The organism is Ruegeria sp. TM1040 (assembly GCF_000014065.1).
Taxonomy (GTDB): Bacteria; Pseudomonadota; Alphaproteobacteria; order Rhodobacterales; family Rhodobacteraceae; genus Epibacterium.
In genome coordinates, this window is sequence record NC_008044.1 from 2,015,503 (window position 1) to 2,127,284 (window position 111,782).

At 61.8% G+C, this 111,782-nt stretch carries 106 protein-coding genes, 1 other RNA gene and 1 riboswitch (2 of these 108 only partly in view); of the genes, 52 read left to right on the top strand and 55 right to left on the bottom strand.

Annotated features, from left to right (window positions below; all coding sequences use genetic code 11):
• Together TM1040_RS13980 and TM1040_RS13985 are read left to right on the top strand one after the other, a co-directional pair.
• Window positions 1-303, top strand: partial view of a Bax inhibitor-1/YccA family protein gene (locus TM1040_RS13980; RefSeq protein ID WP_011539241.1) — the final stretch only. The gene continues 477 nt to the left of window position 1, outside the view; 303 of the gene's 780 nt are visible here — the last part of the coding sequence; its start codon lies off the left edge, out of view; it ends in the stop codon at window positions 301-303.
• Between the two features lie 103 nt (window positions 304-406).
• Window positions 407-946 (top strand): GNAT family N-acetyltransferase, encoded by a 540-nt coding sequence (locus TM1040_RS13985; protein ID WP_011539242.1) that lies wholly within the window; start codon window positions 407-409, stop codon window positions 944-946.
• Between the two features lie 101 nt (window positions 947-1,047).
• Here the strand turns inward: TM1040_RS13985 and TM1040_RS20580 are convergent, their stop codons facing one another.
• From TM1040_RS20580 to gatC, 7 genes are all read right to left on the bottom strand, one after another.
• Complete coding sequence (locus TM1040_RS20580) at window positions 1,048-1,173, bottom strand: hypothetical protein (protein WP_256378200.1); 126 nt, start codon at window positions 1,171-1,173, stop codon at window positions 1,048-1,050.
• A gap of 308 nt (window positions 1,174-1,481) precedes the next feature.
• Complete coding sequence (gene rpmG, locus TM1040_RS13990; RefSeq protein WP_010441901.1) at window positions 1,482-1,649, bottom strand: 50S ribosomal protein L33; 168 nt, start codon at window positions 1,647-1,649, stop codon at window positions 1,482-1,484.
• Between the two features lie 179 nt (window positions 1,650-1,828).
• Window positions 1,829-2,255, bottom strand: an RNA gene (gene rnpB / locus TM1040_RS19800) — RNase P RNA component class A.
• A 115-nt stretch (window positions 2,256-2,370) separates the two neighbouring features.
• Window positions 2,371-3,030: an N-acetylmuramoyl-L-alanine amidase gene (locus tag TM1040_RS13995; protein ID WP_011539243.1), complete on the bottom strand. Its 660-nt coding sequence runs from the start codon at window positions 3,028-3,030 to the stop codon at window positions 2,371-2,373.
• Between the two features lie 9 nt (window positions 3,031-3,039).
• Window positions 3,040-3,804: a hypothetical protein gene (locus tag TM1040_RS14000; RefSeq protein ID WP_011539244.1), complete on the bottom strand. Its 765-nt coding sequence runs from the start codon at window positions 3,802-3,804 to the stop codon at window positions 3,040-3,042.
• Window positions 3,805-3,844: 40 nt separating this feature from the next.
• Window positions 3,845-5,332 (bottom strand): Asp-tRNA(Asn)/Glu-tRNA(Gln) amidotransferase subunit GatA, encoded by a 1,488-nt coding sequence (gatA, locus tag TM1040_RS14005; protein WP_011539245.1) that lies wholly within the window; start codon window positions 5,330-5,332, stop codon window positions 3,845-3,847.
• 3 nt (window positions 5,333-5,335) lie between these two features.
• Entirely contained in the window at window positions 5,336-5,623 is a 288-nt protein-coding gene (gatC, locus tag TM1040_RS14010) for an Asp-tRNA(Asn)/Glu-tRNA(Gln) amidotransferase subunit GatC (RefSeq protein ID WP_005679979.1), read from the bottom strand.
• Between the two features lie 411 nt (window positions 5,624-6,034).
• Here gatC and TM1040_RS14015 point away from each other — a divergent pair, with 411 nt between their 5' ends.
• Window positions 6,035-6,727: a metal-dependent hydrolase gene (locus TM1040_RS14015; protein ID WP_011539246.1), complete on the top strand. Its 693-nt coding sequence runs from the start codon at window positions 6,035-6,037 to the stop codon at window positions 6,725-6,727.
• Window positions 6,727-7,896: a M24 family metallopeptidase gene (locus TM1040_RS14020; RefSeq protein WP_011539247.1), complete on the top strand. Its 1,170-nt coding sequence runs from the start codon at window positions 6,727-6,729 to the stop codon at window positions 7,894-7,896. Before TM1040_RS14015 ends, TM1040_RS14020 begins: the two co-directional genes overlap by 1 nt.
• A gap of 220 nt (window positions 7,897-8,116) precedes the next feature.
• Here the strand turns inward: TM1040_RS14020 and TM1040_RS14025 are convergent, their stop codons facing one another.
• The 4 genes from TM1040_RS14025 to TM1040_RS14045 form a co-directional block, all read right to left on the bottom strand.
• Window positions 8,117-8,719, bottom strand: a complete 603-nt coding sequence (locus TM1040_RS14025) for a DNA-3-methyladenine glycosylase I (protein ID WP_011539248.1) — start codon at window positions 8,717-8,719, stop codon at window positions 8,117-8,119.
• Window positions 8,716-9,009 carry a YciI family protein gene (locus TM1040_RS14030; protein ID WP_011539249.1) on the bottom strand — a complete coding sequence of 98 codons (294 nt, stop codon included), beginning with the start codon at window positions 9,007-9,009 and terminating at the stop codon, window positions 8,716-8,718. The genes TM1040_RS14025 and TM1040_RS14030 overlap by 4 nt, the downstream gene beginning before the upstream one ends.
• A gap of 31 nt (window positions 9,010-9,040) precedes the next feature.
• Entirely contained in the window at window positions 9,041-9,610 is a 570-nt protein-coding gene (locus TM1040_RS14035; RefSeq protein WP_011539250.1) for a TetR/AcrR family transcriptional regulator, read from the bottom strand.
• A 436-nt stretch (window positions 9,611-10,046) separates the two neighbouring features.
• The gene (locus TM1040_RS14045; protein WP_044026823.1) at window positions 10,047-10,499 is read right to left on the bottom strand and encodes a nucleoside deaminase; all 453 of its coding nucleotides are present in this window, start codon (window positions 10,497-10,499) and stop codon (window positions 10,047-10,049) included.
• Between the two features lie 95 nt (window positions 10,500-10,594).
• Between TM1040_RS14045 and TM1040_RS14050 the strand changes: the two genes are divergently transcribed.
• The 4 genes from TM1040_RS14050 to TM1040_RS14065 all read left to right on the top strand — a co-directional run bounded on the left by TM1040_RS14050 (window position 10,595) and on the right by TM1040_RS14065 (window position 15,115).
• Entirely contained in the window at window positions 10,595-11,863 is a 1,269-nt protein-coding gene (locus TM1040_RS14050) for a pseudouridine synthase (RefSeq protein WP_011539253.1), read from the top strand.
• A gap of 166 nt (window positions 11,864-12,029) precedes the next feature.
• Entirely contained in the window at window positions 12,030-12,938 is a 909-nt protein-coding gene (locus TM1040_RS14055) for a 5-bromo-4-chloroindolyl phosphate hydrolysis family protein (RefSeq protein WP_011539254.1), read from the top strand.
• 22 nt (window positions 12,939-12,960) lie between these two features.
• On the top strand, window positions 12,961-14,151 hold the full coding sequence (locus TM1040_RS14060) for a toxic anion resistance protein (protein WP_011539255.1): 1,191 nt from the start codon (window positions 12,961-12,963) through the stop codon (window positions 14,149-14,151).
• 67 nt (window positions 14,152-14,218) lie between these two features.
• Complete coding sequence (locus TM1040_RS14065) at window positions 14,219-15,115, top strand: DUF2927 domain-containing protein (RefSeq protein ID WP_084789049.1); 897 nt, start codon at window positions 14,219-14,221, stop codon at window positions 15,113-15,115.
• 22 nt (window positions 15,116-15,137) lie between these two features.
• Here TM1040_RS14065 and TM1040_RS14070 read toward each other — a convergent pair whose 3' ends face one another.
• From TM1040_RS14070 to metZ, 8 genes are all read right to left on the bottom strand, one after another.
• The gene (locus tag TM1040_RS14070) at window positions 15,138-15,761 is read right to left on the bottom strand and encodes a glutathione S-transferase family protein (RefSeq protein ID WP_044026827.1); all 624 of its coding nucleotides are present in this window, start codon (window positions 15,759-15,761) and stop codon (window positions 15,138-15,140) included.
• 109 nt (window positions 15,762-15,870) lie between these two features.
• A complete protein-coding gene (locus TM1040_RS14075) occupies window positions 15,871-17,583 on the bottom strand; it encodes a thiamine pyrophosphate-binding protein (protein WP_011539258.1) in 1,713 nt (570 codons plus the stop codon).
• Between the two features lie 571 nt (window positions 17,584-18,154).
• Window positions 18,155-20,395 carry a phosphoenolpyruvate--protein phosphotransferase gene (gene ptsP / locus TM1040_RS14080; RefSeq protein WP_011539259.1) on the bottom strand — a complete coding sequence of 747 codons (2,241 nt, stop codon included), beginning with the start codon at window positions 20,393-20,395 and terminating at the stop codon, window positions 18,155-18,157.
• A 345-nt stretch (window positions 20,396-20,740) separates the two neighbouring features.
• Entirely contained in the window at window positions 20,741-21,979 is a 1,239-nt protein-coding gene (locus tag TM1040_RS14085) for an aspartate kinase (protein WP_011539260.1), read from the bottom strand.
• 134 nt (window positions 21,980-22,113) lie between these two features.
• Window positions 22,114-23,562 carry a TrkH family potassium uptake protein gene (locus tag TM1040_RS14090; protein WP_011539261.1) on the bottom strand — a complete coding sequence of 483 codons (1,449 nt, stop codon included), beginning with the start codon at window positions 23,560-23,562 and terminating at the stop codon, window positions 22,114-22,116.
• A 47-nt stretch (window positions 23,563-23,609) separates the two neighbouring features.
• Window positions 23,610-24,377 carry a hypothetical protein gene (locus tag TM1040_RS14095; RefSeq protein ID WP_011539262.1) on the bottom strand — a complete coding sequence of 256 codons (768 nt, stop codon included), beginning with the start codon at window positions 24,375-24,377 and terminating at the stop codon, window positions 23,610-23,612.
• A 225-nt stretch (window positions 24,378-24,602) separates the two neighbouring features.
• Window positions 24,603-25,706, bottom strand: a complete 1,104-nt coding sequence (gene folE2, locus TM1040_RS14100; protein ID WP_011539263.1) for a GTP cyclohydrolase FolE2 — start codon at window positions 25,704-25,706, stop codon at window positions 24,603-24,605.
• Window positions 25,707-25,907: 201 nt separating this feature from the next.
• Window positions 25,908-27,095: an O-succinylhomoserine sulfhydrylase gene (gene metZ, locus TM1040_RS14105; protein WP_011539264.1), complete on the bottom strand. Its 1,188-nt coding sequence runs from the start codon at window positions 27,093-27,095 to the stop codon at window positions 25,908-25,910.
• Window positions 27,096-27,172: 77 nt separating this feature from the next.
• Window positions 27,173-27,251: riboswitch (SAM riboswitch) on the bottom strand.
• A gap of 309 nt (window positions 27,252-27,560) precedes the next feature.
• Here metZ and TM1040_RS14110 point away from each other — a divergent pair.
• The gene (locus TM1040_RS14110; protein ID WP_011539265.1) at window positions 27,561-28,502 is read left to right on the top strand and encodes a DUF726 domain-containing protein; all 942 of its coding nucleotides are present in this window, start codon (window positions 27,561-27,563) and stop codon (window positions 28,500-28,502) included.
• Window positions 28,503-28,698: 196 nt separating this feature from the next.
• Here TM1040_RS14110 and TM1040_RS14115 read toward each other — a convergent pair whose 3' ends face one another.
• The 4 genes from TM1040_RS14115 to TM1040_RS14130 form a co-directional block, all read right to left on the bottom strand.
• The gene (locus tag TM1040_RS14115) at window positions 28,699-29,334 is read right to left on the bottom strand and encodes an inner membrane-spanning protein YciB (protein ID WP_011539266.1); all 636 of its coding nucleotides are present in this window, start codon (window positions 29,332-29,334) and stop codon (window positions 28,699-28,701) included.
• A 44-nt stretch (window positions 29,335-29,378) separates the two neighbouring features.
• Window positions 29,379-30,284 (bottom strand): DMT family transporter, encoded by a 906-nt coding sequence (locus tag TM1040_RS14120; RefSeq protein ID WP_044027212.1) that lies wholly within the window; start codon window positions 30,282-30,284, stop codon window positions 29,379-29,381.
• A gap of 61 nt (window positions 30,285-30,345) precedes the next feature.
• On the bottom strand, window positions 30,346-31,506 hold the full coding sequence (ftsY, locus tag TM1040_RS14125; RefSeq protein ID WP_011539268.1) for a signal recognition particle-docking protein FtsY: 1,161 nt from the start codon (window positions 31,504-31,506) through the stop codon (window positions 30,346-30,348).
• A gap of 73 nt (window positions 31,507-31,579) precedes the next feature.
• Complete coding sequence (locus tag TM1040_RS14130; protein WP_011539269.1) at window positions 31,580-32,233, bottom strand: lysoplasmalogenase; 654 nt, start codon at window positions 32,231-32,233, stop codon at window positions 31,580-31,582.
• A 137-nt stretch (window positions 32,234-32,370) separates the two neighbouring features.
• Here TM1040_RS14130 and TM1040_RS14135 point away from each other — a divergent pair, with 137 nt between their 5' ends.
• A complete protein-coding gene (locus TM1040_RS14135; RefSeq protein ID WP_011539270.1) occupies window positions 32,371-32,781 on the top strand; it encodes a hypothetical protein in 411 nt (136 codons plus the stop codon).
• Between the two features lie 68 nt (window positions 32,782-32,849).
• Here TM1040_RS14135 and xseA read toward each other — a convergent pair whose 3' ends face one another.
• On the bottom strand, window positions 32,850-34,358 hold the full coding sequence (xseA, locus tag TM1040_RS14140) for an exodeoxyribonuclease VII large subunit (RefSeq protein ID WP_011539271.1): 1,509 nt from the start codon (window positions 34,356-34,358) through the stop codon (window positions 32,850-32,852).
• A 152-nt stretch (window positions 34,359-34,510) separates the two neighbouring features.
• On the opposite strand from xseA, the gene purD reads away from it, so the two are divergent.
• Complete coding sequence (purD, locus tag TM1040_RS14145; RefSeq protein WP_011539272.1) at window positions 34,511-35,773, top strand: phosphoribosylamine--glycine ligase; 1,263 nt, start codon at window positions 34,511-34,513, stop codon at window positions 35,771-35,773.
• Window positions 35,774-35,780: 7 nt separating this feature from the next.
• Entirely contained in the window at window positions 35,781-36,344 is a 564-nt protein-coding gene (locus TM1040_RS14150) for a GNAT family N-acetyltransferase (protein ID WP_044026828.1), read from the top strand.
• On the opposite strand, the gene TM1040_RS14155 is transcribed toward TM1040_RS14150, so the two are convergent.
• Both TM1040_RS14155 and TM1040_RS14160 read right to left on the bottom strand, forming a co-directional pair.
• Complete coding sequence (locus TM1040_RS14155; protein WP_011539273.1) at window positions 36,244-37,041, bottom strand: FG-GAP repeat domain-containing protein; 798 nt, start codon at window positions 37,039-37,041, stop codon at window positions 36,244-36,246. The two genes, TM1040_RS14150 and TM1040_RS14155, sit on opposite strands and share 101 nt — an antisense overlap.
• Window positions 37,041-37,364, bottom strand: coding sequence for a 2Fe-2S iron-sulfur cluster-binding protein (locus TM1040_RS14160; protein ID WP_005680878.1), 324 nt, complete (start codon window positions 37,362-37,364; stop codon window positions 37,041-37,043). The genes TM1040_RS14155 and TM1040_RS14160 overlap by 1 nt, the downstream gene beginning before the upstream one ends.
• Window positions 37,365-37,770: 406 nt before the next feature.
• Between TM1040_RS14160 and TM1040_RS14165 the strand changes: the two genes are divergently transcribed.
• The 3 genes from TM1040_RS14165 to TM1040_RS14175 all read left to right on the top strand — a co-directional run bounded on the left by TM1040_RS14165 (window position 37,771) and on the right by TM1040_RS14175 (window position 40,716).
• On the top strand, window positions 37,771-38,217 hold the full coding sequence (locus TM1040_RS14165) for a peptidoglycan-binding domain-containing protein (RefSeq protein WP_011539275.1): 447 nt from the start codon (window positions 37,771-37,773) through the stop codon (window positions 38,215-38,217).
• Between the two features lie 128 nt (window positions 38,218-38,345).
• The gene (locus TM1040_RS14170) at window positions 38,346-39,014 is read left to right on the top strand and encodes a Crp/Fnr family transcriptional regulator (RefSeq protein ID WP_011539276.1); all 669 of its coding nucleotides are present in this window, start codon (window positions 38,346-38,348) and stop codon (window positions 39,012-39,014) included.
• Between the two features lie 574 nt (window positions 39,015-39,588).
• Window positions 39,589-40,716 (top strand): tetratricopeptide repeat protein, encoded by a 1,128-nt coding sequence (locus TM1040_RS14175; RefSeq protein ID WP_011539277.1) that lies wholly within the window; start codon window positions 39,589-39,591, stop codon window positions 40,714-40,716.
• Window positions 40,717-41,113: 397 nt separating this feature from the next.
• Here TM1040_RS14175 and TM1040_RS14185 read toward each other — a convergent pair whose 3' ends face one another.
• Complete coding sequence (locus tag TM1040_RS14185) at window positions 41,114-42,619, bottom strand: Do family serine endopeptidase (protein WP_044026832.1); 1,506 nt, start codon at window positions 42,617-42,619, stop codon at window positions 41,114-41,116.
• A 436-nt stretch (window positions 42,620-43,055) separates the two neighbouring features.
• Between TM1040_RS14185 and TM1040_RS14190 the strand changes: the two genes are divergently transcribed.
• Window positions 43,056-43,577 (top strand): YcxB family protein, encoded by a 522-nt coding sequence (locus TM1040_RS14190; RefSeq protein WP_011539279.1) that lies wholly within the window; start codon window positions 43,056-43,058, stop codon window positions 43,575-43,577.
• Window positions 43,578-43,686: 109 nt separating this feature from the next.
• Here the strand turns inward: TM1040_RS14190 and hflC are convergent, their stop codons facing one another.
• From hflC to TM1040_RS14210, 4 genes are all read right to left on the bottom strand, one after another.
• Window positions 43,687-44,571: a protease modulator HflC gene (gene hflC / locus TM1040_RS14195; RefSeq protein ID WP_011539280.1), complete on the bottom strand. Its 885-nt coding sequence runs from the start codon at window positions 44,569-44,571 to the stop codon at window positions 43,687-43,689.
• Entirely contained in the window at window positions 44,571-45,734 is a 1,164-nt protein-coding gene (gene hflK / locus TM1040_RS14200; protein ID WP_011539281.1) for an FtsH protease activity modulator HflK, read from the bottom strand. Before hflK ends, hflC begins: the two co-directional genes overlap by 1 nt.
• Before the next feature lie 108 nt (window positions 45,735-45,842).
• Window positions 45,843-47,198, bottom strand: coding sequence for a glutathione-disulfide reductase (gene gor / locus TM1040_RS14205; RefSeq protein ID WP_011539282.1), 1,356 nt, complete (start codon window positions 47,196-47,198; stop codon window positions 45,843-45,845).
• A gap of 148 nt (window positions 47,199-47,346) precedes the next feature.
• Window positions 47,347-47,862, bottom strand: a complete 516-nt coding sequence (locus tag TM1040_RS14210; protein ID WP_254658829.1) for a hypothetical protein — start codon at window positions 47,860-47,862, stop codon at window positions 47,347-47,349.
• 288 nt (window positions 47,863-48,150) lie between these two features.
• Between TM1040_RS14210 and TM1040_RS14215 the strand changes: the two genes are divergently transcribed.
• A complete protein-coding gene (locus TM1040_RS14215; RefSeq protein ID WP_011539284.1) occupies window positions 48,151-48,591 on the top strand; it encodes a PACE efflux transporter in 441 nt (146 codons plus the stop codon).
• 64 nt (window positions 48,592-48,655) lie between these two features.
• On the opposite strand, the gene rpiA is transcribed toward TM1040_RS14215, so the two are convergent.
• The gene (gene rpiA, locus TM1040_RS14220) at window positions 48,656-49,444 is read right to left on the bottom strand and encodes a ribose-5-phosphate isomerase RpiA (protein WP_011539285.1); all 789 of its coding nucleotides are present in this window, start codon (window positions 49,442-49,444) and stop codon (window positions 48,656-48,658) included.
• Window positions 49,445-49,776: 332 nt separating this feature from the next.
• Between rpiA and TM1040_RS14225 the strand changes: the two genes are divergently transcribed.
• The gene (locus TM1040_RS14225) at window positions 49,777-50,484 is read left to right on the top strand and encodes a glutathione S-transferase family protein (protein WP_011539286.1); all 708 of its coding nucleotides are present in this window, start codon (window positions 49,777-49,779) and stop codon (window positions 50,482-50,484) included.
• On the top strand, window positions 50,485-51,858 hold the full coding sequence (locus TM1040_RS14230; RefSeq protein WP_011539287.1) for an L-serine ammonia-lyase: 1,374 nt from the start codon (window positions 50,485-50,487) through the stop codon (window positions 51,856-51,858). It abuts the gene before it with no gap.
• Between the two features lie 53 nt (window positions 51,859-51,911).
• On the opposite strand, the gene TM1040_RS14235 is transcribed toward TM1040_RS14230, so the two are convergent.
• Window positions 51,912-52,484, bottom strand: a complete 573-nt coding sequence (locus tag TM1040_RS14235) for a TetR/AcrR family transcriptional regulator (protein ID WP_011539288.1) — start codon at window positions 52,482-52,484, stop codon at window positions 51,912-51,914.
• Window positions 52,485-52,565: 81 nt separating this feature from the next.
• Here TM1040_RS14235 and TM1040_RS14240 point away from each other — a divergent pair, with 81 nt between their 5' ends.
• Both TM1040_RS14240 and TM1040_RS14245 read left to right on the top strand, forming a co-directional pair.
• Complete coding sequence (locus TM1040_RS14240) at window positions 52,566-53,441, top strand: alpha/beta hydrolase family protein (RefSeq protein ID WP_011539289.1); 876 nt, start codon at window positions 52,566-52,568, stop codon at window positions 53,439-53,441.
• A gap of 81 nt (window positions 53,442-53,522) precedes the next feature.
• A complete protein-coding gene (locus tag TM1040_RS14245) occupies window positions 53,523-54,497 on the top strand; it encodes a DMT family transporter (protein ID WP_011539290.1) in 975 nt (324 codons plus the stop codon).
• Here TM1040_RS14245 and TM1040_RS14250 read toward each other — a convergent pair.
• Window positions 54,463-55,134 (bottom strand): thiamine diphosphokinase, encoded by a 672-nt coding sequence (locus tag TM1040_RS14250; protein ID WP_011539291.1) that lies wholly within the window; start codon window positions 55,132-55,134, stop codon window positions 54,463-54,465. The two genes, TM1040_RS14245 and TM1040_RS14250, sit on opposite strands and share 35 nt — an antisense overlap.
• A 137-nt stretch (window positions 55,135-55,271) precedes the next feature.
• Between TM1040_RS14250 and TM1040_RS14255 the strand changes: the two genes are divergently transcribed.
• Window positions 55,272-57,470: a hypothetical protein gene (locus TM1040_RS14255; protein ID WP_011539292.1), complete on the top strand. Its 2,199-nt coding sequence runs from the start codon at window positions 55,272-55,274 to the stop codon at window positions 57,468-57,470.
• Window positions 57,471-57,822: 352 nt separating this feature from the next.
• Here TM1040_RS14255 and TM1040_RS14260 read toward each other — a convergent pair whose 3' ends face one another.
• The 5 genes from TM1040_RS14260 to nthA all read right to left on the bottom strand — a co-directional run bounded on the left by TM1040_RS14260 (window position 57,823) and on the right by nthA (window position 61,337).
• Entirely contained in the window at window positions 57,823-58,068 is a 246-nt protein-coding gene (locus TM1040_RS14260) for a DUF2842 domain-containing protein (RefSeq protein ID WP_011539293.1), read from the bottom strand.
• On the bottom strand, window positions 58,068-59,381 hold the full coding sequence (locus TM1040_RS14265) for an adenylosuccinate synthase (protein ID WP_011539294.1): 1,314 nt from the start codon (window positions 59,379-59,381) through the stop codon (window positions 58,068-58,070). The genes TM1040_RS14260 and TM1040_RS14265 overlap by 1 nt, the downstream gene beginning before the upstream one ends.
• 269 nt (window positions 59,382-59,650) lie before the next feature.
• On the bottom strand, window positions 59,651-60,013 hold the full coding sequence (locus tag TM1040_RS14270; RefSeq protein ID WP_011539295.1) for a nitrile hydratase accessory protein: 363 nt from the start codon (window positions 60,011-60,013) through the stop codon (window positions 59,651-59,653).
• Window positions 60,010-60,714 carry a nitrile hydratase subunit beta gene (gene nthB, locus TM1040_RS14275; RefSeq protein WP_011539296.1) on the bottom strand — a complete coding sequence of 235 codons (705 nt, stop codon included), beginning with the start codon at window positions 60,712-60,714 and terminating at the stop codon, window positions 60,010-60,012. The genes TM1040_RS14270 and nthB overlap by 4 nt, the downstream gene beginning before the upstream one ends.
• A complete protein-coding gene (gene nthA / locus TM1040_RS14280) occupies window positions 60,711-61,337 on the bottom strand; it encodes a nitrile hydratase subunit alpha (protein WP_011539297.1) in 627 nt (208 codons plus the stop codon). Before nthA ends, nthB begins: the two co-directional genes overlap by 4 nt.
• A 181-nt stretch (window positions 61,338-61,518) precedes the next feature.
• Here nthA and secG point away from each other — a divergent pair, with 181 nt between their 5' ends.
• The 5 genes from secG to TM1040_RS14305 all read left to right on the top strand — a co-directional run bounded on the left by secG (window position 61,519) and on the right by TM1040_RS14305 (window position 65,746).
• Window positions 61,519-61,884, top strand: coding sequence for a preprotein translocase subunit SecG (gene secG, locus TM1040_RS14285; protein ID WP_044026833.1), 366 nt, complete (start codon window positions 61,519-61,521; stop codon window positions 61,882-61,884).
• A gap of 224 nt (window positions 61,885-62,108) precedes the next feature.
• Window positions 62,109-63,752, top strand: a complete 1,644-nt coding sequence (locus tag TM1040_RS14290) for a CTP synthase (protein WP_011539298.1) — start codon at window positions 62,109-62,111, stop codon at window positions 63,750-63,752.
• Window positions 63,753-63,851: 99 nt separating this feature from the next.
• Window positions 63,852-64,325 carry a hypothetical protein gene (locus TM1040_RS14295; protein ID WP_254658830.1) on the top strand — a complete coding sequence of 158 codons (474 nt, stop codon included), beginning with the start codon at window positions 63,852-63,854 and terminating at the stop codon, window positions 64,323-64,325.
• Between the two features lie 73 nt (window positions 64,326-64,398).
• Window positions 64,399-64,731 carry a DUF1992 domain-containing protein gene (locus TM1040_RS14300; protein ID WP_011539300.1) on the top strand — a complete coding sequence of 111 codons (333 nt, stop codon included), beginning with the start codon at window positions 64,399-64,401 and terminating at the stop codon, window positions 64,729-64,731.
• A 112-nt stretch (window positions 64,732-64,843) separates the two neighbouring features.
• Window positions 64,844-65,746, top strand: a complete 903-nt coding sequence (locus TM1040_RS14305) for a fructose bisphosphate aldolase (RefSeq protein WP_011539301.1) — start codon at window positions 64,844-64,846, stop codon at window positions 65,744-65,746.
• 72 nt (window positions 65,747-65,818) lie between these two features.
• Here the strand turns inward: TM1040_RS14305 and TM1040_RS14310 are convergent, their stop codons facing one another.
• The 3 genes from TM1040_RS14310 to TM1040_RS14320 form a co-directional block, all read right to left on the bottom strand.
• Complete coding sequence (locus tag TM1040_RS14310; RefSeq protein ID WP_011539302.1) at window positions 65,819-67,276, bottom strand: globin-coupled sensor protein; 1,458 nt, start codon at window positions 67,274-67,276, stop codon at window positions 65,819-65,821.
• A gap of 418 nt (window positions 67,277-67,694) precedes the next feature.
• Window positions 67,695-68,417, bottom strand: a complete 723-nt coding sequence (locus TM1040_RS14315; RefSeq protein ID WP_011539304.1) for a sterol desaturase family protein — start codon at window positions 68,415-68,417, stop codon at window positions 67,695-67,697.
• 51 nt (window positions 68,418-68,468) lie between these two features.
• Window positions 68,469-69,266 (bottom strand): crotonase/enoyl-CoA hydratase family protein, encoded by a 798-nt coding sequence (locus tag TM1040_RS14320; RefSeq protein WP_011539305.1) that lies wholly within the window; start codon window positions 69,264-69,266, stop codon window positions 68,469-68,471.
• Between the two features lie 172 nt (window positions 69,267-69,438).
• On the opposite strand from TM1040_RS14320, the gene TM1040_RS14325 reads away from it, so the two are divergent.
• Complete coding sequence (locus TM1040_RS14325; RefSeq protein WP_011539306.1) at window positions 69,439-70,551, top strand: pyridoxal phosphate-dependent aminotransferase; 1,113 nt, start codon at window positions 69,439-69,441, stop codon at window positions 70,549-70,551.
• Window positions 70,552-70,656: 105 nt separating this feature from the next.
• Window positions 70,657-70,893, top strand: coding sequence for a hypothetical protein (locus TM1040_RS14330; protein ID WP_011539307.1), 237 nt, complete (start codon window positions 70,657-70,659; stop codon window positions 70,891-70,893).
• Between the two features lie 233 nt (window positions 70,894-71,126).
• Here TM1040_RS14330 and TM1040_RS14335 read toward each other — a convergent pair whose 3' ends face one another.
• A complete protein-coding gene (locus TM1040_RS14335; RefSeq protein ID WP_011539308.1) occupies window positions 71,127-72,341 on the bottom strand; it encodes a pyridoxal-phosphate-dependent aminotransferase family protein in 1,215 nt (404 codons plus the stop codon).
• A gap of 232 nt (window positions 72,342-72,573) precedes the next feature.
• Between TM1040_RS14335 and TM1040_RS14340 the strand changes: the two genes are divergently transcribed.
• From TM1040_RS14340 to TM1040_RS14350, 3 genes are all read left to right on the top strand, one after another.
• Entirely contained in the window at window positions 72,574-74,433 is a 1,860-nt protein-coding gene (locus TM1040_RS14340) for an ABC transporter ATP-binding protein (protein ID WP_011539309.1), read from the top strand.
• A 107-nt stretch (window positions 74,434-74,540) separates the two neighbouring features.
• A complete protein-coding gene (locus TM1040_RS14345) occupies window positions 74,541-75,287 on the top strand; it encodes a YgfZ/GcvT domain-containing protein (protein ID WP_011539310.1) in 747 nt (248 codons plus the stop codon).
• A gap of 112 nt (window positions 75,288-75,399) precedes the next feature.
• The gene (locus TM1040_RS14350) at window positions 75,400-75,981 is read left to right on the top strand and encodes a hypothetical protein (protein WP_011539311.1); all 582 of its coding nucleotides are present in this window, start codon (window positions 75,400-75,402) and stop codon (window positions 75,979-75,981) included.
• A 173-nt stretch (window positions 75,982-76,154) separates the two neighbouring features.
• On the opposite strand, the gene efp is transcribed toward TM1040_RS14350, so the two are convergent.
• Complete coding sequence (efp, locus tag TM1040_RS14355; protein WP_011539312.1) at window positions 76,155-76,718, bottom strand: elongation factor P; 564 nt, start codon at window positions 76,716-76,718, stop codon at window positions 76,155-76,157.
• Between the two features lie 226 nt (window positions 76,719-76,944).
• Here efp and TM1040_RS14360 point away from each other — a divergent pair, with 226 nt between their 5' ends.
• Complete coding sequence (locus tag TM1040_RS14360; protein ID WP_011539313.1) at window positions 76,945-77,262, top strand: DUF6280 family protein; 318 nt, start codon at window positions 76,945-76,947, stop codon at window positions 77,260-77,262.
• A gap of 201 nt (window positions 77,263-77,463) precedes the next feature.
• Complete coding sequence (locus TM1040_RS14365) at window positions 77,464-78,930, top strand: cobyric acid synthase (RefSeq protein ID WP_044026836.1); 1,467 nt, start codon at window positions 77,464-77,466, stop codon at window positions 78,928-78,930.
• A gap of 337 nt (window positions 78,931-79,267) precedes the next feature.
• On the opposite strand, the gene TM1040_RS14370 is transcribed toward TM1040_RS14365, so the two are convergent.
• The 4 genes from TM1040_RS14370 to TM1040_RS14385 form a co-directional block, all read right to left on the bottom strand.
• Entirely contained in the window at window positions 79,268-80,575 is a 1,308-nt protein-coding gene (locus TM1040_RS14370; RefSeq protein ID WP_011539315.1) for a hypothetical protein, read from the bottom strand.
• Between the two features lie 76 nt (window positions 80,576-80,651).
• Window positions 80,652-82,073, bottom strand: coding sequence for a TolC family outer membrane protein (locus tag TM1040_RS14375; protein WP_011539316.1), 1,422 nt, complete (start codon window positions 82,071-82,073; stop codon window positions 80,652-80,654).
• A 144-nt stretch (window positions 82,074-82,217) separates the two neighbouring features.
• A complete protein-coding gene (locus tag TM1040_RS14380; protein ID WP_011539317.1) occupies window positions 82,218-82,871 on the bottom strand; it encodes a protein-L-isoaspartate O-methyltransferase family protein in 654 nt (217 codons plus the stop codon).
• A 525-nt stretch (window positions 82,872-83,396) separates the two neighbouring features.
• Window positions 83,397-83,705: a TraR/DksA family transcriptional regulator gene (locus TM1040_RS14385; RefSeq protein WP_011539318.1), complete on the bottom strand. Its 309-nt coding sequence runs from the start codon at window positions 83,703-83,705 to the stop codon at window positions 83,397-83,399.
• A gap of 351 nt (window positions 83,706-84,056) precedes the next feature.
• On the opposite strand from TM1040_RS14385, the gene TM1040_RS20075 reads away from it, so the two are divergent.
• On the top strand, window positions 84,057-84,194 hold the full coding sequence (locus TM1040_RS20075) for an entericidin A/B family lipoprotein (RefSeq protein ID WP_084789026.1): 138 nt from the start codon (window positions 84,057-84,059) through the stop codon (window positions 84,192-84,194).
• Window positions 84,195-84,261: 67 nt separating this feature from the next.
• Here TM1040_RS20075 and TM1040_RS14390 read toward each other — a convergent pair whose 3' ends face one another.
• Window positions 84,262-85,179 (bottom strand): PAS domain S-box protein, encoded by a 918-nt coding sequence (locus tag TM1040_RS14390; protein ID WP_011539320.1) that lies wholly within the window; start codon window positions 85,177-85,179, stop codon window positions 84,262-84,264.
• A 506-nt stretch (window positions 85,180-85,685) separates the two neighbouring features.
• Here TM1040_RS14390 and TM1040_RS14395 point away from each other — a divergent pair.
• On the top strand, window positions 85,686-87,464 hold the full coding sequence (locus TM1040_RS14395) for a CHASE domain-containing sensor histidine kinase (protein ID WP_011539322.1): 1,779 nt from the start codon (window positions 85,686-85,688) through the stop codon (window positions 87,462-87,464).
• Between the two features lies 1 nt (window position 87,465).
• Entirely contained in the window at window positions 87,466-87,888 is a 423-nt protein-coding gene (locus TM1040_RS14400) for a response regulator (protein WP_011539323.1), read from the top strand.
• Between the two features lie 455 nt (window positions 87,889-88,343).
• Here the strand turns inward: TM1040_RS14400 and TM1040_RS14405 are convergent, their stop codons facing one another.
• Window positions 88,344-90,260: an amidohydrolase gene (locus TM1040_RS14405; RefSeq protein ID WP_011539325.1), complete on the bottom strand. Its 1,917-nt coding sequence runs from the start codon at window positions 90,258-90,260 to the stop codon at window positions 88,344-88,346.
• Between the two features lie 378 nt (window positions 90,261-90,638).
• On the opposite strand from TM1040_RS14405, the gene TM1040_RS14410 reads away from it, so the two are divergent.
• From TM1040_RS14410 to TM1040_RS14425, 4 genes are all read left to right on the top strand, one after another.
• Entirely contained in the window at window positions 90,639-90,938 is a 300-nt protein-coding gene (locus tag TM1040_RS14410) for a hypothetical protein (RefSeq protein ID WP_011539326.1), read from the top strand.
• Entirely contained in the window at window positions 90,926-92,518 is a 1,593-nt protein-coding gene (locus TM1040_RS14415) for a methyl-accepting chemotaxis protein (RefSeq protein ID WP_011539327.1), read from the top strand. The genes TM1040_RS14410 and TM1040_RS14415 overlap by 13 nt, the downstream gene beginning before the upstream one ends.
• 323 nt (window positions 92,519-92,841) lie before the next feature.
• On the top strand, window positions 92,842-93,819 hold the full coding sequence (locus tag TM1040_RS14420; protein WP_011539328.1) for an NAD(P)-dependent oxidoreductase: 978 nt from the start codon (window positions 92,842-92,844) through the stop codon (window positions 93,817-93,819).
• 223 nt (window positions 93,820-94,042) lie between these two features.
• Entirely contained in the window at window positions 94,043-94,924 is an 882-nt protein-coding gene (locus TM1040_RS14425; RefSeq protein ID WP_011539329.1) for a LysR substrate-binding domain-containing protein, read from the top strand.
• On the opposite strand, the gene TM1040_RS14430 is transcribed toward TM1040_RS14425, so the two are convergent.
• Window positions 94,921-95,811, bottom strand: coding sequence for a LysR family transcriptional regulator (locus TM1040_RS14430; RefSeq protein WP_011539330.1), 891 nt, complete (start codon window positions 95,809-95,811; stop codon window positions 94,921-94,923). The genes TM1040_RS14425 and TM1040_RS14430 overlap by 4 nt on opposite strands.
• A 111-nt stretch (window positions 95,812-95,922) precedes the next feature.
• Between TM1040_RS14430 and TM1040_RS14435 the strand changes: the two genes are divergently transcribed.
• Together TM1040_RS14435 and TM1040_RS14440 are read left to right on the top strand one after the other, a co-directional pair.
• On the top strand, window positions 95,923-97,071 hold the full coding sequence (locus TM1040_RS14435; RefSeq protein WP_011539331.1) for a TauD/TfdA family dioxygenase: 1,149 nt from the start codon (window positions 95,923-95,925) through the stop codon (window positions 97,069-97,071).
• Entirely contained in the window at window positions 97,068-97,796 is a 729-nt protein-coding gene (locus TM1040_RS14440) for a class II aldolase/adducin family protein (protein ID WP_011539332.1), read from the top strand. The genes TM1040_RS14435 and TM1040_RS14440 overlap by 4 nt, the downstream gene beginning before the upstream one ends.
• A gap of 165 nt (window positions 97,797-97,961) precedes the next feature.
• Here the strand turns inward: TM1040_RS14440 and TM1040_RS14445 are convergent, their stop codons facing one another.
• A complete protein-coding gene (locus TM1040_RS14445) occupies window positions 97,962-98,459 on the bottom strand; it encodes a winged helix-turn-helix transcriptional regulator (protein WP_011539333.1) in 498 nt (165 codons plus the stop codon).
• Window positions 98,460-98,518: 59 nt separating this feature from the next.
• Here TM1040_RS14445 and TM1040_RS14450 point away from each other — a divergent pair, with 59 nt between their 5' ends.
• Window positions 98,519-99,364, top strand: coding sequence for a dienelactone hydrolase family protein (locus tag TM1040_RS14450; protein WP_011539334.1), 846 nt, complete (start codon window positions 98,519-98,521; stop codon window positions 99,362-99,364).
• Between the two features lie 118 nt (window positions 99,365-99,482).
• On the opposite strand, the gene TM1040_RS14455 is transcribed toward TM1040_RS14450, so the two are convergent.
• Window positions 99,483-100,547, bottom strand: coding sequence for a PAS domain-containing sensor histidine kinase (locus TM1040_RS14455; RefSeq protein WP_011539335.1), 1,065 nt, complete (start codon window positions 100,545-100,547; stop codon window positions 99,483-99,485).
• Window positions 100,548-100,813: 266 nt separating this feature from the next.
• Between TM1040_RS14455 and TM1040_RS14460 the strand changes: the two genes are divergently transcribed.
• From TM1040_RS14460 to mraY, 8 genes are all read left to right on the top strand, one after another.
• Window positions 100,814-101,254 (top strand): hypothetical protein, encoded by a 441-nt coding sequence (locus TM1040_RS14460; RefSeq protein WP_011539336.1) that lies wholly within the window; start codon window positions 100,814-100,816, stop codon window positions 101,252-101,254.
• Between the two features lie 804 nt (window positions 101,255-102,058).
• On the top strand, window positions 102,059-102,562 hold the full coding sequence (mraZ, locus tag TM1040_RS14470; protein ID WP_011539339.1) for a division/cell wall cluster transcriptional repressor MraZ: 504 nt from the start codon (window positions 102,059-102,061) through the stop codon (window positions 102,560-102,562).
• A gap of 3 nt (window positions 102,563-102,565) precedes the next feature.
• Complete coding sequence (gene rsmH, locus TM1040_RS14475; protein ID WP_011539340.1) at window positions 102,566-103,555, top strand: 16S rRNA (cytosine(1402)-N(4))-methyltransferase RsmH; 990 nt, start codon at window positions 102,566-102,568, stop codon at window positions 103,553-103,555.
• A complete protein-coding gene (locus TM1040_RS14480) occupies window positions 103,555-103,902 on the top strand; it encodes a cell division protein FtsL (protein WP_011539341.1) in 348 nt (115 codons plus the stop codon). Before rsmH ends, TM1040_RS14480 begins: the two co-directional genes overlap by 1 nt.
• Entirely contained in the window at window positions 103,899-105,680 is a 1,782-nt protein-coding gene (locus tag TM1040_RS14485) for a peptidoglycan D,D-transpeptidase FtsI family protein (RefSeq protein ID WP_011539342.1), read from the top strand. The genes TM1040_RS14480 and TM1040_RS14485 overlap by 4 nt, the downstream gene beginning before the upstream one ends.
• 14 nt (window positions 105,681-105,694) lie before the next feature.
• The gene (locus TM1040_RS14490) at window positions 105,695-107,179 is read left to right on the top strand and encodes a UDP-N-acetylmuramoyl-L-alanyl-D-glutamate--2,6-diaminopimelate ligase (protein ID WP_011539343.1); all 1,485 of its coding nucleotides are present in this window, start codon (window positions 105,695-105,697) and stop codon (window positions 107,177-107,179) included.
• Window positions 107,176-108,567: a UDP-N-acetylmuramoyl-tripeptide--D-alanyl-D-alanine ligase gene (gene murF / locus TM1040_RS14495; protein WP_011539344.1), complete on the top strand. Its 1,392-nt coding sequence runs from the start codon at window positions 107,176-107,178 to the stop codon at window positions 108,565-108,567. The genes TM1040_RS14490 and murF overlap by 4 nt, the downstream gene beginning before the upstream one ends.
• Window positions 108,568-108,608: 41 nt before the next feature.
• Entirely contained in the window at window positions 108,609-109,691 is a 1,083-nt protein-coding gene (mraY, locus tag TM1040_RS14500) for a phospho-N-acetylmuramoyl-pentapeptide-transferase (protein WP_011539345.1), read from the top strand.
• Between the two features lie 312 nt (window positions 109,692-110,003).
• On the opposite strand, the gene TM1040_RS14505 is transcribed toward mraY, so the two are convergent.
• Complete coding sequence (locus TM1040_RS14505) at window positions 110,004-110,852, bottom strand: hypothetical protein (RefSeq protein ID WP_193339797.1); 849 nt, start codon at window positions 110,850-110,852, stop codon at window positions 110,004-110,006.
• Between the two features lie 244 nt (window positions 110,853-111,096).
• Window positions 111,097-111,782 carry the 3' portion of an Mrp/NBP35 family ATP-binding protein gene (locus TM1040_RS14510; RefSeq protein ID WP_011539347.1) on the bottom strand. The gene runs 400 nt beyond the window's last position, so the window shows 686 of its 1,086 coding nt (coding positions 401-1,086); its start codon lies beyond the right edge, outside the window — the gene reads right to left on this strand; the stop codon is at window positions 111,097-111,099.

Genomic DNA, 111,782 nt, shown 5'->3' on the forward strand with positions numbered 1-111,782 from the left:
GACCTCTCCGGCATGGGGTCGTTCCTGATCATGGGCCTCATCGGCCTGATCGTGGCGTCGGTTGTGAACATCTTCCTCGCCTCCTCGGCGATGGCCTTTGCGATCTCCGTGATCGGCGTGCTGATCTTTGCAGGTCTCACTGCTTATGACACCCAGCGCATCAAGAACGACTACCTGCAGATGGCACATGCAGGGGACCAGGAGTGGCTCGGCAAAGCCGCCATCATGGGCGCCCTCAGCCTCTATCTGGACTTCATCAATATGTTCATGATGCTGCTCCAGCTGCTCGGGAACCGCGAATAACCGCATCTTCCCAACTTGCAGACAGACGGGGCGGATCACATCGATCCGCCCCTTTTCTTTTTTCCGACCCCCGATTTTATTCTGACGTTCCAAGGACTCCACGATGAAAATTGAACCGATTGGCCCGGATCGGGCCGTGCGTCTTGTTCCGCTGCTCGAGGATCTGCATGCGGTGCATGTCGCGCATCACAGGGACCGATACACACCGAACCCTGATCCAGCGCATCTCTCAGTGTGGCTCTCGGAGTGGCTCGCAGAGCCCAATGTCCACGCGCTTGCGGCCATAAGCCCGCAGGAGGCGCTGATGGGCTATCTGATCTATGACATCGAAAAGCGCCCGGCCCTGCCCGTGCGCCCGGCTGAGACGCGTGCCATGCTGCATCACATCGCCGTCGCCGCGCCATTGCGCGGTATCGGTGTGGGCAAAGCCCTAATGACCCAGATGAAAGAAGACGCGCTGGCCAAGGGCGCGGATGTGATCGGCGTCACCTATGCGCCCTTCAACGCGGCCTCAGCCGCGCTGATGCGCCACTTTGGGCTGGAGCCGGTGATGACCATGGCAGAATGGCGCAGACCCTCTGATGAGGCCTCTCAGGAGCCCTCTCAGCCGACATCCGAGACATCGCCGCAGGAAGCGATATAGCCTGCTGAAAGTCGGGGTAAAACGCCCCAGACAGGGGAGATACGGGCGAGGAGGAGATACGGCAGAGGAGGACTGCGCCACGCGCTCCTCCTCCCCTTGGTTCAGAGTTGCGCCACCTCGACCGCGACCGGGGCCGGAAGGTTTACATCGGCCTTGCTATGATCGGTCAGGGCCACGGTTGCAGGCATAAGCAGCAACAGCGCAGACAATCCAAACAGTTTTTTCATGGCAAACCACCCCTTACACATATTCACTCCACGCATCATGAATGCCGGGAGAATGCGGCAGAAATGTGCAATTCAAGGGGAGGCGGGGCTCATATATATCTTGTTTTTTAGATAAATGGATATGCCATCACGCAGCATGGGGTGCCCAGATGGCCTATCAAGATGCCTTTGGTTCTGGAGGGGGTGAGGCGCGCGGGCCTCGGCGTGGCGCGTTTTCAAAGACGTTTCAAAGACACTCCAACACGAAAAAAGGCCGCGGCAGATGCGCGACCTTTTCAAAATCTGAGATCAGATCGACCTCGAAAGGCTTACTTGATTTTGCCTTCTTTGTACTCGACGTGCTTGCGCGCGACCGGGTCGTACTTACGAATGGTCATTTTCTCGGTCATCGTACGCGCGTTTTTCTTGGTCACGTAGAAGTGGCCCGTGCCCGCGGTCGAGTTCAGGCGGATTTTGATGGTCGTCGGCTTCGCCATTGTGCTTCTCCTGCGTCCGAAAAGGCAGGGGGCCTCTCGGGTCTAATTCCTATATGAGCGTGCGCTTTTACCTTTGTGGTGGCGAGTGTCAATAGGATTCGCCCGGCTAAATTGCAGCTCTTGTTAAAATCGCCTCTCTTGCGAGGGGGCGATACCGTCTCGCCCCTAGGGGGCGTGTTTTGCGCAGAGAGCCTATAAGCCGGATCTTGTTCCCCCTGCCCCAAAAGACAGGGTTCGATGACCATTCTTCTGGGATGCCCGTTGCCGGACATCTCTAGCTGCCAACCCGGCCTCTCTCGGGTGAAACATCCCTAGCGGCGGTTTCGGTTGCCCGACCTGCCCGCGCGGAGGCCCTATTTGGCATTGCTCCCGGTGGGGCTTGCCGTGCCACCCCTGTTGCCAGCGGTGCGGTGGGCTCTTACCCCACCGTTTCATCCTTACCCCGTCGCATCCTTTGGCGAACCTCCAGAGCGGCGAGGCGGTCTCTTTTCTGTGGCGCTTTCCGTCAGGTTGCCCTGCCCGGGCGTTACCCGGCACCGTCGTTTCAGGGAGTCCGGACTTTCCTCGCGGGGGCAGATGCCCCAACGCGGCCATCCGGCTCTCTGCGCGGGGTCTGCCTACGCCTGCGCGCAGGGTGCGTCAAGATGCTATGGGGTGAAGGGGCTTTGCCCCTCTGCGCGGGCGCGCATTCACCCCAGGATATTTGGCGCTAGAAGAAGAGCTACGAGAGAAGTGGCGCAATGTCCTCGCCGCAGAGGGGGCCGCGTGCCCAGGGGCGGTAGCGCAGGCGTACAGCCTGAAGAAGCGTGGCGTCGTCAACCTCGGCGGTGAAGCCACAGGCCTGCGCGGCCTTGCGCAAAGCCTCAGGCGTGGCGGCGGGCGCGGCAAGCGGCTGGCCATTGGGCCGCGCAAGACCAAGGGTGGCGAGCCGCTGCCAGTCGAAGCGCGGCCCCGGATCCCATTTGCGCCCCGGCGCCATGTCAGAGTGACCGATCACACCGGTGGCCGGGATGGTCCAGCGCGTCATGATCTGCGCCATGAGCGTCTCAAGCACGCACATCTGAGGCTCTGAAAACGGGTGGTCGCCGCGATTATCGAGCTCGATGCCGATCGAACGCGAGTTGATGTCCGAAAGTCCCGCCCATTCTCCTTGGCCCGCGTGCCAGGCGCGGTGGTCTTCTGCGACCATCTGCCAAAGACGGCCATCGCCGCCGATCAGATAATGCGCCGAGACCTCGAAGGCGGGATCACAGAGCCGCTGGAGCGCGGCTTCGGCGCTTTCCATTGCCGTGTAGTGCAGAACAATGAGATGCGGCTGCAGCCCGTCCCTCCGGGCCCCGAAGTTGGGGCTCGGGTGCCAGATGGGGTCAGCAGAGACCATGGTAAGAGATCAGTTGCCCGCCGCGCGAACGGCAGCCCGGAAGGGCGCGGGATCCCAGCCACAGGCGTAGCCATCACCATCGGGATCAAGCGCTTTGCGGTCCCGTTTGGGGCCACCCATCTCGAGGAACGCCGTCTGGGCGAGGTCTGCAGAGGGGTATTCGGCGCAGTTGCGGGCCGAGCGGGCCTGCAGATTGATCCCCGTGCGGCTGTAGATCCGCTGCCCGCGCGGGTTTGACGTCGAGAGGGCGTAGCGCACGATATTGGGGGCCAGATCCTCTGGACGGTCCGGCACAGCAGTTGGCGTCACCACCTGATATTGCGCGCGCTGGCGTGCGATACGCTCGGCGTCGCTTTCGATGGTTTGCCGGGCAGAGACCGCCTCAAAACTGTTCTCATCCGACAGGTTCGGGTTGCCCACCAGGGCAGGCGCGGGGTTGGAGGGGCTGGCCTCGAGCGGTGCGCGCCCCGAATTCTGCCCTGCCGCAGAGAGCGCAGCAGCGGTTTCACGCGCAATGTCGTCACTTGCAGATGCGGCAGCCCCTCCCGAGGGGCGAGGCTGCTGCCAGTTGGTATTGGTGGCGGTGCTCTCGTCCGAGATTTGGGTGGCAGGTACCAGCGGGTCGCCGTTCAGGGTACGCCCCGCCTCGACTTCGGGCGGCGCGTTGAAGGGGCTTGTTGCATCCCCCACCCCTGCTGCGCTGTCGGGCACTTGCGGGCTACAAGCCACAAGTGCAATCGCGCTGACCGCGACCAAGATTGCTGGAACTCGCATTGCTGCCACCTGTCTGCTCAGTCTTGCTTTGGAGGTCCTTTTACCACCACTGGGCGGGCTTGGCCACAAATCCGGCCGCTTGCTCCAGCGCGTAGGCGGTATTCAGAAGATCGCCCTCGTCCCATGGACGTCCGATCAATTGCAGACCGAGCGGCAGCCCCTGCGTGTCGACGCCGGTTGGCACCGAAATCCCGGGCAGGCCCGCTAGGTTCACGGTGACAGTGAAGACGTCGTTGAGGTACATCTTGACCGGATCTTCGTCGTTCATCTCGCCAAGGCCAAAAGCCGCGGAGGGCGTCGCCGGGGTCAGGATCGCGTCCACACCCGCAGCAAAGACATCTTCGAAATCCTTCTTGATCAAGGTGCGGACCTTGCGCGCGCGGTTGTAATAGGCGTCGTAGAACCCTGCCGACAGCACATAGGTGCCGACCATCACGCGGCGCTGCACCTCGTGGCCAAAGCCTTCGGCGCGAGTTTTCTCGTACATCTCGGTGATGCCGTCCCCCTGCGCGAGCGTCGCGCGGTGGCCGTAGCGCACACCGTCGTACCGCGCCAGGTTCGAAGAGGCCTCAGCCGGGGCAATCACGTAATAGGCGGGCAGCGCGTATTTCGTGTGCGGCAGCGAGATGTCTACGATCTCAGCGCCCGCGGCCTTGAGCATCGCGGCGCCCTCATCCCAGAGCTTGGCGATCTCGGCGGGCATACCGTCCATGCGGTATTCGCGCGGGATGCCGATTTTCTTGCCTTTGATGTCGCCGGTCAGCATCGCCTCGAAGTTCGGCACCGCGAGGTCCACAGAGGTCGAATCCTTCGCGTCATGGCCGCACATGGCCTCGAGCATGATGGCGGCGTCGCGCACATTCTTGGTCATCGGGCCAGCCTGATCGAGCGAGGAGGCAAAGGCCACGATGCCCCAGCGCGAGCAGCGCCCATAGGTGGGCTTGATGCCAACGGTGCCGGTGAAGGCCGCAGGCTGGCGGATCGAGCCGCCGGTGTCGGTGCCGGTGGCGGCAAGGCACAGGTCTGCCGCCACAGCCGCCGCCGAGCCACCAGAAGAGCCACCGGGCGTCAGCGGGGTTTCGTCCCCCTCGCGCCGCCATGGGCTGATGGCATTGCCATAGGCGGAGGTCTCGTTCGACGAGCCCATGGCAAATTCGTCCATATTGAGCTTGCCGAGCATCACCGCACCGGCGTCCTGCAGTTTCTGCGAGACGGTGGATTCATATTCGGGCTTGAAGCCCTTGAGGATGTTCGACGCCGCCTGGCTGTCGACGCCTTTGGTGCAGAAGAGGTCCTTCATGCCGATGGGCAGGCCGCACATGGCGGGCGCATCGCCCTCGGCAATCCGCGCGTCCGCCGCCTTCGCACGGTCCAGAGCGACGTCGGGGGTCTTATGCACAAACGCGTTGAGCGCATCCGCGCCGTCGATGGCCTTGAGGCAGGCCTCGGTGAGTTCCACAGAGGTGGTGTCACCCTTGCGCAGCAGATCGCGGGCCTCTGCAAGGCCCAGTTTGTTCAGGTCAGACATGTCTTACTCCACAACCTTGGGCACAGCAAAGAAGCCTTCGCGGGCATCTGGGGCATTGGCCAGCACTTTGTCCTGCTGGTTGCCATCGGTGACCACATCCTCGCGGCGCTTGAGGCGCTGCGGGGTGACGGAGGTCATCGGCTCGACACCCTCGACATCTACTTCGTTCAGTTGCTCGATGAACCCGAGGATCGTGTTGAACTCCTCTGCCAGCGCAGGCAGAGCGTCCTCTTCGACCTTGATCCGGGCCAGTTTGGCCACTTTCGCGGCTGTGCTTTGGTCAATCGACATCAATAACCCTCATCTCGTCTTGTCCACGCGTTTACCGCTCGCGCCAGCGCGCCGCAAGCCTGCCTTGGGATTTCTCCGCCAGCAGATGAAAAACGCCGCATCAAAGCGCCCCGCAGGCCGCAGACCCCAAGGCGCATGAAAGCCCAGAGTGACGTTTCGAGCTGTTTCGCATCGGGCTTTGCCCGATGCGACCCGCGCAGACAGCAAAGCTGTCCGCGCGCCAGCCTCAATTGGTCAAGCCTCGCAACCGATAAAACGGGCTCGCCCCGGACCCAAGCGCGGGCGCCCTCCTCCCGTTCTTCGGCATTTCTATCAAGGGCTTGCAGAGATGCATGGATTTTCTTGAATGTCGTGATAAGGGTGGATCAGGACTCACTCCACTCATTGCAGACACAACGCGGGGAATGGCGCATGAAACTGATCTGGCTCGGTCATGGCGGCTTTCGTCTGGAAACAGGCGAGACCACCCTTCTTATCGACCCTTGGCTCACCGGCAATCCGATGCTCGAAGACAGTCAACATGACGCGGCAACCCAAGGGGCCACCCATATCCTGTTGACCCATGCGCATTTTGATCATGTGGCGGATGTGCTGGAGCTGGCAAAACACCTCTCGGTGCCGATCGTTGGCCAATATGACCTGATGGGATATTGGGGCGAAACCGAAGGCGTGCAGACCGTGGGCTTCAACAAGGGCGGCACTGTCACGGTCGGGGACACGCGCGTCTCAATGGTGCCGGCCTCCCATTCCAACACGTTTTCCACCCGCGACGGGCTGCGCACTGCGGGCAGCGAAGTGGGCTACATGATCCGGGCAGAAGGGAAGACGCTCTATGTGTCGGGCGACACCGACATCATGGCCGACATGGACTGGATGGGGGACTACTACAAACCCGAGATCGGCATTCTGTCGGCGGGGGGGCATTTCACCATGGATATGAAGGCCGCCGCCTATGCCGCGCAACGCTATTTTGCCTTTAAAACGGTCATCCCCTGCCACTACCGAACATTTCCATTGCTGGAACAGAGCGCACAAGACTTGATTGATGGGCTTCCCGGCGTCAACGTCATCGAGCCACAGATTATGAAAGACATCGAACTCTAATGCCTGCCAACGATTTTACCACAACCGAATACGCCCGCAGACTGGAAAAGACCCGCCGCGCCATGGCCGCAAAGGGTCTTAAAACACTGGTGATCTGCGATCCCTCGAACATGGCATGGCTCACCGGATATGACGGCTGGAGCTTCTATGTGCCTCAGGCCGTGATTCTCCATGAGGACGGCATGCCCATGTGGTGGGGCCGCACCCAGGACAAACCCGGTGCGGCGCTTACGACCTGGCTTGAGGCGGATCATCTCTTTGACTGGCCCGAAGAACACGTCCAGCACCCGGATCACCACCCGTTTGACTCGCTGGTGGATCTACTGCGGGAATTTGGCTGGACCGAGGCCATTGGCGTCGAAATGGACAACTACTATTACTCGGCGCGCAGCCACGAGATCCTCGAGACCGCCTTTGGTCGCGATGCTTTTGCCGATGCTACCGGCCTTGTGAACTGGCAGCGCGCCGTCAAGAGCGAGCAGGAACTGCAGCTGATGCAAGCCGCTGGTAAGCTCTCGGCGCATATGCACGGGGTACTGCGCGCGGAATTCAACGAAGGCATCGCCAAGAACGCGCTGGTGGCGCGGGTGCAGGCCGCAGGTATCGAAGGGCTGCCGCTTCTGGCGGGCGACTATCCGGCAATCTCGCCGATTGCGCCCTCGGGGATCGAGGCCTCAGCCTCGCATATCACCTGGAACGACCGCCCCCTGGCCCCCGGCGAGGCAACCTATTTCGAAATCTCGGGATGTGTGCGCCGCTATCACTGCCCGATCAGCCGCACGCTGTTCCTCGGGAGCCCGCCCGAAGACATCCGCCGTGGTGAAAACGCGATCCTGCAGGCCATCGAGGACACCTTTGCCGTCGCCAAACCCGGTGTCACCTGCGAAGAGGTTGCGGCCTGCGTCTATGAGAGCTTTGGTCGCGCGGGCTACATCAAGGGCAACCGCACCGGGTATCCCGTGGGCCTCAGCTATCCGCCGGACTGGGGCGAGCGCACCATGTCACTGCGTCCGGGTGACACTACCAAGCTTGAGGAAAACATGACCTTCCACCTGATGCCGGGTCTCTGGACACCCGATTGGGGCATGGCCATCACCGAGACCTTCGTGGTGACCCCCAATGGCGGTGAGCCTCTGGCGGATGTCCCGCGTGAAATCGTGGTGAAATAATTCGTCGCTTTCACCAGTCGGTTACACTGACAGGCGGGTGATCTCCCGCCCGTCAGCGTTGTTTATAAAAAACCACACTTCCCGTTGGGCCAAGCGCCGCGCGCCCAAAGGGCGCGCGGCGCGGGTCGCTTTGGGCACAGCACAAAGCGACACCCTCAAATGACACCCTCGACGTGTCTCTAATCCCTTGGCTTCAAACCGCAGGAGTTCGGCGTGCTGATCAGACCGGTTTGGCAAAACCCTGACGAGCTGCGGCCGCGATCGGGCGGCAATAGCAGCCCTCCGCGTGGTCATTCACCAGCCCCATGGCCTGCATGAAGGCAAAACAGGTCGTAGGTCCGACAAATTTCCAGCCGCGCGTCTTCAGCTCTTTTGACAGGGCCACCGATTCAGGACAGGTCGAGACCGTCTGCGGCTCGGGTGGGGTCTCCACCTCGTAACGCCAGAAAAACGCCGCGAGCGCGCCCTCGCTTTGCTCCATCTCCACCGCACGCGCTGCGTTGTTGATCACCGCCTCGATCTTGCCGCGATGACGAATGATCCCCGCATCTTGCAGCAGCGCCGCGACCTTTTCAGGTCCGTAGGCCGCCATCGCGTGATAGTCGAAACCATCAAAGGCAGCGCGAAAATTCTCGCGCTTGGCTAGGATCGTGCGCCAGCTCAGCCCAGATTGGAAACTCTCAAGGCAGATCTTTTCAAAGAGCCGCCGGTCATCCCCCACGGGGAAACCCCACTCTGTGTCATGGTAGGCGTCAAACTCCGGGGCCGAGGCAGACCAGGCGCAGCGCGTGCGGCCATCCCCGCCTGTAACAACGCGGCTCATGCCGCCACCTTGAGGAATGAAAGCCGCGGATCCGCCTGAGAGGGGGTGAAGGCGGTGATATCCACCGCAACCAGCCCGTCGCGCACAAAAGGATCTGTCGCAAGTCTCTCCTCCAACGCGGCGCGGTCCTCGCCAACTGCCAGGATCAGTCCACCCGGTCCATCATCCAGCGCGCCCGCCAGAAGGAAGACTCCGTCTTCAAATCCCTGCGCCAGCCAAGCCTTGTGCGCTTCAAGCACGCCAGAGATACGCTCCCTGTCTGCGGTCAACTTCAAACAGATCACAAACATGGTGATCCTCCTTCGTGTTATGAATTGTATCTCAGGCGGGCGCGGCGATCTGTTGACGCGCCCAGTCTGTCATCTGCTGCACCTCTGCCTCGATCAGTGCCGGATCCGCAAAAGCCTGCGCCAGTGCCGCGACGCCCTGGCTGCGCCCCATCAGATGAGTCGCCAGCGCCTCGGCGTCCTGCGTGCGACCGGCGCGGCGAAACTCCTCGGCAAGCCAGTCGATAAAAAGCCGGAATAGCTCTGCCGCATGCGTATGTGCGACATGCTCGAGCTTTGAGAGCTCGCTTACCAAAGTGCCCACCGGGCAGCCCCAAGCCATGATCTTGCTGCGGTTCTGAATCAGAATCCGGATGAAACAGATGATGCGATCAAGCGGCGTGTCGCTCTCGGTTTCCCAGGCGCGCAGCATCAACGCTGTGCGCTCCAGCCGAAGGTCGATCACCGCCTCAAGGATCTCGTCTTTGGTCTTGAAATGATAATAGAAATTCCCGCGCGACAGGCCGAGAGGTGCCGCGATGTCGGCCAGGGACGTGGCCTCAAAACCGCGCGTGTAGAACAGCTCATCCGCCTGCGCGACAATACGCTCTCTGGTCTGGGCCATGGGTACACATCCCCTCAAAAGTTCGGCAACATCACCAATTGGCAGGCGTTGATCGTTATTAGGTCACTCGTCCTAGACCCCTTTAGGGCAAGTGGCCTAATTTAGCAATCCGTCTTGTGAAACCTTCAGCATCTGTCGCAGCAGCAGGCGCTCCCGGGGGTTTTCCTCACCGGACCACAGCATCGACAGCAACACCTTCAGGATCGCCCAGTGCAGCTGCGTGCTGGCGCCGCATCCCGCGACCTCTCCCCATTTGCGCGTTCGAGAAACAAAAGGCCTGTTGCCTCGTTGCTCAAGTGCCCCGCCGGATAGTGTTTCAACGCGCCCCAATCGCCAGAGCGCAACCGCACCTTCCAGACCTGCGCGTGCCGGGTGCCCGCAACCCAATCAGGATCTCTGAGATCAAAGCGCCGCAAGAGCGCCTCGGGCGGCGGCCTCATTTGCGGCGTAGCGCAAAGAACGCGCGCAACAGCGCCTCGGATTGGGCCGCCGAGAAGCCCTCATAGACCTCGGGCGCATGATGGGACTGCGGATGGTCGAACACACAAGCGCCATGGGCAACTCCGCCAGATTTCGGATCAGAGGCACCGTAATAAACGCGCGCGATGCGGGCCGCTGCAATGGCAGCCGCACACATGGCACAGGGCTCCAGCGTCACGTAAAGATCATGCCCCAAGAGCCGCTCGCTCCCCAGTGCGGCGCAGGCGGCGCGGATCGCCAGCACCTCGGCATGGGCCGTCGGATCATTGAGTTCCCGGGTGCGATTTCCCGCCCGCGCGACGACCTTGCCCTCTGGGCTCACCAGCACCGCGCCTACGGGCACTTCGCCACGCGCGGCCGCTGCGCGCGCCTCGTCGAGCGCCTCTGCCATGAAGGATCGAAACTCCACCTCTGCGTTGCTCCTTTTGTCGCCCGTTCCAATGCCCGTTGGCACGCTCCGGCCCCATCATCGCGGGACGTCCGTGCGGCTGGCCGGTGTAATGGATGCTTTCGCCGCTCTCGCGAATAGGCTATGGCAGCGCCATGAGCAAGAAAACCCCATCCAAACCGCCCGCGCGCCGCGCCGCCAACGCTGCCCGGCCAAAGGCCACCCCCTCCGCGACGCCGCGCGCACACAAGGGCCTGCAGGCAGGCGCACCCGCAGACGCGCGGCCCTCGCAAGACGGTGACCGCATCGCCAAGGTGCTGTCGCGCGCAGGCGTGGCCTCTCGTCGCGAGGCGGAACGGATGATTGCGGAGGGTCGCGTTGCGGTCAATGGCAAGGTCATCGACAGCCCCGCGCTCAATGTGACCAATCTGGATCGCATCGTGGTGGATGGCAATCCGCTGCCCGAGGCCGAGGCCCCGCGGCTTTGGCTCTATTACAAGCCCAACGGGTTGGTCACCACGACCTCCGACGAGAAAGGGCGCAAGACGATCTTTGACGCATTGCCCGAGGACCTGCCGCGGGTGATGACAGTGGGCCGGCTTGACCTCAATTCCGAAGGCCTGCTGCTGCTGACCAACGACGGCGGCGTCAAACGCCAGTTGGAGCTGCCCTCGACAGGCTGGCTACGCCGCTACCGCGTGCGGATCAATGGCCGCCCGCAGGATCATGAATTTGACGTGCTGCGCAAAGGCGTGGTGATCGACGGCGAGCGTTTTCAGCCGATGACCATCTCGCTCGATCGCCAGCAAGGCGCCAACGCATGGCTCACCATCGGGCTGCGCGAAGGCAAGAACCGCGAAATTCGCCGCGCCATGGAAGAGGTTGGCTATCCGGTAAACCGGCTTCTGCGGATCTCTTATGGGCCGTTCCAGCTCGGCACGCTCAAGGAAGGCGAAGTAGAGGAGTTGCGCCCACGCGTGGTGCGGGATCAACTGGGTCTCGCCGCACCCGAAGGGGATGGCGAAGCCAAGAAGAAACCCACCCGCCCCGGACGCGGCCCGCGCAATCCTGGCGCAAAGACTGCTGGAAAAGGCATCGGCGCGCCCAACGCTCGCCCGACAGGTAAAGGCGCAGTCAAAGCCCCCGAAGGCAGAGTTTTTTCTGGCAAGACCTTCTCGGGCAAAACCACCGGCAAAACCGCTGGCAAACCTGCGGCTCATAAGGGCCAGGGCGGCAAACCCTCGGGTCCCAAGAGTTTTGGGACCAAACAGGGCGGCGGCTCGGGCGCGCGAGGATCCGGTAAACCCAATGGCGCATCCGGTGGGGCATCCGGCGGCAAATTCAGCCCCGGCGGGCGCCGTTTTGGCAAAAAACCGCAGGACTGAGCCCCCCTTGCCGGACTTCCCCCTAGCAGGAGCGCCTGCAATCTCCTAGGTTTCAAGAGGTTGGGGAACGTTTTTGGGGGCGAAAGAGGTGCAAACCGTCGCATATGTCGCGCTGTTGATCCTGATGCTTGGCATCGGGACCGGCTGGATTGTCGGGGTCTGACGCATGGCTCAGCGGTTTGGCGGCAAATACAGCCCCTCTGGTCAAGATGGCGCACGCCCCGACGGACGCCCGACCAGCTCTTCTCGTATGACGGCGACCGCGCGGGTGAACCCTGTGGGGCTCCGCGCCAATCTGATGTTTGTGCCTGCGGCCGTGATGATGCTCTTCTCGCTGGCCTCGGGCGCCGCCGGTCTGGTGCTGGGCTTGATCAGTGCAGGGCTCTGGGCGGCAAGCGCCGTGATGCTGCGCGAGGGCCTGAAGGCCGAAGCCGCCTATGACGACCGCAAAGTGGCGCGCCGCCCTGCCCTGCCGCGCAAGATCCTTGCCGCCAGCCTCTGCGGTCTGGGCGGCGCGGTCGGCGCGTGGTCCAGCGAGCCGGGCGTGATCACTGCTGCGCTTTATGGCGTCGCCTGCGTTGGGCTGCATCTTGCGGCTTTTGGCCTTGATCCCCTCAGCGACAAAGGCGTCGAAGGCATTGATGACTTCCAAAGCGCCCGCGTCGCGCGCGTGGTCGATGAGGCCGAAACCCATCTGGCCGCCATGAAAGACGCCGTACTGCGCGCCAAAGACCGCTCGGTCGAGCTGCGCGTGGACCAGTTTCAGGCGGTCGCACGCGATCTGTGCCGCACTGTCGAAGAAGACCCCCGCGACCTGACCGCTGCGCGCAAGTACCTCACCGTCTACTTGCTCGGAGCGCGGGATGCGACGATCAAATTTGCCGATATCTTTGCCCGCAGCGGCAGCACCGAGGCGCGCGCCGACTACCTCGCGCTGCTCGACGATCTGGAACAGAATTTCGCCGCCCGGAATGAAAAACTCCTGCTGGAGGACCGGGGCGATCTGAATATTGAAATTGATGTGTTGCGCGCCCGGCTGGAGCGCGAAGGCGTCCAGTTGGACCGCCCCTCTTAACCTGACAGGAAAGGCCTGGCCGATGTCTGAAACGATTCAACAAAAAGCAGTAGAAGCCGAAACGCTGGTGAAGGAAGTAACCGAAGTGTCCCTGCCCGACCCCAAGGGCGAGCTGGCCACGCTCGAGGCCGCCGACCCGGAAACCACCACAGCGATCCGCCGCCGCATCGACGAGATCGACATGGGCGATACCAATTCGATCATCTCCTTTGGCTCTGCCGCGCAGGGTGAACTGCAACAGATCTCGCAGGCGATGCTGACGGATGTGCGCAACAAGGACGTGGGGCCTGCAGGTGACTCCCTGCGCGAGATCGTCACCACCATCCGCGGCTTTTCCGTCTCTGAACTCGACGTGCGCCGCAAACCAACCTTCTGGGAACGTCTTCTGGGGCGCGCGGCCCCCTTTGCCAAGTTCACCGCCCGTTATGAAAGCGTGCAGGGGCAAATCGACAAGATCACCGATAGCCTTCTGGCGCATGAGCATACGCTCCTGAAGGACATCAAGTCCCTCGACGTTCTCTATGAAAAGACGCTGAATTTCTACGACGAGCTGGCGCTCTATATTGCGGCGGGCGAGGCAAAGCTGGCCGAGCTCGACAGCACCGAAATCCCCGCGCTCGAGGCAGCTGTGGAAGCCGCGGCTGAGAACGATCAGGTCATCAAGGCGCAGGAGCTGCGCGACCTGCGCGCGGCCCGCGACGATCTGGAACGCCGCGTGCACGACCTGAAACTCACGCGTCAGGTGACGATGCAGTCCCTGCCCTCTATCCGACTGGTGCAGGAAAACGACAAGTCTCTGGTCACCAAGATCAACTCCACGCTCGTCAATACCGTGCCGCTCTGGGAGACCCAGTTGGCGCAGGCTGTCACGATCCAGCGGTCTGCCGAGGCCGCAAATGCGGTGCGCGATGCCAACAACCTCACCAATGAACTGCTGACCGCCAATGCCGCAAACCTGCGCGAGAGCAACAAGGTCATCCGCGAGGAAATGGAGCGTGGCGTCTTTGACATCGAAGCGGTCAAACAGGCCAATGCCGACCTGATCGGCACCATCGAGGAAAGCCTGCAGATCGCCGATGAGGGCAAGCGCAAGCGGGCCGAGGCCGAGGCCGATCTGAAGAAAATGGAAGCCGAGCTGCGCGACACGCTGGCAGCTGCCAAAGCGCGCAAGGATGGGGTCGGCGACACGGCGGCCACCTCGGTTCCAAAGTGAGCCTGCCCGCGTGAATCCCGACACCGATACCGTATTGAGGCCGCGCCCCTTGGGCGCGGTTCTCGCCATGGGGGCTGCGCTCTTGCTTGGCGGGTGTCTGGCGCTGGCGCCCGGCCCCAAGGACACGCCGCGCCCCACTCCACGCCCTGTTGCGCCGGTTTATACGCCGTCGGTGGAATCGCAGACCTTGGCGAAATACTATGCCGATCTCGAGCAGGATCTTTTGACCCGTGGGCTCTTGCGCACGGATGGCGGCGGGCCAGAGACGCCCTATGACGCCGAAGATCTCGCAGAACGCTTTGAAACCCTTGCGTTTTACGACGAATACGCGAGCGCCACTGATGGCGGTGCTGGGGGTATGGGACGCTGGGAACGGCCCGTGCAGCTGGTCCCTGTCTTTGGCCCGTCGGTGACGCCGGCGCAGGAAGCGCGTGACCGCGCCTCCCTGACCGCCTATGCCGCCCGGCTGGCACGGATCACCGGGCATCCGATCACCGTCGGCACGAGCGGCAACTTTACCGTGCTCTTTGCCGGTATTGATGACGCGGATTTTGTCGAAACCAAAGTGCGCCGCCTGCTGCCAAACCTGTCGGACCGGGATGTGGCACTCTTTGCGACACCGCCGCGTAAATTCTATTGTCTGGTGTTTGCAGGCGGCCCCCAGAGCGATCCGCTGAACTACACCCGCGGTGTTGCCCTGATCCGCGCGGAGCAGCCCAATTTGATGCGGGAGAGCTGTATCCACGAGGAAATCGCCCAGGGGCTTGGGCTGCGCAATGACAGCCCCAAGGCACGGCCATCGATTTTCAACGACGACGACGAGTTTGCCCGCCTCACCAGCCATGATGAGAAACTCTTGCAGATGCTTTACGACCGGCGTCTTCGGGTCGGAATGAGCGCAGAAGAGGCCCGCCCGGCCATCGAACGCATGGCCCGGGAGGTCATGGGAGAGCTCTCAAACTAGAGAACGTCAGACCAACGGGGCCTCAACCCTGCGGGATCTCATTGACATGATCGGGCAAATGATATCCGCGCTGCACGGCCGGACGGGCCGCAATGGCCTGGTACCATCTGCGCACATTGGGGAAATCGCGTAGATCGATGTCCTGCCATTCATAGCGCGACACCCATGGCCAGCAGGCCATATCGGCAATCGAATAGTCGTTGACGATATAGTCACGCCCCTCAAGACGGCGATCCAGAACGCCGTAGAGACGCCGCGCCTCGGCACCATAGCGCTCCTCTGCATAGTCGGAGGCGCCACGGTTGTACTTTAGGAAATGGTGCGCCTGCCCCAGCATCGGTCCAAAACCAGCCATCTGCCACATCAGCCATTCATAGATCTCGATCCGCTGTTCAGGCGGCAAGAATTGACCATGTTTTTCAGCAAGATAAATCAGGATCGCGCCTGACTCCATCAAGGTGACACCGGTCTCTTGATCGCGGATGGCCGGGATCTTGTTATTCGGGCTGATCGCAAGAAACGCGGGCGCCATTTGCGCGCCCGTCGCAATGTCGATCGCATGTGCGGTATAAGGTACGTTCAACTCTTCGAGCAGGATGGAGACCTTGCGCCCGTTGGGGGTGTTCCAGGTGTATAGGTCGATCATGAGGGTCTCCGCGAGTCGTTTCTGCAGCGCAGAGTGACGCGACCCGAGGGGCCGCGTCAATCAAGTCACCGTCACGAATTGTTTGGCGCACCCAGAGGCAGAACGTGCCTCAGGCGTTTGCCTTGCCCTGTCCTTCGGCGCGTACAGCCGAAAGCGACTGGTTTGGGGTCAAGGCTTCGGGGTCAACCACAATCTCGATCATGTAGCCGCCCTTGGTTGTGCGGGCGCGCTCCAACGCCGCCGGGAAATCCTCGGTGCGGAGCACCCGTTCCCCCGCGATCCCAAAGGACGCGGCATAGGCGACAAAATCGGGGTTCACCAACTTTGTGGCCATGACCTTGCCGGGGTGATGGCGTTCCTGATGCATGCGGATGGTGCCGTACATGCCATTGTTTACGACAACATAGATGACATCAGCACCATGCTGCGCCGCGGTGGCCAGCTCTTGCGAGGTCATCATGAAACACCCATCGCCTGCCATCGCAACCACAGTGCGGTCGGGATGCGCGAGCTTGGCCGCAACCGCCGCCGGTACACCATACCCCATGGAGCCGCTGGTGGGCGCCAGTTGCGTGCGATAGGCGCGGTGCTGATGGAACCGGTGCAGCCAGACTGTATAGTTCCCCGCCCCGTTGGTGTAGATCGTGTCCTCGGGCAGCGTTTCGCTCATGTGGCGCACCACATGGCCCATGTTCACATCCCCTGGCACCTCGGTTGGGGTCTGAAAGGCGAGGTAATCCGCTCGCTGCTGCTGCACCCAGTCGGCCCAGCCTTCGGGCTGGCTCGGCAGAGTAATCGCCTCGGCGGCGTCAAAGAACAGCTCAGGGTCGGACTGGATCGCAAGATCGGGCTGATAGACTTGTCCCAACTCCTCAGCACCCGGATGCACATGCACAAAGGTCATCTGCGGATGCGGAATATCGATGAGCTCGTAGCCTTGGGTCGTCATCTCGCCAAGGCGCGGGCCAACCGTTATCAGAAGATCAACCTCTTCACGCAACCGTTTACGAAGATTGGGAATTGGGGCGATGCCAACCGGGCCGACATAATTGTCGTGACCGTTGTTTACATAGTCCTGACTGCGAAAGGATGTCGTGACCGGCAGGCCCAAACGCTCGGCAAAGGCCAGCGCTTTGTCTGCACAGGCCTCGCTCCAGCTTGGCCCGCCTACCATCAGCATCGGCTTTTTGGCACGGGCGATCATAGCCGAGAGTGCCTCGATGTCATGCGCGGCAGGGGCCGGACGCGCGGGCGGCGTCACGCGCAGATCTGCGACCGTGACCTCATCGGTCAGCATGTCCTCTGGCAGCGCCAAAACCACCGGCCCGGGACGACCAGAAAGCGCGGTTTTCCAAGCGCGCGCCATATATTCTGGGATGCGGGCTGCATCATCGATCTGCGCTACCCATTTGGCCATCTGGCCAAACATGCGCCGGTAATCAATCTCTTGGAACGCTTCGCGATCCACCATCTCGCGCCCCACCTGCCCGATCAGAAGGATCATAGGCGTCGAGTCCTGAAACGCGGTGTGGACCCCATTAGAGGCATTGGTCGCTCCCGGCCCGCGTGTCACAGCACAGATGCCGGGCTTTCCGGTCAGCTTACCATAGGCATCGGCCATGTTTGAGGCACCGGATTCGTGGCGACAGGTCACCACGTTGATGCTCTCCTGGTGGGCGTGAAGCCCGTCCAGCAACTCCAGATAACTCTCACCGGGGACGCAATAAATCGTGTCTGCCCCTAGAATCTGCAACTGATCTGCAAGAACTCTGCCACCGCTACGACGCGAGGCGGATGCGGGCTGTGCTGTGTCGCTGGACATCTGTTCGTCTTCCTCTCCTGAACGGCGCGATCATATCCATTGGCGGGCTCAATCCTAGCCCCGCCGAAGGTGGTTTCGCCAAATTTACGGAAAGTTCGTCAAAGTGACGAATACACACCCCATGTGTCGTCATGGCCTTGGGAATGACTGTGGATAAGACATGCGGATCTGAGGATATCTTATGAATTTTAACTAAATTGCAACCACTTGAGGGGCGTTCTCAAAGTGGAAAAATCCATACTGTCCTTCGAGACAAAAACCGAAGCTGATTTTGCCCTCATTTGACCGTCTCAGAAGCGCGCGAACTGTCCGATCCGGACCCAAATAACCGCAATTTTCCGCGTTCCGCAACTGAATCCCCAAAACCTCGAAATTGTATAAATTTGTAAACTTCTTTCGACTTTGAGCGGAATTACTCCAGAAATTGTATGATTAGGAGAACGCCCAGTCGTGCCAAAAGGCATCGTTTGGCCGCAAAATACCCGCCTCTTCGAGGCAAAGGTACAACCACATTTTCCTTAAGAAGACATAACCGCCGTCCACAGGCCGGGGCAGGATGGCGGCCAATGGATCAAAGTTCGCGGAGGTACTGCATGACCGCCGGTCGCACCGTTTGATCACCGCGATGACGCGCATCAGAGATGATCTTGCGCAGTTCCCCAAGATCCACGCGCATCAGCAGAGATTTGACCGGGCCGATCGAGGCCGGACGCATCGAAAGGGTGCGAATTCCCATGGCTGCAAGACACACGGCTTCGATCGGGCGGCCGGCATCCTCACCACAAAAGCTCAGCGGCGTGCCGGAGATGTCGCAGCGTTCCACGATCCGCTCGATAAAGCTCAGGAAGCTCACGTTGAGCGTGTCATAGCGCCGTCGCACCCGTTCGTTTTCACGGTCCGCCGCAAAGAAGAACTGCTTGAGATCATTGCCGCCAATCGACAGAAAATCGACTTCCTCAAAGAACTTGAGCGGTGCAAACCCAAGCGATGGGGTCTCCAGCATGGCGCCGATCTCGAGCGTGGAGGGCAGAACATGTCCCAAACGGCGCTCGCGTTCGATGGTCTTGTTCACCTCCTCGCGCGCGAGGCGGTATTCCTCGAATTGTGCCACAAATGGGAACATCACCGTAAGAGGCCCGCCGTTGGCCGCGCGGATCAGCGCCTGTAGCTGCATCCGCATCACACCGGGTTTGTCCAATCCAACCCGAATTGCGCGCCATCCCAAGGCTGGGTTCGGCTCGTCGGTGGGCTTCATATAGGGCAGAACCTTGTCGGACCCGATGTCGAGGGTGCGAAACACCACCCGTTTGCCACCTGCAGCCTCCAGCACACGCTGGTAGAGCCCCTTGAGCTCGGAGCGTTTGGGCATCTGATTGCGCACCAGGAACTGCAGCTCAGTGCGAAACAGACCAACCCCCTCTGCGCCAGAATTCTCGAGCGAAGGCAGATCTGCCATCAACCCTGCGTTCATCATCAGGTTAATTCTTTTTCCATCGACCGTTATCGCAGGTTTCTCACGTATCGACGAATACCGTTCCTGGGCCTTCGCTTGCATCGCAATCTTATCGCGAAAGGCGCTGACGACAGGATCATCGGGGCGCAGGTGCACAACAGCGTTGTCCCCGTCCACCAAAACATGATCCCCATTCAGCCCTTCGGTAGTGATCCGGGCCACACGCACCACCAATGGGATCGCCAATGCCCGCGCTACAATTGCCGCATGCGAACCTACAGAGCCCTCTTCAAGGATAATTCCCTTCAAAGACCTACCATATTCCAACAATTCGGCCGGACCGATATTGCGCGCGACCAGGATGGGATTTTCCGGCAGTTCTGCGCCGGTATCCTTGCCCTGACCGGTCAAAATACGCAGCAGGCGGTTCGACAGATCGTCCAGATCGCTCAGGCGCTCACGCAAATACGCGTCCTGAACCTGCGCCATGCGGCCTCTTGCAAGGGATTGTTCTTTTTCAACTGCAGCTTCGGCGCTCAGGCCACGGGCAATGTCCTCTTCCATGCGCCGCATCCAGCCTTTGGAGTTGGCAAACATGCGATAAGTTTCAAGGACCTGTGCCTGTTCCTTGTCACCGTTCGATGAGACCTGCAGCATCTTGTCGACACCCACCCGCAGCTCCTCAACGGCCTCCTGCAGGCGCTCCAGCTCCCGATGCGGATCGTCCGCAATCGGGTTCGTCACCACAACGCGGGGCTCATGCAGCCAGATATTGCCCTCGGCGGCCCCCTCCTGCGCGGCGATACCCTTCAAGAGCACAGATTGCTGGTGCAGGGGCGACATGGCAGAGCCCTCGCCCACAAAGGCCCCAAGTTCGGTCATCTCGGCGATAACCATTGCAACAACTTCAAGGGCATAGACCGCGTCCGCGGAATATTCGCGGCTTTCCTTGGATTGCACCACAAGAACGCCCATCATCTCGCCAAGGCGCTGGATGGGGATACCCAGGAATGAGGAGAAGCGCTCCTCGCCGGTTTCCGGCATATAGCGAAAGCCCCGCGCGCTTGGCGCATCGGGGGTGTTGATCACCTTGCCCGTGCGCGCCACACGCCCCACAAGCCCCTCGCCCACGCGCATGCGGGTCTGGTGCACGGACTCGCGGTTGAGCCCTTCGGTGGCGCAGAGTTCGAGCGTATCTTCGTCGCGAAACAGATAGATAGAGCACACTTCGGTGCCCATACTGTCGGCTATCAGCTGCGTAATCTTGTCGAGGCGCGCCTGTCCGGCGTCATCCCCTGCCATGGCCTCGCGCAGACGACCCAGAAGCTTGCGGCTTTCGGATTCCGTGTTCTCAACCATGTGGGCCCTTTCCCGGGTTTCTTCTTCGACACTGCGGATGCCCTGTTTCTCACCCGCTCGCGGTCCGGCGTTCTGAATAGCAGATGACGCTTATGCGCATCAACTGCGAACACTGCACCGCAAGGTCAAAGGCAATGTGTCGGCAGACCGGGGCGCTTGCAAGAGGTTTTCCTGCTTCCGCGGCGTTGCCGGAGAAGTTTGCCCAAGAGTTCGGCGCGGTCGTTTCAACCTCGCATCCTTAGCTGCACTGCAGCAAAGAGAGTGAGTAAACTCAATGAATTAGCCCGAAACAAAAAACGCCGAAGGTCTCCCTCCGGCGTTTCTGTCTTTGCACAAAAGTCGTGATCAGCTGGCTTTGTCGAGCTCAAAGGCGTCGTGCAGGGCCTGCACGGCGAGCTCCATGTATTTGCGGTCCACCAGCACCGAAATCTTGATCTCGGAGGTGGTGATCACCTTGATGTTGATGCCCTCATCCGAGAGGACCTTGAACATCTTGGCGGCCACACCGGACTGCGATCGCATGCCGATGCCCACCACCGAAATCTTCGCAACACCGGTGTCCGCCACGAGTTCAGCAAAGTTCAGCTCGCCCTTCTCTTTGTAGGCGTTCAGGGCCATTTCCGCGCGCTGTACCTGATCCGTGGGGCAAGAGAACGTCATATCCGTGCGCCCATCTTCAGAGATGTTCTGCACGATCATATCGACGTTGACGCCGGCATCCGAGAGGCAGCCAAAAATGGTCGCCGCGATGCCCGGACGGTCCGCGACCGAAAGACAGGTCAGTTTGGCCTCATCCCGCGAGTAGGCAACGCCGTTAACAACATTGGATTCCATGATTTCCTCCTCGTCGCAGACCAGGGTTCCGGCCTCGTCGGACTGTTCTTCAAAGCTCGAGAGCACGCGCAGTTTCACCTTGTAGCGCATCGCCAGCTCGACGGAGCGGGTTTGCAGCACCTTGGCGCCCAAGGATGCCAGCTCCAGCATTTCCTCAAAGGCGATCTTGTCGAGCTTGCGTGCCTTTTCGCAGATGCGCGGGTCGGTGGTATAGACGCCGTCCACATCGGTGTAGATATCGCAGCGCTCCGCCCCGAAGGCCGCCGCAAAAGCCACCGCTGTGGTGTCAGAGCCGCCGCGCCCGAGGGTGGTGATGCGACCTTCGGGAGAAATCCCCTGAAAGCCCGCAACAACGGCCACTTTCATGCCTTCGCCGAACTTCTGGTTGATGTTCTCTGTGCCGATCTCTTCGATCCGGGCCTGGCTGTGGGCCGAGTTGGTCTTGAGCGGCACTTGCCAGCCCTGCCAGCTGCGCGCGGGCACGTCCATCTCTTGCAGCGTCAACGCCATGAGGCCCGCGGTCACATTCTCACCAGAGGATACAACCGCATCATATTCACGCGCATCATAGAGCGGCGAGGTCTCCCCCACCCAACCGACCAGCTCGTTGGTCTTGCCGGACATGGCGGAGACAATGACGATCACGTCATAGCCTTTGGCCACTTCGACACCAACGCGTTTGGCAGCGCGGCGAATGCGGTCCAGATTGGCGACGGATGTGCCGCCGAATTTCATCACAAGTAGGGGCATGAGGTGTGATTTCCCTCCGCTTGCGGGGTTAAGGTTCGCGCGTTCTTAGGCGAGCGCCCGCGCAAGAGCAAGATGGCCCAGCCCTTTATTTCAAGGCGCAGGGCGTTTTGAGCAACCTTCAGCCCCGGATTGGCCTAGCTGCGCCAGAAACGAACCGTCAGGATCGCATAAACCGCCATCAGCTCCAGTCGCCCGATCAGCATTGCGATGGCCAAAATCCACTTGGCGGTGTCATTGAGCGGGGCGAAGTTCCCCGCAGGCCCGATGATATCTCCAAGACCGGGACCGATATTGGCAACCGCTGTTGCTGCTCCCGAGATGGCGGTGATGAAGTCGAGCCCCGTCAGCGCGAGCGCCCAGGCCACGATGCCCAGCGTGATGACGAAGAACATGAAAAACGAGATCACCGAGCTTAGAACATCGGGCGTGACCGGTCGCCCCTCATAGCGCGGCACAAAGACCCCGTTGGGCGAGCGGATGCGCTGCACCTGCACCCTGATCGAGGCAAAGAGAAGCTGGTAGCGGAAGATCTTCACCGAACAGGCGGTCGAGCCCGCGCAGCCCCCAATGAGCCCGATAAAGAAGAAGATCATGATCAGGAACGGCCCCCAGGCCATGTAGTCGACACTGGCATAACCGGTTCCGGACATGATGGAGATGATGTTGAACAGGGCCTCGCGCACGGCCTGCTCGGGATGATGCGGAAAGATGGTCACAAGCACCCCGGCGGTGATGGCCACAAGCAAAAGGATCGTCGCCATGAAGGCCCGCACCTGCGAGTCCTGAAACAGCGGCAGGGTCTTGCCGTTGACCATCTGCACATAGCGCACAAACGGCAGAGCCGCGACCACCATAAAGATGGCGGCGGCATACTCCGCCGGACCGGAAAACGTGCCAAAAGACGCGTCGTAATTGGAGAACCCGCCCGTCGACATGGTGGTCATCGCATGCACCACCGCATCAAAAAGCCCCATACCCAGAACCGTGTAAACCAGCGCACAGACCAATGTGAGCACCAGGTAGATCACCGAGATCTGCTTGGCGATTTCCTGTGCACGCGGGAGGATTTTCCCCATCGTGTCAAAGGCTTCGGATTTAAAGATCTGCATGCCCCCAACCCGGAGCTCCGGCAGGAACACCATGGCGACCACAATGATACCAATGCCACCCAGCCATTGCAGGATGCCCCGCCACAGCAACAGACCACGCGGCAGATCATCAAGCCCCGAGATCACCGTTGACCCGGTGGTCGTCAGCCCCGACATCGCCTCAAAAAAAGCATCCGTGAAACTCAGTTCGGTTGCCCCCAGCATCAAGGGCAACGCGCCAAAAATCGGCAGCACCACCCAGACCAATGTGGTGAGCAAAAAGGTCTGGCGGATCGACAATCCCCGCCCTACCCCATTGGCGCAGGTCAAGGCCAAAACCCCTCCGACCAGAAAACAGAAGAGGGCGCTTTCGAGAAACACAGGCCACTCCCCCTTGCCATCGTAAAGATCAAGGAGGAGTGGGAAAACCATGGTGCCGCCCAAAATGACGACGAGCAGGCCAATGACATATCCGACGGGGCGCAGATCCAACATGACGGGCAGCGTTGGCAACCCCCGCTCGAACTGTCAAGCCAAAGCGATCACGACTCGCTCTTTGTGTCCTCTGTGTTGTGCGCCGCTGTCGCAGGCATCGCTGGCGGTGCCGACGGGGCGCGCGGACGTTTGCGCGCGGGCGCCTGCGTTGTGCCGGAGGCTGCAGCCGCGCCCTCGGGCCGGGACACGTCTTTCACCTCTGGCGCGGTTTTTTGTTCGGCTGCAGCGGGCGTATCCGCCTTGGCCTTTGTCGCGGGCGGGGTCTTGCGCGCAGAGCTTTCAGCAGGTGACGCTGGCGCGGCCACTGCGGTGGGTTGCCCCGACGCTGAGGCGGGCTGAGCTTTCGCTGCCGCAGCCTTTCGCGCCGTTGTCTTTCGAGCAGGTGCCTTTTGGGCGGGTGTTTTGGGGCCGGGTGTTTTGGGGGCGGGCGTTTGCGGCGCCGCAGTCTTTGCAGAGCTGGCCTTGGTCGACGTGGCCTTACTCGCAGTCGTCTTTCTCGACGTGGTCTTTGTGGACGCCGTAGGTGTGCTCACTTTACGGGCTGCGGGCTTGCGGGCCGCAGGTTTACGCGGCTCAGGCGGTTTCCGGGCGGGCGCAACTGCGTCCTCTCCAACTGCCGCCGTCGCATTTGGCAAGCCGCTGATCCATTCCTGTTGCGCTTTCAACAGCGCCTGCGTCATTTCAAGCTGACGCTGCGGCGCGTCTGCCGCCAGTGTTGCCAGCGCTCGCATCATTCTCAACTGCCGCCCCAGCGCATAGCCAGCCCATGCCTGCGGGGTGGTCGGGATGTCCTTAAAACCTTCAAACCGGATCATGAGATCTCCTCAGGGTCGATCATTGTCGCACATAAACAGGCCAGGCGCCCGCTCAGCCGACGCAAGCGCCCCCTTGCGACTCACGTTAACACGAGATCCCTTCGCAGCGGCAGAAAAATGCCGCACCGCGGCAAAAACAAGCCCATCCTCCCGGGAGGGCCTATGCTTTCATCTTTTTGAAAATACCTCGGGGAGCGCGAGGGGCAGCGCCCCTCGCATCCGACCCTAACCGCGATGGATCAAAGTCGAGAATAGCTGCGGGTCGAGGCTCGGCGCCGCAAACATCGTGCCCTGCGTCAGCACAGAGACCGCGTCATGGCTGTGCAGGCTTTCCTGATGGCTCGCCACAACCCGAAAATCCCCCACCCGCGCATCGCTCTGAAGCGCTTCACAAAAGAGGCGCGCCGCATCTTCCACAAAGATCGGATTGGCCGCGTTCAACTCCGCAAATGCCTGTTCGTCTTCGCGCTTCACCATCACCTGCGTCTCGGTCGGCACCGCGCGACGGCAATGGTCGATCAGATCCTCGAACCACAAACAGCCGCCATCCTGTTCCATCTGCACGGAAATCCGCGCAACAGAGCGCTGCGAGTGCGGGGTCGCCAGCTGTCCACGCGCCTGACGGGCATGTTCCGAAAGCTCAAGCGAGCACGGGCAGGTCGAAGAATAGACATAGTCCAGATGCACGATGCGATGGCGTTGCCCAGCCATCTGCACCAGTTCCAGCGCCACGTCGTAATACTGATAGCCCGAAAGACCCGAGCGCAGGCTCTGCACCTTCACAGGGAAGGAAAACCGCATCTGCAGCCGCGCGTCGCCACTCTCAAGATCGCTCAGATAATCCTCAAGAGCTGCTTCCATCACGTCGAAAGAAAAGACCTTCTCAGCATGTTTGTAAAAGCTGCGCATGATGCGCGACATGTTGATGCCTTTTTTCTCCGCATCCAAGCTGACGGTGCCGGTTACGCTGGTCTCGAGCGTCAGATCACCGTTGTCCCGCGTATGAAACCGGATCGGCAGGCGGAAATTGGAGATACCGACATGCTGGATCTGCTCCTTGGCGCCGCGGATCAGGCTGGAAGGGCCGTTCTGAAGATCCGGGAGCGTGGCGCGGTAGGACTCGTTTGCATCAAAGTCGTCCGGGTACTGGCGCTTGAGGTCGGGGTAATTCTGCAATTCCTGCCCGGGCAGCAGGCGCGCAATCGCAGGGTCGAGCTGCGCCACTTCGGTCTCGCTTGCTTCGCCCGCCCAGCGCCGCAGCACCGCAAGCGCTTGTTCCGCGTCCGAGCGATCTGGCGTTTCGTTTACATCACGAGAATGAATATTCATAACCCGTACTCCTGTCCCAGCAGCAAATGCCTGTTCACAATCATCTAGGGTAGTACGTCAATAAACACAAAGTAGATCACCAAAAAACGCCCCAAAAGGTCACTGATCTGACCTTTTGCACCAAAGTGGGTCCGGACATTTTATGTCAAACTCCAAATGTGGCGGCGCCCCGCGGGGCGCGAGCCACACGAAGCTCCAGGGTCACGCCAGCGTTTGCAGCGCCTGTGACAGATCCGCGATCAGATCATCCGCATCCTCAAGCCCGACCGAAAACCGCACCAGACCATCGGTGATCCCGAGTTCTGCGCGCTGCGCCTCGGAAAGACGTTGGTGCGTGGTGGTGGCCGGATGGGTGGCAATGGATTTGGCATCGCCCAGATTATTGGAGATCACCGGAATGGAGAGCGCATTGAGAAAGGCGAAGGCCGCCTCCTTGCCGCCCTTGAGGTCGAGCGACAGCACCGTCCCACCCTTGCCTCCAAGCTGGCGCTGCACCAGCGCATTCTGCGCGTGGGTTTTCAGGCCCGGATAGATGGTGCGAGCCAAGACTGGATGGCTCTCAAAGGCCTCGGCGATCTTGAGCGCGCTGGCAGCCTGAGCATTGACGCGCAGATCAATGGTCTCAAGCCCCTTGACGAACATCCAGGCATGAAACGGGCTCAGCGAGCCACCGGTATGTTTCATGTAGGGTTCGAGCGTGCCGCGAATGTAATCCTTGGTGCCAAGCACCACGCCGCCAAGCGCACGCCCCTGCCCGTCGATATGTTTGGTGGCCGAATACACCACCACATCCGCGCCTTGCGCGATGGCATTGGAAAACACCGGAGTAGAGAACACATTATCGACCACAACGGTCGCGCCGACCGCATGGGCGATCTCGGCAACGCCTTCAATATCAATGACTTCCAGCGTTGGGTTCGACATGCTCTCAAAAAACACGGCCTTGGTGTCCGGGCGCACGGCAGCGCGCCACTGGTCCAGATCCGTGCCGTCGACAAATGTCACCTCGACCCCATACCGGGTCAGGATGTTTTCGAGAATATAAAGACAGGACCCAAAGAGCGCCTTGGCAGAGACCACATGGTCGCCCGCTTTCAGGATCGACGTGAGCGCGCCATTCACCGCCGCCATGCCCGATGCGGTGGCAAAGGCATCCTCGGCCCCTTCTAAAAGGGCGATGCGCTCTTCAAACATTGCCACGGTCGGATTGCCATAGCGGGCGTAGATGAATTCATCCGCGCCGGTCTCGATGAACCGGGCCTCCGCCTGCTCTGCACTGTCGTACACAAACCCCTGGGTCAGAAAGATCGCTTCGCTGACCTCGTTGTACTGGCTGCGTCGGGTGCCGCCATGGACCAGTTTGGTGCGTTTGTTCCAGCTCTCTGTCATCGTCTTGCCTCCGCCGGTCAGCGCCCCTCGGGGCCGTGCCGCGCATAAAAAAACTCCCGTTCGGCCAAGCGAAAGGGAGTCCCGTCGTCCTGACCTCTTTAGCGGCTTGTTTTACGTGGCCCGCAATCCGGTAAACAAATCGCCACGGGGTCTTGATGGGCCAATGGAGGCCCCTTTGTGCCGCGCTCATACTCCCCCCTGCGCCAAGCGTCAAGAGGGCGGAGGTCGCCCGCCTCATGCGCTGCGCGGCATCGCTGGTGCCTGCAGCGCAAAAGAACCTGCAATCTCGCTGCGTGACACTGAAGCGCTCGACGCCTCTCTCTCGTGCCTTCGCCGGGCGCCTTAGGAAAGATCCGGTATCTGTCGCGGCATCTGCGAAGACGTCACCGCACCGTTACCAAGCCGTCACCCTGTCGTCACCACGCCCAGCTAGAGCAAAGCCAAAGTCATGTTCTGGGGGCAGTTATGGCAGTGATCCGTATCAACGCAGTCGGCGACACGCCGGTGGTGCACGCGCGCCCCGGCCCCCTCGAGGAGGAGATCGCACGCCTTGGACCGCTCGAGGGTCCGGTGATCGTCATGATCCACGGCTACAGCTACAAGCCGGGCCTGCCCGCGCATTGCCCACATCGCCACATCTTGTCTCTCGATCCCCACCACATGCCCTGGCTTGCGCCCTCCTGGCCGCGCCAGCTTGGTTTTGGCATGGGGCGCGGTGACGAAGGGCTTGCGGTGGCCTTTGGCTGGAACTCACGTGGGAGACTCGCCGCCGCGCAAGCCCGCGCGATCGACGCAGGGCGCGCATTGGCAAGGCTTGTCGAGGTGCTGCATCGCCAAGCACCGGCACGCCCAATCCACCTGATCGGGCATTCTCTCGGCTCAGAGGTGGTGCTCAGGGCGCTCAAGGATCTGCCGGTTGGTGCCGTTGAGAGGGTGATTTCTCTGAGCGGGGCCAGTTATCAGAGCGTGGCCACTTCAGCGCTTACGACGCCCGCTGGACGCGCTGTCGAGTTTTTCAACATCACCAGCCGCGAAAACGATACTTTTGATTTCCTGTTCGAAACCCTGACACGCAGGCCCAATCGCAATGATCGCGCCATCAGCAAAGGCATCTCTGCCCCCAATGCGGTCACGCTGCAGATCGACTGCCTCGAGACGCTGGAGCAGCTCTCGCGGATGGGCCACCCCCTCGGCCTGCCGGAGCGACGGGTGTGCCATCGGTCCACATATCTGCGGCCAGGGGCCTTGCGCCTCTACCGCCAGCTGATGCGGCATCCGGAACAAATACCTCTCACCCGCATCCAAAGCTCTGTACCCACAGCGCCCGAACCGCGCTGGTCCCGTCTCTTGCGCTTGCGCCCGCAGCCCGGTGCGGTGCCGATTTGGCAGCGGATCGAGCTGGGCTGAGCCTACGGCGCCCTTGATGCGAGCCTCCGGCGCGTCGGGAGCGCGCCCGCACCGTTTTGTCAGGGCAGAGCCAGGCTGGCGAAGGATCATGAGGCCGGGCGACCAGCGACGCCCGGTCACGATGCGCATCGCTCCCCCTCGGAGGCGGTCAATTCTCAGGCATAGATTCGGGCGACGCGCGCTCAGATGATGTGGCCTACTCGGCCTCGCCCTGTTCCTCGAGCCCGTAGATCTGGAACAGCCGAGCCTGAGTCATGAAGAACAGGAACATCGCAGCCGTCAGACCGAAGGTCTTGAAATAGACCCAGGTTTCCGTGCTCATCATGCGCCAGATCACCTCATTGGCGACCGCCAGCCCAAAGAAGAACGCACAGAGGCGACGTGTGAGGATCATCCACCCCTCGTCCTGAAGCGGCATCATCTCTTCCATCACCACACGCAGGTAACTCTGACCGCGCAAAAGCCCCACGCCCAGCATGCCGCCAAAGAGCAGGTAGATCATCGTCGGCTTCATCTTGAAAAAGCGCTCGTCGTTGAACCAGACCGAGAGCCCGCCAAAGACCACAATCAGCACCAGCGTCATCACCTGCATGCGCGAGAGTTTGCCCGTAAGCCGCCACAGGATCAGCGTCGAGAGGATCATCAGCGGTACAAAGCCTGCGGTCACAACGATGAACCCCTCATAGGAGGTGCCGCCGATCTCAAACACCTGATCCTTGAGCCTCAGATACGCCACGAAGAACAGAACAACCGGGCCGAACTCCAATAAGTTCTTGACCAGGGGGCTTATCTTGCGCGCCGCCGGGCTTGGATCACTTGTCTGTTCGCTCATTGCTGGCCTCTCCTGTCCCAAATCATCCCTCTCAGATGGCACCCTCAGCCCCCCATTTCAACAATCACCGCACCTGCAGCGATCAACGCCATCAACGCAATGCGGCGCGGACCTACGGTTTCTTTGAGAACCAGCCAGCCGATGAGGGCGGCAAAGACCGTCGATGTTTCGCGCAGCACCGCCGCCTCGCCCACCTTGTCGAGCCGGGTGGCCAGCATGATCGACCCAAAAGAGGCAAAGGCCACCAGCCCGCCGAAGAACCCGCGCAGCATCAACGGCCCAACAGTCGGACGATCTGTGCCCATGCGCCGCCAGCGCCAGTAGGCGTAGATCGGCATGGTCATGCCGTCGATCATGAAAAACCACGCCAAAAAGGTGAAGGGATCCGCCGTCGCGCGAATACCATAGGCGTCATATGTCGTGTAAAGCGCCACAAACAGGCCAGTTGCCAGCGCCAGCAGAAGCGCAATCCCCAAGGTCTCGCGCGCGGTGACCAGAAAAATATAGTTGTAAACCGCAAGACCAAAGATCCCGGCCAGAAGCACCCCGACCCCAAGCCATTGCACCAGCGTGAAGGTCTCCCCAAAGAGGAGATAAGCGCCAATGACCGCAAACAGCGGCCCGGTGCCGCGCACCACCGGGTAGACGACCGTATAGGCCCCCTTGGTATAGGCCATGGCCTGCAGGATCTTGTATACCACATGGATCGCCCAGACCCCGAGGAAAATCAGCCACATATGCGGCTCGGGCCAGGGCACCACAAAAAGCGCAAAGGGTGCGGCCATCAGCCCGTAAGACGCGTCGATTGCGCCCCGCGACAGCCAGGGATCATGGCGCCCTTTCTGAAGCGCGCCAAAGACTGCGTGTAAAAACGCGGCGGACACGGCAAGGATCAGCGCAACCTGATGCCCGGCTTCGGTTCCCTCAAGAGAGATCAACCACTCGCTCAGCATGCAGCGCCCCTAGCCATCAGGCGCGGCGCCCTTGCGCAGGCGCGGGATCGCGGTTCCCTCACGCGCCCTCTTCCAGACCGGTAAGCGCGGCCGCGAATTCTTCGGGATCGAACGGCGAGAGGTCATCGATCTGCTCACCCACGCCGATCGCATGAATCGGCAGACCGAATTTGTCGGCGAGCGCCACCAGAACGCCCCCTTTGGCGGTGCCGTCGAGCTTGGTCATCACAAGCCCCGAAACATCCGCTAGCTGGCGGAAGGTCTCGACTTGCGACAGCGCATTCTGCCCGGTGGTCGCATCCAGAACCAACAGCGTGTTGTGCGGCGCATTGGGATCTTTCTTGCGAATGACCCGCACGATTTTTGCCAGCTCTTCCATGAGGTCCGCGCGGTTTTGCAGGCGTCCGGCGGTGTCGATCATCAAAAGATCCGCCCCGTCGGCCTCGGCTTTGGTCATGGCATCAAAGGCAAGGCTGGCGGGATCCGATCCTTCGGGCGCGGTCAAGACCGGCACCCCGGCGCGGTCGCCCCAGACCTGCAGCTGTTCCACAGCGGCGGCGCGGAACGTGTCACCCGCGGCAATCACCACGGATTTTCCAGCCGCACGGAACTGGCTTGCCAGCTTGCCGATGGTGGTGGTCTTGCCAGAGCCGTTGACGCCCACGACCAGCACCACCTGCGGCTTGGAGGGATAGAGCGGCATCGGACGGGCCACTGGCTCCATCACGCGGGCAATTTCGGCTGCCAGAAGCTCGCGGATTTCGCGGCCCGAGACCCGACGCCCCATACGCCCTTCTGCGATATTTGCCGTAACGCGCAACGCGGTGTCGACGCCCATATCAGAGGCGATGAGCATCTCCTCAAGGCTCTCCAGCATATCGTCATCCAGCACCCGGCGCGGCTCGGAGGGCTTGGTGCGCCCCATGAGCCGCCCCAATAGGCCGGGTCTGGAGGCCTCCGGCGCCTCTGCAGGGGCGGATGGTACGATCGGAGCTGGCGCGGACGTGGACGCCCGTGCCGCCGGCGCCTCAATAGGCTCAGGACCCGGCGCGCGCTCTGCGGGCTGCGCTGCAGGCGCCGCCGGAGACGCCGTTTCCGGGGCAGGATCTGGCGCCTGTTCAGGGGCGACCGCCCCCTCTTCAACAATCGCATCCACCTCTTTTCCGAGGCGGGACGAGGATTTCAGCAGCCGCTCCTTGAGCTTTGAGAAAAGCGCCATCTGGGTCTCCGCAGGGTCGTTTGACCTTCACCTAATGTGCTTTGACACAGGATGCAAAGCGCAATGAGGTCTTTCACAAGATAAGCACTGCAAAAAACAATGCCTGCGCGCCCCAGTAAAGAAGCCAGATCACGGGGGCTGTCAGACGGCGCGCAGGATGCGCCGGAGGCAGAACAAAGGTCTCAACCGCGAGCACCATATCCGAGATCATGAACATGACCGCCGCGCACCAAATGAGCGGCGTGGGCAGGGTCAATGCTGCCAGCCCCATGGCGACAATCACGGGCACATAGGCCATGACCTGAACGCGCATCTCGCCCGCGAAACGCGCCAAGAGCGACATCATGGCCAAGGCAACACCCGCGAGCGCAATCACCGCCCAGCCCGCTGGCGCAGTCCAGAGCCGCGTTACATCCGCATCAGGCAGCGAGAGGAACAGCCCCACATAGGCCAGATGACCCCCTGCAAAACTGCCAACACCCGCGAGAAAGGCACGTTCCCCCGGTCGCGACAAGGCCAGATCGCCAAAGGCACAAAGCCCCAGTGCCACCGCAAGCAGAGGCGTCGAAAGGCCCGCCACAAGAGCAAGGCTCAGAACCGACGCCGTCTTGAAACCAGAGCGCGACCAGCTTTCGTCTGCGTGAACCTGCCACAGATAGCCAAGCGCAAAACCGCCAGCCAGCAGCAGCGTGACGGTTTCAAGCATCATGGCGGATTCGTTTATCATCGCGGGGTCCCCAAAAGCATGTCGCGAGGGTGCGTCGACGGGGACACAAAGGTCAAAGCTGACCTTGCGCCACCCTTGGGCTACCCAAGCTGAAAAGCGGTCTTGGCTGGGCGCGATGCATGCGCCATGGTGGGCGCATGTTCAGCTATTCCCTTTCTCGCACCGCCCTAGTCTTGGGCCTCGCTCTTCTGAGTGCCGTGCCGCTCAGCGCCAATGATGCCGAAGAGTTCAACTCTTACACGCAGGGCCGCACCATCCATTTCAGTTGGGAAGGTCAGGCCTATGGCGCAGAGCGCTACCTGCCCGGCCAGCGCGTGATCTGGTCGTTTCTGGATGGCCGCTGCGTCACTGGCGAATGGTATATGCAGTCTGGTGACATCTGCTTTGTCTATGAGGATCGCCCAGAGCCGCAATGCTGGCGCTTTGACATCGGCGACAACGGTTTGAGCGTCTCCATCGCGCGCGACGACGGGTCGGTGCTGACGCTGAGAGAGCGCCTCTCCGTGCGTGACGAGATGGTTTGTCTCGGCCCCGAAGTCGGCGTCTGAGGCCCGCGCAGAAGCGAGGCGCTGCCTCGCGCTCCGGGATATTTTTTGTTAGAAGAAAGCCCTGCCTGTCAGAATAGAGAGCCCTGCTCTCCGGGCGTTTTGGGCGCCTTCGGGGCCGCCGGTTTGGGCGCGGATTTCTTTGTGGTGCTGGGGGCGCTGGCGACATCAAACGTGCCGTCAGCAAATTCGATAGAGAGTTCAGCGGCCTTCCGGGCGCCTTCGGTGGATGTGACCAGGGCCGCGCCATCGCGCACCACAGCATACCCGCGACGCAACGTGGCCTTGTAGCTCAGAATATCAAGCTGTCGCGCCGTGGCTGACAGACGATCAATCTGGCGGTCGATGCGGCTGCTTTGGGCAGTGTTAAGGCGCTTGGTGATGCGGTCCAGCGCGTCTCGTTTGCGCCCCAGATCCTGAGTGATCGGGCGTAGGGTGAGACGCGAAGAAAGGTTTTTGAGCTTGTCCTGACGGCTGGAAACAAGACCGCGCAGGGTGGCGGGTCTGAGGGAGGCGGCGCGGTCGCTGAGCGTGAGTTTGCGCCGTTGCACGCCCGAAATCAGCGCATTGGGCAGCCGGTCAGAGACTCTGTCGAGCCGCTGGCGCGGGGTTTCCAAGAGCGTATCCGGGCGCGGCAGAGCGCGCGCCATATCTCCGAGCCGCTGGCGGCGCAGCTGCACCGCGCGGCTGGCGGCATTGGCCATGCGCGCGCCCTGATTTTCGACCCAGCCCAACAACTCGAGCCGCACGGGCACCGCGTGTTCTGCCGCCGCCGTGGGCGTGGGGGCACGCAGATCCGAAACGTAGTCGATCAGCGTGGTATCCGTCTCATGGCCCACCGCCGAAATCAGCGGGATGTCACTTGCGGCGGTGGCGCGGGCGACGATCTCCTCGTTAAAACCCCAGAGGTCCTCGATGGACCCGCCGCCGCGCGCGACAATGATCAGGTCCGGCCGGGGCAAGGCGCCGCCGGGCGTCAGAGCGTTGAACCCATCGATGGCGCGCGCCACCTCGGGGGCCGAGTTGCTGCCCTGCACGGCCACGGGCCAGACCAGCACCTTGCGCGGGAAGCGATCCCGAAGCCGATGCAGGATGTCACGGATCACAGCGCCTGAAGGCGACGTGATGACGCCGATGATCCCCGGCAGATAGGGCAGCGGTTTCTTGCGCTCGGGTGCAAACAGCCCTTCAGCGGCCAGTTGCGCCTTGCGCTTTTCCAAGAGCGCCATCAGCGCGCCCTGGCCTGCAACCGCGACCTCATCGACATTCATATTGTATTTGGATTGTCCGCCAAAGGCCGTGAGGCGCCCGGTCACCACCACCTCAAGCCCTTCTTCGGGCACCACGGACAGTCCCGAAATCTGGCCCTTCCAGGTCGTGCAGGCCAGCACCGAGCGATCATCCTTGATGTCGTAATAAAGATGACCGGAGCGCGCCTTGAACACACGCCCGACCTCGCCCCGCACGCGGATGCGGCCAAAGGTGCCCTCAAGCGTGCGTTTGACCTCGCCGGAAATCTCGGAGACGGAAAACTCCGGTGCGTTCTGGCCCGGGGTTGGATCATCAAGGAGGTCGGACATCGAAAAGAAGGCTCCGGTTTGATCAGAGGAGGGGGGTGTCGGCTCCGACACCTGCCACCAGAGGGCGCCCCCGGCAAGGGTGTTCTTGTTTATGGGACGCACTCAGCATAGAACGCCCATCAACCAAGGCCAAGCAGATCGGAGAATGGCTCATGAATATCCTCATCCTCGGCAGCGGCGGGCGGGAACATGCACTTGCCTGGGCGGTGATGCAGAACCCCAAATGCGACCGGCTCATTGTGGCGCCGGGCAATGCGGGTATCGCCCAGATCGCCGACTGCGCCAGCCTCAACGCCGAGGATGGCGGCGCGGTTGTGACATTCGCCGAGGAAAACGCCATTGATTTTGTGATCGTCGGCCCCGAGGCGCCTTTGGCCGCCGGTGTGGCAGACCGGTTGCGCGATGCGGGCATTCTGGTCTTTGGTCCCTCTGAGGCCGCCGCCCGGCTGGAGGCTTCCAAAAGCTTCACCAAGGAGATCTGCGACGCGGCCAATGCGCCCACTGCGGGCTATGGCCACTTCACTGATGCCGAGGCGGCCAAGGCCCATGTCCGTGCCAACGGCGCGCCGATTGTGGTCAAGGCCGATGGTCTGGCCGCAGGCAAGGGCGTGATCGTGGCGATGGACGAGCAGACTGCGCTCGATGCCATCGACGATATGTTCGGCGGTGCCTTTGGTGGGGCGGGCGCAGAGGTTGTCATCGAGGAATTCATGGAAGGTGAAGAGGCATCGCTCTTTGTGCTCTGTGATGGTGAGGAAATCCTGTCCATCGGTACCGCACAGGACCACAAGCGCGTCGGCGAAGGCGACACTGGCCTAAATACCGGCGGCATGGGGGCTTATTCTCCTGCACCGGTTCTGAGCGCCGAGGTTGAAGCCAAGGCCATGGAAGAGATCGTGAAGCCCACCATGCGGGTGATGGCCGAGCGTGGCATGCCCTACCAAGGCGTGCTCTATGCAGGCCTGATGATCAAGGACGGCCAGCCGCGTCTGGTGGAATATAACGTCCGCTTTGGCGATCCCGAATGTCAGGTGCTGATGATGCGCCTTGGCGCGCAGGCCCTGGACCTGATGCAAGCCGCAGCCGAAGGTCGCCTTGCGGACGCCCGCGTCAACTGGGCTGATGACCACGCGATCACGGTGGTGATGGCTGCGGCAGGCTATCCGGGAAGCTATGAAAAAGGCAGCGAGATCAAGGGCCTTGATGCTCTGCCCGAAGACAGCATGAATATGGTCTTTCACGCAGGGACCAAGGCCGATGGCGACAAGATCCTCGCCAATGGTGGCCGGGTGCTGAATGTGACTGCACGGGGCGAGAGCCTCTCTGAGGCGCGCGATCGCGCCTATGCCATGGTCGATCAGATCGACTGGCCCGAGGGCTTCGTGCGCCGCGACATCGGCTGGCGCGCGCTTTGACCCCGCGATGAATCGCACACCGGTTCAGATTGCCCCGGACAGCCCGCAGTTGCGGGAGGTTCTGGACCTGATCCGGCAGTGCTTTGCCTATATGGACGGGCGGGTTGATCCGCCCTCCTCCATGCACCGCCTCACGCTCGAGGCGCTCTCCAAACAGGCGGTGGCGGGCGAAGTCTGGGCCATTGGCGCGCCTGTTGTGGCCTCGGTAGTGCTGACACCGCGCCTCGATGTGCTCTATCTGGGCAAACTTGCGGTCGTGGAAGATCTGCGCGGTCTTGGGCTGGCCCGCACCCTTGTGGAACTCGCCCTCGCGCGGGCGCGCTCCATGGGGCTGAATGCGGTAGAATTGCAGACGCGGATCGAGCTGGTCGAGAACCACGAAGCCTTTGCACGTCTTGGTTTTGAGCGGTGCGGCACCACCACGCACAGCGGCTATGACCGACCTCAATCACGATGCGCCGCAGCGTCCATTAGTTGGCCGCGCAGGCGAGCGTGGCGCGAAGCCCTTTTTCCGCATCAAACGGCCCCAGATCGCGCGAGATCACGGCCCCACCTTCAAGGCGCGACGTGATGATGCGCGACCAACCCGCACTGACGGTGATGAGCTCCGGCCCCGCACCACAGTCGCGCAGGCCGGAGGTGATGAAATCCTGCCCGATCTTGTGATTGGTCAACCCCGTGGCAGAGGCGACCTCCACCAGATTGTGGCCCTCATAGCGCCAGATCCGCAAGGTCTTGGCCAGATGTGGGCGGTCGATATAGGCAATCTCGATGTGCCCGTCCCCATCCAGATCCGCCGCCCCGATCGGGGCCAGCCAGCGATTGCGCTGGCCAATATGAGGGGTGGCGGCGCGCTTATTGCCCTCGGCATCGTAGACTGCCAATTGCGCACCCCGACTCATATCTGTCTCGATGACGACAACTTCGGGCAGACCATCTCCGGTGACATCCCAGAGGCGCGGCTCCAGATCCTCAAAGACATGGGTCAGCGGCAGCTTGATCTCCAGCGTCTGAGTGGCGGTGCTGCCGGTCTCGACGCGGCGGATCAGCAGGCTGCCGTATTCCACGTCATCGCCAAGAACAGCATGCCCATAGCGGGTGGTCGGCTCGGAAAACTCGGCGCCCAGAACGCGCCAGTGTTCACGCGCGGCGCCGGGTGCCGCCTGCGCCAGCACCGCCAGCGACACAGACAGAATCTGCGCCGCGCGGCGTAGAATCGGGGGCAACACGCGCGCCCGAAGCCGCCGCGCTTTGCCCCCAGATCCCATCAGATCTGCTTTTCAGGCATGTGAACCACCAGACCATCCAGCGCATCGGTCACCTTGATCTGGCAGGTCAGGCGCGACCGCGCAGCATCGGGCTCAAAGGCAAAGTCCAGCATGTCCTCTTCCATGTCGTCCTTTGCGGGCAGTTTTTCCACCCAGTCCGGAGCGATATAGACGTGACAGGTAGAACAGGCGCAAGCGCCGCCGCAATCGGCTTCGATCCCCGGAATATTATTGTCACGCGCACCTTCCATCACGGTCAGCCCGTTGGCGACGTCGACCACATGTTCAGTCCCGTTGTGCTCGATGTAGGTGATTTTTGCCATGATCCGTCTTCCCTTTTTCGGTACTCGATAACGTGTGTAGCGTTGACGCCTGCACCGTGCCAGCCCCATTTCACAGATCCCGCGCGTCGCTGGCGATTTCGATCTGCTTTTTCTGGATCAGCTTCGAGCCAGAGCTATGGTCAAAGCCGCGTTGACACGCTTTGCCTGCGCTGCGAATTGGTCTAGCGTGGGCGCAAACCGGGACAAGGCCTGCGCTGCGCCAAATCTCGCCCCCAAGACCAAGGACTCGCCAGAGCACATGCCTGCATCGCCGTCTCAGCACCCTGCTGCCTCCGGGCTGCGGTCTGCGTCCCGCTCGGCCTTCTCCCCCATCGGCTCGCCGCTGCCTTCTGCGCTTCGACGACACGCATTGCTGTGGGTTGCTGCGGCACTGCTTGCGGGTTGCATGACCCCAGCCCCGTTTGAACGGGTGGGCCGACCCGCGCCCCCCGGCGCGCCGCCCGGCACCTGCTGGGAGCCGGTGATCATTCCCGCCCGCATCGAGACGATCACCGAACAGGTGATGGTTTCCCCGGCAGAAGCGGGCACCGATGGCAATGCCGGCAAACCGGCGGTTTTTGCCACCGAAACCCGCCAGGTCATCACCCGCCCGCGCGAAGAAACCTATTTTCAAACCCCCTGCCCCGAGGAATTGACGCCGGAATATATCTCCTCGCTGCAGCGGGCGCTGGCGGCGCGCGGGCTCTATGTGGGAGACATCACCGGCAGGCTCGACGTCGATACCCGCGCGGCCGTGCGCGCGTATCAGCAGTCACTGGACATCCAGAGCGACACGCTTTCGCTGCAGGCCGCGCGCAGCCTGGGGCTGAGCGCCGTCGCATTGGATGATTAAAACGCACGCAGGCCCACCGCCACCGTCAGCGCAAACATTCAAGATCCCACCTGCCAGCTTGCGCGGGCGCGATTAGCCGCTTACAACCCCGGGGCCAGTATCACTCATCTGCCCCTCGGAGATTTCTCATGGCTGCCGCTCCTCTCCCTGCCTCCAGCTTTCTGTCCGGGGCCTCGGAGCGCCTGCGGGCCATGCTCGACAGCCAAGCCACAGATGTTCATCTCGAAACGGGCGATGTGCTCTTTGAGCGCGGCGACGAGGGCGACGCGCTTTATGCGATCATCTCTGGCGCTCTTGAGATCTCCACCCTTTCCGCAGCGGGGCGCAAGCTCTCGCTTGATATGATGCGCCCGGGGGCGATCTTTGGTGAGATCGCAATGTTCGATCCCGGCGAGCGCACCGCCACCGCCACCGCCGCTGAACCAAGCCACCTGCGCCGCCTGCGTCACAGGGACGTGCTGGCGCAGTTGACCAAGCATCCCGAACTTGCGGGTGATATGCTGAAGCTCGCGGGGCAGCGCATGCGCTGGATGAATACACAACTCAATGAGCAAGTGTTCCTCCCCATGCCGGTGCGTCTGGCGCGCAAGCTCCTCTATCTCACGCCCGCGGATGGCAACGGCCAGCTGAGCCTCTCGCAATCGGAACTGGCCGAATTCGTCGGCGCCACCCGCGAAGCGGTCTCAAAGACCCTGTCGAACTGGCGCAAGGCGGGCCTCATCGAGATCAGCCGCGGAGGACTGCACCTCAAAGATCGCGGCGGGCTGGCGGTTCTGGCCGACCCCGAAGGCATCTAAACACCCCAACCGCACACCCTGAGCGGCATCACGCGCCCTTTTGGGGCAGTTTTGCGGTCGGTCTTTAGAAGTCTCCAGGCGCCCAAAAGGCTCTCTTCAAGCGCGGCAAGCGCGCAGACGGCACATTGGTCTCATCAACACGGAGACCAGACATGACCGACACATCCCACATCCGCTCGCGCAAAGATGGTTCCATCGACACCGCCTATTAGCGCAGCCAGGCCGCCCATGACGCCGCCCGTAACGTGACCAAAGGCTCGTGCCGTGCGGTGTCACGCCTAGCGATCCTCGTTGCGATGCTGCCCCTTCTGGGCCGCTGGACCTGACGCGCGATCCGCAAATGCCCCTTGCCGCCAGCGGCGCGGCGGCGAAACACACAAGACAAACGAAACACATCTTTGAAACGCGAGGTCTTCTGCCACACTGGAGGAATGAGGATTGCGTTCGAGGACTATGAAATCGACACTGCGCGCTTTGAAGCCGGAGTGCTGAAACCGACGCCTCCGATGCACAGCCCCAAAACCCGCCGACGCCCACGCCCGAACGCGCCTTCACGCAGCCGGTGGTTGCGGTTTTGCCCTTTCGCGTCCTTCACTTTGCCGAGCCCGAAGAGACGGTCTTTGCCGAGGGCATCTCGGAGGACATCACAACCGAGCTATCGCGGTTTCATGCCATTCGGATCACATCCCGGATGTCGTCCTTTCAGTTTAATGCCTCAGAGCGACCAGCTCAGGAGATCGCAACAACGCTCGGGGCGGACTTCATTCTGTCAGGAACGGTGCGCCGCGCATTGAACCGTATCCGAGTCGTGGTCGAACTCTATGAGACGCTGGAAGATCGGCAAATCTGGTCCGAGCGCTTCGACCGTGCCGACGCCGACATATTCGCGGTCCTCGACGAGATTTCCGGCCTTGTCGCTGCCTGCATGACAGGCGAGGTTCAACTGGCCGAGACCCGGCGGACAAAGGCCAAAGCCGGCCAAGACCTAACCGCCTATGAGGCGCTTCTTGTCGGGCAGGACCTGCACAAAAGCGGTGATATCAGCCCACGCGTGGCCACACGTGCGGTCGCAGCCTTTTCAGAGGCGATCGACGCGGCGCCCGACTTTGCACGCGCCTACGCCTGGCGGGCCTGTTCCTTCTCACGCACGTGGGATTTCCCGGTGCGGCAAGATCAGTTCGATCAGGTTTCACAGGATGTCTTCAAGGCGCTGGAGTTCGACCCGGCAGAGGCGGAGGCTCATCGTATCGCAGGCGCCGTCTGTCGTGCGCTGCATGAGTTTGACCGCGCGACTTTGCATATCGAAAAGGCGCTCGAGCTTAATGCGAGTGATGCCCATATCGCCGCGAAATCGGCCGAGCATTTTGCGTTTATCGGACAGCCCCAGCGCGCGCATGACCTCATCAACAAGGCGATGGCGCTCAACCCGATGTTCTCGGGCTGGTACTGGGAAATTATTGCCCTCGCCGACTATGTGGCGAGCCAATATGAGGAGGCGCTTGCCGCAATCACGCGCGCTGCGAGCCCGACATTCGCCGGGTTTGCCTATCAGGTAGGCTCCCTCTTGGCGTTGGGCCGTACCGAGGAGGCCAAAGAAGCGGTTGCGCTTTTGAAAGCGCAATATCCAGACGTGACGCTTGCCGTTTATCAGCGCGACGGGCGCCGCTTTGCCTTTGCAGACGGCCAACCACAAAAGGTTTGAACAGGCCCTCATGCGCTCCGGCCTGACCTGAGGCTTTTGCTCTTTGCTTGGTCTGAGCCTTCCGTGGCGCGTCCCGCTTTCAAGGCCCAACTCATGAGCCCCCAAATGGGATCACAAAAAAACACGAACTGCTCAAAAAAAATGCAATGAATGTAACCTGTTTCACAGTCCCCGCCCACGGCCTCTGACATAACGCGGACAAGGCGGTCATTCTCCTATCCATCCCAATGATCGTCCGTCCCATCGAGAGCCATGTGTCCGCCCGACGCATGGCTCTTTTGGTATTGCGAGCAGTCTCTTCTGTGCTGTCTTTCAAGAAAACGGCCGACCCCTTGGGGCCGGCCGGTCTTGTTTCTTAGATGCCCCGACTTGAGGCAAATGCCGTTGGCACGCGAGATCAGTCCTCAAGATTGAGCGCGACAAAGCGCGGCTCACCAGCACGGCGCACCATCAGGAAGATCGATTTGCGGCCGCCTTCTTCGGCAGCGGCGATCTGCGCTTCGAGATCGGCAATCGAAGAGAGCTTGTTCTGGCCTGCCTCAGTGATCACGTCGCCTGCACGCAGACCTTTTTCCCACGCGCCAGAGGTCTCATCCACGGAGAGGATCACCAGACCAGTGGTGCCCGCATCGAGGTTCAGATCCTCGCGCATGTCGTCGCGCACAACGCCCACGGTCAGCCCGAGGAGCTCTTTTTCGCCTTCATCCGGAACGGCTTCAGCGCCGCCACCTTCGGTGCCGTTGCCCACCGCATCTTCGCGACGTCCCAGCGTGACGCGGATCGTCTCGGTTTTGCCATCGCGGAACACCACGACACGCACGGTCTTGCCGACTTCGGTGTCGCCCACGCGACGCACGAGATCGCGGGTGTCTTTCACCTCAAACCCGTCAAAGCTGGTGATGACGTCGCGTGCCAGGAGACCAGCCTCTTTGGCGGGACCTTCGGGGACATCGGTGATCAGCACACCTTCGTCGCTCGCCAGCCCGATCGCTTCGGCCAGATCATCGGTGACGTCCTGAATGCGCACGCCAAGCCAACCCCGGCGGGTTTCCCCGAACTCCTTGAGCTGGCTCACCACTTTGGTCACTACATTTGACGCCATGGAGAAGCCGATCCCGATGGAGCCGCCGTTCGGCGACAGGATTGCGGTGTTCACGCCAACGACTTCGCCATCCATGTTAAAGAGTGGACCGCCCGAGTTGCCACGGTTGATGGCCGCATCGGTCTGAATGTAGTCGTCATAAGAGCCCGAAAGCGCCCGGTTGCGTGCAGATACGATCCCTGCCGAGAGCGAAAATCCCTGCCCCAGCGGGTTACCCATGGCGACAACCCAGTCGCCCACGCGCGCCTTGTCGCTGTCACCGAACTTCACAAAGCTCAGCGGCATCGGCGCGTCCACTTTCAACAGCGCAATATCGGTGTTGGGATCGGTGCCAACAACAGTGGCTGGCAGCAGGTCAGCAGGCTGGCCTTCACCGGGGAAGAACTCGATTTCGATCTCGTCAGCCCCCTCGATCACATGGTTGTTGGTGACGATGTAGCCGTCTTCCGAGATCACGAACCCCGAGCCAAGCGCCGAGGAACGACGTGGCCGCGTGCCGCCGCCGTTGCGGTCCTGGAACTCGCGAAAGAAATCCTCAAACGGGGAGCCCTCGGGCACGATCCCCTGCGGGCCAGTGCGGCCCTCGACCACGGTCGACGTGGTGATATTGACCACCGCCGGGCTGACTTTTTCGGCCAGTGGCGCGAGGCTTTCGGGACGGGCCGCCGCCGAAAGCGACTGCATGACCAACAGCGCGGTCCCGAGGACGCTGATCCAGAACAAGCGCCAGCCGCTGTGCGCCCCCTCATGGACGCGCGCACGGCCTATTGCCTTGGATGATGAGATTGGATGCACGGACATACTCCTTGAATTGGCCTGTCAACTCTGTCTCCGCCCGCCCCATCGCGAAAGGGGAAAGGGGGCACCCATGCCTCAGGCGCGACGCCGACGCGGGCGCAACGCATTGGGGGTGCGACTAGATGCGACTAATGTAGCCTCTCTGCGCGCATCCGCAATGGGGCTCACTGTCATCTCAATTTGACGTGAAGGCCGGTGAAGGCCGCGCGACTGCGCCGATGGGGCAACAGACCGGCGCGCGCTGAAGTTGAGATGCGGTTTGCATCGGGTCGAGGTGCAGCGCGCCCATCACATCGCCCGATCAGACTGCCCGGTCACACCGCCCTCAGGCGCTCCCCGATTGAAGGGGCCGCCTCCGAGGGAGACCTGCCGCCCTCGCGCGTTGTCTCGCGACGACGTCTCGCGTAGCGTCGGCGCAGATCATTTCAAAAGGCGGACCATGCCAAGCGTCACTCTTTCCTATAAAACCCAAGATTTCATCGAAGCGCAGAAGCTCTCCACGCGCCAGAGTTGGCGCGACAAGAAACGGTGGGCGCTTTTGGCCCTCGGGAGCGTGGCGGCGGTTGCTCTCCTGACCTTTACAACTGAACCTCCGCAACGGGGCGAGATGCTCAAGATCGCATCTCTCCTGATGCCATCGGCGCTTATCGGCGGGCTCTGGTTGTCTCAGAGGGTATCCATTGCGCTTCACGGCAGGCGGGCGCTGACGGCGTCCCCCGCTCTGAGATCGGAATTTACCTATGAGGTTCAGCCAGAGGGCCTGATTCAACGCAGCCAACACGGCGAGGCGATCGTGAAATGGACCGAGGTTCAGGCCGTCTCTGAGGATCGCAAGAGCTGGCTGATCTACCCGGCTTTTTTGCCTGCTCAGAGCTACCTGCTGCCCAAAAGATGTCTCACAGCCGACTTCCAAGAGGCGCTCAAGGCGCAGCTTATGGCGGCGGGCGCTCCAAGAAAATAGCGCCTTCCGTCGGCAACGGTCCTTCGTCCAAGGCCCGAACGATGTGCGCCAGAGACACAAAAAAGGCCGCCCAACTGGGCGGCCTTTTCAATGCTTTATGCCAAGCAGCTTATTGCTGCACGCGGCCTGCACCATCGGAAGACTTCAGGTAGTTGAAGAACTCATTGTCCGGCGACAGCACCAGCGAGGAGTTCCCCCCCTGAAGCGCGCGCGCATAGGCGGTGAGGCTACGATAGAATTCAAAGAACTCCGGGTCCGCGCCATAGGCCTCTGCAAAGATGTTGTTGCGCTCGGCATCCGCTTCACCGCGGATAACCTCGGCTTCTCGCTCCGCCTCAGACACAAGCTCCACCTCGGTACGATCCGCCTGCGCACGTACACGCTGCGCGGCTTCTTCACCGCGGGCGATCTCGTCAGCGGCTTCGCGTTCACGCTCGGCGCGCATCCGGGCAAAGGTCGCCTCAAGGTTTGCTTGCGGCAGGTCAGTGCGTTTCAGGCGCACGTCGATGACCTCGAGCCCCAGATCCCGCGCCTGCGCAATCGCGCCATTGCGGATCCGCAGCATCAGCGCCGCACGGTCCGACGACAGAATATCGTTGGAGCTCACAGTACCCAGAACCTCGCGGGTCTGGTCGCGCATGATGTTGTCAAGACGGCTCTCGGCAGCGGCTTCGCTGCCAACGCCGACCGCTTCGCGGAAGCGACGTACATCGGTGATGCGGTAGCGTGCAAAAGCGTCCACGACAAGGCGGCGGTCATCCAGCGGCGTCACTTCGAGCGGCCCGACTTCGAGGCTGAGGATACGGTCGTCATATTTCACGACTTCGTCCACAAACGGAAGCTTGAAGGCCAGACCGGGGTCTTCCTGCACGTTCACGACACGACCAAAGCGCAGAACCAGCGCCTTCTCACGCTCGTCCACGATAAAGAGCGAGGACAGTGCGCCCACGACAATAGCGCCCAGAAGGACGAGAAGAATAACAGAGCGATTCATCAGTTGCTCCCTCCGGAACGACGGATTTCATTGAGCGGCAGATACGGCACGATGCCCTGTCCGCCTTCGCTCCCGGCGTTGTCATCAAGGATGATCTTGTCCACGCGGCTCAGCACGTCCTCCATGGTTTCCAGATAGAGACGCTTGCGCGTCACTTCCGGTGCCTTCTCGTATTCCGACAGAACGGCCGTAAAGCGCGAGGCCTCACCCTGCGCCTGGTTCACGACCTGCGCGCGGTAGGCTTCTGCTTCTTCGAGTGTCTGTGCGGCCTGACCACGCGCCGCCGCGAGTTTGCGGTTGGCATAAGCGTCAGCCTGCTTTTCCAGACGGTCTCGTTCCTGACCGGCAGACTGAACTTCGCGGAAGGCGTCTTTTACCGGTTCAGGCGGATCGGCCCCGTCAAAGTTGACCCGGACGATGTTCACGCCTGCGTCATAGCTGTCGAGGGTGGACTGGATCAGCTCTTCGAGGCGCTGCGAAATGAGACCGCGGTCACGGTTCAAGATCGGCGCCAGCTGCGATTGTGCAATGATCTCTCGCATCGCGGATTCAGACACGGCCTGAATGGTCGCCTTTGGATCGCGCAAGTTAAAGAGGAATTTGTCGGGCTCGTTGATGTTCCAGACCACTTGGAAGTCGACGTCGATGATGTTCTCATCGCCCGTCAGCATCAGACCCGCATCAGAGCCGCGCGCGCCTGCGCCAATGCTCTCGGTCTGTTCCACGCTGACCGGGACTACCTCATAGGTGACCACAGGCCAGGGTGCGAAGTTCAGACCCGGATTGCCCACCGCGGAGAACTCGCCAAGGAACAGCTCGACGGATTTCTCTTCGGTCTTTACGGTGTAGAAGCTGTTGTAACCCCAGAGGAAAACCGCAGCGACCGCGCCGAGCATCAGCCCGCCTTTGGTGAACAAGGGGCTGCCGCCAGAGCCACCGCCCTGCGGTCCCTGCCCGTTGCCGCCATTGCCGCCACGGCCGCCCATCAGGACGCGCAGCTGCTCTTGGCCTTTCTTCACCAGCTCGTCGATCTCGGGGATCTGGCCATCATCAGGACGCCGGCCACCGCCGCCGCCTCCGTTGTTGCCGCCGTTGTTTCCCCGGTTGCCTCCGCCGCCGGAGGAACCGCCGCCCCCCCAGGGGCCACCACTGTTCCCAGCCATAAGTCTCCTATCCATCTCTCCCCGCTGATACAGCGGATATTGCCCTGTAACCTGTGGTCACGGCGCTGAAATTCAAGATCAGCGTCGCGACCAAACTCTGAAATTGGTTCAGATCGTCCGCACAGGGGTTTTTAGCGTCACCAATTCTTCCGACATGGTCGGGTGAACCGCAACAGTGCGGTCGAAATCTTCCTTGGTTGCCCCCATTTTTACGGCAATCCCCGCCAATTGGATCATCTCACCGGCGCCCGGTGCGACAATGTGACAGCCCAGCACCTTGCGGGTCGCCTGACTCACGATCAGCTTCATGAGCACTCTCTGCGCCCGCCCGGCAAAGCTCTGCTGCATCGGTTTGAAAGAGGTCGCGTAGACCTCGATGGTTTCCTGTTTGGCCGCTTCTTCTTCGCTGAGGCCAACGGTGCCCATCTCTGGCTGCGTGAAAATAGCGGTCGGGATCAGATCGTGATCGGGGCTGGTGGGGTTGCCGTTGAACACGGTTTCCACAAAGGCCATGCCCTCGCGGATCGCCACCGGTGTGAGGTTCACCCGGTCGGTCACATCGCCGATGGCATAGACCGACGGCACAGCTGTCTGGCTGTATTGATCCACCTCGATCTCGCCGCCCCTGCCACGCGCGATGCCCAGCTCCTCCAGCCCGAGGTTGTCGGCATTGGGTTTGCGTCCGGTGGCAAACATCACCTGATCGAACAGCCCCTCGTCGCCATTGGTGGCCTTGACCCAGATCTTGTCGCCCTCGCGGCGCATCTCCAGCACGTTGGTTCCGAGCTTGAGATCGATGCCGGACTGGATCATCTCCTGCGCCACAAGGCCGCGTGCCTCGTCATCAAAACCACGCAGGATCTGGGCGCCGCGGTAGTACTGCGTGGTCTTGACGCCAAGACCATTCATGATGCCCGCAAATTCTGAGGCAATATAGCCGCCCCCCACGATGAGAATGCTCTCGGGGAGCTTCTCGAGATGGAACATCTCGTTCGAGGTGATCGCCAGCTCCGACCCCGGAAACTCCGGCACCCAAGGACGGCCGCCGGTGGCAATCAGGATGTGTTTGGCGGTCTTGCGCGTCCCGTCCGACAATTCAACCGTATGGGCATCGGCAAGTTTGGCGCGCGCATCAAAGCTCTCCACGCCGGAGTTCTTCAGAAGGTTGCGATAGATCCCCTCAAGGCGGTCCAGCTCGGTGTTGAGCTTCTGCTTGAAGTGATCCCAATCAAAGCCCTTGTTCTCCAGATCCCAGCCATAGGCGCGGCCGTCTTCGACCATACCGGAGTATTCCGACGCAAAGACCATCAGCTTTTTGGGGACACAGCCCCGGATGACGCAGGTGCCGCCATAGCGGTCCTCTTCGGCCAGCGCCACCGATGCGCCGCCTGCCGCGGCAACCCGCGCCGCGCGCACCCCACCGGAGCCACCTCCAATGACAAATAGATCGTAATCAAAGCTCATATGCGTCGCCCTTCTTATATCTTGCGCGAGGTATCCCACAGCGCGCGGTGAATTGCCAGACTCGCAAGTGGGGCTCAGGTCGGCGTTTTCAAACAGATGCAGGCGGTTGTCTCGCGAAACCGTGAAAGAGGCGTGAACGCCCCGCGCGCTAGTTTCCCTCGCGCCACTCAGGCCAGTACCGATCCAGAGCCAGCTGTACCCGTGCGACCTCAGGATCGGCTGGGTTTGCACATTTCGGATCAAGGGACACAGTTTTAAAGGTCAGATCGTAGCGCGCCCCCAGCGGCACCTGTGCCCGCACACGCAGCCGCGCATATCCGGTGAGCATACTCTTTGGAAAGTAGGTGACAGACACGACATCCGCCCAGCGCAGCGCGTTGACCGTCCCTTCCTTCCTCGCCCAAAATGTACCCCAGCCGCTCCCCCGCGAGTACGTTCTCCCGTAATGTATGCCCCAGGCGTTCACGCGCAAAAAGCGATCGTTCCACGAGCCTTCAGAGCTCAGCGCCATGATCGTCACAAAGCTCGCGATGCTCCAGATTTCACGCAGGTATTGAGGTCCAGAGAACCGCGCGAGGATACTCTCTGGCAGAAGGAAGGTCATAACCTGCGGAGTTGTGAGCAATAGAAGAAGAATGCCCCAATTGGGAACTTTGTCCCTCATCGGGACATCTGCGGTGGGTGACCCATCGTGCCCATCCGGCGTCTCGGAATACATCGGCGTCAAATCCAAAGTGCAAAATGCTAAAACTATTCCCGCTTTGGGTGCGCCACACATCGGCATCCTGTCAAGGCACATAGCCGCCCTGCAAAGCAAAACAGGGCCTTGAAACGGGCGTCCCCCTCCCCCAGATTGCGCCTCGCAGGGGACGACCCCGCCAATGGCTGCGCCGTGCAGGCGTGACCGTTGCCTCGTTATCGGGACGACCCGACCACAGACATGAGGTCGCCTATGCGCTCCCCCCTTGACCGTCTTCGTCACGCCCTGAGTTTCGAGATCATCGCCCTGTTGTTGATCGTCCCCCTTGGGGCCGCAGTGTTTCACTTTCCCCTGCACGCAATCGGGGCTGTCGGCATCGTCAGCGCCACGCTCGCGACCCTGTGGAACCTGATCTACAACTGGGGCTTTGATGCGATTTTGCAGCACTGGCGGGGTAGCACGCTCAAGACACCGATGCTCCGGGTGCTGCATGCGGTGCTCTTTGAAGGCGGGCTGCTCATCGTGCTGATGCCCTTCATCGCCTGGTATTTGCAGGTTTCGCTCTGGCAGGCCTTTGTGATGGATGTGGCCTTTGCGCTCTTTTACATGGTCTATGCGTTTGGGTTTAACTGGGCCTATGACCGCCTGTTTCCCCTGAAAGAATGGCAGGAGGACCACGCCGCGCAACACTAGGCTGCGGCGCCCCCACCAGAGCACACAGAGAGCCGCCCTAAACCTGGGGGCGGCGTATCTGCCTTCAGTCGTTCAAATCCGCAAAGAGATTGTCGGTCTCGACAAAATCGATCCGGTCCGTCTCGATAGTGCCCTCGTTGATGTCGCGCACCTCGACCTTGCCATCGCCATAGCCGATCACCACCGTGTCGCAGATGTCGATGAACAGCCCGTTCTCAACCACGCCGGGGATCTGGTTCAGCACCAACGCCAGCTGGCGCGGATTGCCGATCCGGTTGAGATGCAGATCAAGGATGTGATTGCCCTCGTCGGTCACATAGGGGCTGGCACCATTCATCCGCAACGTCGAGCTGCGCCCCATTACATCCATCGAGATCAGCGTCTCTTCCACCAGCGCCTGCGAGGTCTGCCAGCCAAAGGGGATTACCTCGATGGGCAGCGGGAAGGCCCCCAGCGTCTCCACTTCCTTGGCCTTGTCGGCGATCACCACCATCTGATCGGAGGCCGTCGCGACGATCTTTTCCTGCAAGAGCGCGCCTCCCCCGCCCTTGATGAGATTGAGTTCGCTGTCGAATTCATCCGCACCGTCAATCGTGAGGTCGAGCCAGCGCGCCTCATCCAGGGTGATCAGCTCAATCCCGACCTCGCGCGCCAGCTCGGCGGTACGGGCAGAGGTCGGCACGCCGGTGATCTTGAGCCCGTCCTCGCGCACCATTTCGCCAAGACACCGCACCAGCCACGCGGCGGTGGACCCGGTGCCCAGTCCGACACGCATGCCGTCCTCCACCAGCTCTGCCGCGCGTTTGGCAGCCACGAATTTCGCCTTGTCGATGGGGGATAGATCGCCGCTCATGGGAATGGACCTCCGCATTTTTGGATGTGGCATGGCGTCTGGACAAACCGCCCGCTGCCAGCCCGCCCGTTATAGGCGCTTTCCAAGTCTCGCGCGAGGGGCGATCTGCGTGCGCCGCGCTTGCCGCTCGGCAAGCGCGGCGCCGGTCGTTTCGGGGAACCCGAAGCGAAACACTCTCGGCGTCGTCGCGTCTTTGAAAATCCGTGATCGCCCCCATCACAACTGATTGGTTGCAACGGCGCGCCAAAATCATAGGGTGCGCAAGCGCGTTTCCTATCGGAAACGTCGGTTTCAATCACTCACCATCCGCGCCTCAGACCTAAGATCACATCATGACCAAAGTGCTTCGCCTACACTACGCGCCTGACAATGCCTCGCTCATCGTGCGACTGGCACTCGAAGAGCTTGGCCTGCCCTATGAATGCCAGCTGGTCGATCGCCGCAAAGCCGCCCAGAAAAGCGCGGCCTATCTGCAACTCAATCCCAATGGCACAATCCCGGTGCTCGAGACCCCGGATGGTCCCCTGTTTGAAACAGCGGCGATCCTGCTGTGGCTGGCGGACCAGAACGCCGCGCTGGCCCCGCAGCCCGGCTCCGCCCAGCGCGGCGCGTTCCTGACCTGGCTCTTTTGGTGCTCCAACACGCTGCACGCCGATCTGCGCCAGTATTTCTACCCTGAAAAAATCATTGGCCCCGAAGAGACCCATCAGGACCAGCTGCGCCGCGTGCTGCAGTCCCGCCTGCATCAGCATCTGGGTATGATCGACACAGCCCTTGTCAGAACGCCCGGCCTCACAGATGAGGCAGACCCGACGCTTCTTGATCTTTATCTGCCGTGCCTCCTGCGCTGGACCAAGCTCTACGCCAATCGCGGCCCGAAGCCTTGGTTCGACCTGACGTCCTACCCGGCGCTGCACGCTCTGTGCCACCGGGCCGAGGGCCGCGCCAGCACCAAGGCGGCACAGACCGCCGAGGGGCTTGGCCCCACGCCCTTTACCACCCCGAAATTTGCCACCCCTCCAGAAGGATCAGCCACCTAAATGTTCCTCTCCGTTTTTGACATGTTCAAAGTGGGCATCGGCCCGTCCTCCTCGCACACCATGGGCCCGATGGTGGCCGCGGCACGCTTTCTCGACATGATGCGGGCCTCGCCCTTTGACTTTCACGGGCTGCGCGCATCGCTGCACGGCTCGCTGGCCTTTACCGGCGTCGGCCATGCCACCGACCGCGCCACCATTCTCGGGCTTGCTGGCTTTTTGCCCGACACCTATGACGACGACAAAGCCGAGGCCGCGCTTGCGGCGATCACCGAGACCAAGACCATCGTGCTCGAGGATCTCGGCACGCTGCGCTTTGACCCCAAGGCGGATATGATATTTGACTATGATCACGCGCTTCCGGGCCACGCCAACGGCATGGTTCTGATGGCGCTGGATGCGCAGGGCGACGTGACCTTGCGGCAGGTGTTCTATTCCGTTGGCGGTGGCTTTGTGCTGACCGAGGAAGAGCTGGCACAGGGCAAGGCCACGGATGAAGGCGACCCCGTCCCCTACCCGTTCAAATCCGCCGCCGAGATGCTCGAGATGGCAAAGACCTCCGGGCTCTCGATCGCCCAGATGAAACGCGCCAATGAAGTCTCGCGCGGCTGCGAGCAGAGTTTTGCCAAGGGTACACAGCGCCTGTGGCAGGTAATGAACGACTGTATCAACCGCGGGCTGGAGCGTGACGGCATCCTGCCCGGCGGTCTGAGCGTGCGCCGCCGCGCCAAGGGTATCTATGATGCGCTGATGGCCGAGCGCGGCATGAACCTGACCGCGCCGCACACCATCAACGACTGGATGAGCGTCTATGCTATGGCCGTGAACGAGGAAAACGCCGCAGGCGGACAGGTCGTGACGGCCCCCACCAATGGCGCGGCGGGCGTCCTGCCAGCGGTGCTGCGCTATTACCTTGATCACGTGCCGGGCGCGTCGGAAAAACACATCGAGGATTTCCTGCTGACCGCAGCCGCCATTGGCGGGCTGGTCAAATACAACGCCTCGATCTCTGGCGCCGAAGCGGGTTGTCAGGCCGAAGTCGGCTCTGCCTCTGCCATGGCGGCGGCGGGGCTCTGTGCGGTGATGGGTGGCACGCCGGAACAGGTGGAGAACGCGGCCGAGATTGCGCTCGAACACCACCTCGGCATGACCTGCGACCCGGTCAAAGGGTTGGTTCAGGTGCCCTGCATCGAGCGCAACGGTCTCGGCGCGATCAAGGCGGTTTCGGCAGCGTCCCTGGCGCTGCGCGGCGACGGGCAGCATTTTGTGCCGCTGGATGCCGTCATCGAAACCATGCGCCAGACCGGGGCCGACATGCACGAGAAATACAAGGAAACCTCGCTTGGGGGCCTCGCCGTCAACGTCCCCAACTGCTGAGGCAGGCTCTCCCGCGCCATTCGCTGAGCGGGTGGCGCGGGCTTACCGCCGGATCATGGCTCTGCGGGGTTGCGCGCTGCCTCTGCCGCGATTTCATCTGCCAAATGCAGAAACGGCGCCTGTGACTGTTGGGCATAGGCCATGACCCAGGCGCCTTGCAGGCGGATATGCAGCGATTGCGCAACCGCGTCGGGCTGCGCCCGTCCGAGCCTGCGCGCTTCGCGCGCCAGCTCTGCGGTCCAGCGCGCATAGACCTCCTGCACCGCCTCTTGCAAGACTGGCGTGTCAGACGCCGCTTGCAACACGCTCAGCACCGGGCAGGCCTCGATGTGATCGACCTGCACCAGCGTCGCCGCCAGATCTCGGCAAGCTGCCTGTGCGCCCTCTTCAAAGGTCTCCGCCCCCTCAAAGGAGCGCTGCACCAGCGACTCGATCCACGCCCCCGCCCAACGTGTTGCCGCCGCCGCGAGCTCCGGCTTGCCGCCCGGAAAATGGTGATACAAAGAGCCTTTAGGCAGGCCCGCGGCGGTCAAGATCTCGGAGAGGCCCACCCCGGAATAGCCCTTGCGCCGAAAGAGTTTCGAGGCGGTCTTGATCAAGGTCAGGCGGGTGTCTGGCGTCTTCATGAAAAAGCAATAGCCACAGTAGACCGATTGGTCTACACCTATGATTAGACCGACCGGTCTAGTCATCTTCAGAGGCCTGCCATGTCCCAAGCGCCCAATGTCGTCTCCTTTGGTTCCAGCCAGGCGCCCCTCGTGGGCAAATGGCACCCCGCCCACGGGCCGCAAAGGGCCGCGATGGTTGTGCATGGCGCGACCGGCGTGCCGCAGCGCTTTTATCGCCATTTTGCCCATTGGGCCGCGCAACAGGGCATTGCCACTCTCACCTATGATTATCGTGACTTTGGCGAGTCCCTGACGGGGGCCACCCGCAGCAGCCCGGCCCGTATGGCCGATTGGGCGGTGGCAGATCAGGATGCAGCGCAACACAAATTGGCCGAACTGGCCCCGACCGGGCCGCTCTGGGTGCTCGGGCATTCGCTTGGCGGGCTCGGCATCGCCTTTCACCGCTACCCCGAGCGTGTCTCGCGGGTGATCACAATGGGCGCAGGGATGACCCATTACCGGGATCATCCCTGGCACTACCTGCCAAAGGCGCTGGCGTTCTGGTTCCTGATCGGCCCAGTTGCAACCGGGGCGCTGGGCTACCTGCCGGGGCGGCGGCTCGGATTTGGCGAAGATCTGCCGTCGGGCGTCTACTGGCAATGGCGACGCTGGTGTACACGGCGGGATTTCTTTGCCCGTGACATCGGCAAGAGCCTGCCCCAGCCCAACTTCAACGCGACGGAACCGCCGTTGGAACTCTGCGTGGCGCGTGATGACGACATGGTCCCGCCCGCAGCCGTCAGGCGCTATGCTGCGCACTTTGCGCCCGACCGCACTCAACTGCGCCTGTTTGATCCCGCAAACTATGGCCTCGGGACACTTGGCCATGTGGGCTGCCTCGGCGCAGGATGCGAAGCCGCGTGGCAGGATCTGATGTTTCCTGACGCTGCCGAGGCGCGCACCGGCGCAGCCTGATCTCCCGGGGGGGACCGGCAGATGAAGTCCTGAACATATTCACCACTTGCCAAGCTCCAAGGACGCCCCTAGCGTCGCCGCATGACGCAGACCTCAGCCACACCCGACACCACCGACCGCCCGCTTTTGGGGATTGCCCTGATGCTTGGGTTTTGCGCCCTCATTCCGCTCGGAGATGCGGTGGCAAAGCTGTTGTCGACACGAATCCCGGTGGGGCAGATCGTGTTTGTCCGCTTCGCCGCTCAGGGTGTAATCTTGGCGCCGGTGGCGCTGATGCTAGGGATCTCGCTGCGCTTGCCGCGCCGCATTCTGCCCATCGTGTTGCTGCGCACCCTGCTGCAAATGGGTGGTATCACTGCAATGTTTATGGCGCTGCGCTTCCTGCCGCTGGCGGATGCGGTGGCGATTGCCTTTGTGATGCCTTTCATCATGCTGCTTTTGGGCAAATACGTCCTCAAGGAAGAGGTCGGCCTGCGCCGTCTTCTGGCCTGCGTCGTGGGCTTTGCGGGTACGCTTCTGGTGATCCAGCCCAGCTTTGCGGCCGTCGGGCTCAACGCGCTCTGGCCCTTGGCGGTGGCGGTCATCTTTGCGGTGTTCATGATGGTCACCCGCACCATCGCGCGCGACACCGACCCGATTGCCATTCAGGCGGTCTCTGGCGGCATTGCCTCCGTGCTGATGGCCATACTCTTTGTGCTTGGGGCGCAATTCGAGGTCGCCGAGCTGGCGACCAACCTGCCCGCGCGTCCCGAGATTAACCTGCTGCTCCTGGCAGGGCTTTTTGGCACCATCGCGCATCTCCTGATGACGTGGTCGCTGCGCTATGCGCCCACAAGCACCCTCGCCTCGATGCAATATCTGGAGATCCCCGTGGCGGTCTTTGTCGGCTGGCTGTTCTTTGCGGAACTGCCCAACACGATCGCCGCCTGCGGCATCGCGCTCACGATGGCGGCGGGGCTTTATGCCGTGATGCGCGAACGCCAGGTGAGCCGAGCTGCGCGCAAAGTCGATCCGACACCGATCAGCAAGACGGGCCTGCCTGCATCACCTGAATAAGCGCGCCGAGACAGTGGCGCGGCAGGATTGCCAACAGCCCTGGTCCGTCGACCTCGATACGGATCGACCCGGTGGCGCGGTTGGAGGTTCCGATGCGCGAGAGCGGCGAGAGCTCAAGCCCATCAATCGGCCACTCCAACCCGTCTGAGCGCCCGGACACCGGCAACAGCGGAAACAGCGACACCACATCGCCCGCCTGCAACTCCAGTTCGAGCGATGCGGTAAGATGCACGACCACCTCATGCGCGCCGATCAGGATGCAGGTCTTGGCATGGGGCTGCATCAGTACATGCAGCGCCGCCAGCTGGTGATCAAGCCGCGCCCCAAGCACTCCGACAGCCAGCACGAGAGGCGCTTCGACAGAGCGCAGCGCCTTGTCAAAATCAGTGGTTTCCTGTTCAGCGACAAGATGCAGTATACTCTGTGAGAGCGCCGTGCGGGCGTGGTCTGACACCGAGTCGAAGTCGCCGATCACCGCCTGTGGCTGCGCCCCAAGCGCCAGCGCCTGATCCGCGCCCCCGTCGATGGCCACAAGAACCGGCGCATGCGCCAGCGCTTCGGCCAGATCAGATCTGGTGACATCGCCTCCGCCAATCAGCGTTATCGGGGCGGTTTCACGAACAATTGCCTCGGTCATGGAGGATACTTCGCAGAAATGGAAACAAGCCACAATCTAAACACAAAATTATACGAACAATTGCTAGGAGTCGGGCCGAATTTGACCCGAAGATGAATAGTGTGGACCTTGCGACTTTGCTGAGGACGAGCCGACGAATGGTACAGAATAACAAAGTTTTAACCGTTTCTTATGGAACGTTTTCATGCACCCTTGAGGGGTTTGAAGACTCCTTTGACACGATGAAAGCGATTGCCGAGTACTTTCGTGATCTGGCTGCGGATGACCGCTATTTCGGGGCCGAACCGCCTCAGCCCGACGCCGAGATGATGGCCCGGATCGCCCAGCGCGAAATCGCCCGCCAGGTTGAGGCCCGAAGTGGCGAAGGTGGCATCCACCTGCGCGCCGCCGCACCTGCAACTGCACCCACTGCCGCGCCTGCGCCCGCTCCAGCCTCCGTCGCGCCCCCGGCACCCGCTGCGCCCGAAGAAGATCAAAGCACCGCCCCAGCCGTCGCCCGCACTGATGATCTGACGTCTGATTCGCCTCGGACCACACCCGAGGCCGCGCCTCAGATGCAACCTGCGGTTCTAAATGAGGCCCCCGACGCGCCCGTAGCAACAGTTCCTGTTGATGTCTCAGAAGATGTCGCCGAGCCCGAGGCCGAGGACACGGTTCCTGCCGCCGACAGCATTGCCGCCAAACTGCAACGCATCCGCGCCGTGGTGGCCAAGGCACCGCATCAGGATGAAGAGTTCATCGAGGACGAACATGCCGATGCGGTTGAAACCGACGCGAGCGATCTCGCAGCAGAGACCACCGCCGAGCTCTACGAGGACCACTACGACGGGGAAGAGGACGCTGAGGACGCCGATGTGGCCTCCGATGAGGAAACCGTCAGCGATATTCTCGACCGTCTGGATCTGACCGGGACGCGCCGCAAGGCTGAAACGGATGATCGCGCGGACACCGCGCATGGCGACACGGCAGAAGAGCCCGCTCCGTCACAGGAAGACACCGAAGCGCAAGCAGAGGCGCAACCTGCCGCCGCCGAGCGCCCTCAGCGTCCGCGCACCATTCGCGTGATGCCCAAACGCGCAACCTCCGAGACCGAAGGCCCCGCCGAGGCGCCCTCCGACACTCCCGAGACCGCCAGCACCGCTAAAGCAACGCCGAAACCCGCTCCCCCCCTCCGGTTGGGGGATGACACGGCTGTCTCGGTACCGTCTGGCGAGCAGCCCTCGAACGAACAAGCGGCGTCTGAGGCCGCGCCCAGCGAGCCTGTCCGCCCGCGCCGTCCGGTGCGTGGCCGGGTCATCCGCGTCAAGCGGGCACAGGCCGATGAGAGCTTGATTGATGCCACCGCTGAGGACGTGACCCCGCGACAGCGCCCTGAGGCAACGCCTCCGGTCTCCACCAGCCTCTCCGAGGATGACGAGGCAGAACTGATGGCGGAACTGGCGGCTGTCGAGGCGGAACTCATGGCCTCTACCACAGATACGGATGAGGTTCCCGAGCAGGACGAGACCGACGGTGAAGATGCCTTTGACGATGGGGGCCCCGCTGTCGCGCCAGCCGCACCGGCAGCACCGCGCGCCACCGAGCGCCCGGCGCGTGAGATCCTCACCTCTCGAGGCGGCTCGCCCGATGGCGATGTGTCGCGCCTGATGGCGGCTGCGGATGATCGCCTGAGCGATGAAGATGCGGCCTCCTCCCGGGAGACCTATAACCAGCTGCGCGCAGCGGTCGCCGCGGCCCAGGCGGACCCGGGCGACTCCGACGAGCAGCGCCGTGAAGCCCGCACACGGGCCTTCCGCGATGATCTTGCAAGCGTGGTGCGCCCATCCCGTGCGGCCTCGGCAGAACCCGGCTCTGGCCGTGGTACCGCGACCAGCCGTCCAGCGCCGCTCAAGCTGGTGGCCGAGCAACGTATTGATCCCGCACCGCAAGAGAATACGCCGACCATGGCGCCCGCCGCCGCAAGTGCACCGGTGCGCCCACGCCGGGTCTCCAGCGTGCTGGCCGCCTCCGAAGAAGAAGACGCAGCGCCCGCGACCCGTCAGCAAGACGGTGCCTTTGCGAGCTATGCCAGCGAGAAAGGCGCAGTGGAGCTGCATGAACTTCTTGAAGCCGCCGCCTCCTACATGAGCTTTGTCGAAGGCCGCGAGAGCTTCTCGCGCCCTCAGTTGATCAACAAGGTGCGCACGCTTGACGGGCAGAGCGATTTCAACCGTGAAGACAGCCTGCGCTTTTTTGGTCAATTGCTGCGCGAAGGGAAACTGAAGAAAGCCTCCAACGGACGCTTTTCGGTCTCCTCGCAGATCGGCTTTCGCCCGGGCAATCGCGCCGCGGGCTGACACCTGCAAGCCCAAGACTGCGTGAGATTCCTAAGACGCCGTCCCCAGGGGCGGTGTTTTTGCATGTGCCCCTGAAGCTTAGAGATGAAAGCGCGACGCCCACTCCCCTCGGATAGGGAGTGGGCAAGCCAATCCAGAGAGCCGTGCTTTTCCAGTGATAACACATGAGGTTTTTCGCTTTGGGCTAGGGCCAAAGCGACCGGCGCCGCGCTCCCTGCGGGTAGCGCGGCGCCGGGCCCAAGCGATGGATAGGTCCCTGTTCAAGGGGCAGGCCATTGGGCGGAAGCGCTTGCGCGCAAACACTGCCCAAAGGAACGCCTTGTCCTTTCAGCTCAGGTCAGTGCAGCCGGGGTTAGTCAGGATGTTCGTCGTACAGGGCGTTGGGATCTTTCTGCCCAACGCCTTTGAAAACAAACTTGAAGGGCAACACCCAAGCCACCCCTAGGCCCACATAGACGAGCAACTCGAGCCAGATCGGCGGGCGATCAAGCAGGTTGAGGATGGTCACAGCCAGCACGATATAGAGCGGCATCCCGACCAGGAGGATGACCAGGGCCCAGATGCGGCGGGCGCGGTAGCTCAGACCTTCCTTGGCCATCAGTCAGCAAACGGGTCCGTCACCAGAATGGTGTCGTCCCGCTCCGGGCTGGTGGACAGAAGGGCAACCGGGCATTGGATCAGCTCCTCGACGCGGCGCACATATTTGATCGCATTGGCAGGCAGCTCTGCCCAGCTGCGCGCGCCCTCGGTGGATTCGCTCCAGCCTTCCATCTCTTCATAGATGGGCTTGCACCGCGCCTGCTGGTCTGCGGCCGTGGGCAGGTAATCGAGACGTTCACCGTCGAGCTCGTAGCCGACGCAGATTTTCAGGGTTTCAAACCCGTCGAGAACGTCGAGCTTGGTCAGCGAAATACCGTTGATGCCGGAGGTCGCGCAGGTCTGGCGTACGAGGCAGGCGTCAAACCAGCCGCAGCGGCGCTGACGGCCGGTTGTGGTGCCAAACTCATGGCCGCGCGTGCCCAGACGCTCGCCATCGGCATCGGGTTTGCCATCCGCGCCCAGCAGTTCCGTCGGGAACGGGCCCTCACCCACGCGGGTGGTATAGGCTTTGACGATGCCGAGCACATAGTCGATCGAGTTGGGGCCAATGCCAACACCGGTGGCGGCTTGGCCTGCGATCACATTGGACGAGGTCACAAAGGGATAGGTGCCAAAATCAATGTCCAGAAGCGCGCCCTGTGCGCCCTCAAAGAGGATGCGTTTGCCTGCTTTGCGCTTCTCGTTCATCACCTTCCAGACGGGTGCTGCGAAGGGCAGGATCTCGGAGGCGATCTCTTTCAGCTGTGCCACCAGCGCGTCGCGGTCGATCGGCTCCACGCCGAGACCTTTGCGCAGCGGATCGTGATGCTGCAGCGCGCGGTCGACGCGCGCCTCAAGCGTGGCGTCATCAGCGAGATCCGCAACACGGATGGCGCGACGACCCACTTTGTCCTCATAGGCCGGGCCAATGCCGCGACCGGTGGTGCCGATCTTGGTGCCCTTGGAGGCGGCCTCTTCACGGGCACGGTCCAGTTCACCGTGGAACGGCATGATCAGCGGCGTGTTTTCCGCGATCATCAGCGTCTCGGGCGTGATCTCCACACCCTGTGCGCGCACGGTCTCGATCTCTTTCATCAGGTGCCAGGGGTCCAGCACCACACCGTTGCCAATCACGGAGAGCTTGCCCCCGCGCACAACGCCGGAGGGTAGCGCGTGCAGCTTGTAGACCTTCTTGTCGATGACAAGCGTATGGCCGGCGTTGTGGCCGCCTTGGAAGCGCGCGATGACATCGGCGCGCTCGCTGAGCCAATCCACGATCTTGCCTTTACCTTCATCGCCCCACTGGGCGCCGACTACCACGACATTGGCCATCTCAGGTCCTTTGCATGCTGGGTTGAAACCGACGCCCCGTATAGCGAGGCGGCGCGGGCGAGGAAACCGGAATCTCGTCGCAAGACGGTTACAATCTGCCTGAGCGGCGCAGGGACAGGTCAAAACCCACCTAGAGGGCAGGATCCCACCCGCCCCCAAAGGGCCAATCACAGGCCGCGCCCTTCGCTGTCAGCGCTAGACGAGAACGCATCACGGGAGGGCCGCCCCCGTTACGGTCAGCGCCGTCGGGGCCACGTCCCATCTGTGCGTCAGCCGCGACCTTCGGGCAGATGCACCGGAGCACCATGTGGCGTGGACAGATAGGCCTCTGCCCAGTCCTCGCGCACGCGGGCAACCTCCGCAGGGTCGGTGTGACCCTGATCGGACATCAGACGCTCAAGCGTGGCAAGCCAAACGGTAAAGTAATCGTCGCCGCCATTGAGTTCGCGACTCAGACCGGCCTCTTTGAGTGCGGCAGAAAAACGCTCCACCCACTCGGGCCAGGTAAAGCGCCCGCTTTCATTGAGATGGACCGCCAGCGCAAAGGCCTGTGCGTGCCAGGGGGCCTCGAACGCGGGCTCGGGGCGCTGCATCTGATCAGCTGTATTCAGCTTGGTCTCGGGCACCGTCATGATGAAACCGGCTCCAGATAGCTTTGCCAGAGATCCAACACCACCTCATCATTGGGGTGCTCTGCCTGCGGCCAGAGGTCGCGCGCGGCAAAGGCCACCGCATAGAGGGGCTCGGGCGCCTCCCCCTGACCGTGGGCATTGGAATCAGGGAAAACATGCGTGCCATGCAGGCGCAGGATCTGCCCCTGAGCGTGGCTTGCGTAGGTGGGCAAACGGGTATGACCGCCCGCGACCAATCGGTTGCCACTCAGCCGCGTGCGCACAAAATCCCCGGGCTGATACTGCGCGGCGACCGGACTTTTGCGATCCGCAGGCCCACCCGCCGCAAGAACCGCGGCCACGCGATCGGCGGACAAACAGCGCTCCGCCAGCGGATGGGCAGGCTCCGCCGCGTCAGAGTCATTTGCGGCCTCATCTACATCGCTGAGGTCTTCGCGGCGCAATACACCCTGCGCCACCAAGAGATCCGCCAAGGCGGCCAGCCATTTCTCGTAGTAGCTGAAATTCATATAGTCCGAGGGGCTGAGGCATTCGCGCGCATGGCGCGAGATGTCGATATTCCACTGCCCAAGCGCCCCACAGGCCAAGGTCACCGCAAGCGCGCGGCCGTGCCAGTCCTCGGGAAAGACCGGCGCGTCCAGGGGCTCGGGCGTGATCGGACCATCGCCATAGCGCCCCCCCATATCGTGAATTCGGCTCATGCAGGGGCCTCGCTCGCTGGGGTGGCAAGGGCGGTTCCGATCATCGAATCGCGGTTGACCAGGGTCATCAACGCCTCTTCGCTCCAGCCGTCGGTGCCTTCGGGACGCATGGGCAGCACCAGATAGCGCACCTCGGCTGTGGAATCCCACACTCTGACCGATGTGTCCGCCGGCAGGGTGACGCCAAATTCCGCCAGCACCTTGCGGGGCTCGCGCACGGCGCGGGCGCGATAGGCATCGGATTTGTACCAGCCCGGCGGAATGCCCAAGAGTGGCCATGGATAGCAGCTGCACAGGGTGCATACGACCATGTTGTGCCGCTCGGGTGTGTTCTCCACCACCACAACATGTTCCCCCTGCCGCCCGTTCAGCGCCATCTCATCGAGGATCTTGTCCGCATCCTCGAGCAATGCGGCGCGAAACGCAGGGTCCGACCAGGCCCGCGCCACAACACGCGCGCCATTTTGGGGTCCAACCTTGTTTTCGTAGGTGTCGATGATCGCGTCCAGCGCGGCCGGGTCAATGAGCCCTTTGCGGGTCAGAATCGTCTCCAGCGCTTTGACGCGCAGGGCAGGTTCAGAAGGAAGAAGACTGTGCGGGTGGTCGTGATGATCATGAGGCATGCGCAGATGCTGGCCGCAGGGGCGTGCCCCTGTCCAGTTGCAAATCGTGATGCATACAATCAAATCCTGTTGGCGCGAGGTTTTCCGCTCCTCAGGGCAAGACAGAAAAACTCCGCCCTTGCCCCGACCGGCAATCTTGCCTATGAACCGCCCGATACTCAGCCAACAGCCGCAGGGTCCTATGGAAAACGTCGTTCTCATCATCCATCTTCTTCTTGCGCTCGGCCTCATTGCCGTTGTTCTTCTGCAACGCTCCGAGGGCGGTGGCCTTGGCATGGGTGGCGGTGGTGGCGGTGGCGCCATGACCGGTCGTGCAGCCGCAACCGCGCTGAGCAAAGTCACATGGCTTCTGGCAATTGCCTTCATCGCGACGTCGATCACGCTGACCGTGCTGGCAGCACAGAAATCCGGGGGCTCTTCGATCACCGACAGCCTCGCGCCCGCTTCGCAGGATGGCACGGCGGATGTACCGACGTCGCCGCTGGGCAGCGATCTGCTGCCGCCGAGCTCGGGCGAGAACGCGCCGCTGGTACCCAGCGCCGACTGACATACAAAACCTTGATAGACTTGAGGGAACCGTAACAGCATCTTGCGGTTCCCTTGCGCATGCTTTGCGAATCTGATAACTGTTAAGTCCCGTGATGCTGCGGTTTTTGAGGTGTGAAATTTCACGCTGATCTTACCGCCGGGCAGCAAGAGATGCGGGGTCTTCCCCGGATCACGACTGAACCGATTTGGACCTGACACGATCTCACGGGGGCAGCCGAAAACATGGCGCGTTTCATCTTTATTACTGGCGGTGTCGTCTCTTCTCTGGGCAAGGGACTGGCCTCTGCTGCGCTGGGTGCGCTGCTGCAGGCACGGGGCTACTCCGTGCGCCTGCGCAAACTCGACCCCTATCTGAACGTCGATCCGGGCACCATGAGCCCGTTTGAACACGGCGAGGTCTTTGTGACCGACGACGGGGCAGAAACCGACCTCGATCTGGGCCACTACGAGCGCTTCACCGGCGTGCCAGCGCGTAAGACCGACTCGATCTCCTCCGGGCGGATCTACACCAACGTGCTCGAGAAAGAGCGCCGCGGCGACTACCTCGGCAAAACGATCCAGGTGATTCCGCATGTCACCAACGAGATCAAGGACTTCATCTCCATCGGAGAGGATGAGGTCGATTTCATGCTCTGCGAGATCGGCGGCACCGTGGGTGACATCGAGGGGCTGCCCTTCTTTGAGGCCATCCGCCAGTTCAGCCAGGACAAGCCGCGCGGTCAGTGTATCTTCATGCACCTGACGCTGCTTCCCTACATCAAGGCCTCTGGCGAGTTGAAAACCAAACCGACCCAGCACTCCGTGAAGGAGCTGCGTTCCATCGGTCTGGCCCCCGATATTCTGGTCTGCCGCTCCGAGGGTCCGATCCCGGTGAAAGAACGCGAAAAGCTGGCGCTCTTCTGCAACGTGCGCGCCGACAGCGTGATTGCGGCGCAGGATCTGAAATCCATCTACGAAGCGCCGCTGGCCTATCACCGCGAAGGACTCGATCAGGCGGTTCTGGACGCCTTTGGCATCGCCCCTGCCCCGCGCCCGACGCTGGACACCTGGGAAGACGTGGCCGACCGCATCTACAACCCCGAGGGCGAAGTCAAAGTCGCCATCGTCGGCAAATACACCCAGCTGGAAGACGCCTATAAATCCATCGCCGAGGCGCTCACCCATGGTGGCATGGCGAACCGGGTAAAGGTGCGTATCGAATGGGTCGATGCAGAGCTCTTCGACAAGGAAGACGCAACGCCGTATCTGCAGGGTTTTCACGCGATCCTCGTGCCCGGCGGCTTTGGCGAGCGCGGCACCGAAGGCAAGATCAAGGCGGCGCAATATGCCCGCGAGCACAAGGTGCCCTACCTCGGTATCTGCCTCGGTATGCAGATGGCCGTGATCGAAGCTGCCCGCAACGTGGCCGGCATCGAGGAAGCAGGCTCCGAAGAGTTCGACCATGAAGCGGGCAAAAAGCGTTTTGAGCCCGTTGTTTACCACCTCAAGGAATGGGTGCAGGGCAACCACAAGGTGAGCCGCAGCGCCGATGACGACAAAGGCGGCACCATGCGTCTTGGCGCCTATGATGCGGCGCTTACCGAAGGTTCCAAAGTGGCCGAGGTCTATGGCTCCAACGCGATTGAGGAGCGTCACCGCCACCGCTATGAGGTGGACATCAAGTACCGCGAGCAACTCGAAGCCTGTGGTCTGAAGTTCACTGGCATGAGCCCGGATGGCCGCCTGCCCGAGATCGTGGAATGGACCGATCATCCGTGGTTTATCGGCGTGCAGTTCCACCCGGAACTCAAGTCCAAGCCCTTTGATCCGCACCCGCTGTTCAAGGATTTTGTACGCGCGGCCAAGGACACATCCCGCTTGGTCTAAGCCCTGCGCATATCACCCAAAAAATCAGGCGCGTCCCTCGGGGCGCGCCTGTTTCGTTAGCAATTTATCAGCCGGTTTCTCTTATGCTCCTGAGTCGAAGTGACGACCAAACGCGGCACAGAATGGCCGCTGGAGACGACGATGCCAGAACCGGGCACCATAACGAGCAAAGAGCCCCGCGAAGAATTTCCGGTGATCGGAACCGAAGAGGTCCCCGCGGTATTTTTTGACGGGGACAAGCTGCTCTTGTGTTACGAGGTCGCCGCCATCGAGGGCGGGGGCCTTGCGATTCTCGAATTCGACGAGGTGCTCGATTTTCGGGTGGATCCAATGAATGTGGACGAACTCTCTGACTCGCCCTACCCCGTCTCGGCCTGGAATATGACCGAAATCTGCGGCAGCGAGAAAGCCGCACGCTGGGCGGCAATGGATGCGCGTTACTGGAGCATCTCTTTCACCGATATGACCCTCACCATCCTGTTTGACACCGTTCGACTGGCCGGGCGCAGCCGTGAAAAACGCCTGCCGCATGAGGCCTTGAAACATTTTATCGGCTCTTCTCTGGCCGCCTAAAGCCACGCCATGCCCCTCAGCCCGCGGGCGGAATGGGCTTGGCGCAACCCCATAGTTGCGCTAGCGTCGCGCCATGATCCGCGCATTTCGATCCCTCATCGAACGTCAGATGGCCAAGGCGGCCCAATCCGGTCAGCTCTCCGGGCTGGAAGGCGAAGGCAAGCCACTGCCCGACCGAAGTGGCGAAGCTCTGGTCGACCCGGGCCTGGCTGCCGGTGTGCGCATCATGGCCGAGGCCGGCGCCGTCCCGGAAGAATTCCCTTTGAAGAAGCAGCTCGACGCCGCCCGCGCGGCCTACCCCAAGATCACCGATCCCGACGCCCGCAAAGCGGCGATGGCGGAACTTGCTGATCTGGAAATGCGCTACAATATGGCACGCGATGCCCGCAAAGCGTTTTTTCGCTGAAACCGCAGGGCGTTAGCGCAACCATTGCAAAGCATTTGTTGTCTCTGTCTTGGGCCACGGTATAGAAGTGGCAACAACATTATCCGTGCATTTCCCAAGGAGGCCGCGCGTCATGGCGACAGACCCCGCAATCCAACAGCAACAGTTTGACCGCATTGCAACCGGCAAGGGCTTTATTGCCGCTCTGGACCAGTCCGGTGGCTCCACCCCCAAAGCGCTCGCGCTTTATGGCGTGATGGAAGACGCCTATTCCAACGACGACGAAATGTTTGCCGAGATCCAGAAGATGCGCGCCCGCATCATCACCGCACCGGATTTCAACAGCGACAAGATCCTCGGCGCGATCCTGTTTGAAAAGACCATGGACAATGCCATCGACGGCACAGCTGTTCCTGTCTACCTGTGGGAAAAATGCGGCGTTGTGCCCTTCCTCAAGGTCGACAAGGGCCTGGCGGATGAAGCGAACGGCGTCCAGCTGATGAAACCCATGCCAGAGCTCGACGCGCTGCTGTCGCGCGCGGTTGCAGCCGGTATCTTCGGCACCAAGATGCGCTCGGTCATCAAGGAAGCCAACGCAGACGGCATCAAAGCCGTGGTTGCACAGCAGTTCGAGGTCGGCCTGCAGATCGCACGCGCGGGTCTGGTTCCGATCATCGAGCCCGAAGTGGACATCAATTCCGCCACCAAAGACGAGGCCGAAGCCTTGCTGAAAGGCGAGATCGCCGCACAGCTCGACGCGCTCCCGGAAGGCACCCAAGTCGCCCTCAAGCTGACCATCCCGAGCGAAGCCGGCCTCTATGACAGCCTTGCCGATCACCCCGCCGTGGTGCGTGTGGTGGCACTCTCGGGCGGTTACAGCACCGATGACGCCTGCGCGCGCCTGTCCCAGAACAGCAAGATGATCGCGTCCTTCTCGCGTGCGCTCACCGAAGGGCTCAACGTCGCGATGTCGGATGACGAGTATAACGCCGCTCTCGGCTCCAATATCGACAAGATCTATAACGCCTCGCTCTAAGCGCCGAGCCTGAAAGAAGCGCAAAGGCCGCAGTTTTTGCTGCGGCCTTTTCTGTTTCATATCTAACTGGGACTAGCTTGCGGCACGCAGCGCGATCTCCTGTCCGCCGCCCCCTTGCTCCCCTGCCCGCAGCCGAAACACTTCAACCAGAGCGTTGAGCGCAGAGGCGTCGTTGCGCATCTCCACAAGCGCTGCCGTGCTCTGTTCTACCATCGCGGCATTTTGCTGGGTCACCGTGTCGAGCTGGGACATCCCGATATTGATCTCTCCAAAAGCGGTCGATTGCTGCTCGGCGGCGCTTGCGACCTGCTCTGTCAGTTCGGAGGCTTCCTTGATGTGGCGCACGATGCTCTCCAGCATCCGACCCGCATTGCCGACCAGTTCGACGCCGCTTTCGACGTGATCGTTGCTGATGTCGATCAGCCCTTTGATTTCGGCGGCGGAATCAGCCGTGCGCTGCGCAAGATTGCGCACCTCCGAGGCCACCACCGCAAAGCCCCGCCCGCTTTCGCCGGCGCGCGCAGCCTCCACCCCGGCATTCAGCGCCAACAGGTTGGTCTGGAACGAAATGTCATCGATGATGGAGATGATCTTGGAAATCTGGACTGAGGAGTCCGCGATCTCGTTCATCTTTTCAACCGCATTGCGCACCACGGCGCTGCCTTCCTCGGCCCGTCTGCGAGTGGTATCGACCGCGTTTCGGGTCTGCTGCGTGGCCTCGGCAGAGGCGCGCATGCTGACAGTGATCTCCTCCACCGCCGCGGTGGTTTCCTCAAGTGTCGCGGCCTGGGATTCCGTGCGTTGGGACAAATCCTGCGAGGCATGTGACACCTCGGCGGCTCCGGTGTCCAATTGCTGCGCAGTGCTGCGGATTCCCTGGATCACCTGACGCAGCGCGCCAAAGGCCGCATTGAGACTCTCGCGCACGCCGTTGAATTCCGATGGGAAATCGCCAGTTTGTGCCGACGGCATTTCATGGCTCAGATCCTGCGCTGCCAGCGCTTCGATCGCCTCGGTGATATAGCGCACGCCGCGCGTATGCTCCTCCTGCATCGCCTCGGCATGGGCGTCGAAGATCAACTGTATATCGAGCGCCATGGCTCGCGACAGAACCCCAAGCAGCGCATGTGTTTCGGTCGCGCGCCGCATCAAACCGCCCGAATGGCGCTTGAGTATCAGCGCTTGGATATGCGCATTGGCATGGGCATAGCCCGCATTGAAAAAGGAGAACGGCAGCCCGATGCGGGTATGAACCCGACCGATGTTGCGCGCGGACTGGATATAGTCCTCGCCAAAGTCGCCCGAAAACAGGCGCGACCAGTGTTGGAGTTGCTCGCCCTTGGCACGCTCCATCATGGCTTCGGTCTTAAAAAACGCGGCCATCTCCGGCTCACGTCCGACGCGGTCATAAAAGTGGTCGAGAACCTCCGGCAAAAGCCCAAGGATCATCTTGGCCCGTTTTTGAAGCAGCGCCTGATTGGCGCCGTCCAGATCGTAGGTCGCGAGTAATGCGTTCATATCAAATGTCATAAGCTACTCCTCCGCAGCAACTCCCACCCAGCGTTCGTAAGATTACCGATAAAGTCTGGGATATGGGGCATGAGCGTTATGGAGAAGATCCAAACGAAATCTGAACATTTCGCCTGCACCGGTTTACCCGCGCAAAAAACCAAGCGTTAAACGTGCAAAAAACCTGTTTCATGACAGTCGGTGTCGCCAAACAAACACGCGCCAGCTCTTTGATCACACCCGATAGCGAAATTTGGCCTCAGGTGATTCGGGACCCCAGAAACGGCCCGAAATACGTATTTCAGATGTGCGTTTGGGTCAGATTTGCGCTATTTTCGCCAATTTGGATCGGGACAGGGCATGAGGCCTGCGCATGTTCACCCCTCGCGGTTTTCCTCAAAAGGCTCAGCGCAGACGTGAATAAGGGATGGGATAAATTTCACGCGCGACAAGCACGCGCGCGTTCCTCCGCGCTTAGTCCGTAGCGGTGGGCAAACCGGTCTCTGGCAGCCACGAGCCGGGGATCATCTGGCGTCATTCCAAGGGTGCGGATGAACTCGATCCGTTGCTGGGACTTGAGTGTTTCGCGATCAATGGCGGTGCCCATGGCGCGGTCGATCACCTCGCCGCCAGGGGAAACATGAAACCATTTGGAAAAGTCGCGGAAATGATGCTGATTGTGCAACTGGGTGACATGGCGCTCCACGCGGGTCTTGGTCACCGTCAGATGCGCCGTCATATGAAACCACTCATAGCCAAGAAAGGTCGCCACGCCCCCCACCAGCACAATCGCGGCGGCAAGCGACAGCGCATAGGCGGGCAGCACCAGCCACAACAGACCAAAGATCACCGCAAAGTTGACCACCAGCATCGGCACCGCCACCCAGATCGGGGCAAAGAACAGCTTGTGGTTGGTGGGAAAATCATGATGCCCGTAATGGGCCTGATATAGCAGGTCAAAGGCCCACTGCTGACGCGGTGGCTTCAGGTGGAAGATATAGCGATGCAGCCCATATTCATTGAGCATCTGCAGCCCGACCCCCAGCACCACAAAGCCCCATTGCCAGGTCGCGCCCTCAGCCCACAGGATCGCGATGCCCAGCGCCACCGCTGCGAGCATCACTGGCACCGAAGGGTGCGACAGCAAGAGTTTCAAACGCATCAGATCTCCTCCTCCCCATGATCTGCTTTGCCCGGGGGCCGCGCGCTGGTCTTATTTGAAGACGGGCGCGCGCTTTTGCATATTGGCCATGACGATTTCCATCTGCTCTGGCTTGCCGATCAGGGCGGCCTGCTCTTCGCTTTCGCGCAACAGCACATCCGCCGTGCTGGCCCCGCTCTCGGCATAGGCGATCAGGCGTTTGGCGGCGCGAATGGCGCGCGGGCCCTTGCCTGCGATCTCTGCCGCAAGCGCCTCGGCGCGCGCCAGAGGGTCCTCGGCCACTTCCGTCACCAGTCCCCAGGTCTCGGCTTGGGTGGCCTCGATGGGGGTCGCGCTGTAGGTCAGCAGACGCAGCACATCCGAGCGCACCAACTGCGGCAAGAGCGCCATGCCGCCCATATCGGGGACCAGCCCCCATTTCATCTCCATCACCGCAAGCTTGGCATCGGGCGCGGCAATACGGATGTCTGCGCCGAGCGCAATCTGCAGCCCCGCCCCAAAGGTCGCCCCCTGCAAGGCCGCAATCACCGGGATCTCAAGCGCGCGCCACATCATCGCCACCGCCTGAAAGTCATTGGCCTCCCCCTCGGTGCGATCCATGATCCAGCCGGTGTCCTGCATCTGCCCCATCGCGGCAAAGCTCATCACATCCAGGCCCGCGCAAAAGCTCTTACCCGCGCCAGAGAGCACCACCGCACGGGCATCAGAGGCGGCAACCTCTTTGGCGGCGGCGATCACGGCCGCCAGCATGTGTTTGTCCACCGCGTTCATCTTGTCGGCGCGGGTCAGGGTGACATGGGCCACATGGTCGCGGATCTCGACAGATACACGCGCGCTTTCCTCTGCCATCACGGCTCCTCCCTCTGGGTGTCGTCTTAATGTTGCGTGCAGCTTGCCGCGCTTCGGGCGTGCTTTCCAGCCTGACGCGAGGGCACGCCGGACCGGATCCTTCCCGGACCGCGACCTGATCTCGCCCGATCTGCCCTTGCCCGCCTGCGCGCGCGCCGCTAGGTCTTGGGCCATGACAGACAGCCGCCAAACCCCGCTCGCCCAATCCCTGCCCGCTTCGGTGCCCTTTGTTGGCCCCGAGACCCATGAACGCCAGCGCGGCGCGCCTTTTGTGGCGCGGCTCGGTGCAAATGAGAACCTCTTTGGCGTCTCCCCCAAGGCGATTGCCGCCATGCAGGCCTCAGCGGCAGAGATCTGGAAATACGGCGATGCAGAGAGCTACGAGCTGCGCGCGGCCCTCTCGGCGTTGCATGGCATTGCACCCGAACACATCATGGTTGGCGAGGGCATCGACGGCCTCCTGGGCAATCTGGTGCGGCTTTATGTCGGCGCCGGCGATGCTGTGGTGACATCGCTGGGGGCCTATCCGACCTTCAACTATCATGTGGCCGGTTTTGGCGGCGACCTTCACACTGTGCCCTACAAGGACGACCACGAAGACATCAAAGCCCTGATGGCCAAGGCACATGAGGTGGGCGCAAAGCTGGTCTATCTCGCCAATCCTGACAATCCGATGGGCAGTTGGCATCGCGGTGCAGATATTGTCGCCGCACTTGACGACCTGCCCGAAGGCAGCCTCTTGGTGCTGGATGAGGCCTATGTGGAATGCGCGCCCAAAGGCACCGCCGCCCCGGTCGATGTGACCGACCCGCGCGTGATCCGCATGCGCACCCTCTCCAAGGCCTATGGCATGGCGGGGGCACGCGTCGGCTATGCCATGGGGGCGGTTGAAGTCATCTCCGCCTTTCACAAGGTCCGCAATCACTTTGGCATGAACCGCTGCGCACAGATCGGCGCAACCGAGGCCATCAAGGATCAGGCATGGCTGGCTCATGTGCAGGCCGAGATCGCCACCGCACGCGAAGAGATCTCGCGCATCGCTCGCGAAAACGGCCTCACACCGCTGCCTTCCGCGACCAACTTCGTCGCCATAGACTGCGGTCGCGATGGCGCCTTTGCCAAGGCGGTCTTGGAGGCGCTGGTGGCGCGGGACATCTTTGTGCGCATGCCATTTGCAGCCCCGCAAAACCGCTGCATCCGCGTCAGCTGCGGCCCCGAAAGAGAGCGCCGCGCCTTTGCCGAGGCCCTGCCGCTGGCCCTCAAAGACGCGCAGAACGGCGCCTAAAGCGCAAGGCAAACGGTAAATCCTGCCAAAAGAGACCCTGTTTTACCGCCGGTTTACCCCTTTCAGGCTAGGCTGTTTCAACATTGCCTGCCTGGAGGGGTAAGAATGAAGCGCCACAACCTGCACCATGACAACACCGAGTTCCTGTCTGCCACGCTCAGTTTTCTGGCCGTGAACCTATTGTGGATCTTCTTTGCACTTTGGCTGCTGTTTGGCATGGTCCCGGTCTTGCTGCTGGCGGTGACAATGAATCATATGATCAACCGCCTTGAGGTGCGCATGATCCGCGCCGAGCAACGCGCAGGCAAAGGTCAGGGCCGCACATTGGACAGGCGCGTCTGAGGCGCTTCCTCGCCCTCATCCCTGCGCCCAAATTGGCCGCTCCTGGGCGTTCGCGTCGCTGGAAGCAGGATCACCCCAGAGTGCTTGGCAACTTTTGGGTGGCAGGCGGACCTGAACCCGTCCACCCCGTATTTTCTAACCCGCGTTTTCCAACCGGCTCTCAAATCTGCTTTAAAACCCAGATCAAAACCCTCGTTTTCCCGAATGCGGTCCGGAATGCGCCTGTCGCGATCTCAGGACGGCGCGCCTGCCAGCACCTTTGCCGCCGACTCCAGCGCGCCTGCGCCATGCGGAATGTCGAGCGCCCGAAGCCCGGTCTCGATCCCTCCTAAAAGCCCCATGATCATGTGGCCATTGACGTGCCCCATATGGCCCAGCCGGAAGAACCCGTGCCACTCTGCGCTGTCCGGCGGCGCCATGCCAAGACCGATGCCGAGCGTGAGGCCAAGGTTTTCCTCCAGCCAGACCCGCAGATCCGTGGCGCGGGGCGACGGCAAGCGCAGCGCGGTCACCGCGTGGGAGCGCAACGCTGGATCGGCAACGTTCATCGCCAGCGCCCCGCCTTCGCTCCAGCGGTCACAGGCGGCCCAGATCGCGCGGGCCAGAGTCTCATGGCGGGTCCAGATCTGCTCGATGCCTTCGGCATGGATCAGATCCAGCGCCGCCCGCAAACCATAGAGATGATGCGTCGGGGCGGTGCCGCCAAAGAACTGGTAGAAATACTCCGGGTTGGCCCGCGGCACCCAGTCCCAGTAGCGGCTGATCCGCGGCAGGCGCGCGCGGGCCTCTGCCGCCTTGTCGTTGAAGAACACAAACGACATCCCCGCTGGTACCATCAGCCCTTTCTGACAGCCCGTCACCATCACATCGACGCCCCAGGCATCCATCTCGAACCGGTCACAGCCCAGGGACGCAATGCAATCCGCCATCAACAGCGCCGGATGGCCCACCTCATCCATGGCGGCGCGCAACCCATTGATATCATTCCGGATCGACGTCGAGGTATCCGTGTGAACGCCCAAAACCGCCTTGATCTCATACGCCTTGTCCGCCGCCAGACGCTCGGCCACCCGCGCAAGATCAAAGGGCGCTTGCAGGCCAAAATCCATCACCTCGACGTTGATCCCGAGGGCTTCGGCCATTTCGCTCCAGCCATAGGCGAACCGTCCGGATGCGGGCACCAGGACCTTGTCGCCTTCTTGCAAAGTGTTGGACAACGCCGCTTCCCAGGCGCCGTGACCGTTGGCGATGTAGATCGCAACATGATGCTGCGTGCGCGCCACGCGGCGCAGATCCGCGGGCAGCGTACCGGTCATCTCCACCAGTTCGCCCGCGTAGATATTGGGCGAGGCGCGGTGCATGGCCTGCAACACCTGATCAGGCATCACCGAAGGCCCGGGAATCGCCAGATAAGACCGACCAGAGGAGAGTTTCACGGAATCGCGCATGTGGAATTGTCCTGCTGAGTGCCCCGGCCGTCCCTAATGGGTCCATCTCGGCCCGACACAGTTTTCAATTGCGCGCAGCCTAGCGTAGCATCCGACAAGGTCAATTGCCGATGCGTCCGTCATTTACATGCCGCCCGCACCGCTTGCGTGCTGTCGCTAAGCTGCTTAAATGTCGAAACTTGTCGCACAGCGTGCCGACAAAGACCGCAGATCGACAGACAGGGACGGCCCAATGAGTACGCAATACATGTCATCGCGCAAATTGTTGCGCTGGCTCTGGCGCGGCTACCTGCGGCACCACGTCGGACTATTGGCGATTGCTGTCTTCTTCATGCTGCTCGAGGGCGCCTCCGTGGGCGGGCTCAGCTACATGATGCAGCCGATGTTTGACCTCGTGTTTGTGGACGGCAGCGAAAACGCCCTCATCTGGGTGAGCGTTGCGTTTTTTGCCATCTTCGTGCTGCGCGGCTTCAGTTCGGTAACGCAGCGGGTGATCCTCGCCACGATCAACCAGCGGTCCGAGGCGCATATGCGCACGGATATGCTCGAACGGCTGATCCATCAGGACGCGAGCTTTCACCAGCATCACCCGCCCGGCTTCTTGATCCAGCGCGTGCAGACTGACGTCGCGGCGATCAACCAGGTCTGGCAGGCGATCATCACCGGCTCGGGACGCGATGTGGCGCAGCTTGTTGCAGTGCTGACCGTCGCTATCAGCGTCGACTGGCGCTGGACCCTGATCATGCTGATCGGCGTGCCGCTTCTGGTGTTGCCGCTCTCGATCGTGCAGCGGTATGTCCGCAAGAAAGCCAGCCTTGCTCGCGACCTTGGCGCAGTGCAGGCGACCCGTCTCGACGAGGTCTTCCACGGTATCGTCCCGATCAAGCTCAACCGGCTTGAGGACTACCAGAGCGGGCGTTACCGCTCGGCAACTGCGGCCTTTGTCCGGGCGCAGATCAAGGCGGCCCTCGGCGCCTCCTCGACCACGGGGATGGTGGATCTGATGGCTGGTTTCGGGGTCATGTGCGTGATCCTCTTTGGCGGGCGCGAAATCATCGACGGCGACAAGACCGTCGGCGAATTCATGAGCTTTTTCACCGCCATCGGCCTCGCCTTTGACCCGATGCGCCGCCTCGCCGCTATCATGGGCATCTGGCAGGGCGCCGCCGCCGCGATGGAGCGGATCAAGGAGCTGATGGATGAACCCATCACGCTCGTGTCCCCGGAACACCCCAAGCCCGCCCCCAAAGGGCTGCCCGAAATCCGTCTTGATAACGTGAACCTCTATTATGGCGAGGCGCATATCCTGCGCGATCTGTCACTGGTGGCCGAAGCCGGCAAGACCACCGCGCTGGTGGGCGCCTCCGGTGCCGGGAAATCCACCATTTTCAACATCCTGACCCGGCTTGTTGATCCCCAGACCGGCTCTGTGACCCTGGATGGCACTGAGGTGCGGGATCTTGATCTGGGCGATCTCAGGGATCTCTTTTCCGTGGTCACCCAGGACGCGCTGCTGTTTGACGAGACGCTGCGCGAGAACATCCTTCTGGGGCGCACGGATGTGAGCGAAGAACGCCTTGCAGAGGTTCTGGATGCCGCTCATGTGTCGGACTTTCTGCACAAGTTGCCCGAAGGGCTCGAAACCCGCGTGGGCCCGCGCGGCTCGGCGCTCTCGGGGGGGCAGCGTCAACGCGTGGTGATCGCCCGCGCGCTCTTGCGGGACACGCCGCTCCTGCTGTTGGACGAGGCCACCTCGGCGCTGGATGCTCAATCCGAGAAAGTGGTGCAAAAGGCGCTCGAGAAACTCTCTGGTGGGCGCACGACAATCGTGATCGCGCACCGTCTTTCGACCATCCGCTCGGCGGACAAGATCGTGGTGATGGAGCGCGGCCGCGTGATGGATCAGGGCCGCCACGAGGAGCTGCTGGAGCGCGGCGGGATCTATGCAGATCTCTATCGTTTGCAGTTCCAGGACGGGAAAACCGTGATCGACACCGATGGGATGAACGCCCAGATCGCGCAGAACGACAATCGCAACGCACGCGAGGAAACCGGCCTTCTACGCCGCTTTGCCCGCCGCCTCTTTGGCTGAGCCGGGCAGGATCGGGGGCGACCGAGTCTGCATCTCCCCGGCTTGAATTCCGCGGCTCAGAGGGGCATCTTCTGCCCTCACACATCCAGTCTTGAAGGGAGACATCCATGGCCGACCGCCGCATCCTGCGCCTTGAGGGCCCAGACACCCGCAGTTTCTTGCAGGGCTTGGTCAGCAATGATGTCAACAAGGTACAGGACGGTCTTGTCTATGCAGCCATCCTGACGCCCCAGGGCAAATATCTTGCGGATTTCTTCCTTGCGGCGGATGGGGACGCAGTTCTCCTGGATGTGGCAGAGGCGCTGGCGGATGATCTCGTGAAGCGGCTCAAGATGTATAAGCTACGCGCCAATGTGACCCTTGAGGAGACCGACCTCAAGCTGCGCCGCGGCACCGGGGACGCCCCCGAGGGGGCCCTGCCCGACCCCCGCCATCCTGCGCTTGGATGGCGCCAGTATGGCAAAGAGACGTTTGACGATGGCAGCGACTGGGACGTGATCCGGGTGACGCATGTGATCCCCGAAACCGGCATCGAACTCACGCCCGACAGCTATCTCCTCGAGGTGGGGTTTGAGCGGCTGAACGGCGTCGATTTTCGCAAGGGATGCTATGTCGGCCAAGAGGTCACCGCACGCATGAAGCACAAGACCGAGTTGCGCAAAGGCCTGACACAGGTGGAGATCGACGGCACCGTCCCGGTGGGCGCACAGATCACCGCTGGCGGCAAAGCCGTGGGTCAGGTTTTTACGCAATCGGGCGGAAAGGCGATCGCCTACCTGCGCTTTGATCGCGCCAAGGGCGCGCTCGAGGCCGAAGGCACCGCGCTGCGCTGGCCCGAGGCGCCCGCCGAGTGAGGCAATTGCTTAACCCTTGCGCTCTACCTTCGCGGGATCGACTATAAAATAGAACCCGCAAGACCGTCGCGCCCAGAAGCGCACGCCTGCGCGGATCACAGAGAGGGACAGAATGCGGCGCTTATTCTCCAAGGCGATATTGACAACCCTACTGGTTGGGGCGGGGCTGGTTGGGGCGACTTCTGTCGCCTCGGCACAAGAGTATTGGGAATACGGCGACTGGCGCGTGTTCATTACCGACGTCGATACAGGCGAGGATCTGCGCCGCACCTGCCTTGCGATGACGGGCGGCGATGGAATGCCGAGCATCCGGCTCGAAATCACCGATGGGGACGCCGGCCCGCCGCATCACTTTCCCACCCCGACCTATTTCTCCAGCGTTCCACGCGGCCATCGCCCCCTCATTGGCAATGCGCAGGGCGTTGCCTTTGTCTTTGACCGGCAAGGTGTGTTCTTTGGCGTCGCCGAGGGCGGATATGACGACGATGGCATCGCTTGGAGTGCGGCCTCACCGCGTTGGCAGGATGCAAAGAACATGCTCCTGTGGATGAAGGCGGGTTCGCTCATGGAAGTGCGCGCACTCGACGCCTATCGCGCCAGCACAGAGGCTTATGTTGCCTCGATGCGAGGCTTTACCGCGGCCTATGGCAAGATGATGGACAGCTGCGGCCATTCTCTCGAGATCCCGCAATAGTACGATAAGGGGAACGCTCCCGCCCGTCGGGACGGCATGAACATGCCATCCCTCCCGTTGGGCCGGGCGCCGCTGCGCGGCGCGATCCCCCGAAGCCTGCGCACGAAAAAGCCCCGCGCCATCTATGGAGCGGGGCTTTGTCAGGTCTGGTATCAGGTCTGAACCGGCGCGGATCAGGCGCGCTCGGAGTATTCCATGGTCTCGGTGTTGACGATGATCATCTCGTCCTGCCCCACGAAGGGCGGCACCATGACCTTGACGCCATTGTCGAGGATCGCAGGCTTGAAGGAGTTCGCAGCCGTCTGGCCTTTGACCACCGGCTCGGTCTCGACGATCTTGCAGGTCACTTTCTGCGGCACGGTCGCGTTCAGCGCCTCGGACTCGTAGAATTCGACCACGATGGTCATGCCATCCTGCAGGAACGGGCGGCGGTCGCCCAGAAGGTCCGCGGGCAGTTCGATCTGCTCGTAGGTTTCGGTGTCCATGAACACCAGCATCCCGTCTGTTTCATATAGGAACTGCTGATCCTTTTGCTCGAGGCGCACGCGCTCGACCTTATCGGCAGAGCGGAAGCGTTCGTTGAGCTTGGAGCCGTTGCGCAGGTTTTTCATTTCAACCTGAGCAAAGGCGCCGCCCTTGCCCGGCTTGACGTGATCGACCTTGACCGCAGCCCAGAGGCCGCCGTTGTGCTCCAGAACATTGCCGGGGCGGATTTCATTGCCGTTGATCTTGGGCATGGAAAACTCTTTCAGGTGGTTGATGACAGCTTAATCACCCCTATATCCGGCGGGTGGAAGGCTGACAAGACGACGATATATCGTGTCCCGAGGAGAAGTGACCGCGAAATAGGCATGCACAAGATGCATAAAAGATATGCATCTTTGGGCTACCCGAATCGTCACAATTCCGCCATAAGGAGCGTCACGCCGAAAATGCAATAGCAAGAACAACAAAGGAAACGAGATGCGAGATTTCGTTGACGGCACCGCATACAACAACGAACAGGGCAACCGAGCACGCAAACTGTTTGCGGCGGTTGTACTGGCTGCACTGGATGATGCCATTGCCGACGACAAGAAATACGGCAACGGCCCCGAGCAGATCGCCCGCTGGGCACGTTCGCGCGATGGGCGCGAAGTTTTGACCTGCGCAGGCATCGACCCCAATGAACGTGTGGTCGAAGGCCTGATGGAATTCGTTGGTCGTGGTGTACGGACCTCTGTCGCGCTGTCGCGCGAAGAAAGTGAACGTCGTAATGCGGCGCAGGCCGAAGCGGCCTGAACGCAAAATCAGCTGCCAAGCTTTAGAGAAAAGCGCGTCCTGGGGGGCGCGTTTTTCTTTTTGCGCCCTTCCTTTTTGATACGCCCCCGGCCCGACCCTGCTGATGGCCGCTTTGCTCTCCTTGGGCGACGCTTGCGCGATTGACCTTTGGACGGCGGCGTTGCAACCCTGCGCGAGACACCTCAGCAAACGAGACCAGCAATGACCCCAAAGGCCCTCATGATCCAAGGCACCGGCAGCAATGTCGGAAAATCCATGCTGGTGGCAGGGCTAGCACGGGCCTTGCGCAAACGCGGCCTCTCGGTGGCGCCCTTCAAACCGCAGAACATGTCCAACAACGCCGCCGTCACCTCGGACGGGGGGGAGATCGGCCGCGCCCAGGCCCTGCAGGCCCGCGCGGCGGGGCTTGCGCCGCATACGGATATGAACCCGGTGCTCCTGAAGCCCGAAACCGATACCGGCGCGCAGGTCATCGTGCAGGGCAAGCGGCGCGGCACCCGCGCGGCGGGGTCGTTTATGCGCGACAAGGCGGGCCTTCTGGAAGCCACGCTCGAGAGCTTTCACCGCCTCGCAGCGCAGCATGACATTGTCCTCATCGAGGGCGCAGGCTCTCCGGCAGAAACCAATCTGCGCAAGGGCGACATCGCCAATATGGGCTTTGCCGAAGCTGCAGGCGTACCTGTCTTGCTGGTGGGCGACATCCATCGGGGCGGGGTGATCGCGCAGATCGTTGGCACCCATACGGTGTTGGAGCCAAGCGACCGCGCGCGGATCAAAGCCTTCGCCGTCAATCGCTTCCGGGGCGACCTTAGCCTTTTTGATGGCGGGCGGGATGACATTGCGCGCTGGACGGGCTGGCCTTCGCTGGGGGTGGTGCCATGGTTCTGGGATGCGTGGAAACTGCCGGCCGAGGATATGATGGACATCGCCTCCCACAAGGGCGGCGCTTGCAAGGTGGTGGTGCCGCAGCTTGAACGCATGGCGAATTTCGACGACCTCGACCCGCTTGCAGCAGAACCTGCGGTGACGGTCGAGATCGTGCCCCCCGGGCGCGCCCTGCCCGGTGATGCGGATCTGGTGCTGATCCCCGGCTCCAAATCCACTATCGGCGATCTGGCCTATCTGCGCACGCAGGGCTGGGACATCGACATCCTCGCTCATCACCGGCGCGGCGGACATGTGCTCGGGCTTTGTGGCGGCTATCAGATGCTCGGCCAGAGTATCGACGATCCCGAAGGTGTCGATGGCCATCCCGGCAAAGTCGCGGGGCTTGGCCTCTTGGATGTCCACACTGTTATGGCCGGAGACAAGCGCGTCACCCTGAGCGCGGCGCGCACACTCGAGGGGGATCTGCCTGTTTCTGGCTATGAGATCCACATGGGCCGCACCACGGGGCCGGATTGCGCGCGGGCCTGGCTCGCGCTCGAAGGCCGCGCGGAGGGGGCGACCTCTGCCGATGGGCGTGTGCGCGGCTCTTATCTGCACGGGCTTTTTACATCGGACGCGTTTCGGGCACAGTTCCTCTCCGACCTCGGACACCAGTCCGATCTGGACTATGACGCCGGGGTCGAGGCGACGCTTGATGAGCTTGCAGCCCATCTTGAACAATATATGGATGTGGAAGGCCTGCTCGAACTGGCCGAACCCATTCCTGTGCCTGAATCCTGAGATGCCCAGAGCGACTGACGCCAGCACGGCCCAACCAAACGACGGGTTGTGAAAAACAAGCCGGACGGGTGAAGGATGAGGAGTGAAGGATACTGGCGAAGGGCGCGACAGTTACAGTTACAGTTACAGTTACAGTTACAGTTACAGTCACTGGCCAAGGCAAAAAGACCGAGACCCCACTCCGGCGCAGCACAGGTCGTGTCAGCAATACATACGATCGGCCCAAGTGACCCGCGCTAAGTCACACGGTGTAAACCACAGGGCCCAGATCACCCGTTCCGGCTCATCAGGTGCACATCATGAGGTGCAGATCGACGCTAGGGGTGTGAGACTTCGCTTACAACAGCTCTTGTGTCGACAGAGCGCGCTGGATTTCGCGGCGCACCAATTTGCGCACATTGCGGGTGATCCGCTCGCCGAGCGCCCCCTGCAATTCCTCACGCACGATAGAGGTCACCAGCTCGCGCAGGCCTTCTTCGTCCATGAATTCCTCGCTGGCAGCAAGACGGTTCATGGTCGCCTCGGTGAGCGAATCCTGCGTCATGTCCTGTGCGGACTCGGCAAAGGATGCAGGCTCAGGCGCAGTGTCCTGATGGTCTTCCCACTGGATCGTCTCGACGGTAGGGCCGCTGTGGGGCACCGCCTCGATGTCATCTTCATTGATCTCAGGCGCGCGGTTGCGGCCCTCATCCGTGCCGGCGGCCTCAACGCGCCCAGCGGTTTCCAGCTCTGCAATCCGGCGCACCACAGCCGCCACCCGAGAGCTCTGCCCCGGGGAAGTCACGGCCTCATCGCCTGCAACCGTAGGTGTGGCGGTGGTCTCTGCAGCGTCCTGCTGCGCGGGCGCGGGTGCGGCATCCGCATTCTCCGCCACAGTGGGCTTCGAGGGCGTACCGGTCTCTAGACTGTCAAACAGTCGCGCGCCGGGGTCCCGCCACGGCGCATCCGCAGGGGCCTCAACAGGTGTTTCGATCGGCGCATCAGCTGCGGTATCGGCAGGGCTCGCAGGGCTCACCTGCGGCGCGACCTCACCCATGTGCTCCGGCTGAGCCTCATCAAGTGTCTCTTGAGGCGCAGCGTACTGCGGCTCTGCGCGGCGCACCGCATCAAGCGGGATCGGCGCGTTTGGTGCCTCGTCAAGCACGTCCTTCAGCCCGGCCTCATCAACCTCCACAAAGGGCGCTTCGGCAATCGGCTCTTCGGGTGCGGCTACGGGTGTCGGCTCAGGCGTTGCGACATGGCTCTGGCGCGCCTCATTCGGGGCCGCTGCTCTATCGTGCGGCGAACCTTCGGAGGCGGTGTCTTGGGCGGGGGCTGTGTCGTAGGCGGGGGCACGGTGCAACACCCGGCTTTTTTCAGCAGAGGCGCTCTTTTCGCGCAAAACTGAAACAGCGTCGCTTGCAGCGGCCCGCGTCGCCGCGTTGTCCTGAGCACCATTCGATCCCGTATCAGAGCGCCCCTCTTGCGAGGCTTGGGGCGCGCGGGTCGCCTCAGGCTCATGCACCCGCAACGCTGGCGTCAGCACCAGCCGGGACGCAGGTTTGGGTTGCGCAGACGGCGTTTCCTCGCGCCCGGTCTCGCGGACCAGTCGGCGGATGGAGGACAGAACGTCCTCGATTTCTGAATGGGTAACGGGATCAGACATATTTATGGGCCAAGCTCACCTCTTGCGGGCAAGTGTAGCCAGCTTGCCCGCATCACACAACAGCAACGTCAGAATCTCAGTTTTTTCTCAGAGCCTTGAGCACGCGGTCCAGATCCTGCCCACGCTTGGTGACAAAGGCCGGAGCCGAACGCACCTGGTTGTGATAGAGTTCGGGGTCATATCGCTCGACCGCGAGATTGAGGTTCTCAGCCGTCAACAAACCCTGCGCCTGCAACAGCTGATAAGCCGCCAGCGCCTGATTGGCACGCGCCGACAAACGGGCCGTTTGTGCATCCAGAAGCTCCTGCTCGGCCTGAAGCACATCAAGCGTGGTGCGCGATCCCAGCGTGGCTTCCTCGCGGATCCCGTCAAAAGCGACCTGCGCTGCGCGCACGCGCTGGTTCGAGGACACAAGGCTCGCGGCGGCGGTTTCAAACGCGGTATAGGCACTTGCTGCGCTGCTGGAGATGCTGCGCTGAATCGAAATCAAAGCGCCGCGCTCTGCATCGAGGCGTGCCAGATCCGCCCGGCGCGCGGCAGCCAGAGCGCCACCCGCATAAAGGGTCTGGTTGAGCGAAAGGCCGAGATCAAAGTTGTCAGCATTGGAGTCGCTGCTGTGCACCTCGCTATGAGTCGCACTGGCGGTGAATTTCACATTGGGGCCCATGTCGCGCAAAGAGCTGTCGGCGGTAAGCTGCGCCGCCCGCACCGAATGCTGCTGCGCACGCAGGCTCGGATGGCTGCGCAACGCCAGCGCCTGTGCATCCGAAAGCGATGCCGCGCGGCGCGGCAACGGCGGATAGGACGCCACCGCCCCCGGCGCGCGTCCGACCACCTCTTCATAGGTGGCGCGTGCGGTCAGCAAGGCACCGCGTGCATCGGTCAGGTTGGCACGTGCCTCAGCCACCCGGCTTTCGGCCAGAGCGACATCGGTGCGCGTCACTTCGCCCACTTCGAAACGGTCGTTGGCAGCGCGCAGCTCTTCCTGCAGCAAGCGCAGGTTGTTCTGACGCAGCGCAACGATATCCTGCTGAGTCAGGACGTTGACATAAGCCTGCACAGCCGCGAACAGCACCTGCTGCTCCACGTCCAGAAGGGTCTGCCGGGTTGCAAGGACGGTTTCCTGCGCCGCTGCCTGATCGAGCTGCGTGGCACCATTGTCAAAGAGCAACCACTCCATGCCGAGGCGCAAGGAGGCACCCGTGCTGTGGCTGGAGCGCGCGCCCCCAGTCCCAAAGCCCGTGCGGTTGTAATCGCGTGCAATCGCGAGGGTGGCTGTAATCACCGGACGCAGCCGCGCAACCGTGGCCGCAACCCCTTCGTCTGCGGCACGCAGCAGGGCTCGGTTCTGTTCCAGAAGGCCGCTGCTTGTATAGGCGCCGATCATCGCGTCGGTGACATTATCCGCACGCGCCTGCGGGGCGCTCAAGACGGCCGTGGCGAGGACGCCGATTGTCGCAAAAGCCTTAATACGCTTTGATTTCAATAGTTTTTGCATCCTGTCGCCTCGATGTCCGGAAGAGCTTTGCGCCCTGTTATCAATCTCGTTTGCGTCACACATATGTGAACGTCACACCAATTTGAAAAGAGCCTGCCTTGCAGATGTGGCCAAAAAGACTCGAGCGCGACAGGATCGCCGCCCTCAGAGCGAAAAGACCCTCGGCTTGGCAAAGCCCGGCAGCACCGGCGCGCCGGCATTGAATTCAAAACGCCAGGACACGCGCCCATTGCTCTTGTAGCCGATTTTCACCTCGCCCAGAGCGCCGTCCATGAACAGGGCCGCGATGCGACCACCATCCTTGAGCTGCGCCAGAAGCGCCTCAGGCACCTCTTCGACGCCGCCCTCGATCATGATCACATCATAAGGGCCATGTTCGGCAGCGCCCTCGGCCAGATCACCCTGATGCACGATCGCATTGTCGGCGTTGCTGGCGCTCAGGATCTCTTGCGCCTCGGAGGCCAGGCTTTCGTCTTCTTCCACCCCGATCACCATCTGCGCGAGACGCGCAACCACGGCGGTGGAATAGCCAAAGCCGCAGGCCACATCGAGCACCAGTTCATCCTGCCGCACATCAAGCGCGTCCAGCATCTTGGCAAGCGTGCGCGGCTCAGGCACCACGCGGCCCGTGCTCAGCGGTACGGATTGATCGGCATAGGCCACCTCGGCCTGGGAATCCGGGACGAATTTTTCGCGCGAAATGGCCAGCAAGGCTTCGATGATCGGGTATTTGGTCACATCCGCCGGACGGATCTGGGTGTCTACCATCATGCGGCGGCGGTCGGAGAAATCAGTCATCTGCTAAACTCATATGTTCAGGCATTCGAGTGGGTTTTGCCACATCGCCACCCGCGCGGCAACGGCCCCTTTTGACAATAGCAAAGGTTTGGCAAACCTGTTGCCTGCACTCTTCTGTTTGCATGGCCTGATCGCGCGCGAAGTGCCCTGCGCAACGGCAGGCGCGTTCCATTCTGGCGGCAAGTTAGCCGCTCACATCACAACAGCCCTCCACGGCAGGCCGTCCTCGTAACGCCCTTGCTGCGCCGCCCGCGCCTTGCGCTGAATTGGGCCGCACCGCGAAAGCGCACCCTGGCGCCCGACCTGCCGCCAACTGCAAACTCTAGGATCTGGATCGCAAAACGGGACCACAGCGCGTGAACGCGCCAGCCGATGCATCCAAACGCCGGTCACACCGGCCCGACCCAGACCCAACCAGACAGCCGCCGCATGAACCAGCGCATAGACAAATGCCCGTGACGCGGTCGACGCCGGTGTTTCGATAACGATGCTCTAGGGGTCAGGCGGACACTCTGGCCACAAATCTCAGGCCGAGCAGAACTCACAGAAAGGAGATTCCGGGTGAGCACTCAAATGCTCTGAGGAAATATCCGCACCACAAATGCGGCAATAGCCGTATTCGCCTGCCTCCATCCGGTCGAGCGCCGTCAAGATCGCTTTGACTTCGCGGCCCATCAAGGAGGTCATTTTGCTCTGTCGCGTCAGCAGGTTCACCTCATCGTCGATCGTCACGCCGTCGCGCGCGAGGGCCGACAAACCCTGCCCCGCCAGCATCCCCGACGAAAGCGCATTCAGCCGGGTCTCGAGACATTTTCTTTGAACGTTGAAATCCATGGTCTCTCCTCGCAAAACAAAAAAACCGATACAACTCAGAGCGCGCAGACACAGGGATCACCGGCCAAAAGCGGGACGCGCTCCAAGCGGGCGGCGCCCTCTCGGACGCGCGGCGAAACAAGGGGTCTGGTCGGGCTGCGAATCCCGAAGCTCACCCAAGCCACATTACAGAAAACACGCAACCGCAGGGCGATAAAGAAGCGACAATTCTATGCTGCATGTGCACCCTGGTCGCGCGAGGTCGCGCCGCTTTGGGCCTTGCGCTTTTTGCCAACTTCGGAAACGGTAATGTTATCAACACGGTCCCTGCTGGGGCCATCCGAAATTCTGCCCCGCGATGGAGAACCGAGCATGATCCGCCCCCTGATGATGGCGCTTATGATCTTTGGCCTTGCCGCCTGTGAAACCACCAAAGGCGCAGGTCGTGACTTGCAAAAAGCAGGTCAGGCCATATCCAACACGGCACAGAACGTCCAAAACGCGATCTGATCGGGCGCGCCTCTCCCGGGGCAGCCCTGGCCATCCGACCCGGCACGTCCGAGCCCTTGCACGCTTTCTATCTCAGCTTTGCAGCCGAGAGCGCCGCATCGATGCTCAACTGCTGCGACACCCAGGCCGCAAACAGCTTGATTAGCTCCAGGTCCATCGGCTCAAAGGGCGCGCGCGCCTCTGGTGACGTGAAGTTGAGCGTGCCAAAGACATGGCCATCCACGATCAACGGCACCCCGATATAGGTTTCAAGTAGGAACATGTCATAGCACGGGTGCGAGGCGATCCCGGACTGCGAAGCGCGATGATAGGCAACCGGCCCCTCGCCCGTGAGCGTCTGCGCGCAATAGGTCTCGCCGAGCTCAAATCGGGTACCCGGTTCGACCGGCGCCTCATGCGAATAGCAATACGACACCGTATAAGTCTGCCCTTGCACACAGCTGATAATCGCGGACATGGTCTGAAACCGCTCGCATCCCAGCTTGAGGATTTCATGAACCTTTTCATCGCGCGACAGCGCCTGGTTGGTGGTGATGTCAAACAACACCCTGAGCAAGGTCTCAAACAGGCGCGTTTGGGAAATGTCTTTGATCACAGCAAGATAGCCAACAGGCGCCCCATCTGCGCCCCGGATCGGGCCACCGGTGGTCTGGCTCAGGAAGGTCTCGGTATTGCGCCTGCGATAGGTCACTTCATAGCTGTGGTCCGATGCCGAAGGCACAGCGCTGAAATGCGCCCTGCCTTTTTCAAGATAGCTCTCATGTGAGGCATAAAGGAACTCGGTGGTTCGCCCGCGTACATCGCTGAGCGCATAGCCGAACAGTCGCTCAAAGGCCGGGTTGACCCAAGAGATCCTGCGCGCATGATCCGCCACGATCACGGCCTCTGGCAGGTCGCTAAACAACTGCGGCACCCGAAGTCCGCCCGCCGCCTCGAGCTCTGCCGCGCGGCTTTGCTCTGTGGATGCAATGTCCCCTGCGTTCATTTCACCCCCTAACTTTCACAAATTCACATTCAATAGTGTCACCCCTTATCGAGAACACAACCATCTGGCACCCGTCAACTGCGCTCAACCAAGGCGTGAAAATTTCAATAATGGCTTTATATACATGACCATAAAGGACAGAATCAGTAGGATTCCCATGCAAAACGAACCAAAACGTGACGCAACGGAAGCGAATACCACCCCCACAGAGGAACAGCACAAATTTCACTTTGCAGAATATTCATACCAAATCCGCGGGTCATCGCCTGCTCCGCTCTTAAGGGACACTGCCCTTCACGCAGTCGCCGGGCGGGCCCCGCGTGCTGCCCGCTCCGCCAATTGTCGCTAAACCAGCGCAAAACACGCTCTGCTCCGCAGCAAAGCAATGACGCCGTTTTATGGGCCTTGGTCACCAAAAGTTAAGGAGTGTGTCCGCAAACTATAACAGCGTGTATAATCACAGATCTCGAGAGTTCTGGCGGATCTGCGGGTAAGAGGTAGCGATCATGGCACATACAGCCCCTCACCATAAGAAGATCTCCACCCTGCACATGCTCGTCATTGGCCTGTCTCTCGCCATGACAATCGGCGCCTGGCTCTATTCGAAACACCAAGTGGACAAGCAGATCGAGGCCCGTTTCATCGCCTCGCGCGATCGCACCGTCGACCTCATCGTGGATCGCATGTCACGCTACGAGGATGCCTTGTGGTCCGGCGTCGCGCACGCCCGTTCCCTGAGCGGTGAGCTGAACGCGCGCGACTGGCATACGTTTTCCGAAACGCTTCACATCGAAGAGAAATACCCCGGTGTGAACGGTATTGGCTTCATTCACAATGTAGAGCGCACTGACCTGCCCGCCTACCACGAGGCAAGGAGCAGCGAAGGGCGGCCGATCCAAATCTATCCGGAGCATGATCTCGAGTACCTGCTGCCAATCACCTACATCGAGCCCGAAGCCGCCAACGCGGCTGCAATCGGTCTGGATGTGGCGCATGAAACCAACCGGCGCACGGGTCTGCTTGCAAGTCGCGACAGCGGCAGCGCGCGCATCACCGGGCCGATTGTGCTTGTGCAGGACAGCGGCAATACACCCGGTTTTCTGTTCTACACCCCGCTCTACGCAGGCCAAATGCCCACCACCGTCGCCGAGCGCCGGGAGCGGTTCCTTGGCGTTGTCTATGCGCCCTTTGTGGTGCGCAAGCTTGTGGAGGGCTTGCTTTCGAAGGATCTGCGGGATGTACGCTTCAGCCTCAGCGATGGCGAGGCGGTGATCTATGACGAACACGGCCCCGACGAGCCGCTGTATGACGTGGACCCGATGTTCACCGACACGGTCGTGGTCGACATGTACGGGCGAAAGTGGACGGTCAATCTGCGTACAAACCTGGCCTTTCGCGCACAGAACAGCTCTGCACAGCCCAGCCTGATCCTTGCCGGCGGACTGGTCATCGAAATCCTGGTGATCTCGCTGCTGGTGATGCTCTCGCGCTCGACCAAGCAGGCGCATAGTCTCGCGCGCGACCTCACCGCAGAACTGCGTGCCAAAACCAAACACCTCGAGAAGGCCAATGCCGAAATCGAACAATTTGTCTATGTGGCATCGCATGACCTGAAGACCCCCGCGCGCGGCATCGGGTTCCTTGTGGATGTGATCGAAGAAGAGCTCGAGGACGTGCTCAAATCCGCCCAAAATCGCGGCGAACTGCAGATGCAGCTCGATATGATCCGCGACCGCGTGGCGCGTATGAATGATCTCACCAAGGGCATCATGGAATTTTCGCGCGTCGGCCACTATGGCTCCGAGGGAGAGCCGCGCTTGCCTGTAAGCAACCTGATCGAGGACTGCGTGGCTGATTTTGAGGTTGATCCCAAGCAAGTCCATCTGGCCTCGGATGTGAGTGAAATCGCCTGCGACAGCCATAACTTCCGGCGGGTTCTGGAGAACCTGATCGGCAACGCTTTCAAATACCACCCTCACCCGCGCGCCGCCAAAGTCGAGGTGGCAATCAAGGATCGCGGAGATCGCCTGACAGTGAGCGTCAAGGACGACGGCAACGGCATTGCGCCGGAGTTTCACGACAAGATCTTTGACGTCTTTCAAACCCTACGCAAGGGAACCGAACCCGAAAGCACCGGCATCGGTCTGGCGATTGTGAAAAAGGCGATCCAGCGGCACGGGTTTGATATCACAGTAACCTCATCCGAGGGCCATGGCGCAGAATTCTCATTCTGTTGGCCCAAAGACCGCAGCCAGAGCAGCATGGACTTGGAGAACGTAGCCTGACATGACTCGTCAAATGAATATCCTGTTGGTCGAAGACGACGACCTCGACGCGATGATGATCAAGCGCGCCATGGCCCAGGTGGCCCCGGACGCCCATCTCATCAGAGCGACAGATGGCGTCGAGGCGCTTGAAATCGTGCAATCAAACCGCGTGGAAGATCCCTATTTCATTCTCCTTGATGTGAACATGCCCCGGATGAACGGCCATGAATTCCTGAAGGAGCTGCGCGCCAGCTCAGAGCATTCCGACACGATGGTGTTCATGTTCACGACCTCCGAAAGTGCGCGCGATATTGCCCGCGCCTATCAGGAGCGCGCCAATGGCTACATCGTCAAACCTCACGGCAAGGCAGCGATGAACAGCATCTTGGACACGCTCCAGCGCTACTGGACCACATGTGAGCCGCCGCGCACGCTCGCTTGATCTGTTTTCGAAGACAGTCTGGTCCCAGCAGAGGGGCTGAATTGACGCAGGCTCCCCAAGCCTTCAACGCCTCAGACGGCGTTTAACCTCTGCGCTGTGCGCACCGCAATCAGAACATCTTCGCGCCACCCAAGTCCGTGGCGCAGCACCACAGACGCGTTTCAAAGACGGCGCATTTCAAACAGGGCACATTTCAAACAGGACGCGCCAGAAAGAGGTCTCCACCCATTTTGCCGCGCAGATCGGGGCGCGCCCCGTCGCCAGGGCCCACCCCAAAGGATGCTCTCGAACACTGGTCCGCGGCAGTCTGCGAAACGATTCCTTGTGTTGGAATCCCCCCTGCGGACGCCTCGTTGAACGCGCGCGCCGAGGCACCACAAGTGTTCGCTTTCCGCCTTGCCGCAGATGCGCCCAAAAAATTGCAAGGCCTGAAAGAGAACACCGCACGCGCCGTATCAGAGATGATGCGCGTGCGTGACCTTCAGGGCATGCTCAAGGGCAGCTTTGTCAAAGGCTGGCGCTCCATTTGGTGAAACCGCCTCACGCGGACCAGCCGAGGCGTCCTGCTGCGTTGCTGCGGCTCGATCACTCGAACGGACCGGCAGCACCCGCCCCTCCATCACCGTGCCCCAGACCTCGATCTCGCGGATCGCCATGGGATCCACCTCGAGCGGGTTCTCGGCAAGGATCGTCATATTCGCCCGCTTGCCACGCACGAGGCTGCCGATTTCTTCTTCCATCTGCAGCGAATAGGCCGCTTCGATGGTGACGCCGCGCAGCGCGTCCTCGGCGGACACCGCCTGTTCCGGCGCCGCCACCCGGCCCGACGTGGTCACCCGGTTCACCGCGCACCACATCAGGAACAACGGGTCAGCTGGCGCCATCGGCATATCCGAATGGAGCGACCAACGCACCCCGGCCCGCGAGAGATCCCCGAGACGCACCATGCTGTCTGCCCGCTCGGCGCCAAGACCCACTTCGGAATACTGATCCGCAAGCGCCGTGACATAATAGGGATTGCCGCTCACGATGGCCCCGAGCGCCTTGATCCGCTCCACCTGGTCAAAGGCGCTGACGGCAAAATGCACGATGACCGTACGGTGATCAAAACGCGGATTGCGACGCATGTTGGTCTCGAGCGTCTCCAGCACACGATCCAACCCGGCATCACCGTTGACATGGATGTGCAGCTGATACCCCGCATCCCAGTAGACCCTGAACGCGCGCTCAAACAGCTCTTTCTCCATCATCCACTCGCCGTGGTGATCGTCGAGATAGGGCGCGCGCACCTGCATGAGCTGCGAATAGATCGCCCCATCCGAAAACAGTTTGGCCTGGCGCGGCGCGAGGCTTGTCATCCCGTAGTACCAGGATTGAAGCGCCTCTGACCGGGCAATGACCTCGCCGTCATCGGCGTAACTGGCGACCATGCTCTTGGCATCGACCATGAACGACCAGCGAAACGGCATATCCGGGCTGGAAAACACCGCATTGACTCCGTCCTGCACGGGTTTTGCAAGAATGCCGCCGGGCTCGTTGCCAAAGGTGATGCCCTTGCTGTGCATGAAGTCACGGCTGAGTTCGAGCCCAGCGCGCAGCTGTTCGGGCGTGGCCACCAAAGACGCAATATGAGGCAGAACCGCAAAAAGCCCCTGCTCCCAGAAATGGCCCTCCGCAAGGTTGGCCTGTTTCTGCGAGGCCGCGTCGAAGGCCTCCACCGCGGCCTGTGTCACCCCACCGGCCGTCAGGGCGGCGCTATTGAGGATCATCTCGTGGCAGGAGCGACCCCACACCAGAATGGGGCGCTCGGTGCTGATCCCGTCGAGATCCGCGCGTGTCAAAGGACCGTAAAAGGCGGGATGATACCCCCAGGTCACCACCGGCTCTCCGGGGGTGGTACGCGCCTCCACGGCTGCCGTGAGGCGTTTCATGAAGTCCGCCTTGTCCTTGACCGCAGGCACGGTGCCCGTCGGCAAGGCCCACTCCTCGATCGACAGGATCTCGGACGACATCGACAGCGCCGCCAGAACCGGATGATCATGCTGGCTGATAAACCCTGGCACGATGACCTTGTCGGCGAAACTGTCATCCACATCAAAGGGTTGATCCCCGAGCATCTCCTGCACCTCGCTGAGCGCGCCCACCGCGAGGATTCGCGTGCCGACAACCGCGATGGCCTCGGCCGAGGGTTGAGAAGGGTCAAGCGTGACAATATCGCGCGCGGTGAAGATCTTTGCCCGAGGCACCGGTGCAAACAACTTGCCGATCTCCGAGAGCGAGTTCGTCTGCCCAACTGCGCGCACGGCGGGCACCGTCAAACAGGCCGCCGCAACGCTGCCCTTCAACAGATTTCTGCGGTTCAAGGTCCTCATGTCATATCTCCCAAGAAGATGTCGCTCGAAAATATCTTTGGTCTTTCAAAATCGGGCGCAGCGTCACAGCGTGTCGCCCAATGCCGGAGCGCGGCAAAGTTCTGCGCGGCCCTTAACGATTTACGCTGAAATTATAGGCAAATCTGAGAGCAAAACAACCATAAAGAGTGCGCGGCGCAGCGCAACTCACCCAAAAGAATTCCTTCCAATCCAAGCGCTTAATAAGGAAATCCTGCGTCACCTACCATGGCGACAGCCCCCCCACGACCAAGAGCAGGTCCGCGCGAGCAGTCCGCGACACACACAGATCATCGAGGCGGCGGGTGGAGAATAATTTCTAAAGGAATTCCGATTAACGTCCTTCGGAAGGGGAAGTTCATGCAGAACGCAATACTGATTCTTGCCGCCGCAACCGTCGTGATCTGCTCACCGGTTCTCGCATTGGTTGCTCAGGGCCGGCCCACTGCCGGTGATGTCGCCTTGGTGATTGCGCCCCCCTGGGGCAAATCCGCGGGCGACATCGTGACAGGCGCGGGGCTGCAAGATGTCACGCCAGAACGCGCTCCCATTGGTGCTCTTGTTTTGCTCGAGACGCCAGACAGCATTGACCGGCTTTATCGTGAAGGGGCCTGGTTGATTACAGACGGAAAGAAAGTTTTGGAACTATGCAAAAGCTAAGAGAGCCGCACGCGGACACCTCAGCCATTGATAGCCCTGCTCGCCCCATTGCAAAGGCGGCGAACAAGCGACGAATTCAGCGGGTCACCAGTTGGCTGCTGGTCCCCCTGCCTGCCGCGGCCGCGTATTTTGTCAACGGGCTCCCCCTCTGGTGGGCCTTTGCCGCGCTGAGCCTTGTGCTCGGTGCCATGGCCTGGGTCTCCCGCAAACTGCCGGAGTCGACGCGCGATTACCTGCTGAGTTTCTGCTTCATCGCCCACTGTATCTTGCTCACCGCCTCGCTCAGCGGTCACGCGTGGCAGCTTGATACGCATATGATGTTCTTTGCCGCCCTGGCCATCGTATCGACCCTTTCAAGTCCGCGCGCGCTGATCTTTGCAACGGTTCTGATCGCGCTGCACCACATTTCATTCAGCGTCCTGATGCCCTCTCTCGTCTATCCGGGTGGCGGCATTGCCGAGAACCTGCAACGCACTGTGATGCATGCGGTGATCGTGCTTCTGGAAGCCGGTGTTCTGCTGCTCAGCATGCTCAGGAGCCTTGCCGCCGACACGGAGCTGAAAACCCAGCAGAGCGCGGCCGAACATCAGGCGCAAGCGGCAGAACGCGCCGAAGCCCTCGCGATGCAAAGCCACAAGAACGCCGAGCGCGTCGTCAGCATCGTCGGCGATCATCTGCGTGAACTCGCCGCCGGGCGGCTGGATTGCAAGATCGACACCTCTTTCCCACAGGAATATGCGCAGCTTCAGGAGAGCTTCAATTCCACCGTCGATACGCTGAAAGGCACCATCGAACAGGTCAAAGACGCCACCTATCGCCTCAGCAAAGGCGCGACGGACATCGATCAGGCCTCTGAAAATCTCTCCAACCGCACCGAAAGCCAGGCCGCGACGCTGGAGCAATCCGTGGCCGCCCTCGAAGAACTGACCACTTCCGTCAAATCTTCGGCCGAAGGCGCGCTCAGCGTTCAGCGCACGATGGATGATGCCCGCTCCGAAGCCGTAAGCAGCGGTGGCGTCGTGAAGGATGCGGTCTCCGCCATGAGCGCGATCGAGGACTCCTCCTCCCAGATTGCGCGCAACATCAGCGTGATCGACGACATCGCCTTCCAGACCAACCTGCTGGCGCTCAATGCCGGGGTCGAGGCCGCCCGTGCGGGCGAGGCCGGCAAAGGCTTTGCCGTGGTCGCCGCCGAGGTGCAGGCGCTTGCGCAGCGGTCGGCTGATGCCGCAACCGAGATCAAGAGCCTGATCTCGCAGAGTTCCCAGCACGTTGATCACGGGGTTGATCTGGTGGGTCAGGCTGGCGAGGCGATCGAGAAGATCGTTGAACGCGTCGAGCAGATCTCTGAACTTGTGTCGGGCATCGCCACCAGCGCGGCAGAGCAGTCTTCCGGGCTGGGCGAGATCAACACCGGGATGAGCCAGCTGGATCAGGTGACCCAGCAGAATGCGGCCATGGTGGAACAGGTCAGCGCAGCCAGTCATCTGCTGCATTCGGACTCAAAGCGGCTTGCACAGTTGATGGCGCATTTCGAGACGGGCGCCGCCGACCAGACCCAAAGCGCCGCTGCGGCCTGAGGTCTCTCGTCCTTGTGCAAGGGGCGCGCCGTGCGCCTCCCGGCACCTGTCCATCAAGCGAATTCAAAAGAAGGGGCCAACAGGCCCCTTCTTTTGATCTGCCCGTCCACTGCTGGATGGAACAGGCCTGCGAGGTCCCGGCGCGCGCAAGGCCCCCACCCCAGTATGGTCAAGTCTGCAGATGCCGCACGCGATTGTCCGTCTCCACCGCCCCGATGCGCCAGCTGCAACGCCAGCCCCCCCTTAGGCCCAACAGCCGTTGTTTCACCCCAGCGCGCGCCCCGGGCAATGTGAGGCAAAGAGCCCTCAAAAGGACACGCGATATGAAAATCGGCTTTATCGGCCTCGGCAATGTGGGGGGCAAGCTTGCTGGCAGCCTGCTGCGCAACGGCTTTGATCTCACGGTCTATGATCTCAACCCTGATCTGGTTGCGGAATACGTCGAAAAAGGCGCGCAGCCCGGCACCGGGCCCTTGGCGATCATGCGGGCCTGCGACGCCGTCATCACCTGCCTGCCCTCGCCCGCCGCCTGCGCCACCGTGGTCGAGGAGATGCTGCCCGCAGTGGACAGCTCCAAGATCTGGATGGAGATGTCGACCACCGACGCCGCCGAGGTCAAACGGCTGGCGGCCCTTGTCTCTGAACGGGGCGGCAGTGCGATGGAATGCCCCGTGTCTGGTGGCTGTCATCGCGCCGACACCGGCAATATCTCGATTTTTGCAGGCTGCGACCGCGCGACATTCGAACGCATGCTGCCGACCCTGACGACCCTCGGGCGACGCGTGCTGCACACCGGCGACATCGGCAGCGCCTCCATTCTCAAGGTGATGACCAACTATCTTGCGACGGCGAACCTGCTGACCTGTTGCGAGGCGCTGGTGACGATGAAGGCCGCGGGCATTGATCTCAATACCACCTATGAAGCGATGAAGATCTCCTCCGGGACCTCCTTCGTGCATGAAACCGAAAGCCAGGTGATCCTGAACGGGTCGCGCGACATCTCATTCACGATGGATCTGGTGAAAAAGGACATCAGCCTGTTCCAGACCATCGCCGACGCCCATGGGGTGCCACTGGAAATCAGCCCGCTGCTGGTGGAGATCTTCACCGATGGGATCGCCAGGTTTGGCGAACGCGAGCTCTCCCCAAATATCATCCGCCGCCTCGAAGAGGCCACGGGGCTGTCGATCACCGCACCGGGCTTTCCTGCGGAAATGGTCGATGATGAGCCCGAAGAACCGGGGTATGAGGTTGTGCCAACCGGACTCTCCGCCCCGCTCGCCAAGGCGCCAGCCGGGTAGCGCACCTCTCTGTTGGGGCTCAACCCATCCATCGTGGCGCGTGTCTGAAAACGTGCGGAGCCCTCCCGGCACGCCCTTCTAAAGTCCTCGCGCGTGATCCTGTGCAGCGCGGGGTGGGCGCGGCCTTGTGCCAGTCGACCGAGTTGATTTCTGTTGTCTCATTTGGGCTTGTCGCGTGTCAGGCGCGCGCCCATGATGGGCGCAAACAACAACCGGAGCCCCCATGCGCAGGCTGCCCCATGTCACCTGGCTTCGCTCCTTCGAGGCCGCCGCCCGTCACAGTTCCTTCAGCGCCGCAGCCGAAGAGTTGCACCTGACCCCCGCCGCAGTGAGCCAGCAAATCCGGCAGCTCGAACACCACCTCGGGTTTCAGCTCTTCAAACGCCTGCCCAAAGGGGTAGAGCTGACCGACATTGGCCAGGCCTATGCGATCCCGGTGCGCAAGTCGTTTGTGCAGATGCAAGAAGCCACGGATGGGCTGTTTCGGGTTCAGAGCAAATCCGTGCTGCGCGTGCGCTGCTCGATCAGCTTTGCGGCGCTGATCCTGGCACCGCTCCTGCGCGACTTCGCCGAAATCCATCCCGACATCGACGTCGAACTCTCGACCGCAGTTTGGTCGGATCGGATGGAGGGCGCCGGGGTGGATCTCGATATTCGCTACGGCGCCGCCTGCTGGCCGGAGCAAAACGTCCACCCGCTTCCGGTCGAAGAGGCCACGTTGGTCTGCCACCCGGACTATGCCGCGCAGCTTGGCAGCGCGCTTGATCCGGCATGGCTCGGGGCAGCGGACATTGTGCAGATCGTGGGCTCCGAGACCGATTGGGACCGCTATCTGCGGCTCTGCGGGATCGATACGCCGCGCCCGCGACACTGGATGAAGGCCGATTCCTCGCTGATCGCCCTGCAGATCCTGTCGGCGGGGCGCGGCTGCGCCCTGATTTCGCGCAGTTTCGCCCGTCAGGCGCTCAGCGAGGGACGCCTGGTTGCGCCTTTTGATCTGAGCCTGCCGATGCAGGAGAGCTTTGTTCTGGTCGAGCGCGACGACCTGAGGGAAAACCCGGGTCTGCGCAAACTTGTGGACTGGCTGCTGACGCAGAGGCTCTAGACGGTCGCGGCCGCCTTGCGGACCCAATCGACAAACAGAAGCGTGTCCTGCGAGGGCGTCGTGGGCATGGTGACAAAATAGCTCGTCCCGAGATCCAGCGCGCCATCGGGCCAGGCCCGGAGGGCGCCGTCGCGTTCCGCCTGACCGGTGATCGAGCGCCAGCCCAGCATAAGCCCGCGCCCATCATAGATCGCCTGCGCCGCCTGGACGTAATTGTTAAAGATCTGTCCGCCCCCGCGCGGACGCTGAATACCGCGAGCCTGAAGATAATCTTCCCAACCCGCCCAGTGGTCATTGTGCGGATTGCGCACATGGATCAACGGCGCCTCAGCCAATGTGGCGCCCTCCGCAAGAAGGCGCTCCACCAGTGCCGGCGCGCCAACCGGGCAGATCACCTCAGCAAAGAGCTTCTCCGTGCGCCCTTCGCGCCAGCCGCCCCGGCCATAGCGAAGCGCCACATCTATCCCTGGGCTCAGCACCGGAAGATCGGTTGCCGGGGCTTGCACGTTGACCGTAAGCTCCGGGTAGTCCGCATAAAACATTGGCAATTTCGGCATCAACCAATAGGTCGCCATGCCCAATGTGCATGAAACCGTTACCTGCCGTTCGCCAATGGCATGCAGGGCACGGATGTCTTCGAGCGTGGCCGCAATCCGGCCAAGCCCCTCGCGTACCGCCCGCGAGAGCATCTCTCCGGCGTCGGTCAGACGCGCCGGGCGCACACTGCGATCAAAGAGCGCCACGCCCACGTGATCCTCCAGCGCCTTGAGCGCCTGACTGACCGCCGGTTGGGTCACATTGAGCCGCTGCGCAGCATCGCGCATCGACCCGTGACGCGAGATCGCCTCAAAGGTCACAAGCAGGCGCAAAGGGGGTAGATGATCCATCTCTAACTTAATCCTTAGATTAAGTTATCTTCACCCGAAACAGGCTGTCGTCAAGCCCTCCCGTGGTGAAATACTGCGGCAAAGACACTCCTCAGGAAAGGCAATCCAGCCATGAATGATCTCAGCTCTCCCCCCACGGTTGCGACCATTGCGGGCCTTGGTGACAAAGGTCTCGATATTACCCTGGCCGACGGCGCGACCCATTATTTCAATTACTACTGGCTGCGCGACAACTGCCCCAGCTCCTTTAGCGCCATGACCCGCGAGCGCAGCTTTGACATCTTTCATCTGGAGACCGCCCCACGCGCAAGAACGGCCGAGATTGACGGGGACGCGCTGGTGATCGACTGGCAGGACGAAGACCACATCACCCGCATGCCGCTCTCTTGGCTCAATGCCTATGCGGGTGGGCAGCGCCGCCCCGACCCAGCCGATCTGTCGCGCGTGGCCTGGTTTGGCGATCACTACCCATCGGTGCCGCGGTTCTCGCAGCCCGATCTGGTCTCGGATGACGCGACCCGCGCCAAATGGATCGAGGCGATGCTGGTGCATGGTTTCACGATCGTGACCGACATGCCCGACAGCGATGCGGCGCTCACCCAGACGGCAGAGCTCATGGGCTTTGTGCGGCCCACCTTCTTTGGCACCTATTTTGATGTCAAAACCCACATCAACCCCACCAATACCGCCTATACTGCGGGCGCACTAGAGCTGCACACCGACACCCCGGCCGAGGAATTTGCGCCGGGTATCCAGTTCCTCCATTGCCGCATCAACACGGTTGACGGTGGCGAGAGCCTCTATGCCGATGGGGTGGCGGTGGCCAATGACTTTCGCAAGCGCGACCCAGAGGGCTTCAGGCTTCTCAGCGAAGTGCCGATCCCGTTTTACTGCGAACACGACACTTATGATGCGCGCTCGCGCCAATATGTGATCGAGCTGGATCAACACGGCGAAGTCGAGGGGCTCACGATCAGTCAGCATATGGCCGATATTTTCGACCTCGATCAGAAACTGCTCGATGACTACTACCCCGCGTTCTGCCGCTTTGGTCGGATGCTGCAGGAAGAGAAATACATGATGCGCTTTTTGATGAAGGGCGGTGAATGCATGGTCTTTGACAACCATCGCATCGTGCATGGCCGCGCCGCCTATACCGCCTCCAGTGGTGACCGGTATCTGCGCGGCTGCTACGTGGATCGCTCCGAGATGCGCTCCACCTATCGTGCATTGGTCAGCGAAGGACGGTTCAAGGCATGACCCTCACACGCGCCCTCCCCGATGCCGAGGCCCAGTTGCGGACCGATCTCGCAGATGCCTTTCGGATCTGTCACATGCTGGGCTGGTCCGAAAGTGTCGGCAACCACTTCAGCGCGGCCGTCTCCGCTGACGGGCAGTCATTCCTGCTCAACGCCAAGTGGCAGCACTTCGACACCATCGCGCCCGAGGATCTGCTGCTTTTGGACAGCCGCACCGCAGAGACGCCCCCCGATGTCGATGCCTCGGCCTGGTGCGTGCATGGCACTCTGCACCGCCGCCTGCCCGATGCGCGCGTGGTGCTGCATGCCCATTCGCCCTATGCAACGGCGCTGGCCTGCCTCGAGGATCCCACCATGGTTCCAATCGACAACAATACCGCCCGCTTTTACGGGCGCACCGCCTATGACATGTCCTTTGGCGGCATTGCGGATGCCACCGAGGAAGGCGAACGCCTGGCGGAGGCGCTTGGCGACAAATCCGTGCTGGTGATGGGAAATCACGGGGTCAGCATCGTGGGCGACACCGTGGCAGAGGCGTTCGAGGATCTCTACTTCTTTGAAAAGGCTGCGCAAACACTGATTCTCGCCCGCTCCACCGGGGCACGCCTCGCGGTCCTCACGGATGCTGTGGCCCAGAACACCGCCGATGGCTGGCGCGCCTATCAGGGGATGGCGGCCAAACATTTTGCCTATCTGCGCAGCAGGTTGCCGCCCCTGCCCGGCTGACCTGACCCAAAGGGCCTCGCCTCGCCTTGGCAAAACTGAACGGAGCGCGCCTGCCCCGCCGCAATTTCTGCCGGGCAGGCGTTTTAACGAATGCCGCGCGCAGCGCACACTGGGCCCCCGACCCCGCGCGCCCTGTCCAAACTGCCGAATATTCGCTCAGTGCTATCAGCCCATCACCACCCGCAGGGTTTCGGGATCGACCTCCTGACCGTCCTCATCAAGCAGCGCGACGCGCACTGCACCGGTCTTGCCCTTTGGCGCAAAATGCACCGACGGCGTGGTGCTTTGCTCTGTATCCCACCATTGTTTCATCGCCAGGAACGTCAGCGCGAGATCGCGACCGCGCTCCGTCAGCCGGTAGCCATGCCGCGCCCGCGCCCCGTTCTCGCGATACTCGAACCGGCAGAGCAAACCAGCCTCGACCAGCTTGGCAAGACGGTTTGACAGGATCGAGCGCGGCACTCCGATGTCTTCCTGCATATCGGCAAAGCGCACCACGCCATAAAACGCCTCGCGCAGGATCAACAGCGTCCAGCGATCGCCCAGGATGTCCGCGGCCTGCGCGAGACCACAGCGGTCCATCCGAACGGGTGCGCGCGCACGCACAGAAGGGTCGACCACGGGTGTCTGGCTGGCGGGAGGAGGCACATCTGAGTTTGACATATGGACTTAGGCTCTCTACGCGACAATCTGAGTACATAATTTAGACCGAGGAGCCCCATATGACCACCCGCTTCATCCCCGCCACGCCCGCCGCGCGCCCCATCGACCAGGATGACCCGCTTGAGGATTTCGAGCGCCGCGAGGTCGCGCTTCTCGGCCTCACCAAGACGGTCTATGTGGCGGGCGCGGGTCCCGCGGTGATCGTGATGCACGAGCTGCCGGGGATCTCGCCGCAAGTGGCCCGCTTTGCGCGATGGGTCAGGGAGGCCGGCTTCACCGTCTACATGCCCTCGCTTTTTGGGCGCGATGGCGCCGTCGCACAGGCCGACGAAGGCGCAGAGGTCTTTAAACGAGTCTGCATCTCGCGCGAGTTTCGGGTCATGGCGGGGATGGGCACCAGCCCGGTTGTGGCATGGCTGCGCGCCCTCGCCAGCGAGGCTCATGAGGCCTGTGGCGGTATCGGCGTCGGCGCCGTTGGCATGTGCCTCACTGGAAACTTCGCGCTCTCGATGATGATCGAACCCGCCATGCAGGCCCCCGTGCTCTGCCAGCCATCGCTCCCGCTTGACGATCCGGGCGCCATTGCCATGAGTGACGAAGAAGCCGCCGCCGTCCGCGCACGCATGGATCAGGACGATCTGACCGCACAGCTCTACCGGTTCGAAGGGGACAGCTTCTGCCGCGCGGAGCGGCTCGCGGCCTATTTCGACCGGTTTGGGGACCGCCTCACGGAGAAAACCCTGCCCGACAGCGCCGCCAATCCGTCTCCCGCGCCCTTCTTCAACGCCCATGTGCCAACACCGCATTCGGTTGTCACACAGCACCTGATCGATGCAGCCGGAACAGAAACCGTCAAGGCCGTCGAGGAGATTATCGCGTTTCTGCGCAGCCGGTTGCACCCCTGATGCCCCGCTGACCCACAGCCCCGCTGACACCGGGCGTGCAAAACACCGTGCCGGTATGACACGCCCAATTCGCCCGGCGCAACCTTTGGGGCCAGCGATCTGGAACGAGACCTCGACCTCAAGCAGCAGCGGACGGCAGATGCCCCGGCAGGGTAAAGCGGATCACCGCACCGGGCTGGTCTTCATTGTTGCGCGCGTCAATCGTTCCGCCGCGCGCCCTCACCAGTCGGTGAACCCCCAGCAGACCAAAGCCACCATCGGTGCGCAGGGTCCCGGTATTCAGGAGCAGCGCGGCAGGATCACGCAGGCCGGGGCCATTGTCCTTCACTTCGACGGCATAGAAATCATCCGGTTCGGCCGAGAGGCTAATGTCCACATGCAAGGGGCTGCCGTCTGCCCTACGACCGTATTTCAACGCGTTGTCGATCAGATTGCGCAGAACAATAAGCGTGGCCGCCCGATCGCCTACCACCTGATCGCCGCTGATGTTGCACACACAGCGCCCCATCGGGTCGAGCAGGGCAAGCACCTCGTTCACCAGATCGCGAAAGGAGAACGCCCGCACGTCCGATTGCGTGGTGGTCGCCTGCGCATGGGCCAGAATGTCAGAGATAAGTTGCGTTGCCCGCGTGCCGATCTGTTCCAGCATGTCGATCAGTTCGAGCTTGCCATCGCCCATGTCTTCAAAATCTTCGCGCAGCATCTCGGCAATCGTTCTGACATGGCGCATCGGCGTGCGAAGATCATGGGCTGCGAGGCTGACGAAATCCTCGATCTCGGCATGAAACATTTCGGCCCCGAGCTGCAGGTTTTGAAGGTGTCCAAGGCCGGAAATATCCTTGGTGGTGCCAACGATATGCGTCACACGACCGAAATCGTCGAGACAGGGACGCAATGTGACCTCGATCCGATGCTCTGCGCCGTGGAGCGGCAGATGCGCCTGATAGGTAAACGGCCTGCCCTCGCGCAGCACCCGAAGATGGTGGCCATAGATGGTCTCGCCATAGCGCCCCGGAAAGAGATCCCGTATCGTCAGCCCCAGGACCTCCGCTTCGCGTCGCTGGATATGACCAAGCGCATATCTGTTGAATGCGGTATAGCGCGGAATCCCCTCGGCATCCGGCTCTAGGACAAAGACAGCCTGCTCCACCTGATCGAGCAGGCGTTTCTGTTCGAGAGACATGGGCAGATGTCCTCCTTCAAAACCAACGCCAGCGAGGAGGCCGTGCCCCAGGGTGTGAGGCGCGTCTTTTGGTAACCAAAAACACAGACGCACAACGTCTCGCACCGATCACGATAGGCGATCATACCTAAGAAAAGGTGACTCTCTGCCATGTGACGCGCACCGGCGGGGTTGCGGTTGACCACTAGCAGAAGAACCGCTGGCGAGACCATCGCCCGCGATCCGGCGACACTGACCTCCAAGACGTCACCCGAGATCTTCAGGCAATGGGCTACCGGGTTGCAGCGCGCGTCTTATCAGCGGCGGAAGTCGGCGGGACGCATACCCGTGAAGGCTGTTCATTCTGGCCCACGCCGACGTTCAAGAGCTCAGGCAATCGCGCTTGCATCGCTGGGGGCCCGGAGGGGATCCAGTTCAAGACCGATCAGAACCAGACCGGCTCACAGATCGGGATCAAGACCGCCGCAACCGCCTGGACGCTCATGTGGGACTTGATGATGGCGGCGGGTTGGACCCCTCAGCGGTTCCGGTCTTCCCACCGCTTCCGGGTGATTTTGCTGAATGGGGAGAAATACTCGGATCATCCCCTAACCTTAAACCCTGCCTTCACGGACTGGATGATGGGGTGGCCTTCGGGCTGGACCGATCCGCTGCAGCCGGTAACGGGGTGGTGCCAATGGCTGCGGCACGCGCGTACCTTGATCTGAAAAAGGCCCTCGCTTGAAGCAACCCTTTGAAGGGGCTTAAACGCCCCTTCAATCCCGCCTCAACCCAAAAACTGGTTGCTGTAAAAAAGTCTGTAAATCACTGCAAAAAAGTCCGTCACGCTACAACAGCTACATCCACGTTCGCAAACACAACCGCCCCCACCGTGGGAATTCATGGGACATATGGGAAAGCATGGCACCTAGGCGGGATTTTGGGAAAACGAATCACTTTCATGCGGATTACTTTTGGGAATGACCGCCCAAAAACCCACCCCAAACCAGAACAAAACAAAAACAAATACCGCGCCAACAAAGCGTACCCCAAGAATCGCGGGAAAATAGGGGAAGTTTTCTGACGCCACAAGAAGCCATAGATATAGAAGCATATCACCACGCAAACACTACATCGGGCGACATACGCCCTCGAAATGCGCAGAAAGCCTGTCATCCGCAAGCGCTCAGAGACCCAGCACCCCCGCAACATCCTTAAAAATCCCTTGCGGTACCATGCTTTCCCATAGTATCCATATTTCATCAGATGAACACGAAGAGCACGGGGCACAAAACGACCCCAACGTCACAATACGGCAGGTTTCATACAGGCCTTCGCTTTCATCAAAAAGAGAGATCCGGCGCGCGAGCGAGCAGACATCCCCCCAGGTGGCGCGCGCAGTCGGACACCCCGCAAGGCGGGTCAAGGCGGCGGGTTGATCAGTGGCAGCGGATCAACTCGCCCCTTTTGGTTTCAGGCCCCGCGTTCAGGAGGAACCGGGGAAAACGCGGGACGCGAGAAAGGGCGGCACATTGGGTCGCAGGTTCAGAGGCGAGAGCCACCACAAGGTGGACAGCAAGGGGCGGGTGTCTATCCCAGCTTCCTTTCGCCGTGTGCTGGAAGCCTCCGACCCGAACTGGCAGCCCGGTGACGCGCCCGAACTGGTGATCGTTTATGGCGATCACCGCCGTCAGTACCTCGAATGCTACACAATGGAAGCCATCGAGGAAGTGGACGCCAAGATCGCCGCCCTGCCCCGTGGCTCCAAGGGCCGCAAGATCCTCGAACGCATCTTCAACGGCCAGTCCCTGCCGACCACGGTGGATGAGACGGGCCGCCTTGTGCTTCCGGCCAAACTGCGCCAGAAGATCGACCTCGACAAAGAGGCCTTCTTTATTGCGTCCGGGGACACTTTCCAGATCTGGAAGCCGGAGACCTACGAAGAGGTCGAGATGGCCGAGGCCGAGAAGCTGATGGACGAGCTGCCGGATGACTTCGATCCCCTTGAATTCCTAGACGGCGCCGGAGGCGCATAAGATATGACGGACCGCACCGCTGCCCCCTCCGGTCCCCACATTCCTGTCCTGCTGAAGCCGCTCCTTGCAGCGGTGGCGCCGGTCACGGGCCGCTGGCTCGATGGCACCTTTGGCGCGGGCGGCTATACCAAGGGCCTTCTGGCTGCGGGGGCCGATCAGGTCATCGGCGTCGACCGTGATCCGCTGGCGTTTGAGATGGCGCAGCCGTGGGCGGCAGAGTATGGCGACCGGCTGGTGCTGCAGCAGGGCGTGTTCTCGCGCATGGATGAATACGCGCAGGAACTCGATGGCGTGGTGCTGGACCTTGGGGTGTCGTCGATGCAGCTGGATCTGGCGGAGCGCGGCTTTTCCTTCATGAAGGAGGGTCCGCTCGATATGCGCATGTCGCAAGATGGCCCCTCAGCGGCGGATCTGGTGGCCGAGCTCAGCGAAGTGCAACTCGCTGATGTTCTTTACAGTTTTGGTGAAGAGCGCGCCTCGCGCCGGATCGCCAAGGCCATCGTGAAGGAACGCGCGCAGGAGCCGATCACCACCACATTGCGTCTGGCCGAAATCATCGAGGGCTGCCTGCCCCGCCCCAAACCCGGCCAGTCTCACCCGGCGACCCGCAGCTTTCAGGCGCTGCGCATCGCGGTGAATGGCGAGTATGAAGAGCTGATGGGTGGGCTTCTGGCCGCCGAACGCGCGCTCAAACCCGGTGGGCTCCTGGCCGTGGTGACCTTCCATTCGGTCGAAGACCGTATGGTCAAACGCTTCTTTCAGCACCGCGCAAACAAGACCGGAAATGCCAACCGATATGCGCCCGCGATGGAAGAGCAGCCCAGCCAGTTTGAGCTTGTGACCCGCAAGGCCGTTGGCCCCGACAAGGACGAGCTGGCGCAAAACCCGCGTTCGCGCTCGGCGCTCTTGCGGGTGGGGCGGCGCACCGATGCCGCTCCGGTGGAGATCACCGCCAAGGAACTGAGCATGCCGCAGTTGAAAGAGACGCGCTGATGAGAACCCTCGCCTATATGATGACGATCCTCGCGGTCTTTGGTCTGGCGTTCTGGGCCTACCGCGAGAATTACGCCACCCAGCAGGTGCTCAAGGAAACCCGCGTCCTGCGCAGTGACATCGCCGATGCGCAGGTGCGCCTGAGCGTGCTGCGCGCCGAATGGGCCTATCTCAACCGTCCCGACCGTTTGCGGGACCTGGCCGAGCTCAACTTTGAGCGCCTTGGCCTGCTGCCACTGCGCCCGGAACAATTTGGACGCGTGGACGAGGTGTCCTTTCCGCCCTCGGGTCTGGTGATCGAAGAAGGCGTCGAGGTCTCCTCTTATGGACAGGAGGCCGATCAATGATCCGCACGCCCCTGCGCCCCCTCGCCCGCATCCTGCCCGCCCGCGCGCGCGGCGAGAACCCCGACCTCATCGAGCGCGAAAACCTCGCCCAGCGCCACAGCGAGATGGAAGCCCGTGCCCGCACCCGCGCCGAGGGGCGTCTTCTGGTGCTCGCGGCCTTTTTTGTCTGCGCCTATGTGGCGATCGGCGGACGGATGGCGATGATGGCCACCTCGGAGCCGGCAGAGCCCGTTTCCGTGAGCGGCAGCGCCATCGCCAACCAGCGCGCCGACATCGTTGACCGCGAAGGCCGCATCCTCGCCACCAATTTCGAGACCTTCTCGCTCTATGCCCAGCCGCCGCAGATGGTGGAGCCGCTGGTGGCGGCGGAAAAACTGGTCTCGATCTTTCCGGATCTCGATCACGAGCGTCTGGTCAAGGATTTCACAGGAAGCCGCAAGTTCCTCTGGATCAAGAAGAAAATCAGCCCCGAGCAAATGCAGGCGGTGCATGACATCGGCGATCCCGGCCTGATGTTTGGCCCGCGCGAGATGCGCCTTTACCCCAACGGCAAGCTCGCCGCACATGTGCTGGGTGGGGCCTCTTTTGGCAAGGAAGGCGTGAACGCCGCCGAGGTGATCGGTGTTGCAGGCGTGGAAAAACAGTTCGATGACTACCTGCGTGACCCGGCCAATGGCGGCAAGCCGCTGGAATTGAGCCTCGATCTCTCGGTGCAGCACGCCACCGAAGAAGTACTCTATGGCGGCATGAAGCTGATGAACGCCAAGGGCGCAACCTCGATCCTGATGGATGTACACACCGGCGAGGTGATCTCGGTGGCCTCGCTGCCCGATTTTGATCCCAACGAGCGCCCACGCCCGCCCACCTCGGGCTTTGACCCGTCCGAAAGCCCGCTCTTCAACCGTGCCGTTCAGGGCGTCTATGAGCTTGGCTCGACCTTCAAGATCTTTGCCGCGGCTCAGGCCATCGAGCTTGGCCTTGTGAACCCGGAAACCGTGATCGACACCCGCGGCCCATTGCGCTGGGGCAAATTCTCCATCCGGGATTTTCGCAACTACGGCAACGAGATGACCGTCTCGCGCATCATCGAAAAGTCCTCCAACATCGGGACCGCGCGGCTCGCGCAGCAGATCGGAGCCGAACGCCAGCGCGCCTTCCTCGGAGAGCTTGGCATGTTGGAGCCGACCCCGTTTGAGATCGTCGAAGCGTCGGGCGGCCAGCCGCTCTTGCCGAGAAACTGGTCGGAGCTGTCGACCATGACCATTTCCTATGGTCACGGGATTTCAACCACGCCGATGCATCTGGCGGCGGGCTATGCGGCCATTGCCAATGGCGGCCGGCTCGTGAAACCCACGATCCTTAAGCAGACCGGCCCCCGCCTCGGGGAGCGCGTGCTCAGCAAAGAGGTTGCCGAGGCTTCACTCGAGATGCTGCGCAGGGTGGTGAGCAGCGGCTCTGCCTCCATGGCCGAGGTCGAAGGCTACAGCGTGGGCGGCAAGACCGGCACCGCTGACAAGCCCAAGCCCCGTGGCGGCTATTACGAAGACAAGGTGATCGCGACCTTTGCCGCCGTTTTCCCCACGGATGCGCCGAAATATGTGCTGATCGTGACCCTGGATGAACCCGAGATCATCGCCTATGGCGAGGACCGCCGCACCGCCGGCTGGACCGCCGCGCCCGTCGCCGCCGAGATGATCGCGCGCCTTGCGCCGCTCCTTGGGCTCAGACCACAGATTGAACCTGCCCGTATCTCTGGTGTAACCCTCACCTCAAACTAACAGGTGGGGACGCCATGACACAGAGACCAGCGCTCAAGCTCAGCCAGTTGGGACTGACCGCAAGAGCGGGCCTGGACCCGCAGATCACGGGGCTTGCGGTGGACAGCCGCGAGGTTGGCGAGGGTTTTGTTTTTGCCGCCCTGCCCGGCACGCGCGTGCATGGTGCAACCTTTGTCGAACAGGTGCTCGATCAGGGCGCGGTGGCCATTCTGACCGACGCCAAGGGCGCCGAGATCGCAGGCGAGGCCATTGCCGCAGCGGGCGCAGCCCTTGTGGTGGCCGAAGACCCGCGGCAGGCGCTCTCGGGTGCAGCGGCGCTCTGGTTTGGCGCCCAGCCCCCGGTGATGGCAGCCGTGACAGGCACCAATGGCAAGACCTCCGTGTCGACCTTCCTGCGCATGATCTGGACCGAGCTTGGCCACAAGGCCGTGAACCTTGGCACCACCGGCATCGAGGGCGCATGGTCACATCCGCTGGCGCATACCACGCCCGAGCCGATCACCCTGCACCGCGCGCTTGCGGCAGCAGCCGAGGCGGGCGTCACCCATGCGGCGATGGAGGCCTCCTCGCATGGGCTGGATCAGCGGCGGCTGGACGGTGTACAGCTCTCGGCGGCGGGTTTCACGAATTTCACCCAGGATCACCTCGACTATCACGAGACCTTTGAGGCCTATTTTGCGGCCAAGGCAGGGCTTTTCCGTCGTGTGCTCTCGGAAGATGGCGTCGCCGTCATCAATATGACCGACCCCAAAGGGGCTGAGATGCGCGCCATTGCTGCCGCCCGCGGGCAGGAGATCATTACGGTTGGGCGCGGTCTGGGTGACATTGCCCTGATGGGTATGCGAGTCGATGCCACCGGGCAGGACATCCGGTTCACATGGCACGACCGCCCCTTTGCCAAGCGGTTGAACCTCATCGGCGGCTTTCAGGCGGAAAACGTGCTGGTGGCGGCGGGTCTGGCGATTGCCAGCGGCGAGGACCCCGAGCAGGTGTTTGACACCCTGCCTCACCTCAGCACGGTGCGCGGGCGGATGCAGCTTGCGGCAACCCGCGACAATGGCGCGACGGTGTTTGTGGATTACGCCCACACCCCCGACGCGGTTGCCACCGCGATCAAGGCGCTGCGCCCGCATGTTCTGGGCCGCCTTGTGGCGATCGTCGGCGCGGGCGGGGATCGCGATGCAACCAAACGCCCCTTGATGGGCGCCGCAGCGCAGGACAATGCCGATGCGGTGATCGTCACCGATGACAACCCCCGCTCTGAAGATCCCGCCGCCATTCGCGCGGCCGTCATGGGCGGCGCGCCGGACGCGCTCAATGTGGGCGACCGCGCCGAAGCGATCCTGCGCGGCGTCGATATGCTCGAGGCTGGCGATGCGCTCCTCATCTGCGGCAAGGGCCATGAGAGCGGCCAGACCATCGGCACCGATGTATTGCCCTTTGACGACGTGGAGCAGGCCAGCATGGCCGTCGCCGCCCTTGACGGGAGAATGGTATGAGCCTTTGGACCGCACAGGAGGCCGCCGCCGCCACCGGAGGACGTGCAACCTCGGACTGGCAGGTGAACGGTATCTCCATCGACACCCGCACTATTGAACCCGGGGATCTCTTTGTGGCGCTCAAGGCGGCCCGCGATGGGCACGACTTTGTGGCGCAGGCCCTGGAAAAAGGCGCCGGAGCGGCGCTGGTGTCGCATATCCCCGAAGGCGTGGCCGAGGATGCCCCGCTCCTGCTGGTGGAGGATGTGCAAACCGCGCTGGAAGCGCTGGGGCGCGCGGGTCGCGCCCGCACAAAGGCGCGCGTGGTGGCGGTGACAGGATCGGTGGGCAAGACCTCAACGAAGGAAATGCTCGCCGCGATGCTCACGCCGCAGGGACGCACCCATGCGGCGGTCGCAAGCTACAACAACCACTGGGGCGTGCCGCTGACACTGGCGCGGATGCCTGCCGACACCGAATATGCCGTGATCGAAATCGGCATGAACCACCCCGGCGAGATCGCGCCGCTCTCGCGTCAGGCCCGCCCGCATGTGGCGCTGGTGACAACCGTGGCTGCCGTACATCTTGAGGCCTTTGAGGATGTGGCGGGGATCGCCCGCGAGAAGGCCGCCATCATCGAAGGGCTGGAACCCGGCGGCATCGCGGTGCTGAACGCCGATCTTGAGGAAACCCCGGTGCTGCGCGACGTGGCACAAGATGCGGGCGTCGCAACGCGCTGGTTTGGCCAGACGAGTGATGACTACTGCCTGCAGGAGGCGCAGCTGTCGGGCGACGTCACGCGCGCGCGGATCGTACAGGCGGAGCGTGAATTTTCGGCCGAGATCCAATCGCTTGGCGTACATTTTGCCATGAACGCCACGGGCGCGCTGGCCGCCATTGAGGCGCTCGGCGCGGATCTGGAACTGGCGCTTGCCGGGCTTCAGGGCTGGTCGCCGGTCAAAGGGCGCGGCGCGCGCTTTACCGTGGGGCTGCCCTCCGGTCCCGTCACGGTGCTGGACGACGCCTATAACGCCAACCCCACATCCATCGGGGCGGCGCTCACGGTTCTTGCCGCGACCCCCACCGAGGGGCGCCGCATCGCCTATCTCGCTGATATGAAAGAACTCGGCCCCGAAGAGGCGCGACTGCACGCGGGCCTGGCCGATCATCCGGCGCTGGCAAAGATTGACGCGGTACATTGCATCGGTCCCCTGATGAAACATCTCTACGCGGCCTTGCCGGAGAACAAGCGCGGCACCTGGGTCGAAACCTCGGCCGAGGCCGCCTCTGCCCTGCCCGCGCAGATCCAAGGGGGCGATGTGGTACTGGCGAAGGGGTCGCTGTCCATGGCGGTGGCCCGCGTGGTTGACGCGATCCGCGAAATCGGTCAAGGCAACGCACCTTCGTGACTCGTAATGATAGACCCACTTAAGACAGGACCCGCACTGGCATGCTTTATTGGTTGACCGCACTGTCGGACGGGGGAGATTTCTTCAACCTCTTCCGCTATATCACCTTCCGCGCAGGCGGGGCCTTTCTGACGGCTCTGATCTTTGGCTTTGTATTTGGCAAACCGCTGATCAACGTGCTGCGCAAACGCCAGGGCAAGGGCCAGCCGATCCGCGACGATGGCCCCGAGGCGCATCTCGCGAAGGTCGGCACCCCCACCATGGGGGGCCTGTTGATCGTCGGGGCGCTGCTGTTTTCCACCCTCATGTGGGCGCGCTGGGACAATCCGTTTGTCTGGCTAGTGCTGTTTGTGACCATGTCCTTTGGGCTCATCGGGTTTGCCGATGACTATGCCAAGGTCTCCAAACAGAACACCAGTGGGGTGTCGGGCAAGGTGCGGCTGCTTTTGGGGTTTGTGATCGCCATCGTGGCCGCGCTCTGGGCGAGCTGGAACCACCCGGCTGAGCTGCAGAACCAGCTGGCGATGCCGGTCTTTAAGGACGTTCTGCTGAACCTCGGCTATCTGTATGTGCCCTTCTGCATCTGCGTGATCGTGGGGGCCGCCAATGCGGTGAACCTCACAGATGGGCTCGATGGGCTTGCGATCATGCCGGTGATGATCGCGGCAGGCACGCTTGGGATCATCGCCTATGCGGTGGGGCGTGTGGATTTCTCGGAATATCTCGATGTGCATTACGTGCCGGGGACAGGCGAGATCCTGATCTTCACCTCGGCGCTCTTTGGCGGGGGTCTTGGCTTCCTGTGGTACAACGCCCCGCCCGCTGCGGTGTTCATGGGCGACACCGGCTCGCTGGCGCTTGGTGGTGCCTTGGGGGCCATTGCGATCTCGACCAAACACGAACTGGTGCTGGCCATCGTCGGCGGGCTCTTTGTGGTCGAAGCGCTATCGGTCATTATTCAGGTGCTCTACTTCAAGCGCACCGGCCGGCGGGTGTTTCTGATGGCCCCGATCCATCACCACTACGAGAAAAAAGGCTGGGCAGAGCCGACCATCGTGATCCGCTTCTGGATCATCTCGCTGATCCTCGCGATGATCGGCCTGGCAACACTGAAGGTGCGCTAACCCACGCTAATTCAGCGCTTGCGGCCTGAGCTGCAGCGTCTGTTTCTCTCTGAGCTATGAAAGCCGCGCGGGGGACACCTTGGCGCGGCTTCGCTTTTAAAGGATGACGGCGCCGCCATAGGGGCGGAGCATCGGCTGACCCCGAAAGGTCAGATCCTGTGAGCCTCAATCGGACCCGCCCTGCACCCAATGAGGGGGTGGTCTCTGGGGGCCGGTCTCCGGTAATATGTCGCGACACCCGCCAGCATAGGGCAATGGGGTGAAAACACCCTGAGCAGAGCGCGCGGTGGGGGCGCAACGGGAAAGGACCTGTTACGGGTTCTCTTCTCGCCGCTTGCACTGAAAAAACGCAACGCGGGACCGGACGCCGATGTTGGGATCGTCTTCAAGCCCCGCGACCAGCGTGTCCAATGTGTGCGCCATCTCGCGGTCATGGCGCAGAGCGATCATCCCATCGAGCGCATGTTTGCGCACGATACTGGCGTGATCTGTCACAGCCCTTTGCAACAGCCCGAGGACGTCGGCGTCGACCGTGATGTCCCGGCTCTGGAATTGCAGTTCCATACGAGAGCGCCCCGAAGGTTTGTCGATCCAGACCTTTCGGCGCTGAGGTAAAGGCCATCTGGCCTTGCCCGACAATAAGATCTGAAGAGCCATCCCCCGGATATGCGGTTGGTGGGCTTTGCGAAAGATCCGCTCAAGCTGGGGGTCAATCTTGGGGGTCTTGCACAGTTCCCGAAACACGACCGTGAGGGCCGCGCCCTCGGATTGAATCACATCGTCAACCAACGCGCTGGCCACGTCGTCTCTTTGGGCGAGTGTCGTGATCCTCCCTGGCCCTGCCTGCGACCAGCGCCCCCAACTGGCAATCCGTGGAAGAGCCGCCCGTATGGCCGGGACAATGACCTCTGCAGATGTCTGAGGCAGTACCCGCGCCAAAGCCTCGTGGGCCGCCTCACGCACCTCATGCACCCAATCATTTGTGCGCCAGAACAGGGCGTAGATGCATCCCGGAGCGCCGACTGAACCGTCAAGCTGTTTGAGTGCCGCTTCGCGCACATATCCATCGTGATGCAAGATGAAGACCTGCGCCAAATCTGGAATCTGTTGCAGCGCCTCAATGTCCCTGTCGCGCAGACGCGCCACTCGCGCGTCATTCATTTCGCCTCGATCTATAGATGAATGAAAGTCAAAAACGGACATCTGCAAAAGCTGCACAGTGAGTGAACTCTCCATCTGCGAGATTTGGTCATACGATGACCAATTCAGGAGAGCTTGCATCCCTCTTTCTTTGATACCTTTATACCTGCGGGCGTTCACAGAACCTATTGTGGGCGTACCTTTGGCTTGCTGCCTCCACCATGCCCAGACCATTGAAAACACCATCCGCGTCTCTCCTGACCATTCACGCCATGCCGCCTTCGACCAGCCCCTTGGCGATACGCGCGTAGGCCTCGGCCATGACGCCCTCTCCGGCTGCGATGGGCGTGCCGCTGTCGCCCGCCAGCCGGGTCTCCAGATCAATCGGCAGGGCCCCGAGGAGCGGCAGGCCCAGGTCCTTGGCTTCTGCGGCAACACCGCCGTTGCCAAAGATGTGATGGGTGCCGCCGCAATCGGGGCAGGTAAAGAAGGACATGTTCTCTATGAGGCCCAGCACCGGGGTTTTGAGCGTGTCGAACATATCAAGCGCCTTGCGCGCATCCAGAAGGGCCACATCCTGCGGGGTGGAGACCACGATGGCCCCCGACAGCTCGGCCTTGGTGCAGAGCGTGAGTTGCACATCGCCTGTGCCCGGCGGCAGGTCGACGATCAACACGTCAAGCTCGCCCCAGTTCACCTGCCCCAGCATCTGCTGGAGTGCGCCCATAAGCATCGGGCCGCGCCAGACCACGGCCTTGCGCTCCTCCACCATGAGGCCGATCGACATCACCGTGACCCCATGGGCATGGAGCGGCTCGATGGTGGTGCCATCGGGGCTGGCGGGGCGACCGGAGACCCCCATCATGCGTGGCTGCGAGGGGCCGTAGATGTCAGCGTCCAAGAGCCCGACCTTGCGCCCCTGCCGGGCCAGCGCCACCGCGAGGTTGGCGC

What these genes read in the sequence shown, in the direction of transcription:
- TM1040_RS13985 (WP_011539242.1), top strand. Translation starts at nt 407, where the DNA reads ATGAAAATTGAACCGATTGGCCCGGATCGGGCCGTGCGTCTTGTTCCG.
- TM1040_RS20580 (WP_256378200.1), bottom strand. Translation starts at nt 1,173, where the DNA reads ATGAAAAAACTGTTTGGATTGTCTGCGCTGTTGCTGCTTATGCCTGCA.
- rpmG (WP_010441901.1), bottom strand. Translation starts at nt 1,649, where the DNA reads ATGGCGAAGCCGACGACCATCAAAATCCGCCTGAACTCGACCGCGGGC.
- TM1040_RS13995 (WP_011539243.1), bottom strand. Translation starts at nt 3,030, where the DNA reads ATGGTCTCTGCTGACCCCATCTGGCACCCGAGCCCCAACTTCGGGGCC.
- TM1040_RS14000 (WP_011539244.1), bottom strand. Translation starts at nt 3,804, where the DNA reads ATGCGAGTTCCAGCAATCTTGGTCGCGGTCAGCGCGATTGCACTTGTG.
- gatA (WP_011539245.1), bottom strand. Translation starts at nt 5,332, where the DNA reads ATGTCTGACCTGAACAAACTGGGCCTTGCAGAGGCCCGCGATCTGCTG.
- gatC (WP_005679979.1), bottom strand. Translation starts at nt 5,623, where the DNA reads ATGTCGATTGACCAAAGCACAGCCGCGAAAGTGGCCAAACTGGCCCGG.
- TM1040_RS14015 (WP_011539246.1), top strand. Translation starts at nt 6,035, where the DNA reads ATGAAACTGATCTGGCTCGGTCATGGCGGCTTTCGTCTGGAAACAGGC.
- TM1040_RS14020 (WP_011539247.1), top strand. Translation starts at nt 6,727, where the DNA reads ATGCCTGCCAACGATTTTACCACAACCGAATACGCCCGCAGACTGGAA.
- TM1040_RS14025 (WP_011539248.1), bottom strand. Translation starts at nt 8,719, where the DNA reads ATGAGCCGCGTTGTTACAGGCGGGGATGGCCGCACGCGCTGCGCCTGG.
- TM1040_RS14030 (WP_011539249.1), bottom strand. Translation starts at nt 9,009, where the DNA reads ATGTTTGTGATCTGTTTGAAGTTGACCGCAGACAGGGAGCGTATCTCT.
- TM1040_RS14035 (WP_011539250.1), bottom strand. Translation starts at nt 9,610, where the DNA reads ATGGCCCAGACCAGAGAGCGTATTGTCGCGCAGGCGGATGAGCTGTTC.
- TM1040_RS14050 (WP_011539253.1), top strand. Translation starts at nt 10,595, where the DNA reads ATGCTTTCGCCGCTCTCGCGAATAGGCTATGGCAGCGCCATGAGCAAG.
- TM1040_RS14055 (WP_011539254.1), top strand. Translation starts at nt 12,030, where the DNA reads ATGGCTCAGCGGTTTGGCGGCAAATACAGCCCCTCTGGTCAAGATGGC.
- TM1040_RS14060 (WP_011539255.1), top strand. Translation starts at nt 12,961, where the DNA reads ATGTCTGAAACGATTCAACAAAAAGCAGTAGAAGCCGAAACGCTGGTG.
- TM1040_RS14065 (WP_084789049.1), top strand. Translation starts at nt 14,219, where the DNA reads ATGGGGGCTGCGCTCTTGCTTGGCGGGTGTCTGGCGCTGGCGCCCGGC.
- TM1040_RS14070 (WP_044026827.1), bottom strand. Translation starts at nt 15,761, where the DNA reads ATGATCGACCTATACACCTGGAACACCCCCAACGGGCGCAAGGTCTCC.
- TM1040_RS14075 (WP_011539258.1), bottom strand. Translation starts at nt 17,583, where the DNA reads ATGTCCAGCGACACAGCACAGCCCGCATCCGCCTCGCGTCGTAGCGGT.
- ptsP (WP_011539259.1), bottom strand. Translation starts at nt 20,395, where the DNA reads ATGGTTGAGAACACGGAATCCGAAAGCCGCAAGCTTCTGGGTCGTCTG.
- TM1040_RS14085 (WP_011539260.1), bottom strand. Translation starts at nt 21,979, where the DNA reads ATGCCCCTACTTGTGATGAAATTCGGCGGCACATCCGTCGCCAATCTG.
- TM1040_RS14090 (WP_011539261.1), bottom strand. Translation starts at nt 23,562, where the DNA reads ATGTTGGATCTGCGCCCCGTCGGATATGTCATTGGCCTGCTCGTCGTC.
- TM1040_RS14095 (WP_011539262.1), bottom strand. Translation starts at nt 24,377, where the DNA reads ATGATCCGGTTTGAAGGTTTTAAGGACATCCCGACCACCCCGCAGGCA.
- folE2 (WP_011539263.1), bottom strand. Translation starts at nt 25,706, where the DNA reads ATGAATATTCATTCTCGTGATGTAAACGAAACGCCAGATCGCTCGGAC.
- metZ (WP_011539264.1), bottom strand. Translation starts at nt 27,095, where the DNA reads ATGACAGAGAGCTGGAACAAACGCACCAAACTGGTCCATGGCGGCACC.
- TM1040_RS14110 (WP_011539265.1), top strand. Translation starts at nt 27,561, where the DNA reads ATGGCAGTGATCCGTATCAACGCAGTCGGCGACACGCCGGTGGTGCAC.
- TM1040_RS14115 (WP_011539266.1), bottom strand. Translation starts at nt 29,334, where the DNA reads ATGAGCGAACAGACAAGTGATCCAAGCCCGGCGGCGCGCAAGATAAGC.
- ftsY (WP_011539268.1), bottom strand. Translation starts at nt 31,506, where the DNA reads ATGGCGCTTTTCTCAAAGCTCAAGGAGCGGCTGCTGAAATCCTCGTCC.
- TM1040_RS14130 (WP_011539269.1), bottom strand. Translation starts at nt 32,233, where the DNA reads ATGATAAACGAATCCGCCATGATGCTTGAAACCGTCACGCTGCTGCTG.
- TM1040_RS14135 (WP_011539270.1), top strand. Translation starts at nt 32,371, where the DNA reads ATGTTCAGCTATTCCCTTTCTCGCACCGCCCTAGTCTTGGGCCTCGCT.
- xseA (WP_011539271.1), bottom strand. Translation starts at nt 34,358, where the DNA reads ATGTCCGACCTCCTTGATGATCCAACCCCGGGCCAGAACGCACCGGAG.
- purD (WP_011539272.1), top strand. Translation starts at nt 34,511, where the DNA reads ATGAATATCCTCATCCTCGGCAGCGGCGGGCGGGAACATGCACTTGCC.
- TM1040_RS14150 (WP_044026828.1), top strand. Translation starts at nt 35,781, where the DNA reads ATGAATCGCACACCGGTTCAGATTGCCCCGGACAGCCCGCAGTTGCGG.
- TM1040_RS14155 (WP_011539273.1), bottom strand. Translation starts at nt 37,041, where the DNA reads ATGGGATCTGGGGGCAAAGCGCGGCGGCTTCGGGCGCGCGTGTTGCCC.
- TM1040_RS14160 (WP_005680878.1), bottom strand. Translation starts at nt 37,364, where the DNA reads ATGGCAAAAATCACCTACATCGAGCACAACGGGACTGAACATGTGGTC.
- TM1040_RS14165 (WP_011539275.1), top strand. Translation starts at nt 37,771, where the DNA reads ATGACCCCAGCCCCGTTTGAACGGGTGGGCCGACCCGCGCCCCCCGGC.
- TM1040_RS14170 (WP_011539276.1), top strand. Translation starts at nt 38,346, where the DNA reads ATGGCTGCCGCTCCTCTCCCTGCCTCCAGCTTTCTGTCCGGGGCCTCG.
- TM1040_RS14185 (WP_044026832.1), bottom strand. Translation starts at nt 42,619, where the DNA reads ATGTCCGTGCATCCAATCTCATCATCCAAGGCAATAGGCCGTGCGCGC.
- TM1040_RS14190 (WP_011539279.1), top strand. Translation starts at nt 43,056, where the DNA reads ATGCCAAGCGTCACTCTTTCCTATAAAACCCAAGATTTCATCGAAGCG.
- hflC (WP_011539280.1), bottom strand. Translation starts at nt 44,571, where the DNA reads ATGAATCGCTCTGTTATTCTTCTCGTCCTTCTGGGCGCTATTGTCGTG.
- hflK (WP_011539281.1), bottom strand. Translation starts at nt 45,734, where the DNA reads ATGGCTGGGAACAGTGGTGGCCCCTGGGGGGGCGGCGGTTCCTCCGGC.
- gor (WP_011539282.1), bottom strand. Translation starts at nt 47,198, where the DNA reads ATGAGCTTTGATTACGATCTATTTGTCATTGGAGGTGGCTCCGGTGGG.
- TM1040_RS14210 (WP_254658829.1), bottom strand. Translation starts at nt 47,862, where the DNA reads ATGAGGGACAAAGTTCCCAATTGGGGCATTCTTCTTCTATTGCTCACA.
- TM1040_RS14215 (WP_011539284.1), top strand. Translation starts at nt 48,151, where the DNA reads ATGCGCTCCCCCCTTGACCGTCTTCGTCACGCCCTGAGTTTCGAGATC.
- rpiA (WP_011539285.1), bottom strand. Translation starts at nt 49,444, where the DNA reads ATGAGCGGCGATCTATCCCCCATCGACAAGGCGAAATTCGTGGCTGCC.
- TM1040_RS14225 (WP_011539286.1), top strand. Translation starts at nt 49,777, where the DNA reads ATGACCAAAGTGCTTCGCCTACACTACGCGCCTGACAATGCCTCGCTC.
- TM1040_RS14230 (WP_011539287.1), top strand. Translation starts at nt 50,485, where the DNA reads ATGTTCCTCTCCGTTTTTGACATGTTCAAAGTGGGCATCGGCCCGTCC.
- TM1040_RS14235 (WP_011539288.1), bottom strand. Translation starts at nt 52,484, where the DNA reads ATGAAGACGCCAGACACCCGCCTGACCTTGATCAAGACCGCCTCGAAA.
- TM1040_RS14240 (WP_011539289.1), top strand. Translation starts at nt 52,566, where the DNA reads ATGTCCCAAGCGCCCAATGTCGTCTCCTTTGGTTCCAGCCAGGCGCCC.
- TM1040_RS14245 (WP_011539290.1), top strand. Translation starts at nt 53,523, where the DNA reads ATGACGCAGACCTCAGCCACACCCGACACCACCGACCGCCCGCTTTTG.
- TM1040_RS14250 (WP_011539291.1), bottom strand. Translation starts at nt 55,134, where the DNA reads ATGACCGAGGCAATTGTTCGTGAAACCGCCCCGATAACGCTGATTGGC.
- TM1040_RS14255 (WP_011539292.1), top strand. Translation starts at nt 55,272, where the DNA reads ATGGTACAGAATAACAAAGTTTTAACCGTTTCTTATGGAACGTTTTCA.
- TM1040_RS14260 (WP_011539293.1), bottom strand. Translation starts at nt 58,068, where the DNA reads ATGGCCAAGGAAGGTCTGAGCTACCGCGCCCGCCGCATCTGGGCCCTG.
- TM1040_RS14265 (WP_011539294.1), bottom strand. Translation starts at nt 59,381, where the DNA reads ATGGCCAATGTCGTGGTAGTCGGCGCCCAGTGGGGCGATGAAGGTAAA.
- TM1040_RS14270 (WP_011539295.1), bottom strand. Translation starts at nt 60,013, where the DNA reads ATGACGGTGCCCGAGACCAAGCTGAATACAGCTGATCAGATGCAGCGC.
- nthB (WP_011539296.1), bottom strand. Translation starts at nt 60,714, where the DNA reads ATGAGCCGAATTCACGATATGGGGGGGCGCTATGGCGATGGTCCGATC.
- nthA (WP_011539297.1), bottom strand. Translation starts at nt 61,337, where the DNA reads ATGCCTCATGATCATCACGACCACCCGCACAGTCTTCTTCCTTCTGAA.
- secG (WP_044026833.1), top strand. Translation starts at nt 61,519, where the DNA reads ATGGAAAACGTCGTTCTCATCATCCATCTTCTTCTTGCGCTCGGCCTC.
- TM1040_RS14290 (WP_011539298.1), top strand. Translation starts at nt 62,109, where the DNA reads ATGGCGCGTTTCATCTTTATTACTGGCGGTGTCGTCTCTTCTCTGGGC.
- TM1040_RS14300 (WP_011539300.1), top strand. Translation starts at nt 64,399, where the DNA reads ATGATCCGCGCATTTCGATCCCTCATCGAACGTCAGATGGCCAAGGCG.
- TM1040_RS14305 (WP_011539301.1), top strand. Translation starts at nt 64,844, where the DNA reads ATGGCGACAGACCCCGCAATCCAACAGCAACAGTTTGACCGCATTGCA.
- TM1040_RS14310 (WP_011539302.1), bottom strand. Translation starts at nt 67,276, where the DNA reads ATGACATTTGATATGAACGCATTACTCGCGACCTACGATCTGGACGGC.
- TM1040_RS14315 (WP_011539304.1), bottom strand. Translation starts at nt 68,417, where the DNA reads ATGCGTTTGAAACTCTTGCTGTCGCACCCTTCGGTGCCAGTGATGCTC.
- TM1040_RS14320 (WP_011539305.1), bottom strand. Translation starts at nt 69,266, where the DNA reads ATGGCAGAGGAAAGCGCGCGTGTATCTGTCGAGATCCGCGACCATGTG.
- TM1040_RS14325 (WP_011539306.1), top strand. Translation starts at nt 69,439, where the DNA reads ATGACAGACAGCCGCCAAACCCCGCTCGCCCAATCCCTGCCCGCTTCG.
- TM1040_RS14330 (WP_011539307.1), top strand. Translation starts at nt 70,657, where the DNA reads ATGAAGCGCCACAACCTGCACCATGACAACACCGAGTTCCTGTCTGCC.
- TM1040_RS14335 (WP_011539308.1), bottom strand. Translation starts at nt 72,341, where the DNA reads ATGCGCGATTCCGTGAAACTCTCCTCTGGTCGGTCTTATCTGGCGATT.
- TM1040_RS14340 (WP_011539309.1), top strand. Translation starts at nt 72,574, where the DNA reads ATGAGTACGCAATACATGTCATCGCGCAAATTGTTGCGCTGGCTCTGG.
- TM1040_RS14345 (WP_011539310.1), top strand. Translation starts at nt 74,541, where the DNA reads ATGGCCGACCGCCGCATCCTGCGCCTTGAGGGCCCAGACACCCGCAGT.
- TM1040_RS14350 (WP_011539311.1), top strand. Translation starts at nt 75,400, where the DNA reads ATGCGGCGCTTATTCTCCAAGGCGATATTGACAACCCTACTGGTTGGG.
- efp (WP_011539312.1), bottom strand. Translation starts at nt 76,718, where the DNA reads ATGCCCAAGATCAACGGCAATGAAATCCGCCCCGGCAATGTTCTGGAG.
- TM1040_RS14360 (WP_011539313.1), top strand. Translation starts at nt 76,945, where the DNA reads ATGCGAGATTTCGTTGACGGCACCGCATACAACAACGAACAGGGCAAC.
- TM1040_RS14365 (WP_044026836.1), top strand. Translation starts at nt 77,464, where the DNA reads ATGACCCCAAAGGCCCTCATGATCCAAGGCACCGGCAGCAATGTCGGA.
- TM1040_RS14370 (WP_011539315.1), bottom strand. Translation starts at nt 80,575, where the DNA reads ATGTCTGATCCCGTTACCCATTCAGAAATCGAGGACGTTCTGTCCTCC.
- TM1040_RS14375 (WP_011539316.1), bottom strand. Translation starts at nt 82,073, where the DNA reads ATGCAAAAACTATTGAAATCAAAGCGTATTAAGGCTTTTGCGACAATC.
- TM1040_RS14380 (WP_011539317.1), bottom strand. Translation starts at nt 82,871, where the DNA reads ATGACTGATTTCTCCGACCGCCGCCGCATGATGGTAGACACCCAGATC.
- TM1040_RS14385 (WP_011539318.1), bottom strand. Translation starts at nt 83,705, where the DNA reads ATGGATTTCAACGTTCAAAGAAAATGTCTCGAGACCCGGCTGAATGCG.
- TM1040_RS20075 (WP_084789026.1), top strand. Translation starts at nt 84,057, where the DNA reads ATGATCCGCCCCCTGATGATGGCGCTTATGATCTTTGGCCTTGCCGCC.
- TM1040_RS14390 (WP_011539320.1), bottom strand. Translation starts at nt 85,179, where the DNA reads ATGAACGCAGGGGACATTGCATCCACAGAGCAAAGCCGCGCGGCAGAG.
- TM1040_RS14395 (WP_011539322.1), top strand. Translation starts at nt 85,686, where the DNA reads ATGGCACATACAGCCCCTCACCATAAGAAGATCTCCACCCTGCACATG.
- TM1040_RS14400 (WP_011539323.1), top strand. Translation starts at nt 87,466, where the DNA reads ATGACTCGTCAAATGAATATCCTGTTGGTCGAAGACGACGACCTCGAC.
- TM1040_RS14405 (WP_011539325.1), bottom strand. Translation starts at nt 90,260, where the DNA reads ATGAGGACCTTGAACCGCAGAAATCTGTTGAAGGGCAGCGTTGCGGCG.
- TM1040_RS14410 (WP_011539326.1), top strand. Translation starts at nt 90,639, where the DNA reads ATGCAGAACGCAATACTGATTCTTGCCGCCGCAACCGTCGTGATCTGC.
- TM1040_RS14415 (WP_011539327.1), top strand. Translation starts at nt 90,926, where the DNA reads ATGCAAAAGCTAAGAGAGCCGCACGCGGACACCTCAGCCATTGATAGC.
- TM1040_RS14420 (WP_011539328.1), top strand. Translation starts at nt 92,842, where the DNA reads ATGAAAATCGGCTTTATCGGCCTCGGCAATGTGGGGGGCAAGCTTGCT.
- TM1040_RS14425 (WP_011539329.1), top strand. Translation starts at nt 94,043, where the DNA reads ATGCGCAGGCTGCCCCATGTCACCTGGCTTCGCTCCTTCGAGGCCGCC.
- TM1040_RS14430 (WP_011539330.1), bottom strand. Translation starts at nt 95,811, where the DNA reads ATGGATCATCTACCCCCTTTGCGCCTGCTTGTGACCTTTGAGGCGATC.
- TM1040_RS14435 (WP_011539331.1), top strand. Translation starts at nt 95,923, where the DNA reads ATGAATGATCTCAGCTCTCCCCCCACGGTTGCGACCATTGCGGGCCTT.
- TM1040_RS14440 (WP_011539332.1), top strand. Translation starts at nt 97,068, where the DNA reads ATGACCCTCACACGCGCCCTCCCCGATGCCGAGGCCCAGTTGCGGACC.
- TM1040_RS14445 (WP_011539333.1), bottom strand. Translation starts at nt 98,459, where the DNA reads ATGTCAAACTCAGATGTGCCTCCTCCCGCCAGCCAGACACCCGTGGTC.
- TM1040_RS14450 (WP_011539334.1), top strand. Translation starts at nt 98,519, where the DNA reads ATGACCACCCGCTTCATCCCCGCCACGCCCGCCGCGCGCCCCATCGAC.
- TM1040_RS14455 (WP_011539335.1), bottom strand. Translation starts at nt 100,547, where the DNA reads ATGTCTCTCGAACAGAAACGCCTGCTCGATCAGGTGGAGCAGGCTGTC.
- TM1040_RS14460 (WP_011539336.1), top strand. Translation starts at nt 100,814, where the DNA reads ATGGGCTACCGGGTTGCAGCGCGCGTCTTATCAGCGGCGGAAGTCGGC.
- rsmH (WP_011539340.1), top strand. Translation starts at nt 102,566, where the DNA reads ATGACGGACCGCACCGCTGCCCCCTCCGGTCCCCACATTCCTGTCCTG.
- TM1040_RS14480 (WP_011539341.1), top strand. Translation starts at nt 103,555, where the DNA reads ATGAGAACCCTCGCCTATATGATGACGATCCTCGCGGTCTTTGGTCTG.
- TM1040_RS14485 (WP_011539342.1), top strand. Translation starts at nt 103,899, where the DNA reads ATGATCCGCACGCCCCTGCGCCCCCTCGCCCGCATCCTGCCCGCCCGC.
- TM1040_RS14490 (WP_011539343.1), top strand. Translation starts at nt 105,695, where the DNA reads ATGACACAGAGACCAGCGCTCAAGCTCAGCCAGTTGGGACTGACCGCA.
- murF (WP_011539344.1), top strand. Translation starts at nt 107,176, where the DNA reads ATGAGCCTTTGGACCGCACAGGAGGCCGCCGCCGCCACCGGAGGACGT.
- mraY (WP_011539345.1), top strand. Translation starts at nt 108,609, where the DNA reads ATGCTTTATTGGTTGACCGCACTGTCGGACGGGGGAGATTTCTTCAAC.
- TM1040_RS14505 (WP_193339797.1), bottom strand. Translation starts at nt 110,852, where the DNA reads ATGAATGACGCGCGAGTGGCGCGTCTGCGCGACAGGGACATTGAGGCG.